The following is a 98,414-nucleotide window of genomic DNA, read 5'->3' on the forward strand; positions in this document are numbered from 1 at the left end:
CGCGCATCGGCCTCGGCCTCGTCGCAGAGCCAGTCGCTGAAGACCTGGGCGTAGGTCGGCTTGGCGGGGGCTGACGCGGGGGCGGTCTTGATGCCGGCGGCGGGGTCGAACTTGCCGGGGCCGTGGTACAGGACCGGGTCCTGCTCGGCCGGGCGGTAGCCGTGGCCCTTCTGCGTGACGATGTGCAGCAGCTGCGGGCCTGGCTGCGCCTGCAACTTCTGCAGGGCCGGGATCAGCGCGCCCAGGTCGTGGCCGTCGATGGGGCCGGTGTAGTGGAAGCCGAACTGCTCGAAGAGGGTGGCGGGCGACAGGCCGAGCTCCGAGGGCTCGCAGGGGGCCAGCGCCGGGCGCATGGCGCGCAATCTTTGCCGACTGGCTTCATTGGCGCTGGCATAGGCGCGTTCTGAAATCAATCCGCCCAGATAAAGGCGCAGCATGCCGACGGGTGGTGAAATCGACATGTCGTTGTCGTTCAATATCACCAATAAACGGCCGCAGGCCTGCGTATTGTTCATGGCCTCGAAGGCCATGCCGGCGCTCAAGGCCCCGTCGCCGATCACCGCGATGGCGTGGTCGGTCGAATTGGAAATGCGGGCGGCCTGCGCAAATCCCAGGGCGGCGGAAATGGAGGTGCTGGAATGCGCGGTGCCGAAATGATCGTGTTCGGATTCGGTGCGCCTCGGAAATCCGGAAATACCGCCGAATTGGCGCAAGGTGGGCATGGCCTGGCGCCGGCCGGTCAGGATCTTGTGGGCGTAGCTTTGGTGGCCGACGTCCCAGACGATGCGGTCGCGCGGGGTGTCGAACACGTAGTGCAGGGCGACCGTCAGCTCGACCGTGCCCAGGTTGGAGGCGAAGTGGCCGCCCGTGCGGGACACGCTGTCGACGATGAAGGATCGCAATTCATCCGCAAGGCCCGGCAATTGCGCAATGCCGAGCTGGCGCAGCGAATGGGGCGAATCGATGGCTTCGAGCAGGGCATGCATTCCGGTTTCTCCGTGAGATGGAAACGCGCGGGCCGTGGCGACTGAATTCTTTATGCGATGCGGTACTGGCTAATTTCGGACAAAACAATGCCTTGGAAATTGACGGTTCAATTTCCTTGTCAAAGCCTCCGAGGGAACCTGAAAGCGCGTCGGCTCCGGGTTTTTAATTCCGGGTCGGGCGAAATCAGGAGGTCAGCGTAGGGGATGGATTTGACGCACGCAAGCGAATGCGACTGCAAATTTTTTGATACCCAGGGTTATTTACCCCCGAGGTTTTAATCAGTTTTTTGGATGGCGCGGCGCGCGCGCACGACCGCCGCGGCCGTTCGAAAACGGCCGTGGTGCGAGGTCAGGGGGGAGAGGAGGGAGGGGGCGCCGACGCCCGCGCATGGCGGGCGCTCGGGCGGTGCCGTCAGACGCCGGCGGCGTGCGCCTGCTGGTCGGCGTGGTAGCTGGAGCGCACCATCGCGCCCACGGCGGCGTGGCTGAAGCCCATCTTGTAGGCCGCTTCCTCGAACATCTTGAAGGTGTCGGGGTGCACGTAGCGGCGCACCGGCAGGTGCGAGCCCGACGGCGACAGGTACTGGCCGATGGTCAGCATGTCGATGTCGTGGGCGCGCATGTCGCGCATCACCTGCAGGATCTCTTCATCGGTTTCGCCCAGGCCGACCATGATGCCGCTCTTGGTCGGCACGTTGGGGTGCAGCGCCTTGAACTTCTTCAGTAGGTTCAGGCTGAACTGGTAGTCGCTGCCCGGGCGCGCTTCCTTGTACAGGCGCGGCGCGGTTTCCAGGTTGTGGTTCATCACGTCGGGCGGCGCGGCCTTGAGGATTTCCAGCGCGCGGTCGTCGCGGCCGCGGAAGTCGGGCACGAGGATTTCGATCTGCGTCATCGGCGAGAGCTCGCGGATGTTGCTGATGCAGTCGACGAAGTGCTGGCTGCCGCCATCGCGCAGGTCGTCGCGGTCGACGCTGGTGATCACCACGTACTTCAGGCGCAGCTTGGCGATGGTCTTGGCCAGGTTGAGCGGCTCGTCCTTGTCCAGCGGGTCGGGTCGGCCGTGGCCCACGTCGCAGAACGGGCAGCGGCGCGTGCACTTGTCGCCCATGATCATGAAGGTGGCCGTGCCGTTGCCGAAGCATTCGCCGATGTTCGGGCACGAGGCTTCTTCGCAGACCGTGTGCAGGTTGCTTTCGCGCAGGATCTGCTTGATCTCGTAGAAGCGCGTGGTCGGGCTACCGGCCTTGACGCGGATCCACTCGGGCTTCTTGAGCACTTCGCCAGTCTGCACCACCTTGACGGGGATGCGCGAGAGCTTGGCCGCGGCCTTCTGCTTGGCCAGCGGGTTGTAGGTTTCGGCGCTCTGGGCGTCGCGGACGACTTCGGTGGTGCTCATTGGTGTGTCAAGGAGCCAGGAAAGCCCCGAGCTTCTGGCTCAGCACTTTGGCGGCTTCTTCCCATGTGGTTTGGACGCCGATTGTAGAAAGGTCGACCGTTTGCAGCCCCGCGTAGCCGCAAGGGTTGATGCGCGAGAAGGGTTCGAGGTCCATCGCGACATTGAGCGACACACCGTGGTAAGTGGCGTGGCGGCTCACCTTGATGCCCAGCGCGGCGATCTTGCCCAGGCCCCGGAACGGGTCGGCGCCGGGCATCGGGCCGGTGAGGGCGGCGTGCGAGAACGGGTCGTCCAGGCGCACATAGATGCCCGGCGCGCCGGCCACGCGGTGGCCCGTCACGCCGAAGTGGGCGAGCGTGCGCAGCACCGATTCCTCGATGCGGTAGACGTATTCCTTGACGTAGTAGCCCGCGCGCCGCAGGTCGATGAGCGGGTAGGCCACCACCTGGCCGGGGCCGTGGAAGGTGACCTGCCCGCCCCGGTCGGTCTGCACGACCGGGATCGGGCCGGGGGCCAGGATGTGGTCGGTCTTGCCCGCCAGCCCCTGCGTGAACACGGGGTCGTGCTCGCAGATCCATAGCGCGTCGGGCGTCTCGGACGTGCGCGCCTGCGTGAAGCGCTGCATCGCCGCGTACGTGGCGAGGTAGTCGGCCCGGCCGAGCCACTGCGCTTCGAGGGGCGTCAAAGAACGACTTTCACCATCGGGTGCGCGGACAGGGCGCGGTAGAGGTCGTCGAGCTGTTCGCGGCTGGTGGCGGTGACGGTGATGGTCACGCCCAGGTAGTTGCCGGCCTTGCTGTCGCGCAGCTCGACCGTGGTGGCGTCGAAGGCCGGGTCGAAGCGCTCGGCGATCTGCGTGATGGCGTGCACGAAGCCGTCGACCTTCGCGCCCATCACCTTGATGGGGAACTGCGAGGGGTACTCGATCAGCGATTCCTTGCGCGGATCGGGGATCGATGCGGTGTCGGTAGGGGTCGTCGGGGTATCGGTCATGCGGTGGCTCCTGGCGCGTCGGCGTTGCGTTGCTTGGCCTGTTGGTAGGCGGCATACAAGCTCTGGTAGATGGGGCCGGGATGGCCATTGCCAATGGCCTGGCCATCGAGTGTGACAACGGGCAACACTTCCTTGGTGGCCGAGGACAGCAGCAGTTCGTCGGCGCCGAACACCTCGTCGCGCGACACGCGCCGCAGCGCGAAGGGAATGCCGCTGTCCTGGCACAGGCGCTCGAGCAGGCCGTAGCGGATGCCGGTCAGCACGAGGTTGTCTTTCGGTGGGCCGATGAGCGTGCCGTCCTTCACGATCCACACGTTGCTCGACGAGGCTTCGCTGAGCCACTCGCCGCGGAACATCACGGTCTCGGTGGCGCCGGCCTCGACGCTGATCTGCCGTGCGAGCACCGCGCCCAGCAGGCTGGTGCTCTTGATGTGGGCCTTCTGCCAGCGGAAATCGTCGGCGGTGACGCAGGCCACGCCCTTGGCGCGCACCGCATCTGCCACCGGCGGCAGGGGGTTCACCATCGCGAACACGGTGGGGCGCAGGCCGCGCACCATGACGTGGTCACGCGGCGCCACGCCGCGCGAAACCTGGAAGTAGATCGCCTGCGGTGCCTTGCCCTGCGGCGCGGCAAGCTGCATTGCAATGGCGCGCCATTCGTCGCGCGAGTAGGGGTTGTCGATCTGCAGCTCGGCCAGCGAACGCTCGAGGCGCGCGATGTGTTCATCGAAGCAGAAGGGCGCGCCGAAGTAGACGGGGATCACTTCGTAGATGCCGTCGCCGAAGATGAAGCCGCGGTCGAGGACGCTGATCTTCGCGTCGCGCAGAGGGGTGAATTCGCCGTTGAGAAAGCACGGCGTGTCGGGCAGTGCCGAGGTGATGTCTTGCATCCGCAAATTATGGGCGGACGCCACACTCGGTGCAGAACTGTCGACGAAGTGTCACGTTATGGCGGGACCCCGCTAGGTTTTACTTATAATCAATGGCTTTGTAAAATTCTCCGGGGACAAACACGGGGTGCATTCGAATGACAACCAACGCCCCTGTCCCTGAGGTTGACGCCGAAGAATCCGATTTCAAGCCACTCACGGCCGAAGAGGCCCAGAAGTTGCGCGAGCAAAACCCCGAGCTGTCACCCTGGTGGGTGATCGCAGCCCAAGTGGCTGCAGGTGTGGTGGTAGCTTGCCTGGCGTGGATCTGGACGGCGCGATCCGAGGCTGCAATCTCGGCGTTTTACGGAGCCATGACAGTAGCGATCCCCGCGGCCTTGTTTGTCCGCGGTGTCCGGCGCAAACCGGGCATGCCGTCGCAGGCTGTCATGTTGAGGTTTTTTGTGTGGGAGATGATCAAGATCGCGCTGACCGTTGCCTTGCTGGCCGCGGCGCCGTGGCTGATCGGGGGGCTCGTCTGGCTGGCCATGGTGGCTGGCGTGGTGGTCGCCATGAAGATGTACTGGGTGGCACTGCTGGTGCGGCCCAAATTTTTGAACCGGATTTGACTGTTTTGGAAGAGAGACGCTGAAAGATGGCCGCCGAAGGACACGCCCCGACCGCGAGTGAATACATCGTTCACCACCTCCAGCACTGGCAAGTCGACTGGAGCCTCAAGCCCGTCGTTCAATCCGCCATTGTTGACTTCAACGTCATCAACCTCGACTCGGTGCTCTACGCGCTGATCATCGGCGCATTGGGCTGCTTCGTGCTGTGGCTGGCTGCTCGCAAGGCAACGCCCGGCGTGCCCGGCCGTTTCCAGGCGGCGGTCGAGATCCTGGTCGAGATGGTCGACAACCAGGCCAAGGCCAACGTGCACAACGCCGCGAGCCGCAAGTTCATCGCCCCGCTGGCGCTCACCGTGTTCGTCTGGATCTTCCTGCTGAACGCGATGGACATGCTGCCGGTCGACCTGCTGCCGGCCATCTGGACCCAGGTCTACTCGGCACTGGGCCACGATCCGCACCACGCCTACATGCGTGCCGTGCCGACCGCCGACCTCTCGACCACGCTCGGTCTTTCCACTTCCGTGCTGCTCCTGTGCCTCTTCTACAGCGTCAAGGTCAAGGGCCTGGGCGGCTGGGGCCACGAGCTGATCACCGCGCCCTTCGGTGCCCACCCTCTGCTGTGGCCCGTCAACCTGCTGATGCAGGTCATCGAGTACCTGGCCAAGACGGTCTCGCACGGCATGCGGTTGTTCGGCAACATGTATGCGGGCGAGCTCGTCTTCATGCTCATCGCCCTCATGGGCGGTGCCATGGCGGCCTCGTTCTCCGGTGTGTTGCTGCCCATCGGGCACATCATTGCCGGCACCGTCTGGGCGATCTTCCACATCCTGGTGATCACGCTGCAGGCTTTCATCTTCATGATGCTGACCCTGATCTATCTGGGCCAGGCGCATGAGGCGCATTGAGTTTCCCTTTTTCTTTTCGTTTGCTTTAAATCTGTTCTAAGGAGTCATCATGGAAAACATTCTCGGTCTCGTCGCTCTCGCTTGTGGTCTGATCGTCGGTCTCGGCGCCATCGGTGCTTCCATCGGCATCGCGCTGATGGGTGGCAAGTTCCTGGAATCGTCGGCCCGTCAACCTGAGCTCATGAACGACCTGCAGACCAAGATGTTCATCTTGGCTGGTCTGATCGACGCGGCCTTCCTGATCGGCGTGGCCATCGCCCTGCTGTTCGCCTTCGCCAACCCGTTCGCCGCGACCCTGCTGGCCAACCTGCCCAAGTAAGCCGGTTCAACGCCACTCCAGAAAGGTGTTGCCGTGAGTATCAACGCGACCCTGTTCGTTCAGGCCATCGTCTTCCTGCTGCTGGTGCTGTTCACGATGAAATTCGTGTGGCCGCCCATCGCGAAGGCTTTGGATGAACGCGCACAAAAGATCGCTGCGGGCCTGGCGGCCGCCGAGAAGGCCAAGGCTGAACTCGCTTCCGCCAACCAGCGCGTCGAGCAGGAACTGGTTCAGTCTCGCAACGAGACCACCAGCCGCCTGGCCGATGCCGAGCGCCGCGCCCAGCAGATCATCGAAGAGGCCAAGGGCCGTGCAACGGTGGAGGCCAACAAGATCGTGGCCGACGCGCACGCCGAAGCCGAACAGCAGTCCGTGCGTGCCCGTGAAGCCCTGCGTGAGCAGGTTGCTGCGCTGGCCGTCAAGGGTGCCGAGCAGATTCTCCGCAAGGAGGTCAACGCCGGTGTCCACGCCGACCTGCTCCAGCGCCTGAAGACCGAGCTCTGAGGACGATATGGCCGAACTTGCGACCATTGCCCGCCCCTACGCGGACGCGCTCTTCGGGGCTACTTCGAGCGACCTCGAAGGCACGGCCGGATGGATCGGCCAGCTGGCCGCCATCACTGCCGATCCGCAGCTCCTGCAGTTCGCTGCCGACCCGAAGGTGTCGCCGGAACAGATCTTCGATCTGATCTCCGGTCTGCTGCCGCAAGCCTTGCCGGACACCGGCAAGAACTTCCTGCGCACGGTGATCGACAACGGCCGGCTTGCTGCATTGCCTGAAGTCGCGGCCCAGTACCGCGAGCTCAAGAACGCCAAGGGCGGCACGGCCGACGCGGTGATCTACAGCGCCTTCCCGATCGACGCGGCGAGTCTCGCCGAGGTCGCGGTGGCACTGCAGCGCCGTTTCGGTCGTCCGCTGAACACGCGTGTGGAATCCGATCCTTCGCTGATCGGCGGCATCCGTGTGGTGGTGGGGGACGAAGTCCTCGACACCTCCGTCAAGGCGCGTCTCGAACAAATGAAAGCAGCGCTCACCGCCTGAGGCGGCGAGCCGCGGTTGGCCCTATTTATTGAAAGAAGGAAAGAGTCATGCAACTCAATCCCGCAGAAATTTCCGAACTGATCAAGAGCCGTATCGAAGGCCTTGGCGTCAGCGCCGACATCCGCAACCAGGGCACCGTGGTCTCGGTGACCGACGGCATCGTGCGCGTGCACGGCCTGTCGGACGCGATGCAAGGCGAAATGCTGGAATTCCCGCCCACGGCTGACGGCACGCCGTCGTTCGGCCTGGCGCTGAATCTCGAGCGCGACTCGGTCGGCGCCGTGATTCTGGGCGAGTACGAGCACATCTCCGAAGGCGACACCGTCAAGTGCACGGGCCGCATCCTGGAAGTGCCCGTGGGCCCCGAGCTCATCGGCCGCGTGGTGAACGCACTGGGCCAGCCGATCGACGGCAAGGGTCCGATCAACGCCAAGATGACCGACGTGATCGAAAAGGTTGCACCTGGCGTTATCGCACGGAAGTCCGTCGACCAGCCGATGCAGACCGGCCTGAAGTCGATCGACTCGATGGTGCCCGTCGGCCGTGGCCAGCGCGAGCTGATCATCGGTGACCGCCAGACCGGCAAGACGGCCGTGGCGATCGACGCGATCATCAACCAGAAGGGTCAGAACATGACCTGCGTCTACGTTGCGATCGGCCAGAAGGCTTCGTCGATCAAGAACGTGGTGCGCTCGCTGGAACAAGCCGGCGCGATGGACTACACCATCGTCGTGGCTGCTTCGGCCTCCGAATCGGCTGCCATGCAGTACGTGTCGGCCTACTCGGGCTGCACGATGGGCGAATACTTCCGCGACCGCGGCCAGGACGCCCTGATCGTCTATGACGACCTGTCCAAGCAAGCCGTGGCCTACCGTCAGGTGTCGCTGCTGCTGCGCCGCCCGCCAGGCCGCGAAGCCTACCCCGGCGACGTGTTCTATCTCCACAGCCGTCTGCTCGAGCGCGCAGCCCGCGTGAACGCCGACTACGTCGAAGCCTTCACCAAGGGTGAAGTCAAGGGCAAGACCGGTTCGCTGACGGCCCTCCCGATCATCGAAACGCAAGCCGGCGACGTGTCCGCCTTCGTTCCGACCAACGTGATCTCGATCACCGACGGCCAGATCTTCCTGGAAACCAGCCTGTTCAACGCCGGCATCCGCCCCGCCATCAACGCCGGTATCTCGGTGTCGCGCGTGGGTTCGTCGGCGCAGACCAACCTGATCAAGAACCAGTCGGGCGGTATCCGTACCGACCTGGCCCAGTACCGTGAACTGGCCGCGTTCGCGCAGTTCGCTTCCGACCTCGACGAAGCGACCCGCAAGCAACTCGACCGCGGTGCGCGCGTGACGGAACTGCTCAAGCAGACCCAGTACAGCCCGCTGCCGATCTCGCTGATGAATGCCACGCTGTTCGCAGTGAACAAGGGCTTCATGGACGACATCGACGTCAAGAAGGTGCTCCCGTTCGAACACGGCTTCCACCAGCTGCTGAAGACGAGCCACGCCGCCCTGCTCGAAACCATGGAAAAGCATGGTGCCAAGTGGGACGTCAAGCCGGCCAAGCCGGACGACAGCGCGGAAAAGCAGGCCTTCAAGAAGGTGTGCCAGGACGCCGAAGCCGAACTGCTGGCCGCAGCCACCTCGTTCAAGAAGTCGTTCGCCTGAGCGACCTTTTGACCGACGCAAGAAGGAGCTCATATGGCAGCTGGTAAGGAAATCCGCGGCAAGATCAAATCGGTGGAGAACACCAAGAAGATCACCAAGGCCATGGAAATGGTCTCGGTTTCCAAGATGCGCAAGGCGCAAGAGCGCATGCGTGCCGCACGCCCCTACAGCGAGAAGATCCGCAACATCGCGGCGAACCTTGGCAAGGCGAATCCCGAGTACACGCACGCCTTCATGAAGAAGAACGACGCCAAGGCGATCGGCTTCATCATCGTGACGAGCGACAAGGGCCTGTGCGGTGGCTTGAACACCAACCTGCTGCGCGCCGTGACGGCCAAGCTGCGCGAAGCGCAGTCGGCCGGCGTGGCGATCGAGTCGGTCGCCATCGGCAGCAAGGGCCTGGGCTTCCTGAACCGCATCGGTGCCCGCGTGGTGGCGCACGTCACCCACCTGGGTGACACGCCGCATCTGGACAAGCTCATCGGCCCGGTCAAGACGCTGCTGGACGCTTACGCGGAAGGCAAGCTCTCGGCCGTGTACCTGTGCTACACAAAGTTCATCAACACGATCAAGCAGGAGCCGCTCGTCGAGCAGCTGCTGCCGCTGGCCGCAGACTCGCTGCAAGTCGAGGAAGGCCAGCATTCGTGGGACTACATCTACGAGCCCGATGCGCAAAGCGTGATCGACGAGCTGCTGGTCCGCTATGTCGAGTCGCTGGTCTACCAGGGCGTGGCAGAAAACATGGCGTCCGAGCATTCGGCGCGGATGGTGGCCATGAAGGCTGCCACCGACAACGCAGGCAATGTGATCAGCGAGCTGAAGCTGGTCTACAACAAGACCCGCCAGGCCGGCATCACCAAGGAGCTCTCGGAAATCGTTTCGGGCGCTGCGGCGGCCGCCGGTGTCTGAGCCCTTCGGACCTCAACAGATTTAAATTTTTATCGGAGCAGACATGGCTCAAGCAGAAGCAGTTCAAGGCAAGATCGTTCAGTGTATTGGCGCTGTGGTCGACGTGGAATTCCCGCGCGACAAGATGCCCAAGGTGTACGACGCCTTGAAGTTCGAAGGCGGTGGCCTGACCCTGGAAGTTCAGCAGCAGCTCGGCGACGGCGTGGTCCGCACGATTGCCCTGGGCTCGTCCGACGGCCTGCGCCGCGGTCTGATCGTCACCAACACCGGCGCTCCGATCACCGTGCCGGTCGGCAAGGCCACGCTGGGCCGCATCATGGACGTGCTGGGTCGCCCGATCGACGAGCGCGGCGATGTGGGCCAGGAAGTCACGGCCTCCATCCACCGCAAGGCCCCCGCGTACGACGAACTGTCGCCCTCGCAGGACCTGCTGGAAACCGGCATCAAGGTGATCGACCTGGTGTGCCCGTTCGCCAAGGGCGGCAAGGTGGGCCTGTTCGGTGGTGCCGGCGTGGGCAAGACCGTGAACATGATGGAACTCATCAACAACATCGCCAAGGCCCACTCGGGTCTGTCGGTGTTCGCCGGTGTGGGTGAACGTACCCGTGAAGGCAACGACTTCTATCACGAGATGGCCGACTCCGGCGTCGTGAACCTCGAGAAGCTCGAAGACTCCAAGGTCGCCATGGTCTATGGCCAGATGAACGAGCCCCCGGGCAACCGTCTGCGCGTGGCCCTGACCGGCCTGACCATCGCCGAGTCGTTCCGCGACGAAGGCCGCGACGTGCTGTTCTTCGTGGACAACATCTACCGCTACACGCTGGCCGGTACCGAAGTGTCGGCACTGCTGGGCCGCATGCCTTCCGCCGTGGGCTACCAGCCGACGCTGGCCGAAGAAATGGGCCGCCTGCAAGAGCGGATCACGTCGACCAAGGTCGGCTCGATCACCTCGATCCAGGCCGTGTACGTCCCTGCCGACGACTTGACCGACCCATCGCCCGCCACCACCTTCGCCCACTTGGACTCGACCGTGGTGCTGTCGCGTGACATCGCTTCGCTGGGTATCTACCCCGCCGTGGACCCGCTGGACTCGACCTCGCGCCAGCTCGACCCGAACGTGGTCGGGGAAGAGCACTACAACGTGGCCCGCGCCGTGCAAGGCACGCTGCAGCGCTACAAGGAACTGCGCGACATCATCGCGATTCTGGGCATGGACGAACTGGCTCCCGACGACAAGCTCGCCGTGGCCCGCGCCCGCAAGATCCAGCGTTTCCTGTCGCAGCCGTTCCACGTGGCCGAAGTGTTCACGGGTTCGCCGGGCAAGTACGTGCCGCTGTCGGAAACCATCCGCGGCTTCAAGATGATCGTGAACGGCGAAGCCGACCACCTGCCGGAACAAGCGTTCTACATGGTCGGCACCATCGACGAAGCGTTCGAAAAAGCCAAGAAGGTCGCCTAAGGCGGCATGGGAACTCAGATGGCAAACACCATTCACGTCGACGTGGTCAGCGCGGAAGAGTCGATCTTCTCGGGCGAAGCCAAGTTCGTCGCGCTGCCCGGTGAAGCCGGTGAGCTCGGCATCTATCCGCGTCACACGCCGCTGATCACGCGCATCCGCCCCGGCGCCGTGCGCATCGAGACGGCCGACGGCGGCGAAGAGTTCGTCTTCGTGGCCGGTGGCATCCTCGAAGTGCAGCCCGACGCCGTCACCGTGCTGTCCGACACCGCGATCCGCGGCAAGGACCTCGACGACGAGAAGGCCAACAAGGCCAAGGCGGCCGCCGAGGAAGCGCTGAAGAACGCGAAGAGCGACATCGACATCGCGATGGCGCAGTCGGAACTGGCCGTGATGGCAGCGCAGATCGCTGCGCTGCGCAAGTACCGCCAGAAGAAGTAAATCAACGCCTCTGCCTTCGGGCAGACGCAGCGAGAAAGCCGCCTCCGGGCGGCTTTTTTCGTCCGCCCCAGCCAGGATGAAGATCGGTTCGATCTGAAATAGGTCGAAGTTCAGCCTTGCCCGGCTGAAGATGCCCTCCTAGTATTCGCCTTCGCCCGGCGACCGGTGCTTTCTTGACCGGCGCCTTTCCCACAAGAAGAGCGGAGACAACACGCGTGGCACCCTGGAGCGGCATCACGACCGACGAAATGCGGTTGCTGGAATCGACCTTCTGGTCGGCCGGCGGCTCTCGCCATGCCATGGCCGAACAGCTCGGCTTCTCCAAGAGCAAGGCCAACGCGCTCATCGCCGGCCTGGTCGACCAGGGCCTGCTGGCCGAGGCTGGCCTGCAGCGCTCCTCGGGCGGACGCCGCGCCGAAAACCTCCAGCTCAATGCCGAACTCGGCGTGCTCGTCGGCATCGACATCGGCGCCACCAGCCTCGATGTGGCGGTGCTGCGTCCCGACCTCACGGTGCTGGCCCAGCACGAGGAAGCCGCCGACGTGCGCGAAGGCCCGGCCGTGGTGCTGGCGCGCGTGCGCGTGCTCATGCGCGAATTGCTGGCCCGCTGCGGGCAGGGCCCACGGAACGTGCTGGGCATCGGCATCGGCGTGCCCGGCCCCGTCAACTTCGAGATCGGCCAGCTCGTGAACCCGCCGCTCATGCCGGCCTGGGACAGCTTCTCGATCCGCGACTACCTGCGCGAGGACTACGCGGCACCAGTGTTCGTCGACAACGACGTCAACCTGATGGCGCTCGGCGAGCTGTGGCGGCTGCGGCGCTCGCTCTCCAATTTCCTCGTCATCAAGATCGGCACCGGCATCGGCTGCGGCATCGTCTGCCACGGCGAGGTGTACCGCGGCGCGGCCGGCTCGGCCGGCGACGTGGGCCACATCTGCGTCGACCAGGAAGGCCCGCGCTGCCACTGCGGCAACCTGGGTTGCGTCGAGGCGATGGCGGCCGGCCCCGCGATCACGCGCATGGCGATGCAGGCGGCCGAAGCCGGCGAAAGCGCGACGCTCGCCGAATGCCTGCGCACGCGCGGGCGCATCGATGCCTTCGACGTGGGACAGGCCAGCCGCGGCGGCGACCCGGCGGCCAACGCCATCATCCAGCGCGCCGGCAGCCTGATCGGGCAGATGCTCGCGTCGGTCGTCAACTTCTTCAATCCCTCGCACGTGTTCATCGGCGGCGGCATCACGCGCATCGGGCCGCTGTTTCTCGCGGCCGTGCGCCAGAGCGTCTACCAGCGCTCGCTCGCGCTGTCGACGCGGCACCTTGAGATTCAATACACGCCACTGGGCACGCAGGGCGGCCTGGTCGGCGCGGGCGTGCTGGCGATGCAGGAAACGCTCAAGGCCCGCGGGGTAGCGCCATGACGAACGCCGTGGCAACCAAGGGCAGCGTGGCCGTCGAGTTCGACGGCGTGGTGAAGGCCTTCGGCCCCGTGCAGGTGCTGCACGGCGTGAGCTTCGCGCTCGCGCCAGGGCGCGTGTACGGCCTGCTCGGCGAGAACGGCGCGGGCAAGTCCACGCTGATGAAGATCCTGTCGGGCTACGAGTCGCTGACCAGCGGCACCTTGCGCATCAACGGCCAGCCGCAAAGCTTCACGAGCTCGCGCGATGCCGAGGCGCTGGGCATCGTGCTGATCCACCAGGAGTTCAACCTCGCCGAAGACCTCAGCGTGGCGCAGAACATCTTCCTCGGGCACGAGAAGAAAAAAGGCTGGCTGCTCGACGACGCCGCGATGGAGCGCGATGCTGCCGCCGCGCTCGCCGCCGTCGGCCTGGCCATCGACCCGCGCACCAAGGTACGTCGCCTCATCGTCGCCGAGAAGCAGCTCGTCGAGATCGCGAAGGCCATCGCCCGTCGCGCGCGCCTGCTCGTCATGGACGAGCCCACCGCCACGCTCACGCCCGGCGAGACCGAGCGCCTGTTCAAGCTCATCGCCCAGCTGCGTGCCGACGGTGTGACCATCGTCTACATCTCGCACAAGCTCGACGAGGTGGAGCAGGTCACCGACGAGGTGATCGTGATGCGCGACGGCCGCTTCGTGGCGCGCGCACCGACGCCCGAGGTCTCGCGCCAGCAGATGGCCAACCTCATGGTGGGCCGCGAACTCGCCGACCTGTACCCGCCGCGCGACCTCGTCGTGGCCGCCGACAAGCCCGCCCTGCGCGTGCGCAATTTCAGCGTGCCCGGCTGGGCGCAGGACGCGAGCTTCGAGGTGCGCCCCGGCGAGATCCTCGGCTTCGCGGGCCTCGTCGGCGCGGGCCGCACTGAACTCTTCGAAGGCCTGCTCGGGCTGCGCCCCGCCAGCGGTATCGTCGAAATGCGCGGCGAGCCCGTGCCGCATGGCAAGGGCTGGCGCAACCCGCGCGATGCCGCGAAACACGGCCTCACCTACCTCAGCGAAGACCGCAAGGGCAAGGGCCTGCACGTGCACTTCGGCCTGCGCCAGAACCTCACGCTGATGGCGCTGGAGCGCTACGCGCAGCCCTGGCTCAAGCCCGACGCGGAGCGCGCGGCGCTCGGCGAGGCGGTGAAGGACTACGGCATCCGCACCGGCTCGCTCGACGTGCGGGCCTCGTCGCTGTCGGGCGGCAACCAGCAGAAGCTCGCGCTCGCCAAGGTGCTGCAGCCGCAGCCCAAGGTGGTGGTGCTCGACGAGCCCACGCGCGGCGTGGACATCGGCGCCAAGCGCGACATCTATTTTCTGATCCAGCGACTCGCCCGCGAAGGCCTCGCGGTGATCGTCGTCTCGTCCGAGCTGATGGAGCTGATCGGCCTGTGCCACCGCGTCGCGGTGATGCGCGCGGGCCGGCTCGTTGCCACGCTGGACGCGACCCACCTGACTGAAGAGGAGCTCATCGCTCATGCCACCGGAACCGCAGACACCCACGCAGCCTGACGCCGCACAGCAGCCGCAGCAGCAACACCGCAGCGAAGGCACGCCGCGCTGGACCGAGCGCCTGCACGGCCTCGGCCCGGTCATCGGCCTCGTGCTGCTGTGCATCGCGGGCACGCTGCTCAACGGCGACTTCGCCACCGTCGACAACGCGATGAACGTGCTCACGCGCACCGCCTTCATCGGCATCATCGCGGTGGGCATGTGCTTCGTGATCATCTCGGGCGGCATCGACCTGTCGGTGGGCTCGATGGCCGCACTCATCGCCGGCAGCGTGATCATGTTCATCAACTGGGCCGGCCCCGCCTCGGGCTCGCCGCTGATGGCGGTGATGATGGGCGCGGTGCTCGCCGTGGTGCTGGGCGCGCTGTTCGGCCTGGCGCACGGCCTGCTCATCACCAAGGGACGCATCGAGCCCTTCATCGTGACGCTGGGCACGCTGGGCATCTTCCGCGCGTACCTCACGTACTTTGCCGATGGCGGCGCGCTCACGCTCGACAACGAGCTGTCGGACCTCTATGCGCCGGTCTACTACGCGAGCCTTGCGGGCATTCCCGTGCCGGTGTGGGTGTTCGTGATCGTCGCGATCATCGGCGGCGTCATCCTCAACCGCACCGCCTACGGGCGCTATGTGCAGGCCATCGGTTCCAACGAGCAGGTGGCGCGCTACGCGGCCGTGGACGTCGACCGCGTGAAGATCCTCACCTACGTGCTGCTCGGCGTGTGCGTGGGCATTGCCACGCTGCTGTACGTGCCGCGCCTGGGCTCGGCCTCGCCGACCACGGGCCTGCTGTGGGAGCTCGAAGCCATTGCTGCGGTGATCGTCGGCGGCACTGCTTTGAAGGGCGGCGCGGGCAGCATCACCGGCACGGTGGTGGGCGCGATCCTGCTCTCGGTCATCAGCAACATCCTGAACCTCACCAGCATCATCAGCGTGTACCTCAACGCAGCCGTCCAGGGCTTCGTGATCATTGTCGTCGCGTTCCTCCAAAGAGGCCGGCGCTAGTTTTCCGTTCGTTCCGTTCCACCACCAAAGAGGAGACATCCAGCATGACGACTTTCACCCGACGCCTCGCGCTCACGGCGGTTGCCACCGCAGCGTTCGCCGCCAGCCTGCCCGCGCTTGCCGCGGGCAAGGTCAACCTCGGCGTGTCGATTCCCGCGGCCACGCACAGCTTCATGGGCGGCATCAACTACTGGGCCAACCAGGCGAAGAAGGACCTCGAGAAGCAGCACAAGGACCTGAAGATCACGATCAAGACGGCAGCCAATGCGCCCGAGCAGGCTAACCAGCTGCAGGACTTGTCGACGGTCACCAAGATCAACGCGCTCGTCGTGTTCCCCTTTGAATCGGCCGCACTGACCAAGCCGGTCGCGCAGGTCAAGGCCAAGGGCGCGTACGTCACCGTGGTCGACCGCGGCCTGACCGACACCAGTGCGCAGGATGCGTACGTGGCCGGCGACAACACGGCCTTCGGCAAGATCCCGGCCGAGTACATCGTGAAGCAGCTCGGCGGCAAGGGCAATGTGGTCGCCCTGCGCGGCATCGCGACCACGCTCGACAACGAGCGCATGGACGCCTTCAACGCCGTGCTCAAGGGCAGCCCCGACATCAAGCTGCTCGACGCCAAGTACGCCAACTGGAACCGCGACGACGCCTTCAAGGTCACGCAGGACTACCTGACGCGCTTCAAGCAGATCGACGCCATCTGGGCCGCCGACGACGACATGGCCGTGGGCGTGCTCAAGGCCATCTCGCAGGCCAAGCGCGACGACATCAAGATCGTGTTCGGCGGCGCCGGCGCCAAGGACATGGTCAAGACCATCATGGACGGCAAGGACAAGCGCATCACGGCCGACGTGAGCTACTCGCCCAAGTTCATCTACGACGCGATCAAGCTCACGGCCGAGGCGCGCCTGAAGGGCGAGAAGCTGCCGGCGACCACGATCATTCCGTCGGTGCTGATCACCAAGGAAAACGCCAAGGACTTCTACCACCCGAACTCGCCGTTCTAAGGTGACCGAGATCGCTGCACGTCCCCTGCGCTGCGCCATGGTCGGCGGCGGTCGCGACGCCTTCATCGGCGCCGTGCACCGCAAGGCCATGGCGCTCGACGGCCAGATCGCGCTGGTCGCCGGCGCGCTGTCGTCGAGCCCGGACAAGGCGCGCGCCTCCGGCCGCGACCTCGGCCTGGCCGACGACCGCAACCACGGCGACTGGCAGGCGCTGCTGGCCGACGAGCTGAAGCGCCCGGCCGATGAGCGCATCGACTTCGTCTCGATCGTCACGCCCAACCATGTGCACTACCCCGTGGCGCAGGCCTTCGCCGAGGCGGGCTTCCATGTGGTGTGCGACAAGCCGCTGGTGCACACGCGCGCGCAGGCCGATGCGCTGGTCGCCACCGTGGCGAAGCAGGGCACGGTGTTCGGCGTGACCTACAACTACACCGGCTACCCGATGGTGCGGCAGGCGCGCGAGATGGTGCGCACGGGCCAGATCGGCGAGGTCCGCAAGGTCGTCGTCGAATACAACCAGGGCTGGCTCGCCAGCCACGTGGAAGCCGCGGGCGGCAACAAGCAGGCTGACTGGCGCACCGACCCCGCGCGCAGCGGCGCGGCGGGCGCCATCGGCGACATCGGCTCGCACGCCGAGAACCTCGTGGCCACCGTCACCGGCCTGGAGATCGAAAGCCTGTGCGCCGACCTCGGCGCGCTGGTGCCGGGCCGCCTGCTCGACGACGACGGCAGCCTGCTGCTGCGCTTCCAGGGCGGCGCGCGCGGCGTGCTGGTGGCCTCGCAGATCAACACCGGGCTGGAGAACGACCTGCGCCTGCGCGTCTCCGGCACGCTGGGCACGCTCGAATGGCGCCAGGAGCAGCCGAGCCAACTGGTGCACCTGCCGCACGACGGGCCCCGGCGCGTGCTCACGCGCGGCGCGCCCTGGCTGTGCGAGTCGGCGCGGCGCGCGAGCCGCCTGCCGGCCGGCCATCCCGAAGGCTTCATCGAGGCGTTCGCGAACGTCTACGCGGGCGTGGCGGCGGACATCCGCGCGCGGCTCGCAGCGCAGGCGGCCGATCCGCTGGCGGCGGACTATCCGCGCGTGGAAGACGGGGCGCGCGGCGTGCGCTTCATCGAGCGCACGGTGGCGTCGGCTGGAAGCGAATTAAAGTGGACGCCCTGGTAGCCGCGCACGGGCCTCGTTGAAACGAGGCGAGCCCGCGGCACCAGCGGCCGCCATGACGCACTCCCCATCTTCTTTCGACGCCCCTTCGCCTCAGCCTTCATGGCCGCGCGCCCTCTGGCAGCGCTGCCGGACGCTGTGGCTGCTCAAGCTGGCCGGCAACACCGTCGCCACGCTGGGTTTCTTCCCGCTGTACTTCTGGGTCATGCACCACGCCGGACCGGCGTGGGTGCTGCCGCTCACGGCCGTCGACCGGCTGATCGCGTTCTGGCCGGCGATGCTGCCGGTGTACCTCACGCTGTGGGCCTACATCGCACTGCCGGTGCTGTTGGCCAGGGACCGGCGCGAGCTGAACACCATCGCGATCGGCTGCGCGGTGATGACGGCGATCGCGCTGGCCGTGTTCTGGTGGATGCCCACGGCGATCCCGAACTTCGCGATCGATGCGGCGCCGGGTTCGTCGCTGCATTTCCTCAAGACCTTCGATGCGGCGGGCAACGCCTTTCCATCGCTGCATGTGTCGTTCTCGGTGTTCGCCTGCATGGTGCTGGCGCGGCAGCTGCGCGAGGTCGGCGCGCCGGGCTGGCTGCGGTTGCTCAACCTCGCGTGGGCGGTGGCCATCGTGTACTCGACGATGGCGGTGCGTCAGCATGTGCTGATCGACGTGCTGGGCGGCCTCGGGCTGGGCCTGGCGCTGGGCTTCGCGTTGCGCGAGCGGCCCTCGGTGGCCCTGGCGCCTGTCGCGGCGCGCGCGGCGTAGACCGATCGCGGTATTCCGTCGCGCGGGCGCCGACGGTACAAAGCGGCATCGCCGTCCACCGAGCCCGCCATGACCTGTCGCCTGTTCTCCCTCGCTGCCGTCGCCTGTCTTCTCGCCGGCCCCGCGCTGGCCATCGACTACCCGGCGCGCAAGCCGGGCCTGTGGGAAATCCAGACCGGCGAGGGCGGTGCGGCAGCTGCCAAGGCGCCGGGCCAGACGATCCAGCAATGCATCGACGCGGCCACCGACAAGGCGATGCGCGAGATGGGCCAGGGCATGGGCAAGGACATGTGTTCCAAGCAGGACCTGCGCCTCGAAGGCGTGAAGCTGGTCATCGACTCGGTCTGCAAGATCGGCCCGACCACCGCGACCTCGCGCGCCGTGATGAGTGGCGACTTCAGCAGCGCCTACCGCGTCGAAAGCAAGTCGACCTACAGCCCGCCGCTCATGGGCCGCACCGAAGGCACGAGCGTGATCGACGCCAAGTGGGTCGGCCCCTGCAAGCCGGGCCAGAAGCCGGGCGACATGGTCATGGGCAACGGCATGAAGATGAATATGCTCGACGCGATGGCGAAGATGCCGCCGCGCAAGTGAGCGCGGCCGGTTGTGGGATCAGCCCGCGCCGTTCGCTTTGACCCAGCGCACGATGTCGGCCGCGCCCATCGCACCGGCCTGCCGCGCGACCTCGCGGCCGCCCTTGAACAGGGCCAGCGTCGGGATGCTGCGGATGTTGAAGCGCGCACCCAGCGCCTGCACCGCCTCGGTGTCGACCTTGGCCAGCCGCACCTGCGGTTCGAGCTGGGCCGCCGCCTGTTCGTAGGCCGGCGCCATCTGGCGGCAGGGGCCGCACCAGGGCGCCCAGAAATCGACCAGCACCGGGATCTCGTTGCGCGCGATGTGGCGATCGAAGGTGGCCACGTCGGGCAGTGCGGTGGAGTGGCCGGTGAACAGCGGGCGGTGGCAGCTGCCGCAGTCGGGCGCACTGCCCAGTTGCGCCGTGCGCACGCGGTTGGTCGTGTGGCAGTGCGGGCAGACGATGTGCAGCGATTCGGATTCGGTCATGCCCGAAAAATAAGGGCCGTGTGTCTGGATTGCAAGGCGCGCAGGGCGCCGGGCCTCAGAGCACCACGGGCGCGTCGGGCAGCTCGTTGGTGTCGGGCTGGTTCTCGGCCAGCGGGAAGTGGGTCATCAGCAGCGCCGACACCTCTTCCAGCGCCAGCGTGATGCCGTCTTCGAAGCGGCCTTCGCGGAAGGCCACGGCCATGCGCTGCGTCATGGCGGCCCATTCGGCGCTGCCCACATGCGCGTCGATGCCGCGGTCGGCCACGATCTCGATGGCGTGCTCGGCCAGCAGCAGGTAGATCAGCACGCCGTTGTTGTGCGCGGTGTCCCACACGCGCAGCTTGCCGAACAGCGTGACGGCGCGCTCCCGGGGCGGCGCGTGGCGCCACAGGTAGGACATCGGCAGGCCGGCCTCGACGCAGATGCGGATCTCGCCACTGTGGCGCCGCTCGCTCGCGGCCACGCGGCCGGCCAGGCGCTGCATCGCGTCGGCCGGCAGCACGCGGCGCACGGCGGCTTCGTCGGTCCAGCGATGCCGCCAGATGCGGCCCAGCTTCGAGAGGAGCGTGGGGTCTGCAGTTGCCATGAGGTTCACCAGTCTCCCGAGGCGCCGCCGCCGCCGAAATTGCCACCGCCGCCGGAGCTGAATCCGCCGCCACCACCTCCGCCGCCGCTGCTCCAGCCGCCGCCACCGCCACCACTGCTCCAGCCACCCCCGCCGCCGCCTCGGCCGCCACGACCGGGGCCGAAGCCGGCAAGGCCCGAGAACAGCGAGACCATGAGCGCGATCAGCCCTGCGATCACCGCGATCACGGTGCTGGTCGTGAGGAAGAACGCGACCACGCCGATGCCGCCGCCCATGGCGACCGAGCCCATCGTCTTGCCCAGGATGGCGCGTGCGATCGGCGCGCCGACGAAGACACCGACGAACAGGAAGATCGCGAGGTTCTCCCAGTCGAAGCCGTCGTTGCTGCTGCCGCTACTGCTGTTGCGCGAAGGCTCGGGCAGCGGCTCGCCGTCGACCAGGCCGATGAGCCGGTCCACCGCCGCGTTCAGGCCGCCCGCGAAATCGTTGTTGCGAAAGCGCGGCTTCATCTCCTCGTCGATGATGCGCACCGCCGCGAGGTCGGGCACCGCGCCTTCGAGCGTCTTGGCGGTGGCGATGCGCATCTTGCGATCGTCCTTGGCAACGATGACCAGGAGGCCGTCGCCCACGCCCTTGCGGCCGATCTTCCAGGTGTCGCCCACGCGCTGCGCGTAGCTCGCGATGTCTTCGGGCGCCGTGGTCGGCACCATCAGCACCACGATCTGCGAGCCCTTGCGCTGCTCGAAGGCCGCCAGCTTGGTCTCGAGGCCCGAGCGCTGCGCGGCGTCGAGCGTGCCGGTCTGGTCGATCACGCGCGCCGTGAGCGTGGGGATCGGCAGCAGGCCCTGCGCCAGCGCGGGCAGGCCGGCCCATGCGAGGGCCGCGATGAAGATCGCTGCCAGTGCGCGGCGGATCAGGGCTGCGGCCATCGGCGCCGCTTCTTACTTCTTGGGGGCGCTGAAATCGACCGTGGGCGGCGTCGAGATCTGGGCTTCGTTCTGCACCGAGAAATTCGCCTTCGGCTTGTAGCTGAAGACCATGGCCGTGAGGTTGGTCGGGAAGCTGCGCGCGAGCACGTTGTACTCCTGCACGCTCTCGATGTAGCGGTTGCGCGCCACGGTGATGCGGTTCTCGGTGCCCTCGAGCGTCACGCGCAGGTCGCGGAAGGCCTGGTTGGCCTTGAGGTCGGGGTAGCGCTCGGCCACCACCATGAGGCGCGACAGGGCCGACGAGAGCTCGCCCTGCGCCTGCTGGAACTTGTTGAAGGCCTCGGGGTTGTTGAGCGTCTCGGGCGTCACCTGGATCGAGGTGGCCTTGGCGCGCGCCTCGATCACCTTGGTGAGCGTGTCCTGCTCGAAGCTGGCTTCGCCCTTCACGGTGGCGACGATGTTCGGCACGAGGTCGGCACGCCGCTGGTACTGATTGAGGACCTCGCTCCAGGCCGACTTGCTGGCCTCGTCGAGGGACTGGAACTGGTTGTAGCCGCATCCGCTGAGGGACAGGACGGCCGCGAGAATCAGGACCCAGCGCTTCATCATCATTTGCATTACCTCCGCAGAAGGAGGCCGAAGTTAGCATAGATGGGGTCATGGCCCTCGATCCCCTCCACGCCCTGCAGGCCGCGAATCGCGCGGTGCCACCGGCTGCCGCGCCGCCCACCGGCACGCTGCTGATCGCGGGCGCGACCGGCGCGCTCGGCCAGGAGCTGCTGCACCGGCTCGCGGGCCGCCACCGTTTCAAGCGCACGCGCGTGCTGGCGCGCGAGCCCATGCACGACGGGCTGCCCGGCGTCGAGACGGTGCAGTGCCCGGCGCTGCCGATCGCGCAGTGGCCGCCGGTCGCGGCCGACGTGGCGGTGATCGCCTTCGACTCGCCGCGCCTGTACCACGGCCGCGAGCGTGCGCTGTGGCACCCCGAGCCCGCCGACCTGCCCGAGCTGGCGCGCTGGCTGCGCGCCAGCGGCGTGCGTACGCTGGCCATCGTGCAGCCGCACGACCGCGGCCGGCTGCCCGAGGCGCTCAAGCGCGGGCTGGCCAGCCTCGACGAGCAGGCCGTGGTCGCCTGCGACTTCGAGCGCCTGATCCTGCTGCGCTCGGCGCGCAAGCCGGCCGACGTGCGCCTGGCCAACCTGGGCGAGCGGCTGGCCGCCTGGATGCTGTCGATCATGCGATTCATGGTGCCGGCCAACGAGCAACCTGTGCGCGCGCCCAAGATGGCCGAGCTGGTCGACCTCGCGCTGCGCGTGGCGCCGCCCGGCGTGCACGTGGCCGCGCCGGAGATGGTGTGGCAGGCCGCGCAAGGCGCCACCGAGGCGGCGGCGCGCGCGTGGCTGATTCCGGCGTCCGCGCCCGAAGCACCCACGGCCGGGTCGCCTGCTGCCACATGGCCGTGACATGGGCAGGGCAAAATCCGGCCTACCCCCTTCGCTCTCGCCCTTCACCGCCATGCCCAAGACCCCTTTCCGCGCCGCCGCGGCCATCGGCGGCACTGCCGACGATGTCGAGGCCGCCTTCTATGAAGCGCTGCAACGCGGCGATGTCGATGCGCTGATGGCCTGCTGGGCCGACGAGGACGAGGTGTTCTGCGTCCACCCGGGCGGCCCGCGGCTGGTGGGCGCGGTGGCGATCCGCGCGGCCTTCGAGCAGATGTTCGCCAACGGCGCCATCCATGCGACGCCGGCGCGCGTGCGCAAGATCGAGTCGCTGGCGAGCGCCGTGCACAACGTGCTGGAGCGCATCGAGGTGCTCACGGCCGAGGGGCCGCGCCATGCCTTCGTGCTGGCCACCAACGTGTATCACAAGACCGCGCAGGGCTGGCGCATGGTGGCGCACCACGCGAGCCCGGGCAGCGCGCGCGAGCCGGACGACGCGAACGATCCGCCGCAGGTCCTGCACTGAGTCCTGCTTCGAGCGATGGCCTCTCCCTTTCCTTCTTCCTCTTTCTCACCGAATTCCGCGTCGCCCGCCGCGTACGACGCAATGGGCTACGACGCCCCGCGCTGGCTGCCCGGCGGCAACCTGCAGACCATCTGGGCCGCGCTATGGGCGCGCCGTTTCGACGGGGCGGCGCCGGTGTACCGCCGTGAGCGCTGGACCGCGCCGGACGGCGATTTCATCGACGTCGACTTCGCCGACGCGCCGCAGCCCGGCCCCCGGCCGCTGCTGATGCTGTTCCATGGGCTCGAGGGCTCGTCGCGCAGTCACTACGCCGAGGCCTTCGCGGCTTTCGCTGCGTCGCGTGGCATGGCCTTCGCGGTGCCGCACTTTCGCGGTTGCAGCGGCGAGCTAAACCTCGCGCCGCGCGCCTACCACTCGGGCGACCACGAGGAGATCGACTGGATCCTGCGGCGCATGCACGCGCAGCACGTGGTGCAGGGCGGCGGCGGGCCGGTGCTGGCGGCCGGCGTCTCGCTGGGCGGCAATGCGCTGCTGCGCTGGGCCTGCGAGGCGGGCGAGAGCGCGCGGGCCTCGGTCGACGCGGTGGCGTCGGTGTGCGCACCGCTCGACCTGGCGGCGGGCGGCGAGGCGATCGGGCGCGGCTTCAACCGGCTGGTCTACACGCGCATGTTCCTCGCGACCATGAAGCCCAAGGCGCTGGCCAAGCTGGCGCAGTTCCCGGGCCTGTTCGACCGCGACCGGCTGATGGCCGCGCGCGATCTCTACGACTTCGACGACGTGTTCACGGCCCCGCTGCACGGCTTTCGCAACACCGACGACTACTGGGCGCGCGGCTCGTCCAAGCCGCTGCTGGGCGCGATCCGCGTGCCCGCGCTGGTGGTGAACGCCCGCAACGACCCCTTCATTCCGGCCCGCAGCCTGCCGGGGCCGAAGGAGGTCGGGTCGCACGTCACGCTGTGGCAGCCCGCGGGTGGCGGCCACGTGGGCTTTCCGCTCGGCCTGCCGCCGGGGCACGTGGGCGGAATGCCCGAGCGTGTAGGAGGGTGGCTGGCCCACCACCTCTCGTCGACGCGGGCGCAAAATACGGCCCATGGATGACATCGTCAAACAGGCATTGGCCAAGTGGCCGAACGTGCCGCACTGCTACGGCTGGCTGGGCCTGGACGCGCGCGGCAACTGGTACATGCGCGACGACCGCACGCAGGCGCAGGGCCCGTTTCGCAGCGCCAAGGGCTCGATGCTGCGGCACGACAAGCTGATCGACTTCATCCACCGCAACTACGAGCACGACGCCGACGGCCAGTGGTTCTTCCAGAACGGGCCGCAGCGTGTGTATGTCGAGCTGGAGGCGGCGCCGCTGGTGTGGCGCGTGGCGCAGCAGGGCGCGGGCGCCTTTACGGTCACGGCCCACACGGGCGTGCCGGCCGAGGTGTCGGGCTGCCTGCTCGACGAAGAAGGCCGGCTCTATCTGGTCGCGCCGGCGGGGCTGGGGCTGGTGCACACGCAGGACGTGGGCATCGCCGCCGAAGCCGTGGAGCAGGGCGTCTGGACGCCGGAGCCGGTGCGCGCGGCCGACCTGCCGGGGCGCTTCGGCCATGTGCTGAGCCCCGCAGAGCGCCATGCAGGCGTGGTTGTATAGCTATTGAAAAGATAGCAATCCGGATCGTCCGGGCGTAAAAAAACCGGCCTGAGAGCCGGTTTTTTCATGGGCGCGAGGCGCCGTCGATCGCTTACTTGGCAGGCGCGCTGGCTGCAGCCGATGCACCTTCGGCCGGCGCGGCGGCCGCTGCCGGACGGTCCGGCACCGGGAACTTGGCGCCGCCGGCGTTGGCCAGGTACACCACGGCACGGCCGATTTCGATGTCTTCGAAGTCGCCACCGCCCTGGGCGGGCATGGCGCCCTTGCCCTTGAGCGCGTGCTCGAGCAGCGTCGCGTAGCCCTGGCCGATGCGCGGGCCCCAGGCTGCGGCGTCGTTCAGGTGCGGGGCGCCGGGGATGCCGGGTGCGCCGTGGCAGGCCACGCACTGGGCCTTGAACACGGCGTCGCCAGCGGCCAGCGGCCGGTTGGCGTCACGGATCTCGATGGAGCCGACCTTCTTGAGGCGCTCGGCCACTTCACGGTCGCGCGATTCCTTGGTCACGCCGTAGAGCGCCATGTTGTCGCCCTCCGCGGTACCGGCGGGCTTGGTGCCCGAGACCACATAGGACACGAGGCCCACGATGATCAGGATCGGAATGATGAAAGAGAAAAATACCGCGAGCAGCAGTTGCTTCGGGTTCTTGATCGGGCCGGTATGGGCTTCTTCTGTGGCCTGGTTGTGCGGGTCTGCGCTCATGGCGTCCTCAATAACGGGGGGCTCGTCGGGGGCTTTTTCTAACCAACCGGCGATTATAGAGAGGCCCTTTGCCCGCGCGGGCAATTGACCTCTCCATATCGGACGCGCAGGTGTCTCAACCGTTGTTGCGTGTGGCCCAGCCGCCACCCAGCGTCTTGTACAGCGTGACCTGGTTCTGTAGCTGCAGCAGGCGCGTGGCCACCGCCGATTGCTGCGCCGTGAACAGCGAACGCTGTGCGTCGAGCAGGTCGAGCGCGCTGGCGATGCCGTTGCGATAGCGCAGGTCGGACAGCTTGTAGCGCACCGCCTCGGCGTCGGCCTGCGCGGTCTGCGCACGCGCCTGCTCGCCCAGCGTGGCGCGGCCTGCGAGCGCGTCGGCCACTTCGCGGAACGCGGTCTGCACCGACTTCTCGTACTGCGCCACCGCGATCTCGCGCCCGGCCTTGGCCGAGTTGAGTCCCGCGATGTTGCGGCCCGCATCGAAGATCGGCAGCGTGACCGTGGGCGCGAAGCTCCAGGCCTTGGTGCCGCGATCGAACAGGTTCGAGAACTCGCTGCTCGCGGTGCCGATCGAGCTCGTGAGCGACACGCGCGGGAAGAAGTTCGCGCGCGCCGCACCGATGTTGGCGTTGGCCGCAATCAGCTGCTGCTCGGCCGCGCGGATGTCAGGCCGCTCGGTCAACAGGTCGGAGGGCAGGCCGGCCGGCACGTCGGGCATCGGGCGGATGCCCGCGAGACCCTTGGTGCCGCCGGCGGTGGCCTCGGCCGGCACCGGCGCGCCCAGCAGCAGCGCAAGTGCGTTCTCGTCCTGCAGGCGGGCACGCTGCTGCTGCGCATAGGCGGCGCGTGCGGTCTCGGCCTGCGAGTTCGCGGCCTGGAAGTCGATCTCGGACGACACGCCGTTGTCGAAGCGCAGCTTGGTCAGGCGCACCGACTCGTCGCGCGTGACCATGGTCTGGCGCGTGATCTCGAGCAGCTCGTCGTCGGCCAGCAGCGTGAGCCAGCCGCTGGCCACGGCCGCGATCAGGCTGATCTGCGCAGCCTTGCGCGACTCTTCCGTGGCCAGGTACTGCGACAGCGCCTGGTCCTTCAGCGCGCGGATGCGGCCGAAGAAGTCGAGCTCCCACGCAGTGAAGCCGAAGTTGACGGCGTACTGCGAGGCCACGCTGCCTTGCGTCGGATCGATCGCCTGGTAGGCGTTGGGGCTCGAGCGCGAGCCCGTGCCCGTGAGGCCGAGCGCCGGGAACAGCGCCGAGCGTTCGATCTGGAACTGCGCACGCGCCTGCTCGATGTTGAGCACCGACACGCGCAGGTCGCGGTTGTTCGCCAGCGCCGTATGGATCAGGCCCGCCAGGCGCGGGTCGGTGAAGAAGTCCTGCCAGGGCAGGGCGGCCGCGGCGGGGCCCGACGGCTGTGCCGGGTCACCCGGGTAGGTCGTCGGCACCGGCGCCGCGGGGCGCTCGTAGGTCGGGATCAGCGAGCAGCCCGCCAGCAGCATCGCGGCTGCCAGCACGGTGGGGATCAGAGGTTTCTTAGTCATGGTGTGTGGTATCTCCCGTGATGCCGGCCGCTGCCGCATGCCGCTTGTCGGCCTCGTGCTGGCGCGCGCTGCCCTTGAACAGCGTGCGCACCACCACGAAGAACACCGGCACGAAGATCACGGCCAGGACCGTGCCGGTCACCATGCCGCCGAGCACGCCGGTGCCGATGGCACGCTGGCTCGCCGAGCCTGCGCCCGAAGCCAGGACCAGCGGCAGCACGCCCAGGCCGAAGGCCAGCGAGGTCATGATGATGGGACGGAACCGCAGGTGTGCGGCCTCGAGCGCGGCCTCGACCACGCCGCGGCCCTGCGCCTGCAGGTCTTTCGCGAACTCGATGATCAGGATCGCGTTCTTCGCGGACAAGCCGATGATCGTGATCAGGCCCACCTGGAAGTACACGTCGTTGGAATAGGCGCGCAGCATCGTCGCCACCAGCACGCCCAGCACGCCCAGCGGCACCACCAGGATCACCGACAGCGGGATCGACCAGCTCTCGTACAGCGCGGCCAGGCACAGGAACACCGCCAGGATCGCGAAGCCGTACAGGATCATGGCCTGCGAGCCGGCGAGCTTTTCTTCACGCGACTGGCCGGTCCACTCGAAGCCGAAGCCTTGCGGCAGCTGGCCGGCGAGCTTTTCCATCTCGGCCATGGCCGCGCCCGTGCTCTGGCCCGGCGCCGCGTCACCGCTGATGCGGATGGCGGGGTAGCCGTTGTAGCGCACGGTCTGCGTGGCGCCCGAGACCCACTTGGTGGTCGCGAAGGCCGACAGCGGCACCGGTTGGCCCTTGGTGTTGACGGCGTTCAGGCGCAGCAGGTCGTCCGGCTGCATCCGTGCCGGCGCATCGGCCTGCACCACCACGCGCTGCAGGCGGCCGCGGTTCGGGAAGTCGTTGATGTAGCTCGAACCCAGCGAGGTCGACAGCGCACTGTTGATCGCGTCGAAGCTCACGCCCAGGGCGTTGGCCTTGTCGCGGTCGATGTCGATCTCCAGTTGCGGCGCGTCTTCCAGGCCGTCAGGGCGCACCTGCGCGAGGATCTTGCTCTGCGAGGCCATACCCAGCAGCTGGTTGCGTGCGTTGATCAGCGCCTCGTGGCCTGCGCCCGCGCGGTCTTGCAGCCGGAAGCTGAAGCCGCTGGCGTTGCCCAGCTCGGGAATCGGCGGCGGGCTCAGCGGGTAGATGAAGGCGTCGCGGATGCCCGACAGCGCACCGAAGGCACGGCCGGCCAGCGCGCTGGCCGAGTTGGCCGGGTCCTTGCGTTCTTCCCAGTCCTTGAGCGTCACGAAGGCAAGGCCCGCGTTCTGGCCCTGGCCGGAGAAGCTGAAGCCCATCACGCTCACGATGCTCTGCACTTCAGGCTGCTTCAGGATGAAGCCTTCGACCTGTTGCATCACCGACAACGAACGCTCTTGCGTCGCGCCCGGGGGCAGTTGCACGTTCACGATGATGTTGCCCTGGTCTTCCTCGGGCAGGAACGAGCTCGGCAGGTGCGTGTAGAAGTACGCGACGGCGCCGATGATCGCGGCGTAGATCACGAGGTAGCGTGCGGCGCGGCGCAGGATGCGCGCGACCACGCCTTCGTAGCCCTTGGCCGTGCGCGAGAAGCCGCGGTTGAACCAGCCGAAGAAGCCGCGCTTCTCATGGTGGTGGCCGGCTTCCACCGGCTTGAGCAGCGTGGCGCACAGCGCCGGCGTGAGCGACAGCGCCATGAAGGCCGAGAAGCCGATCGAGGCCACCATCACCGCCGAGAACTGGCGGTAGATGTTGCCGGTCGAGCCCGCGAAGAAGGCCAGCGGCACGAACACCGAGATCAGCACCACGGTCACGCCGATGATGGCGCCCGAGATCTGCTGCATCGCCTTGCGCGTGGCGTCGAGCGGCGACAGCCCCTCTTCGCTCATGATGCGCTCGACGTTCTCCACCACCACGATGGCGTCGTCCACCACGATACCGATCACCAGCACCATGCCGAACATGGTGAGCACGTTGATCGAGAAGCCTAGTGCGAGCAGCGTGGCGAAGGTGCCCAGCAGCGCGATCGGCACCACGATGGTCGGGATGATCGTGTAGCGCCAGTTCTGCAGGAACAGGAACATCACCAGGAACACCAGCGCGATGGCTTCGAACAGCGTCTTCACCACTTCGGAGATCGAGATCTGCACGAAGCGCGAGCTGTCATAAGGAATGTCCCACTTCACGCCCTTGGGGAAGTAGCGCTCCAGCTCGGCCATCTTGGCGCGCACGGCCTTGGCCGACTTCAGCGCGTTGCCGGTGGGCGTGGGCTGCACGCCGATACCGACCGCGGGCACGCCGTTCAGGCGCGCCGAGGTGGCGTAGTTCTGGCCGCCGAGTTCGACGCGCGCCACGTCTTTGAGGCGCACGGTCGAGCCGTCGGTGTTGGCGCGCAGCACGATGTTCTGGAACTGCTCGACGCTGTTGAGCTGGCCGTTCACCGTGACCGTGGCCGAGATCGCCTGGCCGGGGATGTTCGGCAGGTCGCCGAGCGTGCCCGAGGCCACCTGGGCGTTCTGCGCGCGGATTGCGGCATTCACGTCGTTGGCCGACAGGTTGAAGCCTTGCAGCTTCGCCGGGTCGATCCAGATGCGCATCGCGTTCTCGGAGCCGAACAGCTGGGCCTGGCCCACGCCGTCGATCCGCTGCAGTTCCGGCACGATGTTGCGCGCGGCATAGTCACCGAGCGCCACCGGGTCGAAGTCGGGGTTGTCCGAGGACAGCATCGCGAACAGCAGGAAGTTGTTGCGCGACTTGTCCACGCGCACGCCCTGCTGCGTCACGGCCGAGGGCAGCCGCGGCGTGGCGCGCGAGAGCCGGTTCTGCACGTCCACCTGCGCGAGGTCTTCGTTGGTGCCGGCCTCGAAGCTGATGGTGATGGCGCCGGTGCCGTCGGCCTGGGCCACCGATTCCATGTAGATCAGGCCGGGCGAGCCGTTCATCTCGCGCTCGATCACGGACAGCACGCTGTCCTCGAGCGTTTGCGCGGACGCACCGGGGTAGGCGACGTTGATCACGATGGCCGGCGGGGCCACCGGCGGGTACTGCGAGATCGGCAACTGCGTGATGGCGACGCCGCCCACCACGATGATGAACAGTGCGATCACCCACGCGAAGATAGGTCGGTCGATAAAGAATTTGGCCATGCGAGGCGCTCCTGATTACTTCTTGTCAGCCGGGGCCGAAGCCGGGCTGGCGGCGGGTGCCGCTGCGGCAGCAGACGCTGCCGGTGCCGCGGGGGCAGCTGCGCCGTTCGGCGTCGGCTTCTGCCACGGCACCGCCTTCACGGGCGTGCCGGGCGGCATCATCTGCAGGCGCTGGAAGCCGTCGACCATCACCTGTTCGCCGGCCTTCAGGCCGTCGAGCACCACCCACTGGTTGTCCTTGGCGGCGCTGATCTTCACGGTGCGCTGGCTCAGCTTGCCGTCGGCGCTGACCACCGTGAGGTGGTCACCCTGCTGGGTGCGCGTGACGGCCTGTTGCGGCACCGTGATCGCGTTCGTCACCTGGGCCTGCTCGAGCTTCACGCGCACGTACAGGCCGGGCAGCAGCTCGCCCTTGGGGTTCGGGATCTCTGCGCGCAGCGTGACCTGGCCCGTGGTCGGGTCCACCGTGAGGTCGGAGAACAGCAGCTTGCCGTCCTGCCCGTAGTCGGTGCCGTCTTCGAGCACCACGCGGATGCTCGCGGCTTCTTCGCCGCTCGCACGCTTGTACTGGCCGGCGGCCACGGCGCGGCGCAGCTTGAGCACGTCGGAGGCCGACTGCGTGAAGTTCACGTACAGCGGGTTGATCTGCTGCACCACGGCCAGCTCGGTGGCGTCGCCCTGGCCGACCAGTGCACCTTCGGTGACCAGCGCGCGGCCGATGCGGCCCGCGATGGGCGAGGTGACATCGGCGTAGCCCTGGTTGATCTTGGCGGTCTGCAGCAGCGCGCGGTTGGCGGCCACGTCGGCGTCGGCCGTCTTGGCGGAGGCCACGGCGGTCGCGTATTCCTGCTTGCTCACGGCGTTGGCCTCGACCAGCGGCTTGTAGCGGTCGGCCAGCGCCTTGGCCTGCACGGCGTTGGCTTCGGCGCGGGCCAGGGCGGCCTGGGCGTTCTGCGTGGCGGCCACCAGCGGTGCGGGGTCGATGCGGAACAGCAGCTGGCCGGCCTTCACGTCGCTGCCTTCGCGGAACTCGCGCTTGAGCAGGATGCCCGGCGTGCGGGCGCGCACCTGGGCGATGCGCGAGGCTTCGAGGCGGCCGGGCAGCTCGGTCACGAGGCCCACGTCGGTGGGCTTGACCGTCACCACGCCGACTTCAGGCGCCGGACGGGCGCCACCGCCACCACCGCCCGGTCCGGCCGGGGCCTCGCCCTTGCCGCAGGCGGCCAGGAACAGGAGGGAGACGAGGGCCACGGTCGCGAGACGCGGCGAAAACGACAAGGACGGTTGACGCGAGACATGCAGAAGAGGCATGTGATTCCTTTGATGCGAAGACGGGAGATGGCGCGTTTGCGGGAGAGATCCGTAAACCAGCACGGGCAGGTGGGCCATCCGAGAAGCGCGCTAGTTTACATACATTCATGGATGTATAGTGACAGCCATGCAATGGCCCCACGATACGCAAAGGGCGTTCGCTTTACAAATCAGGAGACTTGGTGGCACGTCGTACGAAGGAAGAAGCACTGGCGACGCGGAATCGATTGCTCGATGCCGCGGAGTTGCTGTTTCAGGCGCAAGGTGTTTCGCAGACCACGCTGCAGCAGATCGCGCAGCAGGCCGGCGCGACCCGGGGCGCCATCTACTGGCACTTCAAGGACAAGGCCGATCTGTTCAACGCCATGATGGAGCGCGTGATCCTGCCGCTGGAGACGCCGCCCAAGAGCGACATCCCCGGCGATGACCCGCTGGTCGAGATCGAGGAAGGCCTGATCCATGCGCTGACGCTCATGGTCGCCGACCCGCAGGTGCGGCGCGTGTTCGACATCGCGACCCACAAGGTCGAGTACACGCACGACATGGCTTCGGTGCAGCAGCGCCACCTGGACGCGCGCAACGCCTGCGTGGTCGATTTCGAAAAGGCCCTGCGGCTGGCCGCGCGGCGCGCCCGCATCCGGCTGCCGTTGCCGGGCGCGGTCGCGGCGCAGGGCATGCACGCCCTGATGGGCGGGCTGATCCAGAACTGGCTGCTCGACCCCACGGCCTTCGACCTCGTGTCGACCGGGCGGCGCACCTTCCGTGTCTACCTGGCCGGGCTCGGTTTCCCGCGCACGCCGGCCGGTGGCGTCCCGACGGCGCACGACGCGGAAACCACCGCGGCCTGATAGGCCATAATGTGTGGCTCCGGTGCATTCCGGAGCACCCCTCTCGCTGTATTTCAACGGATAGAATTCGGCCCTCCGAAGGCTGAGATCCAGGTTCGATTCCTGGCGGCGGGACCACCTTCAAGACCGGAAATTCCGCAAGGGCTTCCGGTTTTTTCACTTCTTCCCCGACCCGGCCCGGCCTTGCGCGACAAGGCCGATCCGGAGATCCGCGCGACCGGGCCGTGACACGCCGTTGCACCCTGTCACCCGGACGCACGCATGTAAAAATTCCCCGCATGATGGAGCTCTCCGAACTGGACGAAACCAGCCTCGCAGCACACGCCGCCGAATGGCGTCGGCGCGCGCTGCGCGGCGAGAAACAGGCCCGCGGCATCGCACATGCCCTGGAGGCCGAGATGCGCCGCCGCTTCGGCGATTCGATTCCGCCGAGCCAGAGCGCCGACCTGGACACCCGCCCCCTGGCCCTGCGCCAGCCGCCACGCCCGTGGTGGAAGTTCTGGTGAGCCGGCCGCGCGCCTTCGCCGCCTGATCTCAGCTTTCTCGCAGCCGGCCGCCGGTTGCGGCGCCCCGCCGGCCCTGCCACCATGGCCGCATGGCATACCAACTTCACTACTGGCCCACGATCCAGGGCCGCGGCGAATTCGTGCGGCTCGCACTCGAAGCGGCGGGCGCCGACTACGTCGATGTCGCGCGGCTGCCCGCCTCGCAAGGCGGCGGCGAGTCTGCATTGGGCCGGCGGCTCGGTGACCCCGGCAACCCGCGCGCCGCGTTCGCACCGCCGTTCCTCGTCGACGGCGACATCGTGGTGGGACAGACCGCCGCGATCCTGCTGTACCTCGGCCCCAAGCTCGGGCTGGCCGGCATCGGCGAATCCGACGGCCTGTGGACCCACCAACTGCAGCTCACCATCGCCGACGCGGTGGCCGAGGCGCACGACACCCACCACCCGATCTCGACCGGCGACTACTACGAAGACCAGCGCGACGCGGCCCTTCAGCGTGCGCGCGCCTTCCGCGAGGCGCGCATCCCGAAATTCCTGAACTGGTTCGAGCAGGTGCTGCAGCGCAACCCTTCCGGCGACCTGCACTTGGTCGGCGACGTGTTGACCTATGCCGACCTGTCGCTGTTCCAGTTGGTGGATGGGTTGCAGTACGCCTTTCCGAAAGCCGCTGCGCGGGCGCTGGCCGATACGCCCGCTGTCGTGAAGCTGCACGCCAACATCCGGCGGCGCCAGCGCGTGCACGACTATCTGCAGAGCCCGCGCCGCATCGCGTTCAACGAGGACGGGATCTTTCGGCGCTACGCCGAGCTGGACGGTTGAGGGCTACGCGCCGTCATCGTCGCCGGCTTCGTTGCGGATGCGCAGCGCCAGCTCGTACAACGTGTTGCGCGGCGCACCGCTGATTTCGGCGGCCAGCTTCACGGCCGTCTTCACCGGCAGTTCCGCCAGCAGCAGGCGCAGCACGCGCTCGCCTTCTGCACCGCCGTCGCCGCTCACCGCCACGGGGTGCAGCACCAATGCGAACTCGCCGCGCGTGCGGTCGCGGTCGGCGCCGAACCAGTCGGGCAACGCGCTGGCGGCCACGGTGGCGATCTCTTCGAACTGCTTGGTGAGCTCGCGGCCCACGGTGATGCGGCGCTCGCCCAGCACGGCCAGCGCGCGGGCCAGGCTGTCGATGCGGTGCGGCGCTTCCAGCAGCACCACGGCGCGCGGCTCCTGCGCGAGGGCCTGCACGGCGGTGTCGCGCTCGCCGGCCTTGGTCGGCAGGAAACCCGCGAACACGAAGGCGCTGCTGTTGTGCGCGTTGCTCTCGCCGCCGTCGGCCACGAGCCCGGCCGCGCTCACCAGCGTGACGACGCTGCTGGCGCCAGGCAGCGGCAGCACGCGCTGGCCGGCCGCGCGCACGGCGGCGGCCAGGCGCGCGCCGGGGTCGCTCACGCCGGGCGTGCCGGCGTCGCTCACGTAGGCGATGCGCTCGCCCTGCGCGAGTCGCGCGACCACGGCCTGCGCGGCTTCGGCCTCGTTGTGCTGGTGCACCGCGAGCAGTTGGGCGCCGGGGCGGTCGATGCCGTAGGCGCGCAGCAGGCTCTGCGTGTGGCGCGTGTCCTCGCAGGCCACGGCGTCCACCAGCTGCAGCACATGCAGCGCGCGCAGCGTGATGTCGGCCAGGTTGCCGATCGGCGTGGCGACGACATACAGCGTGCCCTGCGGATAATGCTGCGCGCCCGCGGCGTCGAGCGCGGCCGGCAGGGCCGCGCCGAAGGAAGCGGGGGCGAGTGAAGCCAAGAGGTTTCTCCGTAGGGCAGCGAAAACAAAAAAACAGGGCAGGGAGCCATGACGACAAGCACCACGACCACGAAGCATCGCGGCGATGCGGCGGAAGACGCCGCGCTCGACCACCTGCGCCAGGCCGGCCTCGTGCCGGTCGCGCGCAATTATCGGACGCCGGGGCGCGGCGGCGGCGAGGTCGACCTGATCATGCGCGATCCGCGCGACGGCACCCTGGTGTTCGTCGAAGTGCGACAGCGCAGCGCGGGCTCGCATGGCGGCGCGGGCGGCAGCATCACGGCGGGCAAGCAGCAGCGCATCGTGCTGGCCGCGCGGCATTACCTGGGCCGGTTGCGGTCGCTGCCGCCTTGCCGTTTCGATGTGGTGCTGATCGAGGAGAAAATCACCTGGCTGAAAGCCGCCTTCGACGCCGGCTGATGCACCCCGAAAGGGAACTGAAGCCTTCCTGAAGGCTCCACCACTCAAACGTCTTGTTTCACGACCCCCAGTTATCATCGCGCCCCATGCTCGAGCAACGGATTCAGCAGCACTTCATCGACAGTGCCGACCTCAAATACCAGACCGGCCCGGTCCTCAGCAAACCCATCTCTCAAGCGATGCAGGCCCTGCTGGCCTGCGTGACCAGCGGCGGCAAGGTACTGGCCTGTGGCGCCGGCGTGTCGGGCCTGCTGGCCGCCCAGTTCGCGTCGAACTTCGTGGGCCGCTTCGAACGCGAGCGGCCCGAGCTGGGCGCGATCGCGCTGCCCGGCGACACCACCGACCCGGCGGCCGACAGCCCGCAGGCCGCCGATGCCGACCGCTTCGCGCGCCAGGTGCGCGCGCTCGGCCAGGCCGGCGACGTGCTGCTGGTGCTCAGCGCCAGCGGGCAGTCGTCCGCGGTGCTGGCCGCCGTGCTTTCCGCGCATGAGCGCGACATGACGGTGGTGGCGCTGCTCGGCAACGCCGCCACGGGGCTGGCCACCGCGGCGCCCGGCGTCGGCGGCACCGGCGGCGCCATCGGGCGCGCGCTGCGCGAAACCGATGTACAGATCAGCGTGCCGCACGAGCGTGCGGCGCGCATTCACGAAATCCACCTGCTCGCGCTGCATTGCCTGTGCGACGGCGTGGATGCCCAGTTACTCGGAGAACAGGAAGTTTCCTCATGACCATGACGACCCTGACCAAGGCCTCGACCCAACGTTTCGCCCTGGCGCTCACCCTGGGCGCCGCCCTGGTGGCCGGACTGTCCGCCTGCGTGCCGCTCGTCGTTGGCGGCGCCGCGGTGGTGGGCGTGGGCATGGTGGCGACCGACCGCCGCAGCTCGGGCGCCCAGCTCGACGACCAGGGCATCGAGCTGCGCGCCGCGGCCCGCGTGCGCGACATCGCCAACGACAACATGTACGTGAGCGTCACCAGCTTCAACCGCCAGGTGCTGCTGACCGGCGCCGTCGGCAACGACGCCGACCGCCGCCGCGTCGAGGACGAGGTGAGCCGCGTGGTCAACGTGCGCTCGGTGGTGAACGAACTCACCATCGGCGCCCCGAGCACCTTCCAGGACCGCTCGAACGACCTGTACATCACCGGCAAGGTGAAGGCCTCGCTGCTCGACGCCAAGGACATCTTCGCCAACTCCTTCAAGGTCGTGACCGAGCGCAGCACGGTCTACCTGATGGGCATCGCCACGCGTCGCGAAACCGACCGGGCCACCGAGATCACGCGCGGCGTGACGGGCGTGGCGAAGGTCGTGCGCGTGGTCGAGGTGGTGAGCGAGGCCGACCTGACCGCGAGCCAGGCGGCCAACCAGTCCGCCGCGCAGCGCGGCGGCACGGGCCCCGCGCCGGTGAGCAACGCGACGCCATCCACGCCGGGTGCTGCCTCGGGTTCGCGCGTGCCGCTGCCGCCGATGGAGCCGCTGCCCGCGCCGGCCGGTGGGGCGACGACCTCGCCGGTCCGCTGAAACCAAAAAGCCCGCTTCCGCGGGCTTTTTTCATTTGAGCCTGATGATGAGGCTGGAGGTATCCCAGCGCCTGCCGCCGGCCTGCTGCACGTCGGCATAGAACTGGTCGACCAGCGCCGTCACCGGCACGCGCGCGCCGTTGCGCTTGGCTTCGTCGAGCACCAGGCCCAGGTCCTTGCGCATCCAGTCGACGGCAAAGCCGAAGTCGAACTTGCCCTCGATCATGGTCTTGCCGCGGTTGTCCATCTGCCAGCTCTGGGCCGCGCCCTTGCCGATGACGCCGAGCACGGCTTCCATGTCCAGGCCGGCGCGCTGGCCGAAGGCGATGGCTTCCGACAGGCCCTGCACCAGCCCCGCGATGGCGATCTGGTTCACCATCTTCGCGAGCTGGCCCGCGCCGCTGTCGCCCAGCAGCGTGACGGCGCGCGCGAAGGCCATGGCCACCGGACGGATGCGCTCGAACACCGCCGCGTCGCCGCCGCACATCACGGTGAGTGCGCCGTTCTGCGCGCCCGCCTGGCCGCCCGACACGGGCGCGTCGATGAAGTGCAGGCCGCGCGCCTGCGCCGCCTTCGACAGCTCGCGCGCCACGTCGGCCGAGGCTGTGGTGTGGTCCACGAGCACGGCGCCGGGCTTCATGCCGGCCAGGGCGCCGTCGTCGCCCAGCACCACCGAGCGCAGGTCGTCGTCATTGCCGACGCAGCAGAACACGATGTCCGCGCCGGCCGCCGCTTCGCGCGGGGTGGGGGCGTGGCGGCCGGGGGCGCCGAACTCGGCGACCCAGGCCTGCGACTTGGCGGGCGTGCGGTTGTAGACCGTGACCGTGTGGCCGGCCTTGGCCAGGTGCCCGGCCATGGGCCCGCCCATGACGCCGAGGCCGAGAAAGGCCACCGTCTGGGCGGGAACGGATTCGTAGGTGCGGGGGTTGATGCTGCTCATGGCCGACAGCTTAAAGCCAAAGAAAGAAACAAGGCCGGCGCGCCCCGCGGTGCGCCGGCCGGCGCGGCCTCAGACGATCGCGAAGTGCTCGGTGCCGGCCGCCAGGTCGGTGCTGCGCGCGCGCTGGCTGTTGAGCTTGATCTGCAGGCGCAGGTCGTTGGCCGAGTCGGCGTTGCGGATCGCTTCTTCGAAGTTGATCGCGTTGCCCTCGAACAGGTCGAACAGCGCCTGGTCGAAGGTCTGCATGCCCAGGTTGCGGCTCTTCTTCATGATCTCCTTGATCTCGCCCACCTCGCCCTTGAAGATCAGGTCGGAGATCAGCGGCGTGTTCAGCAGGATCTCGACGGCGGCCACGCGGCCCTGGCCGTCTTCGGTGGGCACCAGCCGCTGCGAGACCAGCGAGCGCAGGTTCAGCGACAGGTCCATCAGGAGCTGCGCGCGGCGCTCTTCGGGGAAGAAGTTGATGATGCGGTCCAGCGCCTGGTTGGCGCTGTTGGCGTGCAGCGTGGCCATGCACAGGTGGCCGGTTTCGGCGAAGGCCACGGCGTGCTCCATGGTTTCGCGGTCGCGGATTTCACCCATCAGGATCACGTCGGGCGCCTGGCGCAGCGTGTTCTTCAGCGCGGCTTCCCAGCTGTCGGTGTCGATGCCCACTTCGCGCTGCGTCACCACGCAGTTCTTGTGCGGGTGCACGAACTCGACCGGGTCTTCCACCGTGACGATGTGGCCGTAGGAGTTCTCGTTGCGCCAGTCGATCATCGCGGCCAGCGTGGTCGACTTGCCCGAGCCCGTGGCGCCCACCAGGATGGTGAGGCCGCGCTTGGTCATCGCCACGTCCTTCAGCACCTGCGGCATGCCCAGTCCGTCGATGGTCGGCAGCTTGGCGGGAATGGTCCGCAGCACCATGCCGACCTTGCCCTGCTGCACGAAGGCGTTGACGCGAAAGCGCCCGATGCCGGTCGGCGAGATCGCGAAGTTGCACTCCTTGGTGCGCTCGAACTCGGCCGTCTGGCGGTCGTTCATGATCGAGCGCGTGAGCGCCAGCGTGTGCTGCGCGCCCAGCGCCTGCTGCGAGACCTTGGTGACCTTGCCGTCGACCTTGATGGCCGGCGGAAAGTCGGCGGTGATGAACAGGTCGCTGCCGTTGCGGCTCACCATGAGCTTGAGCAGGTCGTTGATGAACTGGCTGGCTTGATCGCGTTCCATGAGAGCGCTCCTTGATGTCTAGATTGAATCTGCAGGCGGCCGACCGCCGGGCCGCCCCAAGGCGGCCGCGCCTCCCCCTTGGGGGGTGGAGTTACACGAAGCGCAGCGAAGTGAAAAGCCGGGGGGCCTCATGACTAGCCGGGGAAGTTTTCTGGGATCTTGGCCTTGCCGCGCGCTTCGGCGGCAGAGATCGTATTGCGGCGCACCAGCTCCGTCAGGTTCTGGTCGAGCGTCTGCATGCCCGAGCCCTGGCCGGTCTGGATGGTGGAGTACATCTGCGCGACCTTGGCCTCGCGGATCAGGTTGCGGATGGCCGGCGTGCCCAGCATGATCTCGTGCGCCGCCACGCGGCCCTGGCCGTCCTTGGTCTTGCACAGCGTCTGCGAGATCACGGCCTGCAAAGACTCCGACAGCATCGCGCGGATCATTTCTTTCTCTTCGCCCGGGAACACGTCGATGATCCGGTCGATGGTCTTGGCGGCCGACGAGGTGTGCAGCGTGCCGAACACCAGGTGGCCCGTTTCGGCCGCGGTCATCGCCAGGCGAATGGTTTCGAGGTCGCGCAACTCGCCCACCAGGATGGCGTCCGGGTCTTCGCGCAGGGCGGAGCGCAGTGCATTGGCGAACGACAGCGTCATCGGCCCCACTTCGCGCTGGTTGATCAGGCACTTCTTGGATTCGTGCACGAATTCGATCGGGTCTTCCACCGTGAGGATGTGGCCGTACTCGTTCTCGTTGAGGTAGTTCACCATCGCCGCCAGCGTGGTCGACTTGCCCGAGCCCGTGGGGCCCGTCACCAGCACGAGGCCGCGCGGCTTGAGCGCGAGTTCGCCGAAAATCTTCGGCGCGTTGAGTTGCTCGAGCGTGAGGATCTTCGAGGGAATGGTCCGGAACACCGCGGCCGCGCCGCGCGCCTGGTTGAAGGCGTTCACACGGAAGCGCGCGAGGCCGTCGATCTCGAACGAGAAGTCGACCTCCAGGAACTCTTCGTAGTGCTTGCGGTGCGTGTCGCTCATGATGTCGTACACCATGGCATGCACGGCCTTGTGGTCCAGCGCATCGACGTTGATGCGGCGCACGTCGCCGTTCACGCGGATCATCGGCGGCAGGCCGGCCGACAGGTGCAGGTCGGAGGCTTTGTTCTTGACGCTGAACGCCAGCAGTTGGGTGATGTCCACGGGGCTCCTCAGGCAGGCTTTAGTGACGTTTTGATACGAATTCGGAAGATTATGACGATGATTGGCGACGATCTCCAGCAAGTAAGGGCCCGGATCGACCGGGCCTGTGCGCAGGCCGGGCGCGACCCGGCGGTGGTGCGCCTGCTGGCGGTGTCCAAGACCTTCGGGCCGGAGGCGGTGCGCGAGGCGCACGCGGCCGGCCAGGCGGCCTTCGGCGAGAACTACGTGCAGGAGGGCCTGGACAAGATCGCCGCGCTGGCCGACCTGCGCGCGGGACTCGAATGGCACTGCATCGGCCCTCTGCAGAGCAACAAGACGCGGCCCGTGGCCGAGCAGTTCGACTGGGTCCACAGCATCGACCGCCTGAAGATCGCCGAGCGCCTGTCGGCCCAGCGCCCGGCCCATCTGCCGCCGCTGCAGGTGTGCCTGCAGGTCAACGTGGACGGCGGTGCAAACAAGTCTGGCGTGCCGCCGGAAGAGGCCTTGGCGCTCGCGCGCGCTGTGGCGGCCTTGCCACAGCTGCAGCTGCGCGGGCTCATGGCGATCCCCGAACCGGCGCCCGATTTCGCGGCGCAGCGCGCGTTGTGCCTGCGCGCCCATGCGGTGTTCGAGGCGATCCGCGCGGCGGGCATCGCGCTGGACACGCTGTCGCTGGGCATGAGCGGGGACCTCGAGGCGGCGGTCAGCGCCGGCAGCACGATGGTGCGGGTCGGTACGGCGATCTTCGGCGGGCGGGCGCGCAAGCCCGCCTGAAGTCATAGGCCCCTAGCGCAGGAAGAACAGCAAGCTCATCGTCAGCCCCGTGGCGACGATGCCTGCGCGCAGCCAGGCCGACGGCAGGCGCCGCGCGCCGCGTGCGCCCAGGTAGCCGCCGAGCAGTGCGGCACCGGCCATGATCGCGGCCTCGCGCCAGGCGATGAGGCCGCCCCAGGCATAGAGGGCGACCGCGATCAGCGTGAGCAGCGCCGACACCTGGTTCTTGAGCCCGTTGGCCGCCAGCAGGCGGGTCTGGCCGAGCAAGCCGAACAGTGCCAGCAGCAGGATGCCCAGCCCACCGTTGAAGTAGCCGCCGTAGACCGTGACGGCGAGCACCGAGACCATCGCGACCGCCGGCCGGTGCGCGCCCGACTGTCGAGACGCCGTGAGGCGCGGTGCCAGCACGAACAGCAAGGTGGCGAGCAGCAGCAGCCAGGGCACGACGCGGCGGAAGGTGGCATCGGGCGTCAGCAGGAGCAGCAGCGCGCCGGTACTGCCGCCGATCAGCGAAAGCACCACGAGCGTCCGCATGGACAGCCCGGGCGGCGGTTGGGTGTCGCCGCGCAAGCCCCAGGCCGCCGACAGGTAGCCGGGCAGCAGCGCGAGCGTGCCCGTGGCGTTGGCGCTGACGGCTGGCACGCCGGCGAACACCAGGGCCGGCAGCGTCAGGAAGCTGCCGCCCCCGGCCACTGCGTTCAGGGCGCCCGCCACGAAGGCTGCGGCGATCAACGTCGCATCGACAAGCATCGTGCGACCCTCAGGCGAAGCGGCAGGCTTCTTCGAACGCGAGCCTCGGGTGGCGCTCGAACAGCTTGGCGGGGTCGCCGTGGCCGAGGTTGCACAGGAAGTTGGTGCGCACCGAGGTGCCGTGCCAGAAGGCGGCGTCCATGCCGTCCGCGTCGAAGCCCGACATCGGCCCGCAGTCCAGCCCGATGGCGCGGGCCGCGAGCATGAAGTAGGCCGCCTGCAGGCTCGCGTTGCGAAAGGCCGTGCGCATCGCGTGTGCCTCCTTGTCGGGCCCCGTGAAGTCGTTCTGCATCGACGGCCGGTGCGGAAAGAGCCGTGGCAGCTCGCGGTAGAAGGCCGTGTCGAAACCGAGGATCGCGGTGACAGGCGCCGTCATCGTCTTGTCGACGTTGCCGGGCGAGAGCAGCGGCTGCAGGCGTTCGCGGCCTTCGTCGGTGCGCACGAAGACCACGCGCATCGGCGAGCAGTTGGCCGAGGTCGGACCCCACTTCACGAGCTCGTGGATCTGGCGCAGCTGCGCCTCGCTGACTGGGCGGGGCAGCCAGCCGTTGTGGGAGCGGGCCTGGCGAAAGAGGGTGTCGAGGGCGCTGTCTGGAATCATGGGGAACGTGGAAGGTCGAAGGACTGCATCAGCCGCAAGGTCGCTGTCGCGATCGCGCCGTCGGCGCGCGTCAGTTCGTCGAGGATCGAAAAATGATCATGACCCGGGCACTCGATGTGGCCCGCATGAACGTCGCGCCAGTGCAGGCGGATGGTGTCGCATTGTTCGCGGAAGCCAGGATTCTCGTTGCCGCCCAGGGCGGTGAGCAGTCGCGTACCGGTCAGGGGACGCCACAGCGCCGGACTCAGCGCCGCCGCGCTGCGCGGCGTGAAGCGCGTGGCGTCCATCACCGACGGCACGTCGAGCAGCGGGCGCAGGTCGTACAGCGCGCTGATGCAGATCGCGGCCGCCACCACCGGCTCGGTGGCCAGCAGCATCGCCGCCAGGTGCCCGCCGGCCGAATGCCCGCAGGCGAACAGGCGTGCCGGCGGGGCATCCCATTGCGCGTGGTGCGACGCGAGCCATGCGGCCGCACGGCGAACCTGCGCGACGATGGTCTCCACGTCCACCGCCGGGCACAGCGCATAGTTGACGACCGCGACCGCGTAGCCGGCCGCGGTGAAAGGCGGCGCGACCAGCGAGGCGTCGCTCTTGTCGAGCGAGCGCCAGTAGCCGCCATGGATGTACACCAGCGTGCCGCGTGGGCGGCCCTCGGGCAGGAACAGGTCGAGGCGCTCGGCCGCGTGCGGCCCGTAGGCGATGTCGAGCCGCGCGCGGGCGCGCTCGCGCACCGCGGCGGACGCGCGTGCCCAGCCGTCGAAGATGTCCTGGTAGTGCGGGACGGCCAGGCGCGCGTTGTAGCGGCGCTCGCCGTCGCCGGCCGTGGGGTTCGGCGGCATGGCGGGTTACGCGCTGGCGCCGATGCGCTCGACCACGGCCCGCAGGTCGGCGCGCACCTTCTCCGGCAGCGCGGCGACGGGTGGGCGCGTCGGCCCGGCGCTGCGGCCCGCGAGCGTCATCGCTTCCTTGATGACGACCGGGAACGAGCCCCAGGCCCAGGCCGCGCGCAGCGGCGCGAAGATGTTCGACACGCGCAGCGCCTCGTCGTGGCGGCCGGCGCGCAGCGCGTCGTACATGCGCACCATGAGCTCGGGGAACACGTTGGCGGCGGGCGAGATGGTGCCTTGCGCGCCGTGGAACATCATCGACAGCGCGATGGTGTCGCGGCCCGAGAACAGCAGCGCGGGGCGCGGCGCGGTCAGCAGGTACTCGATGGATTGCGTGAGGTCGCCGCCCGAGTCCTTCATGCCCACGATGTTGTCGGCCGCCTGCATGCAGCGCGCGAGCGTGGCGGGCAGCACGTTGACGGCGGTGCGCGGCGGGTTGTTGTAGAGCATCACCGGCAGCTTCGTCGCGCGCGCCACGGCGGTGTAGTGGGCCACCAGTTCGTCCTGCGTGGGCTGCACGAAGTACGGCGTGATCACCAGCGCCAGGTCGGCGCCCAGGGCTTCGGCGGCCTGCGTGAGCGCGATGGCGTCGCGCGTGGTGGCGCCGCCGGTGCCGGCATACAACGGCACGCGGCCGTCGATGGCGCGCATCGACAGCTCCAGCAGGCGGATGTGCTCGTCGCGCTCCAGGGCGAAGAACTCGCCCTGGCTGCCGGCGACGGAAATGCCGTGCACGCCGGCGCGGATGTAGCTGTCGATCAGTTCGCCGACGCGGGCTTCGTCGAGCCGGTGGTCGGCGGTGAAAGGCGTGGCCATGGCGGGCACGACGCCGTGGAATTTCGAGAGGTTCAAGGCAGAAAGCTCCAGAAGAAAAAGGGGGCGACGGGCGGCGTCAGTCGACGCCCATCAGGTGGCCCAGCTGCACCACGTAGTGGCCGAAGGCGGCCGCTTCCTTGGTGGTGCGCGGGTCGCGCGGGCGCGGCAGGTCGATGCGGATGTCCTCGACGATGCGCCCCGGCCGCTCGGACATCACGAGCACGCGGTCCGAGAGAAAGACGGCCTCCGAGATGCTGTGGGTGATGAGGATCACCGTCTGGCGCATCTCCTGCCACAGGCGCAGCAGCTCGACGTTGAGCTGGTCGCGCGTGAGTGCGTCGAGCGCCCCGAAGGGCTCGTCGAGCAGCAGCACCTGGGGCCGCATCACGAGGATCTGCCCGAGCGCCGCGCGCTGGCGCATGCCGCCCGAGAGCTCGTGAGGGTAGTTGCGGCGGAACTTCTCCAGCTTGAGGATCGGCAGCAGCGCTTCCACGCGTTCGTCGATGTCCTTCTTCGGCAGCTTGCGCACCTCGGCCGCGAGGCGGATGTTGGCTTCCACGGTTTCCCACGGCAGCATGTTGTGGGTCTGGAACACCACGCCCACGTCGTCGGACATCCGCGTCTGCAGGTGGCCGAGCACGCGCACCTCACCGCCCGCGTCGGGCTGGATCAGCCCGGCCACGATGCGCAGCAGGGTGCTCTTGCCGCAGCCGCTCGGCCCCAGGATCGAGACGAACTCGCCGCGCTGCACCGTGAAGTCGACCTGCTCCAGCGCGCGCACGCTGTGGCGCGCGTCGAAGGTCTTGGCGACGCGGCTGACGCCGATCGCCGTGTCGATGGCACCGGGGGCGCGCACCGTCGCCTCGCCGGTGGCCACGGTCCCAGGCTTCACTTGCGTGCTCCCACCCAGCCGCCTTCGGAGATGTCGAAGACCACGCCGTCGAGGTCGCGGAATTTCATCTCGTAGTACAGGCTCTTCTTGTCGTGCGGCAGGTCCATGAAGAAGGTGCCGCCGTGGTCCTCGATGGCCTTGCGCTGTGCATCGAGGTCGTCGACCCAGAAGCCGAAGTGGTGCGTGCCGATCCAGTCCTTGCCCTTCTCAAGGCCTGCGGCCTCGTCGGTCTTGTAGTTCAGCAGCGCCAGGCAGATGGTGCCGTCCGTGAGGTACACGCCGTCGGCGATGGGCGAGTGTGTGGGCTCGACGATGGTGAGGTCGAAGACCTCGCTGTAGAACTTGGCCGCCTTCTGGGGATCGGGAACGGCAAGGGCGATGTGACGCAGTTTGGCCATGGGGATGTCTCCTGAGTTGAAATTTTTGGAAAAGGCGAAAGAGAAAAGGAAGGGGCTCAGAGCCCGCGCCACCAGATGCGCTTGGCGGCCAGCTCGACCAGCAGGTACAGCAGGCCGGCGACCACCGAGATCACCACCAGCGCGGCGAACAGGTAGTCGGTGCGCGCGTTGGCGTTGGCCTCCAGGATGAGGTGGCCGAGCCCGCGCTCGGAGCCGACGAACTCGCCCACGATCGCGCCGATCACGGCCAGCGGCATGGCCGAGCGCAGCCCGTCCATGATCGACGGCAGCGCCGAGGGCACGTAGAGGCGGCGGAAGGTGGTCCAGGACGAGGCGCGGATGGCGCGGAAGTGCTCCACCAGGTGCGCCGGCGTGCCCGCCAGCCCGCCCATGGTGGCGATCACCACCGGGAAGAAGGCGAAGAGAAAGGCCATCAGCACCTTCGAGGTGTCGCCGTAGCCGAACCAGATCACCATGAGCGGCGCCAGCGCGATCTTGGGCAGGCCCTGGAACACCACGATGAGCGGGTACAGCGCGCGTCGCACCACCGGGATGGCGTGGATCGCGAGACCGAGCAGCACGCCGCCGACAGCCGCCAGCGCGAAGCCGGCCAGCACCTCCTGCGTCGTGACCCACGACTGCACGAGCAGGGCCATGCGGTTCGTCCACAGGCTGTCGAGCACCTGCGACAGCGGCGGCAGCAGGTAGCGCTTGATGCCGAACACGTCGACCGACTTTTCCCACAGCAGGCCCAGTGCGAGGAACAGCAGGGCGGGGTCGGTGAAGCGGCGCCACGATTCGGCGCGCGAAGAAGGGGCGGGGTGCATGTGTCTTGTCTCCGGGTCTTTTTATGTGTCGTGTCTTGTCTTGTCGTGCGGCGCGTTCAGCGCTTGGGGTCGTCGCTGTCTTCGTCCCGGGCCGTGCGCGGTCCCCACTCGGGCGGCGGCACCACGAACCGGTCGAAGTGCCACTGGTCGAAGGCCGCGAGGTCGTTCTTCCAGACGCGGGGCGTGTAGGGTTGCGCGGGCGTGATCTGCACCATCTCTGCGTAGAACTCGCAGTAGTTGCCGTCGGGGTCCTTGAACACGAGGAACAGGTTCTCGCCGGGCCCGTGCTTGCCGATACCGCGCACGATGTCGATGCCCTGCGCCTGCAGGTAGCGCGCGGCGTCCTCGATCTCGGCCAGTGAGCCGAGCTGGTAGGCGAAGTGCTCCAGCCCGGGCCGTCCCGGCACGTAGGTGGCCGCATGCTGCGGGTCGCCGGGCGCGATCTGCGCCAGCGCCAGGTCGTGGTGGTCGTTCCCGCAGCGCAGGAAGGCCATCTGGTCCTCGATGTAGTCGGACACCTGCAGCCCGACGATCTCGGTGTAGAAGCGCACGGAGGCCTTGAGGTCGCGCACGTTGAGCACGACGTGCCCGAGGCGCTGGGGACGGGGGCGTTGAACCATCGGTGTTGCTCCCGCGCTCATGGTGCGAGCAGGTCGTTGCTGTACGCGTCCTGCGGCTTCACCTTGCCGCCCAGGCCGAAGGCCTTGTCGACGAACTGCACGGTGGCGCGCATGCGGTCATCGCGCAGGTGGCCCAGCCCCTTGGCCTTGGCTGCCGGGTCGACCAGCAGGTCGTTCATGTCCTTGATCTGCGCCAGCGCCACGGCGCGGTCGGTGGTGGGGAACATCTTCACCATGAGGTCGGCCGCCTGCTCGGGGTGGGCCATGGCGAACTCGTAGCCGCGGTACGAGGCGCGCAGGAACTTCTTCACCACCTCGGGGCGCTTCCTGATCAGGTCTTCGCTGGCCGCGAAGCCGCTGCCGTAGGCGTCCAGGCCGAAGTCGCTGTACTCGATCCAGCCGAGCGTCACGCCCGCGGCCTGGGCCTGCTTCTGCGTGACGGCGCGGTTGCTCCCGCGCCAGCATTCGGCCATGTCGACCTTGCCTTCGATCAGCGAGGCGTCGACCACGGCGGGGTCCATGCGCAGCAGGCGGATGCTGTCCTTGGGCTGGCGGTTCAGCTCCAGCCAGGCGGGCACGACGTTGTGCACCGGCGAGGCCGAGCCGCCGCCCAGGCGCAGGCCCTTCATGTCGGCGGGCGTCTTGGGCTGGTGGCGCTTGGTGTCGAAGCAGATGCCCGCGGGCCAGCGCGTGTTGATGGCGCCGATCATGCGGATCTTGCCGCCGTTGGCGCGGTTGAGCACCAGGCTGATCGGGTCGACGTAACCGAACTCGAACTGGCCCTGGTCCAGCTCGTTGGCGGTGCGGTTGCCGCCGTAGCCGCGCACGATGGCGGTGTCCAGGCCCAGCTCGCGGAAGTAGCCCTGCGCCTGCGCGACGATCACGCCCACCGAGCTGCCCTGCGGCAGCCAGGCCATGTTGTAGGTGACCTTCTCCTGGGCGAGCGCGGGGGGCGCGCCGGCCAGCAGCGCGCTAAAGGCGAGGCCGGTCAGCGCGCGCGCGAGTGCGGCCAATCCTCTGCGGGTGGGTTGCATGTCTTTGTCTCCATACCTTGTTGTTCGTGATTCGAAAGAACGGGGCCGTGGCCCCGCCGTGCGGACGCTCAGAGGCGCTCTGCCTGCACCTGGTTGGACAGCCGTCCGATGCCTTCGATGCTCGCCACCAGCCGGTCGCCTGCGTTCAGGTAGATACCCCGACCCATGCCCACGCCGGTGGGCGTGCCGGTGGCGATCACGTCGCCGGGTTCGAGCGTGACGATGGTCGAGAGGTAGGCGATCTGCTCGCGCACCGTCCAGATCATGTTGGCCGTGCTGTCCTGTTGCATGGGCTCGTCGTTCACGTCCAGGCGCATCTGCACGGCCTGCGGGTCGGGGATCTGCCAGGCGGGCACGAGCCACGGGCCGATGGGCGCGAAGGTGTCGTGGCACTTGCCCTGGAACCAGTCGTGCTTGAACGGGTAGTCGCCGCGGATGTTGAGGTCGCGCGCCGAGATGTCGTTGACGATCGTGTAGCAGGCCACGGCGTCGAGTGCGTCTTCGACCGACACGCGGCGGCAGCGCTTGCCGATCACGGCGGCGAGTTCGACCTCCCAGTCGAGCTTGCTGGTCTCGGGCGGCATCTGGATCGTCTCGCCGTTGCCGATCACCGTGTTCGAGAGTTTCAGGAACATGTACGGCTTGCTCTGCGACTTGGCCGCCAGCACGGTGCCCATTTCGTTGGCGTGCGAGGCGTAGTTCGAGGCGGCGCAGAAGATGCGGCTCGGCACGAAGGGCGCAGCCACGGCCGCGGCGCCGTCGGCCACCGGCCGGATGGCGCCCGAGGCGGCCAGCGAGGCGGCGATGGGCGCGGCGTCGCGAAGCCAGGTCCGGGCGTTCGCCCAGTCGCGCAGCATGGCTTCGACGCCCTGCGTCACCCAGGCCTCGGGCAGCGGCGGCAGGCCGGCCGTGCGGGCCGCCTCCAGGTCGTACAGCTGGTCGTCCAGCACCAGGGCGGGGGCAAGCCCGCCGGCACGGCGGTAGGTGGCGAGCGCGATCCAAGACATTCGATTGACTCCTCTTTTGTAGGTGGGTTGGAATCCGCGACAGGTGTTTTGCATTCAGTGTCTGCGAATTGTGTGCAATTTTATGTTTTGGTGTTCACGAACGTCAAGGGCTTGTCGCGGCGTGACTGAAACGGACGTGCGGACGCATGCCGCGGCCGGCCTGCGCCGGGAGCGGCGGGCCGGGGCGGGCAGCGGAAACGGGAGGGAGGGAGAGGGCGCGGCAGCCGCGTCAGGCGGCGGCGCTGGAAGACGGGGTGCGGGAGGCGCTGCCGTCGAAGTGCTGCAGCACGTTCATCGCCGAGTTGGCCGCATGGCTGTGCATGGCGGCGGCGGCGGCGTCACCGTCGTGCGCCAGCAGGGCGGCAACGAGGGCGTCGTGCTCGACATGGGAATGCTGCAGGCGGTTTTCCGTCGTGAAGAAGCCTTGCGAGCGGAAGGGCGCGAGGCGCTGCCGCAGGCTCAGTGCGAGGTCCTGCAGCGTCTTGTTGCGGGCGCCGGCGTAGATCAGCGCGTGGAATTCCTCGTTCAGCGCGGCGTACGCTTTCGCGTCGCCCTCTGCCGCGGCGCGTCCGGCTTGCTGATGAACGAACTCGATGCGCTTGCGCTCCGACGGCGCGGCGCGCAGCGCACACAGCTTGGCGCACAGGGCTTCCAGTTCGCCGGAGGCTTCGAACAGGCCGTCGAGGTCGGCGGGCGCCATCGTCGCCACCGAGAAGCCGCGGCGCGGCAGGTGCTCGATCAGCCGGGTCGAGGCCAGCTGCCGCAGCGCGTCGCGCACCGGGCTGCGCGAGACGCCGAAGCGCGTCGCGATCGTCTGTTCGTCCAGGCGTTCGCCCGGTTGGAAACGGCGCAGCACGATTTCCTCGGCCAGGCGGTCCGAGATGGTCTGGGACAGCGTTTTTCCAGGCTCGTTTTCCATGGTTTGCTTCTTCGGGGGCGTGCCGCCCACGTGGCGTGGGACGACATATTGTCGACAAAATTTAATTGTCGCATGCAATACCGCCGACCCAAACGCCCCAGGCGGGCGTGCGCCTCAGACCCCGAGCGGCAGGCGCGCGCTGCTCTTCACCTCTTCCATCACCGCATACGTGCGCGTCTCGCGCACCCCGGGCAGTTGCCACAGCACGGTGCCGGCGAACTCGCGGTAGGCGGCCATGTCGGCCATGCGGGTCTTGAGGAGGTAGTCGAAGCCGCCGGCGACCATGTGGCATTCCATGATCTCGTCGCGCACCTGCACGGCGGCCTTGAACTGGTCGAAGACGTTGGCGGTGGTGCGGTCGAGCAGGACCTCGACGAACACGGTGAAGCCGCGCCCCAGCTTGTAGGGGTCGAGGCGGGCCTCGTAGCCCAGGATGAAGCCGTCGCGCGTGAGGCGCTGCACGCGCGCCAGCACGGCGGTGGGGGACAGCGCGACCGCCTCCGCCAGCTTGAGGTTGGTGATGCGGCCGTCTTCCTGAAGGATCTTCAGCAGGCGCAGATCGATGCGGTCCAGATCAAGCATTCGAGGATTATCCGGCGCACACATCGATCGACTGCAAGAAATGCGGCCTATTTGCCACGGCCATAGGAGATAGAACCAAGGAAATGCCGTTGGACTACCCTTTCGCAGTCATTTGAACTACCGAAAGCCGTGGGTCACCGCATTCAACGCACCGTGGTCGAGCCCGGTGCGGCGGCCTGGCGGCCCGAGAGCTGGTCGACCAGCGCACCGTAGGCCGGGCCTTCGCGCAGCTTGGTGTAGGCGGCCTGGGCTTCGCGGTAGCCGGGGCGCGACGTGTCGGCGCCGGCTTCGCCCGACTGCTGAGCGGCCAGGCCTGAGCGGATCCACAGCTGCGTGTCGGCGGCCACCGCGGCGCGGCTGTTGGCCGACACCACGACCGGCTCCTGGCCCATGTTCTCGTTGTAGCCCTGGGTAGGCGCGGTCTTCAGCCACTGCTGGGCGTCGGCCGTCACGGCGGCGCGCGTCGTCGACGACGCGAAGGGGGCAGGACGCGGGTCGCCTTCGGCGTAGTTGCCGGCAAAGCTCGGCGCGGCGGCCAGGCCCAGCAGGGCGGCGACGGCGGCGGTGTTCAGAAGGCGGGTGGTGGCAGACAGCTTCATGTTCGTTCACTCCTTGAGGTGGTTGCTTGGTTGGTGAGAACGACTGTACGAAGCGCATCCACGCGACCGATAACGTCTGGATGACGGTTTTGTCATGTGCGTACCCACCTGCATCGGGCCGCGCCGAGAGGGACCGCAAGGGGCCTTCCAACTTCTCTTGCATAACCGCCATCGCGGCATGCATAAGCCATGGCGCGCGGCCCTCAGTCGGAATATCGTTGCGCCCATCCATTCCAACCAAGGGAATCTTCCATGAACGAGAAACTCTCCTTCGTCAATCCGACGGCCAACAGCCCCTGGGGCACCTACCTGTCGCAGGTCGATCGCGTCGTGCCGTACCTCGGCCCGCTGGCGCGCTGGGTCGAAACCCTCAAGCGCCCCAAGCGCGCGCTGATCGTCGACGTGCCGATCGAGATGGACAACGGCACCATCGCCCACTTCGAGGGCTACCGCGTGCAGCACAACATGAGCCGCGGCCCGGGCAAGGGCGGCGTGCGCTTCCACCCCGACGTCACGCTCGAAGAAGTGATGGCGCTGTCGGCCTGGATGACCATCAAGACCGCCGCCGTGAACCTGCCGTACGGCGGTGCCAAGGGCGGCATCCGCGTCGACCCGAAGAAGCTGTCGCTGCAAGAACTGGAGAAGGTCACGCGCCGCTACACCAGCGAGATCGGCATCATCATCGGCCCGCACACCGACATCCCCGCGCCCGACGTGAACACCAACGCGCAGATCATGGCGTGGATGATGGACACCTACTCGATGAACGTCGGCGGCACCGCCACCGGCGTGGTCACCGGCAAGCCGCTGCACCTGGGCGGATCGCTGGGCCGCGTGAAGGCCACCGGCCGCGGCGTGTTCGTCACCGGCCGTGAAGCGGCCCGCCGCCTGGGCATGGACCTGCGCGGCGCGCGCATCGCGGTGCAGGGCTTCGGCAACGTGGGCTCGGTCGCGGCCGAACTCTTCGTCGAGGCAGGCGCCAAGATCGTCGCGGTGCAGGACCACACCGGCACCATCGTGAACACCAACGGCCTCGATCTGACCCAGCTGGTGCCCATCTCGCGCACCGACGGCGTGGTCGGCTTCAAGGCCGGCGGCGACATCGTGCCGAACGAAGACTTCTGGGACGTGGCCTGCGACATCCTCATTCCGGCCGCCCTCGAAGGCCAGCTCACGGCCGAGCGAGCCAAGAAGACCACCGCCAAGCTGGTGCTCGAAGGCGCCAACGGCCCGACGGTGCCCGAGGCCGACGACATCCTGGCCGAGCGCGGCGTGCTGGTCGTGCCCGACGTGATCTGCAACGCCGGCGGCGTGACGGTCTCGTACTTCGAATGGGTGCAGGACTTCTCGTCCTTCTTCTGGGACGAGGACGAGATCAACGTGCGCCTCGATCGCATCATGATGAACGCGCTCAACCAGATCTGGGACACGGCCGACAAGCACAAGATCCCGCTGCGCACCGCCACCTACGCCGTCGCCTGCGAGCGCATCCTGATGGCGCGCCAGGAACGCGGTCTGTACCCCTGAGGCGATCTCCGGGGCTTGCAGGGCCTTTCGGGAACCCCCGGCCTGCCGGGGGCTCGAAGCGAAGCCGCCGGTTGGTTAGCATCCGGTGTCCTTCCCGACCTGCCATGCCCCCCACCTCTTCTGCTGCTTTCTTCGCTTCGCCGGCCCGCGTGCCGGCGTTTCTGTTCCCGGGCCTGCTGTCGGCCCTGTTGCTGGCCGGCTGCGGCAGCTTCGGCACGGGCCAGGCCTACGAGCCCGAAGACTTCGACTCCACCACCACCCACACGCGCAACTACGCTGCCAGCGAGGCCCAGACCTGCGAGGCGGCGCGCCGTGCGCTGCTGAGCCAGGGCTACATGGTCACGGCCGCCAACGCCGACCTGGTGACCGCGCGCAAGAGCTTCCAGCCCGCGGCCGAGACGCACGTCGAGGTCGAATTCCGCGTGGTCTGCGCGCGCGAAGGGGGCGCCGGCAGCGCCTCGGGCGGCCGCAGCACCGTGGCCTTCGCGACCGCATTGCAGGACCGCTACGGCCTGAAGAAAGGCAGCAACTCGGCCAGCCTGGGCGTGGGCGCCATCGGCTCGCTCTCGCTGCCCTTCGGCGGCAGCAACGAAGCGATGGTCAAGGTGGCGAGCCAGACGCTCACCGACGAACGTTTCTACGACCGCTTCTTCACGCTGGTCGAGCGCTTCCTGCAGGGCGGCGGCCCCGACATGCCGGCCGATGCTGAGGACGCACCGAAGCCCGCCACGCGCCCCGCCGCCACCACCTTCCCGGTGGCGCCGTCGCCGAACCGCGGCTGAACAGGCCGGGCGCTCAGCGCACCAGCGTCGACTTGCCGAACAGGCTCTCGATCAGCTCCACCGCCACCTCGGCCGTCTGGTTGCGCACGTCGAGCGCGGGGTTGAGTTCCACCACGTCGACCGAGCCGAGCCGGCCCGTGTCGGCGATCATTTCCATGCACAGCTGCATCTCGCGGTAGGTCGGCCCGCCGCGCACGCCCGTGCCCACGCCGGGCGCGTCGGCCGGGTCGAGGCAATCGAGGTCGAAGCTCACGTGCAGGTGGGTGTCTTCGTCCACGTCCTGCAGCGCTTCGGTCATGGTGGTGCGCATGCCGTTCTCGTCGATGTGGCGCATGTCGAACACGGTCAGGTCGAGCGTGCGAATCGCCTTCTTCTCGTCATCGTCCACGCTGCGGATGCCGATGAAGCGGATGGCGTCGTGCGCCAGCGCCGCGGGCTCGCCGCTCCAGCCCGTGAGGTCCGCCGGCCCGTGGCCCAGCAGGCACGACACCGGCATGCCGTGCAGGTTGCCGCTGGGGCTCGTGGTCTCGGTGTTGACGTCGGAGTGCGCATCGAGCCACAGCACGCGCAGCTTCTTGCCGCGTTTTCGCGCATGCCAGGCCACGGCGCTGATGGAGCCGATCGCCAGGCAGTGGTCGCCGCCCAGCATCACCGGCACGTGGCCGGCGCCCAGCGCGGTGTCGACGGCGGCGTAGACCGAGCGGTTCCACGCGATCACCTCGGTGAGGTGGCGCAGCCCATTGGCCGGCGGCGCCCACGGCGTGGCCGGGCCCGCGAGGTTGCCGCGGTCGAGCACCGTGAAGCCCTGGCCCGCCAGCGCCTCGGCCAGGCCCGCCACGCGCAGCGCGTCGGGGCCCATGCCCGCGCCGCGCACGCTGGCGCCGATGTCGGTCGGCGCGCCGATCAGTTCGAGGGTGGTGGCGGTGGTGCTGCTGCTGTTGCTCATGTCGGTCTCCCGATGTGGTGCCAGAGGTAGGCGTAGCCGAGCGCATCCATGAAGGCGGACGCCTTGTTGTCCGCAGCGGCGCTGTGGCCGCCTTCCATGTTTTCGTAGAAGCTGCTGTCGTGCCCCTGCGCGAGCAGCTTCGCGTGCATCTTGCGCGCATGCACGGGCCCCACGCGGTCGTCGCGCGTGGAGGTGGTGAAAAGGGCGGGCGGGTAGGGCGTGCCGGCCTTCGCGTTCTCGTAGGGCGAGAAGGTCCGGATGAATTCCCATTCGTCGGGCAGTTCCGGGTCGCCGTACTCCGCGATCCACGAGGCGCCGGCCGACAGCTGCGTGTAGCGCTTCATGTCGAGCAGCGCCACCTCGCTCACGATGGCGCCGTACAGCTGCGGGTACAGCGTGAGCATGTTGCCCATGAGCAGGCCGCCGTTGCTGCCGCCCATGGCGCCCAGGTGCGCGGGCGAGGTGATGCCGCGCGCGAACAGGTCCTGCGACACGGCCGCGAAGTCTTCACAGGTGCGCAGCCGGTTCTCCTGCAGCGCGGCCTGGTGCCAGCGCGGGCCGTACTCGCCGCCGCCGCGGATGTTCGCCACCACGTACACGCCGCCGCGTTCGAGCCAGGCCCGGCCGATGCCGCCGCTGTAGCTCGGCTCCAGCGAGATCTCGAAGCCGCCGTAGGCGTACTGCAGCGTGGGGTTCGTGCCGTCGGCCACGAGGTCTTTCGCGGCGATCTCGAAGTAGGGCACGCGCGTGCCGTCCGCCGAGGTCGCGAAATGCTGGCTCACGCGAAAGCGCGAGGCGTCGAAGAAGCCGGGGCTGTGCTTCAGCGGCTGCGGCTCGCCCTGGCCGAGGGTGCCGATGTACAGCGTGGTCGGCTGCAGGAAGCCGCTCACGGTCAGGAAGTAGTCGTCGTTCTCGGTCTCGTCGATGCCGCCGGCCGCCACGCACGAGAGCGCGGGCGCGCCGCCCAGGCTGTCGCGGGCCCAGTCGCCCAGGCCGTCCGCCGGCGGCGTGAGCACCTCCAGCCGGTTCACCACGTCGTGCATCACGTTGAGGATGAGGTGGTGGCGCGTCCACGAGTAGTCGTCCAGCGCGGTGGTGTCGTCGGGCTCGAACAGCAGCGTGAGCTCGCGCGCGCCGGCCATGTAGTCGTCGAAGCGCGCGGCCAGCAGCGAGCCGGCGGTGTAGGTGCGGCCGGCCACGGTCCAGTCTTCGCGCGGCTCGATCAGCAGCCACTCGCGCGTGACGCCGGTGTTGGCGTCGTCGGGCACGTCGATCTTGGCGAGCGTGCCGTCGGGCGCGCGCAGCCAGGTCTCGCTGTCGTAGAAGTCGATCTGGCGCGAGACGAAGTCGCGCTCGAAGCCGGGCGTGTGGTCGCTCCAGGCGCTCACCGACATGTCTTCGTGCGCACCTTCGTACACGGTGACGGCCTCGGCCAGCGGCGTGCCGCGCCGCCACTCCTTCACCAGGCGCGGGTAGCTCGAGCTGGTCATGGAGCCGGGGCCGAAATCGGTGCCCACGTACAGGTGATCGATGTCTTTCCAGGTGACGTGGTTCTTCGCCTCGGGCAGCGCGAAGCCGCCTTCGACGAACGCCAGGTTCACCAGATCGAACTCGCGCACCACGTCGGCATCGGCGCCGCCGCGCGACAGCGAAATGAGGCAGCGTTCGTAGGCAGGTTCCAGGCAGTCGGCGCCGTGCCAGACCCAGTTCTCGCCGTCCTGCGCGGCCAGCGCGTCGAGGTCGAGCACGGTCTCCCACGCGGGCTCGGACGTGCGGTATTCATCGAGCGTGGTGCGGCGCCACAGGCCCTTGGGGTGCGCCTTGTCGCGCCAGAAGTTGTAGTACAGCGCGCCGATCTTGCTGACCATCGGAATGCGCGCGTCCGAGTCGAGCACCTCGAGCAGGCCCTGCTCGATCGCCTGGAAGGCCGGCGACTGCGCATAGGTGTGAACGGCGCGTGCATTCTGCTGGCGAGCCCAGTCCAGAGCGGCTTCGCCGTCGATGTCTTCGAGCCAGAGATGGGGGTCGTCGTTGTGCGCAGAGGTCATGCGGCACAGTGTACGAAGCCCCCGTGAATGCGGCGGCCTGTGAGCAGTTGTTGCTGCATTCGAGGCGCGTCGATTTTTTCATTACATGTGGATGCGCGCCCCGGCCATCCTTGGGGCAAACCCCTGTCCCGGGCGTGCCTTCCCCCGGTGGAAACACTGAAGAAGCGAAGGCCCACGAACGCGATGCCCACGGTATCCTGCCGGACGGCGCATGCCCCAACGAGGAGAACCACACATGAAACACCTGAGCGGTCTTGATGCCACCTTCCTGCACCTGGAGACCCCCGAGATGCCGATGCACGTGGGTTCGCTCAACGTGCTGGACCTGCCCAAGGGCTACAAGGGCGACTTCTACGAAGACGCCAAGGCCTTCATGGCCAGCCGCATCCACCTGGCCGACGTGTTCACGCGCAAGCTCGCGCTGATGCCCTTCGACATGACCAATCCGGTGTGGGTCGAGGACGACGACATCGACCTCGACTACCACGTGCGCCACATCACGCTGCCCAAGCCCGGCACCAACCGCCAGCTGCAGCAGTACGTGGCGCGGCTGCACTCCACGCTGATGGACCGCAGCCGGCCGATGTGGGAGTTCTTCATCATCGACGGCCTCAAGAGCGGCCAGGTGGCGCTGTACACCAAGGTGCACCACGCGGGCATCGACGGACAGGCCGGCGTCGAGCTGGGCAAGGCCATCTTCGACCTCGAGGCCACCGGCCGCGTGATCAAGCCGCCGCGTGCGCGCCCGCGCAGCAACGGCTACCAGCTGGGCATGGCCGAGCTCGCCACGGCGGCGCTGCGCAACACGGCGCAGCAGTACGTCAAGCTGTTCAAGATGGCGCCGGCCATCGCGCGCGCCATCGGCGGCCTGGCCCAGCCCGACGAGAAGGCGGCCGACAAGGCGGCCGCCACCGCGCCGAAGAAGTTCAACCTCTTCGCGCCGCGCACCTCGCTGAACGTGTCGATCACCAACCAGCGCACCTTCGCCGGGCGCACCATCTCGCTGGCCGAGACCAAGTACATCGCCAAGCATTTCGGCGTGTCGCTCAACGACGTGGTTCTGGCCACCGTGGCCGGCGCGCTGCGCCACTACCTGGCCGACAACAACGAGCTGCCGGCCAAGCCGCTGGTGGCCGGCGTGCCCGTGAGCCTGCGCGAGGCCGGCGACCAGACGGCCAACAACCAGGCCAGCATGATCCTCGTGAGCCTGGCCACCGACATCACCGATCCGCTGCAGCGGCTGAAGGCGATCAACGCCTCGTCGAACTCCTCGAAGTCGACGATGAACCGCTTCAAGGCCGTGATCCTGGACGACTTCCCGACCTTCGCCGCGCCCTGGCTGGTGTCGGGCATCGCCTCGATGGTGGGGCGCTCGGGCATCGTCAACCTGCTGCCGCCGGCGGCCAACGTGGCCGTCTCGAACGTGGCGGGCGCGCCGTTCCCGATGTACTTCGCGGGGGCGCTGGTCACCTGCTACTACCCGGTGTCGATCGCCAGCCACGGCACCGCGCTCAACGTCACCGTGCAAAGCTACAACGGCCGCATGGACTACGGGCTCATCGCCTGCCGCCGCGCCGTGCCCGACATCACCGAGATCGGCGACTACCTGCTGGCCGAGCACAAGCTGCTGATGGAGCTGACGCAGAAGCACCCGGCCGTCTCCGGCGCGCCGGCCACACCGCCCAAGCCCGTGGCCGCCCCCGCGCCGGAAGCCGACGAAGAGGCCCAGGCCGCTGCACCGGCCCGCAAGCCGGCCGCGCGCAAGAAGGCGCCGGTGAAGGCCGTCGCCGCCAAGAAGACGGCGCAGAAGGCCCCGGCCAAGGCCGCGCCGGTCAAGGCGGCAGCGAAGAAAGCCCCTGCGAAGAAGGCGGCGGCGAAGAAGGCCGCGCCCCGGCCCGTGGCCCGCAAGGCCGCCGCATCGCCCCGCGCCGCTGCGGCATGATCGACAGGCGGGCCCGGCCTGGGAAAGAAATTGGGGCAGTTGGACTAGTTTTCCGACCGTTCTAGTTTTCCAGGCCTAGGCCCTGCGGAAGATGATTGGCCCATCGCGATTCCCCGCGAGCCACTCAACTTCAAGGAAATCTCACATGTCCACGCAAACCAACATCGCTTCCGCCGCCATCCACGTCGTCGGCCAGTACAACGACGCCGGCAAGACCCTGGTCGGTGCCTACCGCACCGGCGTGCAACGCCTGCTGGGCGGTGCCGCTTCGCGCTACAGCGAATTCCTGGGCAACCGCCAGATCCCGATGGTGAGCGAGCAGATCAAGGCCAACCTGATCGGCGCGCAAGAGAAGGTGCATGGTTTCCTGTCCAACCGCCTGGACATCGACACCAGCCGCATCGTGAACGCGATGGACCGCGTCGCTGCCGGCACCACCAGCGGCATCGAAACCGTCGCCAACCGCGTCGCCCAGATCGAATCGCCCGCTGCCACCACCGTGCTGAACGCCCTGTCGGCCGTGAACCAGCCCTTCGCCACCGTGTCGGTGCAAATCGCCGACCGCATCGTTGCCGGCACCAAGCAGATCGAAGCCCGTGTGAGCGGCACCGAAGAAGCCGCCCCCGTGCGCACCGTGAAGGCCAAGGTCGCTGCGGCCAAGAAGCCGGTTCGCCGCGCTGCCCGCAAGGCGGCCTGATCCCGGGGCGCTGACCGCGCCCTTTTCATTTCTACCGCCCCTGGAGCACCACCGCATGGCGACCCGTCCCGATGACACTGCCAAGTTGAAGAAGAGGGCGGCGCCTGCGAAGAAGGCTCCGGCGGCGAAGAAGAAGGCCGCGCCCCGCAAGGCGGCGCCGGCTGCGAAAGCACCGCCCGCGGACACCGCGGCGGCCGGCACCAACAAGGCCGAAGCGCTGCTGCGCGCCGGCCTCAAGGCGCTGGACAACGTGCGCAACGATGTCGCCAAGCGCCAGGCCAACGTGATTGAAGGCCTGCTCGGCATCGGGCACGGCAAGGCCGACGCAGCCGGTGCCAAGGCGGCGCTGACGCGCGGCTTTCCCAGCCTGGACACCTTCGGCATCCGCAAGTTCGAGGATGTGTTCGACCAGCGTGTCGCCACCGCCCTGCAACGCCTGGGCATGCCCAGCGCCGACGAGGTGCAGGCCCTGCGCGACGAGGTGGCGCAGTTGCGCGAACGCCTCGCCAGACTCGAGAAACCGTCCAGTTCAAGTGGCTCCGGCGGCAAGCGCTGAGCGGCACGCAACGCACGCAACACGCCGCTTGTGGCCAGCTCCAACACCACGCGCGATCGCATCCTGCAGACCAGCCTTGCGCTGTTCAACGCGGAAGGTCTTCCGGCCGTGTCCACGCACAAGATCGCGGCCGAACTCGGCATGAGCCCGGGCAACCTGCACTACCACTTCAAGGCCAAGCAGCTGATCGTCGAATGGCTGTTCCGGCGCTTCGAGCAGCGGCTCGAGGTGCTCAACGGCTCGTCGGCGGCCATTGCCGCCATCGATGACCTGTGGCTCGCGCTGCACCTGCGCTTCGAGGCCATCGACGAGTACCGCTTCATCTATCGCGACATGGCCTTCCTGGCCAGCGAGTACCCGGCCCTGGGGCAGCGCGCCCAGGCCATGACCGCGCAGAACCTGCTGGCGGCCCAGACGCTGTGCGAAGGGCTGGTGGCCTCGGGCGTGATCGAGACCAGCGCCGAGCAGGCGCGCATCCTCGCGCTGCAGATGGTCTTCACCACCACCTGCTGGCTCTCGTTCGAACGGCTGGTGCCGGGACGCGACGCCTTGGCGCAGGCCGACCCCGGTTTGGCGGCTTTCTACACACTCACGCTGGTTTCTCCGTATGTTTCCAGCGAATCGAGGGCTTATCTTGATTACCTGAGGGGCAAATACCTCGGATAAATGAAGTCGTCGTCCGACGGGGAATGCAACTTCGCACCCCCATCGTCGTCCTACAGAAGAAAGAAACAGAAAGGAAGCCGCCATCATGACCACCGCCACCCACGAACCCATCGCACCGCCGTCGCGCCTGCTCTTGCTGGCCGAAGCGCGCGCCCTCTGGGAAACCGGCGCCGGCCTCGCCATGTGGCCGCTGCTGCAGCTCGCGCCGCGTGGCGACGGGCACCCCGTGCTCGTGCTGCCGGGCCTGGTGGCCAGCGACGTGTCCACGCTGCTGCTGCGCCGCTACCTGTGCAGCCGCGGCTACGACGCGCACGGCTGGGGCCAGGGCCGCAACCTGGGCCCGCGCGCCGGCGTCGAAGACGGCATGGTCGACCTGCTCAAGACCCTGGCCGACAAAAGCGGCCAGAAGGTCAGCGTGATCGGCTGGAGCCTGGGCGGCGTGTACGCGCGGCTGTTGGCTTCGGCGCAGAAGGACCTCATCCGCAACGTGATCACGCTCGGCAGCCCGTTCTCGGGCAGCCCGCGCGCCACCAACGCCTGGCGTGTGTACGAGGGCGTGAGCGGCCAGAGCTCGCACGACCCGCGCCGCATGAAGTTCGTCGAACCCACGCCGCCCGTGCCCACGACCTCGATCTTCAGCCGCACCGACGGTGTCGTCGCATGGCGCTGCAGCCTCGAGAAGACCGGCCCGCAGTCCGAGAACATCGAGGTGGTGGCGAGCCACCTGGGGCTCGGCGCGCACCCGGCTGTGCTCTATGCGGTGGCCGATCGGCTGGCGCAGCCCGAGGGCGAGTGGAAGCCGTTCAACCGCGGCATGCTCGGGCCGCTGGTGTACCCGGACCCGGATCGCAACGTCTGACCTGAGGCGAACGCTCCCCAATAAAAAAGACCGGCGAATGCCGGTCTTCTTCTTTGGGGCTCCGGAGTGGGCTCTTCAGGCCCCGGCCCACACGTCGAGCACATAGCGCTGCTCGGCAATCATCTTGTCCATCCACGCCGCGCTGTCCTGTCCGTGCTCGCGCGCGAGGTCGCTGAGCGTGCGCCGCACATCGGGTTCCATGCGCGAGCCGTCGCCGCACACGTACACCACGGCGCCGGCTTCGAGCAGCTTCCACACGGCCGCGCCCTGTTCGCGGATCAGGTCCTGCACGTAGACCTTGCGGTCGCCGGCGCGCGAGAAGGCCGTGTGCAGCTTCATCAGGCCGCGGTGCGACCAGGCCTGCAGCTCTTCGGCGTAGATGAAGTCCTGCTCGGGATGGCGGCAGCCGAAGAACAGCATCGCCTCGCCCAGCGCGTCGCCGCGTTCGACCTGCGCCGCGCGCGCCTGCAGGAAGCCGCGGAACGGCGCCAGGCCGGTGCCCGGACCGATCATGATGAGCGGCCGGTTGGCGTCTTCCGGCAGGCGGAAGCCCTCGGCCGTGGTCTCGCGGATCACGCCGTGCACCGTGTCGCCGGCCTCGGCGCGCGCCAGGAAGTTGGAGCACACGCCCTCGAAGGTGCCCTTGCCCGACATCGCGGGCGCACTCACCACGCCCACCGTCACGCTGCAGCGCCCCGGCGTCATCGTCGGCGACGAGGAGATCGAGTAGTAGCGCGGCGACAGCGGCGACAGCATTTCCAGGAACACCGCGAACGGCACCTGGCAGGCGCGGTGCTCTTCGAGCAGCTCCAGCAGCGACTTGCGCTTGTGCAGCACCTCGGCCTTGTACGCGGCCTGCGAGGCCTCGTCGCTGCCCGACAGCGCCTGCAGCTTCGGCTTGGTGAACGGGCACTCGGTGTGCGCCGCGAGCGTGGCGATCTGCTTGCGCGTGGCCACGTCCTGCAGCTCGACGTAGTCGCCCAGCAGGCGATCGACAGCGATGACCTGGTCGACCGGCAGCGCCGCCTTGCGGCCTGGCACGGCCGACAGGCGCACGTGCGCCGAGCGGTCGAAGCCGAAGCGCGCCATCGCACGCTCGACCTGCGCCGGGCTGTTGCGCGGCACCACGCTCAGGTGGTCGCCGGGCACGTAGTTCACGCCCTCGGGCAGCGTCAGCTCGACGTGGCGCGTGGAGCGCCCGGCCTCGCCGTTGGCGCCGGCGCTTTGCAGTTCGCGGTTCTCGATCACGCGCAGCGGCACGGCGCCCAGCGCATCGACCAGCGCGTTCTTCTGCGGCGGTGGCAGCTCTTCGAGCGTGTACAGCGGCTCGGCCTCGGCCGGCGTGTCGGCGCCGTTCTTGATGTCGAAGGTCTTCACCAGCGCGGGCCACAGCGCGTCGCTCCAGTCCTGGAAGGCGCCGTCCATGTCCTCGCGCGCATCGCCTTCGCCGCGCGCGTGCACGCGGTCGGCGCCCAAGGCTTCCAGCCGTTCGTCGATGCGGCGCGGCACCGCCTGGTAGGTGGCGGCCCAGTCGGTGTTGCCGCAGCCGAAGACGCTGAAGCGCACGCCGTTGAGCGAGTCGTCGGCCTTGTCGAGCCAGCGGTGGAACTCCGCCGCGTTGTCGGGCGCCACGCCGTTGTACGAGGCGCAGACGATCGCCACCGCGCCGCTGGCCGGCAGCCGCTCGGCGTAGTCGTCGAGCGAGGCCAGCTGGGTCGAGAAGCCGCGCAGCTCGCCGGCCTCGGCCAGCTGGCGCGCCAGGTCTTCGGCCGTGCCGAGGTTGGAGCCCTGCAGCACCAGCAGCGAGGTGCCGTGGCGCGCCGCCTGCGGCTTGCGCGCGGCGGGCTTCGTCGGCGTGGCGGGCGCGGCCGTCGCCTCTGCGTTGCCGCGCGGGCGCGAGGCCGGGTCGCGCAGCAGCGCCTTGATCTTGAAGTTCTCGGGCTTGATCGTCAGCGCTTCCTTGATCTTGAGCTTGTAGCCCGTGTGATCGACGAGGTTGAAGCGCTGCAGGATCATGCCCAGCGTGAGCACCGCCTCCTGCAGGGCGAACTGCCGCCCGATGCAGGCGCGCTGTCCGTTGCCGAAGGGCTTGAAGGCGTTCACCGGCCGCTCGCGCTCGGCCTCGCGGCTGAAGTGGTCGGGGTTGAACTGGTCGGCGTCTTCGCCCCAGATGCCCTTGTCACGGTGCAGCGCGAGCGCATGCATGATGACCATGTTGTTCTTCTTGATCGTGTACTGGCCGCCGATCTTGGTGTCTTCCTTCGCGCGCATCGAGATCGCGGGCGCGGTCGGGTACAGGCGCAGCGATTCCTTCAGCACCTGCATCACGTACTGCAGCCGGTTGACCTGCGCGTAGGTGGGCTTTTGCGTGGTGTCGCCGCCGAACACGCTGTCGACCTCGGCCTGCGCCTTGGCCATCGCCTCGGGGTTGTTCAGCAGGAAGTAGATGGCGAACGACAGCAGGCCGCTGGTGGTCTCGTGGCCCGCGATGAGGAATTCGATGCACTCGTCGCGGATCATCTTGTCGGTGAGCTTCTCGCCGCTCTTCTTGTCCACGCCCGCGATCATGTAGCTCAGCAGGTCGGGCTTGGTGGCGATGTCGGCGCCGCTGGCGCGCCGCTCCTCGATGATGTCTTCCACCATCTTGTGCATGTAGCGGATGTCCTTGCGCTGCTGCGCCAGCTCCTTCTTGAGCATCAGCTCCTCGAGCGGAATGCCGCGCCGGTTCTGCACTGTCTCCAGCGTGCGCACCATCGCATCGACGAAAGGATGGAAGCCCTCGCGGTAGAACGAGTTGAAGCGGTAGCCGAAGCCGCACAGGCCGATGGTGTCCAGCGTGAGCGCGGTCATGTCGCGCACCACGTCCACCTCTTCATCGAAATTGAGCCGCTCCCACTTGGTGACCAGCTGCCCCGCGATGTCCAGCATCATCGGGTGGTAGGCCTGCATCGCGCGCTGGCTGAAGTTGGCCAAGAGGATGTTGTGCGGCTTCGACCACGTCTCCTCGTGCGTGTCGGACGTGAACAGGCCGTGCGACGCGGCACGCAGCCGCCGCAGTGCGCCGCGCGTGCTCTTGTCGAAGCGCGGCTCTTCGCACAGCTCGTCGACCAGCGCGGGCGACGACACCACGATCACCGGCATGCCCGGCATGTCGAGCCAGTAGATGCCGCCGAGGTCCTGCGCGATCTTCCACATGTCGAGCACCGGCGAGTCGGAGCCGATGGACAGCAGATTGCCGACGAAGGGTTTCTTCGCCGGATGGGGGATCGGATGGAGCGAGTTCTTTCCTGCCATGGTGTACCTTGTTGTGCCTTCGGTATGGACCCGCTTCGGATGTCCGGGATGCGAATCCGGAGTATCCCGATGGCACAGGGGGTGGGCAGGACGGGGTTTCCCTAGGAAACAATGACGCGGCGCAGGGGGCGATCACGCCGTCAGCGTGATCGTCATTCACAGTGGCCCGAGCACGTCCCCCGAAAGAACTCAGTCAGGGTCGAACCATCTTGCAGTCGGTGCCTTGCGCCAGCTCGTTCCCGGTATAGACCGCATCGGTGCGGAAGCCGTAGTTGGTGCCTTCCCAGCCCGTCTTCACCGCCTTGCCGTCCACCGGCGCGATGGTGTTCACCACCTGCGGCAGCAGCAGCTGGTGGTCTTCGCCGCGCATGCGCACCGGGCCCACCACCGAGTCGAAGCTCAGGTCTTCGAGGGCACGCGCCACCTTCACCGTGTCGGCGCTGCCGGCCTTGGCGATGGCGGCGGCCAGCAGGCGCGGCGTCAGGTCGATGCGCGGCGCGAGGAAGTCCTTGCCGGTCTTGGCCTTGTAGGCCTTGGCCAGCGCGTCGACCTTCGGCGTGTCGGCCTGGCCCGGGTGCCATTCGGCCACCCAGGTGAGTTGCCCCGTCTTGGCCTGCGACACGGCCGTGACGGTGCCCGGCACCGAGCCCGCGCTGTGGTTGAAGTAGCGCAGGTTGTAGCCCGCGTCGCCCGCGGCCTTCTGCAGCAGCGTCATGTCCTGGCCCCAGTTGCCGGTGATGACCGAGTCGGCACCGCTTTGCTTGATGTTGGCGATGTAGGGCGCGAAGTCCTTCACGCGGCCGATGGGGTGCAGCGTCTCGCCGACGAACTGGATGTCGGGGCGTGCCAGGCCCACCAGCTGGCGGCCGTAGCTGGCCCACTGCTTGCCGTGGGCATAGTCCTGGTTCAGCAGGTAGACCTTCTTCACGTCCGGCGTCTTCTTGATGTAGTTGGCCAGTGCCTTCATCTTCATTGCCGTGTTGGCCTCGGTCTGAAAGTGCCAGAAGCTGCAGCCCTTGCCGGTCATCTCGGGGTCGATCGACGAGTGGTTCAGCACGATCAGCTCCTTGCCCGGGTTGCGCTGGTTCCAGCGCGCCACGGCCAGCACCAGCGCCGTCACCACCGACGAGCCCGAGCCGCCCGTGACGATCGCCTTGGCGCCCTGGTCGATCGCCGCCTGCAGCGCGCTCTGGCTTTCCTGCGCCGAGAGCTTGCTGTCGAACTGCAGCAGCTGCAGCTTCATGCCGCCGAGCACGCCGCCCTTGGCGTTGATGTCCTCGATGGCGTACTGCGTGTGCATGAGCATCAGCTCGCCCACGTTGGCGAACGGGCCCGACAGCGGATCGATGTAGGCGATCTTGTAGGTCGGCTGCTGGGCCTGCGCTGCCGTGCCGGCGATGGCAAACAAAGAGGCAAGGGCGATCCGCGCCAGGGGCGCATGCGTGAGCTTCATGGGTGTCTCCGGAGGGTGTGTGAAAGACGGAATCAGTGCTTCGCGCGCAGCCCGATCACGCGGCTGGCCAGCTTCGTGAGCTGTGCCACCACCTCGTCGGGCGAGAGGCGCCCGTTGGGGCGGTACCAGCTGTAGAGAAAGCCCGGCAGGCTGCAGGCCGCGAGCGCGGTGATCTTGGTCTCGTCGAAGTCGAGGTCGCCGTCGCGCCGGGCTTCTTCGAGCAGCGGGCACAGCAGGTCATAGAAGTGATGTGCGAGCTTCTTCTGCGCTTCGAGGTATTCGGGGCGGTACACCTGCGGCTCGCGGTACGCGAAGAAGGCCACCGGGTGGTGCGCGATGGTGGCGCGGATCAGCCCCTCGATGCCTTCCATCACCTTCTCGCTCGCGCGGCGCGGGTCGGCGGCGGCGAAGTCGAGCGCGGTGAAGCAGTCGACCGCGGGGCGCCACGACAGCGTTTCGAAGATCTCCTGCTTGTCGCGGAAGTAGTAGTACACGAAGGGCTTGGTCACGCCCAGCTCGCGCACGATCTGCGCCATGGTCGTGTTGGCGTAGCCCTGCGCGGCAAACAGCTGCGCCGCCGCCTGCAGGATGCGCTCGCGCTGCAGGTCGGTGCCCTGCGTGGCTGCGCGCTGGCGGCCCGTGCCCTGCGGCAGGTGCGGCTGCGCCGCCAGCGCCGTGTGCGTGGCAGAGGGTTTGTTCGGTGTCGCGGAAGTTATACCCATGGGTAGGATTGTTCGTGCACCATGCCGCATTGGCAAGCGCCGGCCCTGCGCAGGCGGCTATCGATAACCCTGAGAAAGTGACGCCATGGAGACAACGCCCGCCATTCCGCAACGCTTGAAGGAACTGCCGCCGCGCGTGCAGCAGCCCCTGCACGCCTACCTGCGCGACCACGCACGCACGCGCGGCGACGCCACCGCCTGCCTCTGGTACGGCCAGGCCCTGAGCTGGGCCGAGCTCGACCGCGCGAGCGACGCCTTCGCCGCGCGCCTGCAGGCTCTGGGCGTGGCCAAGGGCGAACCCGTGGTGCTGTTCCTCAACAACTGCCCGCAGTACCTGGTGGCGCACTTCGGCATCCAGAAGATCGGCGCCATCGTCTGCCCGAGCGGGCCGCTCAACAAGGAGCACGAGCTGGCCTACCAGGTCAACGACCTGAAGGCGCGCGTGATCGTCGCGGCCGCGCCGCTCGTGCCGGTGGTGCGCAAGGTGCAGGCCGAGAGCGCACTGGCCCACGTGTTCGTGGTGCACTACGCCGACCTGCTGCCCGCCGAGCCCACGCTCGACCTGCCGGCCGAACTGGCCGCCGAGCGCACGGCCGAACGCACCGTGCCCGAAGGCTGCGAGGACTTCCTCGCCGTGATGCGCAGCGGCGCCACGCCGCAGCCCGTCGCCATCGACATGGACGACATCGCGCTCATGACCTACACCTCGGGCACCACCGGGCTGCCCAAGGGCGCGATGCTCAGCTACGGCAACGCGCTCTTCAAGACGCGCGCCGCGGCCGACTGCAACGGCGTGGGGCCGGACGACGTGCTGCTGTCGATCGCGCCGCTGTACCACATCGCAGGCATGCTGATGGGCGTCAACGTGCCCGTGCTCAGCGGCGCGGCCTCGGTGCTGATGCACCGCTTCGATCCGCGCGCCGTGCTGCAGGCCATCGACCGCTACGACGTCAGCTGGTGGTACAGCATCGCGCCGATGAACGTGGCCTGCATGCAGGTGCCCGACATCGCCCGCTTCGACCTGTCGAGCCTGAAGATGAACCCCGTGACCAGCTTCGGCATCGCCTTCACCGAGCCGCTGGCCGCGCAGTGGCGCTCGCACGCCAACCACTGCAGCTCGTTCGAGGCCGCCTACGGCCTGAGCGAAACCCACACCTGCGACACCTACACGCCGCACGTGGCGCCGCGCTGGGGCACGCAGGGCGTGCCGGTGCCGGGCGTGACCATCCGCATCATCGACACCGAGACCCAGGCCGACATGCCCACGGGCGAGGTCGGCGAGATCGTGCTCACCAGCGCCGGCTCGTTCAAGGGCTACTGGAACAAGCCCGAAGCCACGGCCGCCACCTTGCGCAACGGCTGGGTGCACACGGGCGACATGGGCAAGCTCGACGCCGACGGCTACCTCACCTTCATCGGCCGCTTCAAGGAAATGATCAAGGTCTCGGGCTACAGCGTGTTCCCCGAAGAGGTCGAGACCATCCTCATCAAGCACCCGGCGGTGGCGCAGGCGGCGGTCATCGCGCAGCCCGACCCCGAGAAGGGCGAGGTCGTGAAGGCCTTCATCGTGCGCAAGCCCGGCGCCGCGCTCGAGGCCGACGCGCTCGTGGCCTGGGCGCGCGAGAACATGGCGAGCTACAAGGCGCCGCGCGCCGTGAGCTTCATCGATGCATTGCCCACCACGGGCGCGGGCAAGGTGCTGCGCCGCCTGCTCAAAGACAAGACCTGAAAGGCTTCCTCGCGTGTTTTCCAAAGTTCTGATTGCCAACCGCGGCGAGATCGCCGTGCGCCTGGTGCGCGCGCTGCGCGACCTGGGCATCGCCAGCGTGGCGGTGCATGCGCGCGACGATGCCGTTGCGCTGCATGTGCAGCTGGCCGACGTGGCGGTGGCGCTCGACGCGACCGGCCCTTCGGCCTACCTCGACGTGGCCGCGTTGATCGCCGTGGCGAAGGCGCAAGGCTGCGATGCGGTGCATCCCGGCTACGGCTTCCTCAGCGAGCGCGCCGACTTCGCACAGGCCTGCGCCGACGCGGGCCTGGTCTTCATCGGCCCCACGCCGGAGCAGCTCGGCCTGTTCGGCGACAAGGCCCGCGCCCGCGAACTGGCTGCACAGTGCGACGTGCCCGTGATGCCCGGCAGCGCCGGCGCGGTGACGCTTGCGCAGGCGCAGGCCTTCTTCGCCGAGCAGCACGCGCAGGGCGCGGGCGTGATGGTCAAGGCCATCGGCGGCGGCGGCGGGCGCGGCATGCGTGCCGTGCTCACGGCCGACGAACTGCCCGAGGCGCACGCGCGCTGCATGTCCGAAGCCAAGGCGGCGTTCGGCATCGAGGGCGTGTACGTCGAGCGCCTGATGCGCAACGCGCGGCACATCGAGGTGCAGGTGCTCGGCGACGGCCACGCCGTGGCCAGCCTCGGCGAGCGCGAGTGCACGCTGCAGCGCCGCTTCCAGAAGCTGGTCGAAATCGCGCCCAGCCCCTCGCTGCCCGAGCCGCTGCGCGCGCAGGTCACGCAGGCCGCGCTGCGCATGGCCAAGGCCGTGGGCTATCGCGGCCTCGGCACCTTTGAATTCCTGGTCGATGCCGCGTCGACCACCCTGCCTTTCGTCTTCATCGAGGCGAACCCGCGCCTGCAGGTCGAGCACACGGTGACCGAGGCGGTGACGGGGCTGGACCTCGTGCAGCTACAGATCGCCGTCGCTTCGGGCGACACGCTGGACGCGCTCGGCGTGGAGGCCGGCCGCACGGCGCCGCAGCGCGGCTTCGCGGTGCAGTGGCGCATCAACGCCGAGACGCTCGATGCGCAGGGCAACGCGCGCCCCGCGGGCGGCACGCTCGCGCGCTTCGACCTGCCCGCCGGCCCCGGCGTGCGCGTCGACACGCACGGCTACGCAGGCCTGGCGCCTTCGCCGCACTACGACACGCTGCTGGCCAAGCTCATCGTGCATTCGCCGTCGCCGCGTTTCGCGGACGCGCTGCGCCGCTCGCTGCGCGCGCTCGACGAATGCCACATCGACGGCATCGCCACCAACCTGCCGCTGCTGTGCGCCATTGCCGCGCGGCCCGAGTTCGCGACGCAGGCGGTGCACACGCGCTTCGTGGAAGCGCACCTCGGCGATCTGCTCGCCGACGCGAAGGCATTTGAAAAGCACACGAAGAAGGTCACCGCGCCCGCCGCCGCGAGCGCGCCGGTGCAGGACGAGGCCGACGACGACGGCCTCACCGTCAAGGCGCCGATGCCCGCGAAGCTGGTGCAGTTCGAGGTCGCGGTGGGCGACGTGCTGCCCGCCGGCGCGCAGCTGGGCGTGCTCGAGGCCATGAAGATGGAGCACCTGCTGCACGCGCCCGTGGCCGGCCGCGTGCTGGCACTTCTGGCCGCGCCAGGCGACTACCTCGTCGAAGGCCAGTCGCTGGTGCGGCTGGAGGCCGTCGATGCGCAGGGCGTCGAAGCGCAGGCGCGCGTCGCGCACGACCTCGACGCGATCCGTCCCGACCTGCAGAAGGTCATCGACCGCCATGCGCCCACGCTCGATGCGAACCGCAAGGCGGCGGTCGACAAGCGGCATGCGCAGGGCGGTCGCACCGCGCGCGAGAACATCGCCGACCTGTGCGACATGGCCGGCGACCCGGGCAACTTCATCGAGTACGGCGCGCTCGCCATCGCCGCGCAGACGCGCCGCCGCTCGCTCGAAGACCTCATCGCCAACACGCCGGCCGACGGCATGGTGACCGGCCTGGGCAGCGTCAACGCGAAGCAGTTCGGCCCCGAGAAATCGCGCTGCGCGGTGCTGGCCTACGACTACACCGTGCTGGCCGGCACGCAGGGCATGCGCAACCACCACAAGACCGACCGGCTGCTCGCGGTGGCGCACCAGCTCAAGCTGCCGGTGGTGCTGTTCGCCGAGGGCGGGGGCGGGCGGCCGGGCGACACCGACATGCCGATCGTCGCGGGCCTGAACAACCACACCTTCAGCCAGTTCGCGGCGCTGTCGGGCAAGGTGCCGGTGGTCGGCATCGTGCATGGCCGCTGCTTCGCGGGCAACGCGGCGCTGCTGGGCTGCGCCGACGTGATCATTGCCACCAAGGGCAGCAACATCGGCATGAGCGGCCCCGCGATGATCGAAGGCGGCGGCCTGGGCACCTTCGCGCCCGAGCAGATCGGGCCGAGCAGCGTGCAGTCGCGCAACGGCGTGATCGACATCCTGGTGGAAGACGAAGCGGCAGCAGTCGCTGCGGCCAAGCAGTACCTGTCGTACTTCCAAGGGGCAACCACCGACTGGCAGTGCGCCGATCCGCGCACGCTGCGCCACGTCGTGCCCGAGAACCGCCTGCGCGTGTACGACGTGCGCGCCGCGATGCGCGGCGTGGCCGACACCGGCTCGCTGCTCGAGTTGCGCGCGGGTTTCGGCGCGGGCATCGTCACGGCGCTGGCGCGCATCGAGGGCAAGCCGGTCGGCCTCATGGCGAACAACCCGCACCACCTGGGCGGCGCGATCGACGTGGAGGCGGCCGACAAATCCGCACGCTTCATGCAACTGTGCAATGCCCACGGGTTACCGATCGTGTCGTTGTGCGACACGCCCGGCTTCATGGTCGGGCCCGAGGTCGAGGCGCAGGCGCAGGTGCGCCACGTGTGCCGCATGTTCATGGTGGCCTCGCACTTGCGCGTGCCTTTCTTCGCGGTGGTGCTGCGCAAGGGCTACGGCCTGGGTGCGCAGGCCATGACCGCCGGCGGCTTCGATGCGCCCGTGTTCACCGTGGCCTGGCCCACCGGCGAGTTCGGCGCGATGGGCCTCGAAGGTGCGGTGCGACTGGGCTTTCGCAAGGAACTCGCGGCCGTGCCCGAGGGCGCCGAGCGCGACGCGCTGTTCAAGCAACTGGTGGCGCAGCAGTACGCGAACGGCGAGGCGATCCACATGGCGCAGACGCTGGAGATCGACGCGGTGATCGACCCGGCCGACACGCGCACCTGGCTGGTGCGCGGCCTGGCGTCGGCCACGCGGCCGGCCGAGGCGGTCTCGGCGTACGTCGACACTTGGTAACTTTAGGTTAGACCTCGTCACTGGCGCGGGCAAGGCGGCTCCGTACACTGGGCCGCTTTTGCACGCATGAAGCTTCTTGCCCGCTGGCGCGTCCGTCTGCGCGACGCCGCCTTTTCCCCTGCACACTGGATGGCCGTTTTCGGCCTTGCGGTGCTGCTCGTGGGCGTGCAGGCGGTGTGGGCGGAGAAGGTCGAGCAGGCGGCACGCCAGCCGGCCGAGGCGCGCTGGGTGGCGAGCTGGGCCGTGGCGGTGCTCGACTTCGCCGAGCTGGATGCGAACCCCGCCACGGCCGCCATCGGCGGACCGGGCGACCATGTGTTCCGCGGCCAGACCTTGCGCCAGATGATGCGCCCGACGATCGACGGCGAGCGCATCCGCGTGCGGGTGTCGAACCGCTTCGGCAAGACGCCGCTGCGCATCGCCGCCGCCACCGTGGCACTGGGCACGGGCGGCGACGCCATCTCGCCGGCCTCGTTGCGCACGCTGCGTTTCGGCGGCCGCGCCACCGTCACCGTGGCGCCGGGCGCGGAAGCATGGAGCGACGGCGTGGCGCTGAACGTTGCGGCGGGCCAGGCCGTGGCCGTGAGTCTTTTTCTCGACCGCGCGACACCGTTCGCCACGATGTACCTGCTGTCCAGCGACACGGGCTGGCTGGCGCAAGGCAACGCCGTCTCGGCGCCCCGGCTGTCGAAGGCGGTGGCGCTGCCGATGAGCCACATCGTGACAGGGCTCGATGTGCTCACCACCCGACCTGTGCGCACCGTCGTTGCGTTCGGCGACTCGATCACCGCGGGCGGCGGCGAGTCGGGCGACGGTTCGTACCCCGACATGCTCGCCACGCGGCTGCGCGACAGCCCGCAGGCCGCGCACGCGGTGTCGGTGATCAACGCCGGCATCGGCGGCAACCGGCTGCTGGTGAACGGCATCGGCCCCGACGGCCTGTCGCGCTTTGCGCGCGACGCGCTGGGCCAGAGCGGCGTGACGCACGTCATCGTGCTGCTGGGCACCAACGACATCGGCCGCGCCATCTTCGCGGGCATCCCCGGCCTGAAGGTGCCGCCGCACGACGTGCCCACGACCGAGCGCGTCACCGAGGGCCTGGGGCAGCTCGTCAAGCAGGCGCGCGCCAAGGGCGTGAAGGTGCTGCTGGGCACCGTGCCGCCCTTCGGCAACACGATCTACGGCACCGACGCCAACGAGGCCATGCGCGAGGCCGTGAACCGCTGGGTGCGCAGCCGCCAGGATGTCGATGGCGTGGTCGACTTCGATGCCGTGCTGCGCGACCCGGCCGCGCCGCGTCAGCTGAATCCGACATTCGACAGCGGCGATCACCTGCATCCCAACCGCGCCGGCCACGCGGCCATGGCCGCGGCCATCGACCTGCGCGAATTGCAGGAATAAAGCGCGTCTGCGGCAGCGAAACAGCTCTACACAAGATTTCGCGCAGCGCTTACAGGCGCTTCACACGGTCCCGGCAGCATGAAGGCTCCTCCAACAACCATGGGGCTTTCTCATGAAAACACTCGCAGTCGCTCTTTCCATCGGTGCCGCTTCGCTGCTGTCGGTGGGCGCCCTGGCCGTTCCCACGGCCGCGCAGGCGCAGGCGGTGATCACCATCCAGGGGCCGCCGCCCCCGCCGCGCTACGAGCGCATGCCGCCGCCGCGTCGCGGCTACGTGTGGTCGCCGGGCCACTATGAGTGGCGTGGCGGTCGCCATGTGTGGGTGCGCGGCATGTACGTGCGCGCACGCCCGGGCTATGCCTACCGCGCGCCGGAATGGCGCGAGAACAATGGCCGCTGGGAATACAACCGCGGCCGCTGGGACCGCGACGGCGACGGCGTGCCGAACCGCCAGGACCGGCGTCCGGACAACCCGTACCGCAATTGATCGATAGAGAGCGCGCGGCGCGCGCCCGGGGCTAGCGGATGCTCACCAGCTCGAGCACTTCGCTGACCTGGAACGCGCCGCCGCTCGCGCCGCCGCGCGTCTGCACTTCGAAGCGGACGACGCGGCCCAGCTCCGGCGAGAACCACACGCTGGCGCGGTAGGTCCCGTACTGGTTGCCACTCCAGGCGCCCGCGTTCGCGAAGCGCTGGGTGTGGCCGCGGTAGTCGATCTTCACCACCTTCATCTCGCGGCCGTTGACCGGCAGCGTGGCGGCGTCGTCCACCACGTGGGCACGCAGATCCATCTTGATGCGCGTGCCGCCCATGGTGGCGTCGTATTCCGTGGCCCAGGCGGCGTCCTGTTCCAGGGTCGGGCGGGCCCAGCCGCCCGGCGGCATGACGCTGTCGAACTCGCCGGCCACGGCCGTCGTGACGCCGATCACCTCGCCGCCCGGCTTCTCGATCCAGCCGCCGTTGTTGAAGCTGAGGCGGTCGTCCGAGGTGGTGGCCGTGTCCGCGCGGTAGATCACCTTGCGGTACGTGTTGGTGAGGCGGTCGTGCAGCTGGTACTCCACGAGGCTCGGGCGCTGCAGCGACACGCTGGCCGGCGCGGGCTGCGAGGCGAGGCGCTCGATGGCCCGCTGGCCGCGCGTCGGCAGTTCCGCGATCCATGCGGCCGGCAGGGCGAGGGTCGCCGGGGCCGATCCGGCGACGAGTCCCACCAGGCGACCCTGCGCATCGAACAGGCCGGCACCGGCGAGGCCCGCCTCGGTCGGCGTGGCCAGCTGCAGCGACTCGAGCGCGCCCGCGGCGTTGCGGCGCACGCCGCCGAGCATGGAAATGCCGAGCGTGAGTTCGCGCCCGCGCGGCGATCCGATGACGTACAGCGGCATCCCGACCTGCAGCGCCCCCGTGGGCACGACGCCCAGCGTCGGCGACACGAGGTTCGCGATGCGCAGCTGGCACAGGTCGCGTTCGACGTCCGGGTGCTCCAGCGCGGCGCCGTAGCTCACGTTGTCACGGCGCAGCGCCACGGCGCTGGCCTTGGCCAGCAGTTTGCAGCTGGTGACGGCCGTGCCCGGGCCGGTGGCCACCGCGCTGCCGATGGCCAGGACCTTGCCCTGGGCGTCGCTGGCCTGCACCACCCAGACGCTGGGCGAGACGCGCGCGAACAGCGCGTCGGGCGCCAGCGGGGCGCCGCCGGCGCGTGCGTCCTGGGCGAAGGTGGCGGGCGCTGCCAGAGCGGCAGCGAGGGCGAAAAGCGGAAGCTGCAGGCGCATCGGGGAGCGGCGATGGAGTGGGTTAGCGGAACACGACCGTGCGGTGGCCGTTCAGCAGCACGCGGTGCTCGCTGTGCCACTTCACGGCGCGGGCCAGCACCTGGCTTTCGGTGTCGCGGCCACGGGCCGTGAGGTCTTCGACCGTGTCGGTGTGGTCGGCGCGGGCCACGTCCTGCTCGATGATCGGGCCTTCGTCGAGGTCGGCCGTCACGTAGTGGGCGGTGGCACCGATCAGCTTCACGCCGCGGTCGTGCGCCTGGTAGTAGGGCTTGGCGCCCTTGAAGCTGGGCAGGAACGAGTGGTGGATGTTGATCGCGCGGCCGGCCAGGCTCTTGCACAGGTCGTTGCTCAGGATCTGCATGTAGCGCGCGAGCACCACGAGTTCGGCGCCTTCGGCCTCGATGATCTCCAGCTGCTTCGCCTCGGCCTGTGCCTTGGTCGCGGCCGTCACCGGGATGTGGTGGAAGGGCACGTTGTAGCTGGCGGCCAGCTGGTAGAAGTCGCGGTGGTTCGAGATGATGGCGCGCACGTCGATCGACAGCAGGCCGCTCTTCCAGCGGAACAGCAGGTCGTTCAGGCAGTGGCCTTCCTTGCTGACCAGGATCACGGTCTTCATCGGGTCGGCGGCGGCGTGCAGCTGCAGGCTCATGCCGAAACCGGTGGCGAAGGCCTTCAGCTCCTCGCGCAGCACGGCTTCGCTGTGGTCGCCGCAGGCGAAGCGCACGCGCATGAAGAACAGGCCGGTGCCGTGGTCGTTGTATTGGGCGGCCTCTTCGATGTTGGCGCCGCGCTCGAGCAGGAAGCCCGACACGGCGTGCACGATGCCCGTCCGGTCGGGACAGGAGAGGTTCAGGATGTAGGCAGGCGTAGTGGTCGTCATCAGGGGCAGGATTGTGGCAGGGGTGCCAGAATCGCGATTTTCCCTCCCCACATAACCGCAGGAGCGAGACATGGCCTTCCAGGACTTCAACATGGACAACCAGTGGTTGCCCTTCACGCCCAACCGCCATTTCAAGAAGGACCCGCGGGTGTTCGTGGCGGCCGACGGCATGACGTTCACGACGCACGACGGCAAGAAGGTGGTCGACGGCATCTCCTCGCTGTGGTGCGTGGGCGCGGGCCACAACCGCAAGCCGATCAACGAGGCCATCAAGAAGCAGCTGGACACGCTGGACTACGCCACCGCCTTCCAGGTCAGCAACGACAAGGCCTTCATGGCGGCCGAGATGATCGCCGCACTGGCGCCGGGCGACCTGAACAAGGTGCTGTTCTGCAACTCGGGCTCCGAGGCCGCCGACACCTCGATGAAGGTGGCGCTGGCCTACCACCGGGCGCGCGGCGAGGGCCACCGCAACGTGTTCATCGGTCGCGAGAAGGGCTACCACGGCGTGGGCTTCGGCGGCATGTCGGTGGGCGGCATCCCGGGCAACCGCAAGGTGTTCGGCTCGGCCTTCCTGCCGCGCGTGGACCACATGCGCTTCATCCACGACCCGGTGAACCACGCCTACATCCACAACGCGGAGCCGGTGTGGACCGAAGACCCGCTGGTCGAGCTCGAGACGCGCATCCTGCCGCTGCACGACCCGAGCAACGTGGCCGCGATCATCGTGGAGCCCGTGGCCGGTTCGGCCGGCTGGTACCTGCCGCCGCAGGGCTACCTGAAGCGCCTGCGCGAGATCTGCGACAAGCACGGCATCCTGCTGATCTTCGACGAGGTCATCACCGGCTTCGGGCGCATGGGCACCAACTTCGCGTCGGACTATTTCGGCGTGGTGCCCGACATGCTGAACTTCGCCAAGTGCGTGACCAACGGCGTGATCCCGCTGGGCGGCGTGATCTGCCGCGACAAGCTCTACGACGCGATGATGAAGACCGACGCGCCCGAGCACGTGGTCGAGTTCTTTCATGGCTACACCTACTCGGGCCACCCGGTGGCCTGCGCCGCCGCCATTGCCACGCTCGACCTGTTCAAGGAAGAGAACCTGTTCGCCCGCGCCGGCGAGATGGGCAAGGTGCTGGGCGATGCCTTCCACAGCACCTTCAAGGGCCTGCCGAACGTGGTGGGCATCCGCAGCCTGGGCCTGGCGGCGGCGGTCGAACTCGCGCCCATCGCCGGGTCGCCGGGCAAGCGCGCCTACGAGGTGTTCCTCGACTGCTTCCACAAGGGCGCGCTGGTGCGGCCCGCGGGCGACGTGCTGGTGATCGCGCCGCCCTACATCGTCGAGAAGCAGCACATCGACACGCTGGTCAACACGCTGGCGGATTCGATCAGGAAGTTCGCCTGAGCACGCCCGCGCAGTAGTCCACCGGCGGCAGCGCCGGCGTGCGCCAGGTGGCGTCGTAGGCGTCGGTGTCGTCCTCGGCCGGGCCGCCGGCCTGCAGGTGGACCGTCTTCACCGACACGTCGGTCGGCAGGTGCTGCGGCACGCCCAGCACCTTGGTCACGTGGCCCGCGCCGGCGATCAGCACCACCGTCTTGCCCGGCTGCCGGGCCTTCACCAGCGCCTGCGCCATGGCGCGGTCGCGCCCGACCTGGATGCGGGTCATGGGGCCGATCTGCGATTCGGGCAGCAGCTTGCAGTGGCCCTCGCGCACGGCCTCCTGCTGCGCGGCGTAGGCCTCGCCGTTGAGCTGCACGTCGAGCGAGACGTCGGCCATCGCGTCCTTCATGCGCGCTCGCGGCAGGTTGGCGCCGACCACCGGCACGCCGGCGCGCACGGCTGCCATCACCGTGGGGCCGTAGCGCGTCCAGGGCCAGGCCTTGTCGTTCCAGCCGAGGGCGGTCTGCACTTGCGCGTCGGTCGCGGTGGCGGGCAAGCGGGCGCTGCTGCGGCCGTCCTCGGCCATCTCGAGCGCCAGCGCGGCGAGCTGGCCGCGCTCGGCCAGGGCCTGCACGGTCTCGCGCTCGAGGGCGTGGTGTTCGGGGGCGTCGTGCTGCTCGCCGAGCAGCAGCGCATCGGCCGGCAGCAGGGCCGCCACGCGGCGCGCGACGGGCGCCTCGGCGGACAGCGCGGCGCAGCCGGCGAGCAGGGCGGCGGCGACCAGGAACGCGAGGAACCGGGAAGCGCGGGAAGGACGAGGAGGCATCCCACCATACTATGCCCGGCGCCCTCCACCGGGCTGTCGTCCTTTTCCGCTGCTTTCTCTGCCCGTGTCCTTTCGTTTTCCCCTTCGCGTGCTGGCCACGCTGCTGCTGGCGCTGGCCGCCGCACTCGCCTGTGTCGCCCTGCACACCCCGCTGCCCTGGATGATCGGCCCGCTGTTCGCGGTGTCGCTGGCCTCGATCGCGGGCCAGCCGACCGCCAGCCACACGCCGCTGCGCAACCTGGGTCAGTGGGTCATCGGCACGGCCCTGGGCCTGTATTTCACGCCGCAGGTGGTGACGCTGGTGGCCGGCGTGTGGTGGGCGATCCTGCTGGCCATCGGCTGGGCGCTGCTGCTGGGCTGGGGGTTCGGGCGCTGGCTGCACCGCGTGCATGCGGCGCGCATGCCGCATGTGCCGGCGAAATCCATGAGAGCCACGACTTACTTCGCAGGTGCCATCGGCGGCGCTTCGGAGATGACGCTGCTGGCCGAATCGGCCGGCGCGCGCACCGACCTGGTGGCCGCCGCGCACAGCCTGCGGCTGATGGTGGTGACCGTGACGATCCCGTTCGCGATGCAGTGGAGCGGGCTGCACGGCCTGGAGATCAACCCGCCCGGCGTGCGCGAGGTGAACCCGGCCGGGCTGGCCTTGCTGACGCTGGCCACCGGCGCGGGCGGGCTCGCGATGCGGGCGCTGGGCCGCACCAACCCGTGGTTCATGGGGCCGCTGCTGGTGGCCATGGGCTTCACGGTGGCGGGGCAGTCGCTGTCGGCGGTGCCAACCTGGCTGTCGAACACCGCGCAGCTGGTGATTGCCGTGAGCCTGGGCGTGCGCTTCAGCCGCGAGTTTCTGCACACGGCGCCGCGCTGGCTCGGCTCGGTGGCGCTGGGCACGGTCGGCATGCTGGTGCTGTGCGCCGGCGCGGCCTGGCTGCTGGCCGAGGCGACGGGGCTGCATCCGGCCACGATGATCCTGGGCACCTCGCCCGGCGGCATCGCCGAGATGTCGATCACGGCCAAGGTGCTGCAGCTGGGCGTGCCGGTGGTCACGGCCTTCCAGGTGTGCCGGCTGGTGGCGGTGCTGCTGATCGTGGGGCCGATGTACCGCTGGACCGAGCGCTGGGGCGCCTAGGCAAAGAAAAAGCGCCCCGCGGGGCGCTTGTTTCGTTCGGGCGGGGCAGGCCGCTCAGTGCACCAGCACCGGCGTGTGCGCCAGCTCGGCGTAGCCCTCGAGCGTGTCCTCGACCTCTTCCTGCGTGGGCGTGTTGAGCTGCCAGGCGGCGATCTGCTGCTGGAACAGTTCGGCCCAGGAACCGTCGAGGTAGACCTCCTTGCCCGATCGCTTGTCCACGATCTCGAAGCCGTGGCGTTCCAGCACGGGGCCGTTGGGCTTCGTGCTGGGCTCGTCGCCGTCGTTCGGCTGCACGTGCACGACGACGAAGGACTCGGAGTCGTAAAGCATGTTCATGGCGGGCCCTGTGAGGATGTCGATGGCGTTCATGAGGGTTAGATAGCAATCAACGCGCCAGTTTCAAGAACAGTTGTCGTCGCGCCGTTGATATGTGAGTCTTTTTGCCTCAATTGGCGGGCGCTTCGGGTAGGGGTTTGCGCAATTGGGCGTCAGCAAAGTCGCCGTTTGCCTCGGTCTGGCGGATGCGCACGGGCAGGTAGCCGTAGCGCGGCGCCAGCCAGAGCTCCAGTTTCCGGTCGAAATCCTTGCGCGGCGTGCGGGTGAGCTTGCGCGTGGTGAATTCGCCGGCCGGCAGGCTCAGCTGCTCCTCGTCGCCCACCTCGAAGACCCAGACATCGCCGTCGCGCACGCCCACCGTCTGCACCGAGATCCGGGTGCCGGGCGGGTACCGCGCCGGGCTGGCCGCCAGCAGGCCGCCCAGCTGCATCATCACGCTCATGCGGTCCTGCGCGCCCGGTTGCAGGGGCACGGGGGGGGCGTTGTTGCTGAAGATGATCTGCCCCTGGTCGCGCGCGAAATGCGAGGCGACCTCGGCCTTGCGGCTTTCCGAATAGCGCTCGGGTTCCAGGCCCGAGGGGCCGATCTTGCCGGTGCTGTGCCAGTTCAGCAGGGTGAAGAACACCGCCTTGAGCGTGAGCCGCCCGTCGTAGCGGCTGCCGTCCTGCAGCCAGACCAGCTCGCCGAACACGCCGCGCTGCGGCGAGGCGCCCTTCTGGCCCGTGGCCTCGAAATCGAGCGTGACCGAGCCCGGAATCCGCAGCGCCTGGGTGCCGGCGATGGTGCCCGAGGCGCCGCTGCCGGCCGTGGTCGTGCCGCCCTGCGTGCCACCGGCCGTGGTGCCCGTGGCGGTGGCCGGGGCGCCGGCCGGTGTCTCGGGGGCGGTTGCTCCTGAATCTGTAGCGGCCTGCGCGGTCTGGTCGGGCGTTTCGGGCGGAGGCGTCTGGGCCGGCGCGTCCGGCGCGTCCGGCACGGGCGCCGGGGCCGGCTTGGGGCGGGGCACCGACGCCTCGCGCGGACGCCGGGGCTTGGCCGGTGGTGGCGGCTTGGCCGCGACCGGCGCGGCGGCCGGTGCAGCCGGAGCTTCCGCCGCGGGCGGCGCGATCACGATCGTGCGCGTGATGAACTTGCTGGCCAGCGGCGAGGGCTCCGGCCCGATGGCCATCGGCGCCAGCCCGAGCAGCAGCAGGTGCGCCAGCGCCACCGCCAGCGTCAGCGCCGCGAGCGCGCGCCAGGACGGGCGCCCGGGCAGGCCCAGGGACAGCGGTGGGGGCGCGACGTGCGTCGACATGGGTGTGTGGAGTGGGTTGCGGCGCCGAGGTTCACGAAGTCCACTCGGTACACTGCCGCCCGTTCAACCAGTTTAGTGGGCGCGGCGCCGCGCCCTTTTTCTTGCTCACGCCCGCACCATGAAACTCGCCACCCTGAAGGACGGCTCGCGCGACGGCCAGTTGGTCGTCGTCTCGCGCGACCTCACGCTCGCCCACTACGCCACCGGCATCGCGAGCCGGCTGCAGCAGGTGCTGGACGACTGGGGCTTCATGAGCCCGCAGCTGCAGGATCTGTACGACGCCCTCAACCACGGCCGCGCGCGCCACGCCTTTCCCTTCGACCCCGCCCAGTGCATGGCGCCGCTGCCGCGCGCCTACCAGTGGGCCGACGGCTCGGCCTACCTGAACCACGTCGAGCTCGTGCGCCAGGCGCGCAACGCCGAGGTGCCCGAGAGCTTCTACACCGACCCGCTCATGTACCAGGGCGGCAGCGACGACTTCCTCGGCCCGGTCGACGACGTGATCGTGCCCAGCGAGGCCATGGGCATCGACTTCGAGGCCGAGATCGCCGTCGTCACCGGCGACGTGAAGATGGGGTCCACGCCCGACCAGGCGCTGGACGGCATCCGCCTCGTGATGCTGGCCAACGACGTGAGCCTGCGCAACCTCATCCCGGCCGAACTGGCCAAGGGCTTCGGCTTCTTCCAGAGCAAGCCCGCCACCGCCTTCAGCCCCGTGGCTGTCACGCTCGACGAGCTCGGCGAGGCCTGGCAGGACGGGCGCGTGCACCTGGCGCTGCAAAGCAGCTGGAACGGCCGTAAGGTCGGCCTGTGCGACGCCGGCCCCGAGATGACCTTCCACTTCGGCCAGCTCATCGCCCACATCGCCAAGACCCGCAACGTGCGCGCCGGCAGCATCGTGGGCAGCGGCACCGTGAGCAACAAGGGCGTCGAGAAGAACGGCCGCATGGAATGGCCCAAGGGCTACTCGTGCATCGCCGAGAAGCGCTGCATCGAGACCATCCAGGACGGCGCGCCGGCCACCGACTTCATGAAGTTCGGCGACACGATCCGCATCGAGATGAAGGGGCTGGACGGACGCTCGCTGTTCGGCGCGATCGACCAGGAGATCGTGTCGACGGCGGGGCGGCCGGTGGAGGCGCCGGTGTCGCTCACCAAGCCGCAGGCCGGGACCGACACCGGCACCGCGCCGGAACCTGCCGCCGAAGGCTGACGCAGGCCCTGTCGGGGTTTCTCCCCGTTCGGCTGGCCGGAAGCCCCCGTTCCGCAAAGCCCAACCCTGCGCGGCGGGCGCTGCCTAGGATGCAGCGATCCGTTCACTGCAAGGAGACAGGTCCATGGGCATGCCGAAGCTGGCGGGGCGCGCGTTGTGCGCATGGGGGGTGATGGGCATGGCGCTGGCCGGACAGGCCGCCGCCCAGAAGCTCAGCGACGACAAGGTGCGCGTGGGCGTGCTGTCGGACATGTCGGGCCTGTACGCCGACACCGCGGGGCGCGGCTCGGTCGAGGCCGCGCGCATGGCCATCGAGGACTTCGGCGGCAAAGTGCTCGGGCGGCCCATCGAACTGGTCTGGGGCGACCACCAGAACAAGGCCGACATCGGCGCCTCGCTGGCACGCACCTGGTACGACCGCGACGGCGTCGACGCCATCTTCGACATGAACAACTCGGCCGTCGCGCTGTCGGTGGTCAACCTGGCGCGCGAGCGGCAGAAGCTGTCGATCAACACCGGCGGTGCCTCGGTGGCGCTCACCAACGAAGCCTGCGCGCCGACCTCGGTCCACTACACCTACGACACCTACGCGCTGGCCAACGGCGCCGCGCAGGGCGTGAGCCGCCAGGGCGGCAAGACCTGGTACCTGATCGGCGTGGACTACGCCTTCGGCAAGGCCATGGCCGCCAACATGACCGAGTTCGTCGGCGAACTGCAGGGCAAGGTGATCGGCAGCGTGTTCCACCCGCTCAACGCGAGCGACTTCTCGTCGTACGTGCTGCAGGCGCAGGCCTCGGGGGCCGACACCATCGCGCTGGCCAACGCCACCAGCGACACGGTCAATGCCGTCAAGGCGGCGCGGCAGTTCGGCGTGTCGCCCAAGCAGCGCGTGGTGCCGATGCTGATGTTCATCAACGACGTGCATGCGCTGGGCCTGGCGCAGGCGCAGGGCATGACCTTCGCCACCGGCTTCTACTGGGACCGCACGCCCGAGTCGCGGGCCTGGGCGCGGCGCTATTTCGAGCGCATGAAGAAGATGCCCTCGATGATCCAGGCCGGCGCCTACTCGGCAGTCACGCACTACCTGAAGGCGGTGCAGGCCGCGGGCACCGACGACGGCGCCACCGTGGCCGCGAAGATGAAGGCGATGCCGGTGAACGACTTCTTCGCGCAGGGCGGCACGATCCGCGCCGACGGCCGCATGGTGCACGACATGTACCTGGTGAGCGTGAAGAAGCCCGCCGAGTCGAAGTACCCGTGGGACTACTACACGGTGCTGTCCACGATCCCCGGCGACAAGGCCTTCCAGCCCTTGTCGAAGAGCAAGTGCCCGCTGGTTGCCGCAGCGAAGTCCTGATGAGCTGACCGCCTGACCGAACCCAAGGAGACCTCATGAAAGTCCGTGCCGCCGTCCTGCAGCGCCTCGGCGCCCCCGCGCCCTATGCCCAGAGCCGACCGCTCGAGATCGAGGAGGTCGAGCTGGCGCCGCCCGGCCCCGGCGAGGTGCTGGTGCGCATCGCGGCCGCGGGGCTGTGCCACTCGGACCTGTCGATCCTCAACGGCGACCGGCCGCGCCGCACGCCGATCGTGCTGGGTCACGAAGCGGCCGGCGTGGTCGAGGCGCTGGGCGAGGGCGTGACCGACCTGGCGCCGGGCGACCACGTGATCCTGGTGTTCGTGCCGAGCTGCGGCCATTGCGCGCCCTGCGCCGAGGGCCGGCCCGCGCTGTGCGAGCCGGGCGGCGCGGCCAACGTGGCGGGCACGCTGCTGGGCGGCGCGCGGCGGTTGTCGTACCGCGGCGAGCCGATGGACCACTTCGTGGGCGTGTCGGCCTTTGCCGAGTACGCGACGGTGTCGCGCCGCTCGCTGCACAAGATCGACCGCGAGCTGCCGCTGGAAATTGCGGCCATGTTCGGCTGCGCGGTGGTGACGGGCGTCGGCGCCGTGGTCAACACCTCGCAGGTGCGGCCGGGCCAGACCGTGGCCGTGGTGGGGCTCGGCGGCGTGGGGCTGGCCGCGCTCATGGGCGCGCTGGCCGCGGGCGCCGCGCGCGTGATCGCGGTCGACCTGGCGCAGGACAAGCTCGATTTCGCTCTCGCGCTGGGCGCCACCGACAGCGTCAACGCCAGCGACCCCGATGCGGCCAAGCGGCTGCGCGACATGACCGAGGGCGGCGTCGACCATGCGCTCGAGATGGTGGGTTCGGCCAAGGCGCTGGAGTTCGCCTACAAGGTCACGCGCCGCGGCGGCACCACCGTGACCGTGGGCCTGCCCGCCGCCATCCAGACGCTGAACACGCCGGTCTGGCACCTCGTGGCCGAGGAGCGCACGCTCAAGGGCAGCTACCTCGGCAGCTGCGTGCCGCGGCGCGACCTGGGGCGCTTCATCGCGCTGTACCGCCAGGGCAAGCTGCCCGTGGACCGGCTGCTCACCGGGCGCCTGAAGCTCGAGGAGATCAACGAGGGCTTCGACCGGCTGCAGCGCGGCGAGGCCATCCGGCAGATCGTCACGATGCCGTGACGGCCGCAGGCATCGCGCCCCGCAGCAACTCCTTCTGCGTCCGAATCCCCAACCGCCGGAACGCCCGGTACTGATGCGTGCGCACCGTGCTGAGCTCCACGCCCAGCACGCGCGCCGTTTCCTTCGCCGTGCGGCCCGCCATCAGGTGGCCGATCACCTCGCGTTCGCGCAGGCTCAGTGTCAACAGCCGCGAGGCGAGGGTGGGCGCGGCCGCCTCGTGCACGGCCGCCGCGCTGCGGCTGTGGGCGCTGGCGGCGTCGGCCAGCAGCGTGGCGTGGGCGGCGATGACGCCGAAGTCGGTCTCGCCGAACTCGGGCTGCGCCAGGCTGCGGTAGAAGCTCACGGCCACGCGCTGGCCGCTCGGGCGCAGCAGCAGCACCGAGCTGCGCTCGCGGATGCCCACGTCGCCGTAGCAGGCGGCGCGGTAGGCGGGGTCGGCCACCTCGTCGCCGTGCTGGTGGCCCATCCACAGCTGCGCGCGCTTCGGCAGCTTGCGCGCGGCCAGCCAGGCCATGTGGGGGTCGAGCCGGTCGAAGCGCTGCGCCACGTAGCGCTCGGCGGTGCGCTCGGCCGTATGGCCGTAGCTGCTGGCGGCCGACACGGTCTCGATGCGGCCGGTGGCGTCGACGCCGAACACGGTGCAGAAGGTGACGGGCATCACGCGGTGCATCGCCGCCAAGCAACTGGCCGCCAGGTGCGGCGTGCCGATGCCCGCCAGCACGTCGCCGACGACGGCGGCTGACAGCTGGGCGTCGGCGGCAGGGTGGAGGCGCCAGCGTTTCATGGGGTTTCGAAGGAGGGCTAGGGTAAATACCTCCTACGAAGTTATGACATTGGCGTGGGCGGTGCATCGGGACAATCCCGTTCCATGACCACCACCCGTACCGCCGACGCCGCCACCGGCCCCGTGCCGCCGCCGTCCTCCGCGACCGCGCTGCCGCCTTCGGTCGGCGCCTTCCACTACACGCGCTTCGCGCCCCGGCTGCCGTCGCTCGGCGCCGACGGCATGGAGCCCGGCCGCCACCCCGTCGTGATAGCGGGCGGCGGCCCGGTGGGCATGGCGCTCGCGCTGGGGCTCGCCAACCACGGCGTGCGCTGCGTGGTGCTCGAGGCCGACGACACGGTCTGCGTGGGCAGCCGCGCGGCCTGCATCTCGCGCCGCAGCCTGGAGATCGTCGAGCGCCTGGGCGCGCTGCCGGCCTTCATGGGCAAGGGCCTGCCGTGGAGCGTGGGGCGCAGCTTCTACAAGACGGCCGAGGTGTTCCGCTTCGAGATGCCGCAGGCCGCGCAGCAGAAGCTGCCGCCGATGATCAACCTGGAGCAGTACTACATCGAGCAGTACCTGCTGGACGAGATCGAGCGCCGCAACGCCGCGACGCCGGGGCTCGTCGACATCCGCTGGGGCACCGAGCTCACCGCGCTCGCGCAGGACGAGGACGGCGAGGGCGTGACGCTCGACGTGCGCAATACCGAGGGCGCCTACCGCCTGCGCGGCCAGTGGCTCGCGGCCTGCGATGGCGGCCAGAGCTTCGTGCGCAAGTCGCTCGGGCTGGCGCTGGAGGGCACGGGCTACGAAGGCCGCTACGTGATCATCGACATCGAGCTGCACAGCGACCACCCGACCGAGCGCCGCGCCTGGTTCGACCCGCCGTGGAACCCCGGCTCGACCGTGCTGATGCACCGCCAGCCCGACGACATCTGGCGCATCGACTACCAGCTGCGCGCCGGCCAGAGCACCGAAGACGCGCTGCAGCCCGCGGCGGTGGCCGAGTTCGTGCAGCGCCATCTCGACGCCATCGGCGAAGGCCACCTGCCGTGGAAGACGGTGTGGACCTCGGTCTACCGCGCCGGCGCGATGACGCTCGACAGTTATCGCCACGGCCGCGTCGTGTTCGCGGGCAACGCGGCGCACGCGATGCCGATCTTCGGCGTGCGCGGCCTCAACTCGGGCTTCGACGACGCCGACAACCTGGCCTGGAAACTGGCCTTCGTGGCCCAGGGCCTGTCGGGCCCGGCGCTGCTGGATTCGTACTCGCAGGAGCGCATCGCGGCCTTCCACATCAACGCCGAGAGCGCGATGCGCAGCACCGAGTTCATGTCGCCGCCCTCGCGCGGCTTCGACCTGCTGCGCGAGGCGGCGCTGTCGCTGTCGGAGGCCCATCGCGGCATCGCGCAGCTCATCAACCCGCGCCAGACGCAGGCTGTGCGCTATGACGGTTCGGCGCTGTCGAGCGCGGGCGATGCGCTGCCCGCCGGGCCGCTGCCGGGCGAGGCGATGCCCGAGCAGCCGCTCGCGCAAGGCCATCTGACCGACTGGATCGGCCCGGTGTTCACGCTGCTGGTGCTGCAGCCGGACCTGGCGCCGCTGCCCGACGCCGACATCGCGCAGGCCCGGCAAGGCGCCTTGCCTTTCGAGGTGCGCACCATCGGAAACCTGGGGAGCAACGACCGCACCGATGCGCAGGCATCCCCCGCCGTCTTCGCCGCGCTCGGCGCCGGCGATGGCGCCGTCTACCTGCTGCGCCCCGACGGCCATGTAGCCGCGCGCTGGCACCGGCTGCCGGCCGGTGCGCTGCCCGCCGCGCTGGCGCGCGCGGCCGTCGCCACTTCACAGGACATTCCCGCATGACGACCTCCGCTCCCTCGCTCCACCCCGACGCCCGCGACCGCCTGTACGCCGAGTGCGCGCGCGCCATCACCGAGGCCGGCGCCGAGCGCGAATCGCTGTTCCTCGCGCGGCTCGCGTTGCTGCTGTTCGAGCAGGTCGGCGACGAGGCGCGCTGCCGCGCCGCGCTGGCCGACGCGTTGCGCGCGCTGCCCGTACCATCGCTGTCCGCTTCCGAACAAAAAACAGGAGATTGATCTCATGGATCGCCGCACCCTTCTCGCCACGCTCGCCTCCGGCGCCGCCGTGGCCGCAGCCCCCTTCGCCCACGCACAGGACTACCCCGCGCAACTCATCAAGTGGGTCGTGCCGTACCCCGCGGGCGGCGGCACCGACGTGATCGCGCGCGTGCTGGCCGAGGCCATGCGCCAGACGCTGGGCCAGCAGATCGTGGTCGACAACCGCCCCGGCGCGTCGACCAACATCGGCGCCGACCTGGTCGCCAAGAGCAAGCCCGACGGCTACACGGTGCTGTCGGCCGACAACGCCGTGCTGGCCTTCAACGAGCACCTGTTCAGCAAGCTGCCGTTCAACCCCGAGAAAGACTTCACCTACATCGGCGCCATCGGCAAGTTCCCGCTCGCGCTGGTGGTGCACCCGGACTTCCCGGCCAAGACCTTCAAGGAGTTCCTGGCCTACGTGAAGGCCAACCCCGGCAAGGTCAACTACGCCTCGCCCGGCAACGGCTCGCCGCACCACCTGGCGATGGAAATGTTCAAGGCGCGCACCGGCACCTTCATCACCCACATCCCGTACCGCGGCGCGGCGCCGGCCATGGCCGACGTGATGGGCGGCCAGGTGCCGTGCATGTTCCTGGACCTGGCCTCGGGCCTGCCGATCATGCAGGGCAACAAGGTGCGCGTGCTGGCCATCGGCTCGGGCGCGCGCAGCAAGCGCCTGCCCGACGTGCCGACGCTGGCCGAAGTGGGCGTGCCCAACACCGAGGTGTTCGCGTTCCAGGGCATCCTGGGCCCGGCCGGCCTGCCCGCCGCCGTGGTGAACAAGCTCAACAGCGACCTGAACAAGGCCTTCAGCACGCCGGCCGTGCAAAAGCGCTTCGACGACTTCGGCATGGAAGCGATGCCCGGCACGCCGGCGCAGTTCGCGGCGCTGTCACGCGCGGAATCGAAGCGCTGGGGCCCGATCATCAAGCAGGCCGGCATCAAGCTGGACTGATGCCGTCAGGGGGCGTTCACCTCAGCGGGTGAACGCTTTTCGCGAGCCGTCTTCGAAGACTTCGTCGTCGCGCTGCAGCTCGCCGTTCTCGTCCCAGCTGCGTTCGCGCGTCACGCGGCCCTTGTCGTCGAAGCTCGACTCGGCCAGCAGCTCGCCTTTTTCATTGAAGCGCTGGTGCGTGCCTACGGGCACCTGCCGGCCGCGCCCCGGCGCGAGGTAGCGGCCCTGCGCGGCGCGCTGGCCGCTGTCGTAGAACTCGGTCACGTCGACCGTGCGCTCGCTGCCGGCGCCGCTGTAGACGGCCTTGCTGCGCGGCTGGCCGTTGAGGTGGTAGCTGTCGTCGCTCAGGGGCTCGCCCGCGGCGTTCCAGCGCTGGTCGCGCACCAGCGAGCCGCGGTCGGAAAACTCCTGCTCGCGCTGGCGGATCGACGAGCGCCCGACCAGCAGCCACACGGTTTCGCGCCGCTTCACGCCCTCGGACGAAAAACTGCGCTCCACGCGCCGGTTGCCGGTGGTCTCGTCGACCACCGAGGGCTTGCCGTTGTCGTAGAACTCCTGCGTGCGCACGCGCTTGCCCGCCTGGTACGACAGCCGCGAGCGCAGCGTGCCGCGCGCGTCGAACAGGTCGACGTTCGAGGGCCCGCCCGTGAAGCCGCACAGCTTGGCATCGTCGGCCACCGGCGCCAGCACCGGCGCTTCGGCGCAGCGCAGCATCGACATCTGGCCGCGCTCGGTGAACTCGACCATGGCGCGCTCGGTGCCGCGGTCGGGGTAGAAGGTGGCGCGTCGCAGCTGGCCGCCGGGGTAGAAGCTGCGCACCAGGCCGCGCTCCTGGCCGTCGTCGTACGTGGCGTCGCGCAGCACCTGGCCGCCCGGCGCGAACTCGCGCGCGCGGCCGTGCATGTTGCCCTTGGCGTTGATGGTGTGCTCGCGCGCGAGCTTGCCCTTTTCATAGAAGCGCACCAGGCCCATGAAGACGCCGTTCTGCACCTGCTGCTCGCGCTGGAGCTCGCCGGTGCCGCGGTCCTTGCAGCGCATCAGGCCGGTCTTGCCGGCGGTGCTGTTGCCGTCGGCGGGGCTCACGCGCTGGCCGTTGAGCTCGCACTCCTGCTGCGCATGGACCGTCGGGGTACCCAGCAGCGCGGCGAATGCGATCGCGGCCGGGCCGAGGAGGGACGCGGCCGCCCGAGGCGCCCGAAGAGCGGGAACGGGCGGGCGCAGGGTCACTTGTCGTAGAGCGTGTCGAGCGAGCGGAAACCCTTGACCTCGATCGGGTTGCCGAAGGGGTCGCAGAAGAACATCGTCCACTGCTCGCCCGGCTGGCCTTCGAAGCGCACCTGCGGCTTCAGCACGAACTCGGTGCCGGCGGCTTCGAGGCGCCCGGCCAGCGCCTGCCAGTCGGGCAGCGCGAGCACGATGCCGAAGTGCGGCATGGGCACCATCGCGTCGCCGACGCGGCCGGTGCGGGTGGTGGCGAAGGGTTCGCCCAGGTGCAGCGAGATCTGGTGGCCGAAGAAGTCGAAGTCGACCCAGGTGTCGGTGCTGCGGCCTTCGGCGCAGCCGAGCACGTCGCCGTAGAAGCGGCGGGCGCCGTCCAGGTCGCGCACGTGGAAGGCAAGGTGAAAGATGCTTTGCATGGTTTTGGATTATGGGCAGCGGTGCTGTGAGAATGCCGGACTTTCTTTCAATCATGGAGCTCGCCTTGCGGATACTCCGAGCCCTCGTCGCACCGCTGCGCCTGCTGTCGCGCGGCACCGACCGGCCGGCGCCCCAGCGCCTTCTTGCACGTCTGACCCGCCAGGCCCTTGCCGGTGTCGGCGGTTGCTTTCTTGCGGTCGCGGCCCACGCCGCCGTCTGCCCGCCCTCGGCCATCGCGAGCCTCGAGAAGCCCGGCATCGGCCTGCGCAACGGCATCGACCGCGGCCTGCTGTGGCGCATCGAGCGCGACGGCCGCACCTCCTGGCTCTACGGCACCCTGCACCTGGGGCGCGGCGAATGGGTGCGTCCCGGCCCGACCGTGCAGAAGGCGCTGGCGCAGAGCGACACGCTCGCGCTGGAGCTCGACTCGCGCGACGACGCCACGGTGCGCGCCCTGAGCCAGCCGGCCGACCCGGCCGCGGTGGCGCGCGTGCTCAGCGGCGAACGCGCCCGCCGGCTCGAGCGCCAGAACGCCGAGGCCTGCGTGCCGCCGGGTTCGACCGCCCGGCTGCCGCCCATCCTGCAGGTGACGGCGCTGACCGCGCTGGCGGCGCGCGCCGACGGGCTGTATGCGGAGTTCGGCGTCGACGAGACGCTGGCCGTCTCGGCCCGCAACAGCAACAAGCCGATCGTCGCGCTCGAGAACGCGGCCGACCAGCTGCGCTGGCTCACCGGCGGTTCCGAAGCCGAGGAGGCCGAGCAGATCGACGCCATGCTCGACGAGCTCGAATCGGGCCGGCTGCGCGGCCAGCTCAAGACGCTGGCCGATGTCTGGGCGCGCAGCGACGCGGCCCGGCTGGCGCGCTACGCCGAGTGGTGCGAGTGCCTGAACACGCCGGCCGAGCAGCGCCTCATGAAGCGCCTGCTCGATGACCGCAACCCCGGGCTGGCCGACGGCATCGAGCGCCTGCACGCGGGCGGGCGCAGCGCGTTCGCCGCGGTCGGCGCGCTGCACATGGTCGGCGCGCAGGGCCTGCCCACGCTGATGGCGGCGCGCGGCTTTCGCGTGACGCCGGTGCTCACCGAGGCGCAGGCGCAGCAGGCGCTGCCGATGCCGGCGCTCGCCGCGCCCGAGCCGCCAGCGCGCAAGGCGGTGCGTGGCGGCAAGAACGTCAAGGGGCAGAAGGCGGCCAAGGGCACGGGCCAGAAGGCCGCCGCGAAGGGCGGGGCCAAGCCGGCCGCGAAGGCTGCCGCCGCGCCCAAGGGCAAGGCCGCACCCCGTGCCGCCCCCAAGGCCGCGAACAGCAAAGTGCGCCGATAATCGCGACCGCCATGCACACGTTGCGCCCCCACCCCCGCCTGATCGGCCGCCTCGGCCGGTGGGTGCTGCTGTGGTTCGTGCTGTCGCTGGGCGTGGCGGTGGCGTCGCCGGTGGTGCATCCGCAGGCGATGGAACTGGTGTGTTCCGGCGCCGGCACCATCAAGGTGGTGGTGCACACCGAAGACGGCGTGCAGGACATGGGCGCCACGCACATGGACTGCCCGCTGTGCGTGCTGACCGGCGCACCGCCCCCGCCGCCCGTGGCCGCCGCGTTCGATGCGCCCCTGCCGCTGGGGCGCGTGCTTCAACCCATTCCCGCCGCGCGCCATGCCGCGGCCACGGCCGCGCCGCTGCCGGCCCGTGGGCCCCCGCGTTCCGCCTGAGCGATCAGCAACAGCGCTGTCTGTCGGTGCACCCCGGGTGCGCGCAGGCAGTCCCTTTGGCTTGAAGTTCGTGGAGCCGGTTCCCCATGAAGCAGCACTCCCGCGCCCTGGCGGTCGCCATGGCATTTCCCTTCAGCGCGCCGGTGTGGGCGCAGCAGCAAACGCCGCCGGACGTTGATCCGCCGGAGGCCGGCGCCGCGGCCGCCCCGGGCCGCACGCTCGGCACCGTCACCATCAGCGGCGGCCGGCCGACCTCGCTGCCGACGCAGATCCCCACCACCATCGAAGGCGTGACCGCCGAGCAGATCGCCGAGACGGTCAACGCGACCGACGCCGAAGACGCGCTCAAGTACCTGCCGAGCCTGCTGGTGCGCAAGCGCTACATCGGCGACTTCAACCACGCGGTGCTGGCCACGCGCGCCTCGGGCACGGGCAACAGCGCGCGTGCGATGGTCTACGCCGACGGCATCATGCTGTCGAACCCGCTGGGCAACGGCGCCACCTTCGCGCCGCGCTGGGGCATGGTGTCGCCCGACGAGATCGAGCGCGTCGACGTGCTCTACGGCCCGTTCTCGGCCGCCTACCCGGGCAACTCGGTGGGCGCCGTGGTCGACTACGTGACGCGCATGCCCACGCAGCTCGAGGCGCACGTCAAGCTCAGCGGCTTCACCTCGAACTTCGACCTGTACAACAGCCATTCGTCGCCGGGCGGCCAGCAGCTCGACCTGTCGCTGGGCAGCCGCAGCGGCGACTGGTCGTGGTGGCTCGGCGCCTCGCGCACCCACAGCAAGGGGCAGTCGCTGTCGTTCGCCAACCGGCTCGTGAGCGCGGGCACGGTGGGCAGTGCGGGCACGCCCGTCACCGGCGCGGTGCTCGGGCTGAACCCGTCGAACCAGCCCTGGTGGCTGCTGGGCGGCACCACCGCCTACGACACGACCCAGGAGCAGGCCAAGCTCAAGCTGGCCTACGACTTCTCGCCCACCGTGCGCGCCACCTACACGCTGGGCGCCTGGCACAACACCACGCACGGCAGCACCGACACGTACCTGCGCGATGCGCTCGGCCAGCCGGTGTACGGCGGGCGCGTGAACCTCGGCGGACGCACCTACAACCTCGACGCACCGGCCGCCGCCTTTGCGCCGACCGAGACGGCGCTCACGCACTACATGCACGGCCTCTCGGTGAAGAGCCACACGGGCGGCGTGTTCGACTGGGAGGTGGCGGCGAGCCTGTTCGACTACGCGAAGGACACCTCGCGCACGCCGACCACGGCGCTGCCGGGCGCCTTCTACGGCGGCCCGGGCCGCACCACCGACATGGGCGGCACCGGCTGGCACACCTTCAAGGCCGCGGGCACCTGGCGGCCTACCGGCTCGGCCGAAGGCGTGGGCGCGCACGTGGTCGACTTCGGCGTCCAGCAGGACACCGCGCGGCTGCGCAGCGCCATCGGCAACACGCGCGACTGGATCGGCGGGCCGGCCGTGTCGCCGTTCTCTGCCTTCAACGGCAACACGCGACTGCGCTCGCTCTACGTGCAGGACACCTGGCGCTTCGCCAAAGACTGGAAGACCACGCTGGGCCTGCGCCACGAGCGCTGGGAGGCCTACGGCGGCCAGCTCGGCAACGCGGCGCGGCTGCTCGACTTCGCGCCGCGCAAGAACAGCTTCGTCTCGCCCAAGGCCGCGCTCGCCTGGCAGGCCACGCCCGACTGGCACTTCAAGGCCTCGGTCGGGCGCGCCGTGCGCATGCCCACCGTGAGCGAGCTCTACCAGGGCTCGATCGAGGGCAACCGCATCGTCAACACCAACCCCGAGCTGCGCCCCGAGCGCTCGTGGACCGCCGAGCTGAGCGCCGAGCGCGACCTCAAGCGCTGGGGCGTCGACGGCGTGCTGCGCACCACGCTGTTCTTCGAGCACACGAAGGACGCGCTCTACACCCAGGCGCTCACCAACCTCGTGAGCACCGTGCAGAACGTCGACGCCATCCGCACGCGCGGGCTGGAGGTGGCGATCAACACGGTCGATGCGGGCATCCAGGGGCTGGACCTGGGCGGCAGCCTCACGCTGACCGATTCGAAGATCACCGCCAACCGCGGCTTCCCGGCCAGCGTCGGGCGCGACCAGCCGCGCGTGCCCAAGGTGCGCGCCTCGCTGCTCGCCACCTACCGGCCCGACGCCAAGTGGAGCTACACCGTCGGCGCGCGCTACAGCGGCCGGCAGTACGGCACGCTCGACAACAGCGATCCGAACGGCATGGCCTTCATGGGCTTCTCGAAGTTCTTCGTGGTCGATGCGCGCATCCGCTACCGCATCGACCGCCAGTGGAGCGCCGCCGTCGGCATCGACAACCTGAACAACCGCACCTACTGGGCCTTCCACCCGTACCCGCAACGCACCTTCGTGGCCGAACTCAAGTTCGACCTCTGACCCTCACTTTTTCCTCTCCAAGGACACACGCCATGACGAAGCTTTCGACCCCCACTTTCCACATCCTCGCCGCCTGCGCCCTGCTGGCCGGTGCCGGCGCCGCCGGTGCCCACGTGAGCCTGCCCCCGGGCGGCGCCACCGTCGGCAGCGAGTACAACGCCGCCTTCCGCGTCGGCCACGCCTGCGAAGGCGCCAAGGCCACGACCGGCCTCGCGGTGCGCCTGCCCAAGGGCTTCGTGCTCACCGACGCCCAGGCGCGCAAGGGCTGGAAGCTCGACGCGCCCAAGGCCGGCAGCGCCGAAGGCGAGGTGCGCTGGACGGCAGAGACGCCGCAGAACGCGCTGCCCGGCAGCGAGCGCGGCGAGTTCGTGCTGCGCGGCAAGGTGCCCGCCACGCCGGGCCCGCTGTGGTTCAAGGTGCGCCAGGACTGCGACGTCGGCAGCGTCGACTGGGCCGAAGTGCCCGCGTCGGGCACCGCCACGGCCGGCCTGAAGACGCCGGCGCCCAAGCTCGACGTGGTCGCGCAGGGCGTGGCCACGGTCGACGTGCGCGACGCCTGGGTGCGCCAGTCGGTGCCGGGCCAGAGCGGCACAGGCGCCTTCATGAAGCTCACCGCGCCCACGGGCACGAAGCTGGTCGGCATCTCGACGCCCGCCGCCGGCGTGGCCGAGGTGCACGAGATGAAGATGGAAGGCGACACCATGCGCATGCGCGAACTCGCGGGCGGCCTCGAGCTGCCGGCCGGCAAGACCGTCGAGCTCAAGCCCGGCGGCTACCACGTGATGCTGATGGACCTGAAGGGCGCGATGACCAAGGGCGCGACCGTGCCCATGACCCTGAAGTTCGAGGACGCCAAGGGCGCGAAGACGACGCTGGAGTTGAAGCTGCCGGTCGGTGCGCCCGAAGGCGCCGCCGCCGCTGCTGCACCCGCCGCGGGCGGTGCGCACCAGCACAAGCACTGAACTGGTCGAGCCGGACCGTCAGAGCAACTGGTCCGGCGCCAGCGGCCCGAACAGCCGCAGCAGGAAGCGCAGCGTGGCGCTCGCGTCGGGCTCGGTGTCCGTGTCCTGCAGGCCGCTGCCCTCGGGCGCCTGCCACACCAGCGCGCCCTTCACCAGCTCGACATGCCACGAGCGTTCGCGCATGCCGCGCTCGATCTGCTCGGCCGCCATGCGCGAGAGCTCGCCGCTGCGGATCAGCAGCGCGATCTCGGTGTTCTGCAGCTGCGAACGCAGGTCCAGGTTCATGGAGCCGACCACCAGCAGCCGGCCGTCCATCACCAGCACCTTGGAGTGCAGCATCGCGCGCGATTCGCCGCCCACGCCGCTGCCGCCCGAGGAGCCGAACACATTGCCGAAGTCGGTCTGTTCGCTTCGCAGCTCGTACAGCTCGACGCCTGCGGCGAGCAGCGCCTTGCGGTGGCGCGCATAGCCGACATGGGCGATGGGCGCGTCGTTCGAGGCCAGTGAATTCGTCAGCACCCGGATGCGCACGCCCCGCGCGCGCGCCGCGGCAAAGGCCTGCTGCATGTCGGGGCCGGGCACGAAGTAGGGCGAGATGATCAGCAGGTCGGTGCGCGCCTGGCCGATCAGGTGCAGCAGGCCTTCGACCACCGTGTCGCCGCTGGAGGCCAGGTCGGCCAGCGCGGTGGCGCTGCGCGAGGGCAGCTCGGGCCGGCTCACCACGAGGTCGGGGTTGCGCACCGCACCGGGGCCGCTGTCGGCCGGGATCTTGCCGGGCGCGTCGGCCAGCATCAGGGCCGGGGCCCAGACGAAGGCGGCGCTGCGCAGATCGAGCGGCTTCTCGTCCCAGGCGCGGGCCCGCTGCTCGGCCGTGGGGCCGGCGCCGGGGCGCGGCTCGCCGTCCGGGGGCTTGGGCTGGTTGCGCGCTTCGGCCGCCTCGTCGCTGAGTTCCTGGTCGACCCGGCGCGCGCGGTCGCGGATGCGCTGGAACTCCTCGTGCGAGACCAGCGACTGCACGGGGTAGGCGCGCTCGTTGTTCCAGTAGCTGTCGAAGCTGCGCGAGAGGTCTTGCACGATCGGGCCGGCCGCCAGCACGTCGACGTCGACGAAGTTGCCGGTGGTGGCGTTGCCGAAGTAGGCGTCGCCCAGGTTGCGCCCGCCCGTCACGCCCATCACGTTGTCGGCGAGGAACAGCTTGTTGTGCATGCGCTGCTGGATGCGCGAGACCTCGCCGATGGCGTTGAGCATGCGGTTGAAGCCGGTGCCGCGCGAACCCGCGAGCGGGTTGAACAGCCGCATCTCGATGTTCGGGATGAAGGCCAGGCCGAGCACGAGCGCGTCGCGGCCGATGGTGTGGAAGTCGTCCAGCAGGATGCGCACCCGCACGCCGCGCTCGGCCGCCGCGCGCAGCCCGCGCACCAGCCGGCCGGTGCTGGCGTCGGCGTGGATGGCGTAGTACTGCAGGTCCAGCGTCTTCTGTGCGTTCTCGATCAGCGCCAGCCGGCTGCCGTAGGCCGCCTGCGGGCCGCCCAGCAGCAGGAAGCCCGAGTCGAAGCGCGCCTTGTCGGCGTTGCGGCGCTCCCGCAGCAAGGTCGCCAGCGCCGTGCCGTCGGGCGAGGCGAGCGCGGTCGAGACGGGGCGGTCCACCTCCTTCGGCAGCTGCGCGCAGGCGCCGAGCACCAGGAGGGCCAGCAGCGCGACGCTGCGGCGGACCAACGCGTGGAAGGAAGAAGAAGGCATGCGGCGGGGTCTTTCCGGGAGCAGGGGAAGGCGGTGCCGCATGTATAGCCGAGTTGGCGTCCGTCGTGGGTGGGACGGGCGGCCAACCGGTGAGGGAAGACGGCGCTCAGCGCCCGGCGCCGAGCTCTTCCTGGCGCTCCAGCGCGGCGAGCAGTTCGTCGTCGATCTTCGCGTGGCGCTCGCTCAACTCGACCGCGCGCGAGGCGTCGCTCGCGTAGATGGCGCCGCCGTCGAGCTCGAGCATTTCGCTGATGCGCTTCTGCTCGGTTTCGAGGGCTTCGATCTGCGCGGGCAGGGCTTCGAGTTCGCGCTGCTCCTTGTAAGAGAGCTTCTTGCGGGGACCGCCGGTGGAGGCTGCGGCGGGTGCAGCTGCGGGCGCCGGGGCCGGTGCGGCGGCTGGAGGCGGCGGTGGTGCCGATGCGAGGCGCTGCTCGGCGATCTCGCGTGCGCGCTTGGACTGGATCAGCCAGTCTTCCACGCTGCCCTCGTACTCGCGCCAGCGGCCGTCGCCCTCGAAGGCGATCGTGCTGGTCACCACGTTGTCGAGGAAGGTGCGGTCGTGACTCACGAGGAACACGGTGCCGTCGTAGTCCTGCAGCAGGCCTTCGAGCAGCTCGAGCGTGTCGATGTCCAGGTCGTTGGTCGGTTCGTCGAGCACCAGCACGTTGGCCGGGCGCGCGAACAGGCGCGCCAGCAGCAGGCGGTTGCGTTCGCCGCCGCTGAGCGAGCGCACGGGGGAGTTGGCGCGCGCGGGCGAGAACAGGAAGTCCGACAGGTAGCTCTTGACGTGCTTCTTCTGGCTGCCGATTTCGATCCACTCGCTGCCGGGGCTGATGAAGTCTTCCAGCGTGGCGTCGAGGTCGAGCTTGTCGCGCATCTGGTCGAAGTACGCCACCTGCTGGTTGGTGCCGCGACGGATCTTGCCGCTGTCGGGCTCGAGTTCGCCGAGGATCAGCTTGAGCAGCGTCGTCTTGCCGGCGCCGTTCGGGCCCAGCAGGCCGATCTTGTCGCCGCGCAGGATGGTGCCGCTAAAACCGCGGATCACGGTCTTCTCGCCGAAGGACTTGGTGGCATCGGTGAGCTCGGCCACGATCTTGCCGCTGGACTGGCCCGAGGCCACGTCCATGTTGACGCTGCCCTGCACCTCGCGGCGCGCGGCGCGGCTGGCGCGCAGTTCCTGCAGCCGCGTGATGCGGCTCTGGCTGCGCGTGCGGCGGGCCTCGACGCCCTTGCGGATCCAGATCTCTTCCTGCGCCAGCAGCTTGTCGGCCTTGGCGCTGATGATCGCTTCCTGGGCGAGCTGTTCTTCCTTCTGGACGAGGTACTGCTCGAAGTTGCCCGGGTAGGAACCCAGCTTGCCCCGGTCGAGCTCCACGATGCGGGTGGCGACGCGGTTCAGGAAGCTGCGGTCGTGGGTGATGGTGACGACGCTGCCCTTGAAGTCGATCAGCAACTGCTCCAGCCACTCGATGGAGTCGAGGTCCAGGTGGTTGGTGGGTTCGTCTAATAGAAGCACGTCCGGCGCGGCCACCAGGGCTTGGGCCAGCGCGACCCGCTTGCGCGTGCCGCCCGAGAGCGAGCCGACGCGCGCATTGCGGTCGAGGTGGAGGCGATGCAGCGTTTCTTCGACGCGCTGCTCCCAGTTCCAAGCGTCGTAGGCTTCGATCTTGGACTGCAGGGCGTCCAGGTCGAGCCCGTCCGCACCGGAGAGGTACAGGTCGCGGATGGCGATGACTTCGCCCAGGCCCTGGCTGGCGGCAGTGAACACGTCCGCATCCATGTCGAGCGCGGGTTCCTGCGCCACATAGGCCACGCGCAGGTTCTGCTGCAGCTGGAGCGTGCCGTCGTCGGGCTTTTCCAGCCCGCCCAGTATCTTGAGCATCGACGACTTGCCGGCGCCATTGCGGCCGATCAGGCCGATGCGTTCCGATTCGAGAAGAGAGAAGTCCGCATGATCCAGCAGCGGGACGTGACCGAACGCGAGCTGCGCGTCGAGGAGTGTGATGAGTGCCATGTGGCACGGATTATCGGAGGGGCGGGTGACGGCGCCTGGCGGCTGGGGAAGAAGGCTTCTTTGTGGCTCTCTATATAGAAGGGACTGGCGTCCCCTGGGAGAGACGCCGGCAGTCAGGGAAGAGGCGTGAAGCGGGCGGCGAGCGGGGCGGCAAAGGTCTTCTTCAAGTTTCTTTCGGCTTGGCTTGCACGAGCCGAAATCTGTCATATACTCGTGGGCTTCGCTGCTGAATACCTCTGGTGTTTGAAGCGACTGGTGCTCTCAGGAGCGCTGGTTGTGGGTGGTGAAGAAAGTCTTCGAAAGTTGACGCGGTTTGAAAAAACAGTGCATAATCGAAGGCTTCG

Annotated in this window: 96 protein-coding genes and 1 tRNA gene (1 of these 97 cut by a window edge); 52 read left to right on the forward strand and 45 right to left on the reverse strand. The window is 68.9% G+C overall.

Translation table 11 applies throughout. The annotated features are described in order from the left end of the window. The 5 genes from dxs to AC1RGU_RS28575 form a co-directional block, all read right to left on the reverse strand. A protein-coding gene (gene dxs / locus AC1RGU_RS28555) for a 1-deoxy-D-xylulose-5-phosphate synthase (RefSeq protein ID WP_492699635.1) crosses the window boundary here: on the reverse strand, positions 1 to 986 show its 5' portion. Its footprint begins 910 nt before the window's first position; 986 of the gene's 1,896 nt are visible here — the first part of the coding sequence; the start codon lies at positions 984 to 986; its stop codon lies beyond the left edge, outside the window. A gap of 412 nt (positions 987 to 1,398) precedes the next feature. After that, positions 1,399 to 2,382 (reverse strand): lipoyl synthase, encoded by a 984-nt coding sequence (gene lipA, locus AC1RGU_RS28560; protein WP_492699633.1) that lies wholly within the window; start codon positions 2,380 to 2,382, stop codon positions 1,399 to 1,401. A 7-nt stretch (positions 2,383 to 2,389) separates the two neighbouring features. Continuing rightward, positions 2,390 to 3,007, reverse strand: a complete 618-nt coding sequence (gene lipB / locus AC1RGU_RS28565; RefSeq protein ID WP_492699692.1) for a lipoyl(octanoyl) transferase LipB — start codon at positions 3,005 to 3,007, stop codon at positions 2,390 to 2,392. Positions 3,008 to 3,063: 56 nt separating this feature from the next. Then, the gene (locus AC1RGU_RS28570; RefSeq protein WP_062480170.1) at positions 3,064 to 3,375 is read right to left on the reverse strand and encodes a YbeD family protein; all 312 of its coding nucleotides are present in this window, start codon (positions 3,373 to 3,375) and stop codon (positions 3,064 to 3,066) included. Continuing rightward, positions 3,372 to 4,265 (reverse strand): D-amino acid aminotransferase, encoded by an 894-nt coding sequence (locus AC1RGU_RS28575; protein ID WP_492699630.1) that lies wholly within the window; start codon positions 4,263 to 4,265, stop codon positions 3,372 to 3,374. Before AC1RGU_RS28575 ends, AC1RGU_RS28570 begins: the two co-directional genes overlap by 4 nt. A 137-nt stretch (positions 4,266 to 4,402) precedes the next feature. Between AC1RGU_RS28575 and AC1RGU_RS28580 the strand changes: the two genes are divergently transcribed. From AC1RGU_RS28580 to AC1RGU_RS28655, 16 genes are all read left to right on the forward strand, one after another. Further along, positions 4,403 to 4,873 carry an ATP synthase subunit I gene (locus AC1RGU_RS28580; RefSeq protein ID WP_056576477.1) on the forward strand — a complete coding sequence of 157 codons (471 nt, stop codon included), beginning with the start codon at positions 4,403 to 4,405 and terminating at the stop codon, positions 4,871 to 4,873. A 26-nt stretch (positions 4,874 to 4,899) separates the two neighbouring features. Then, the gene (atpB, locus tag AC1RGU_RS28585) at positions 4,900 to 5,778 is read left to right on the forward strand and encodes a F0F1 ATP synthase subunit A (protein WP_095747009.1); all 879 of its coding nucleotides are present in this window, start codon (positions 4,900 to 4,902) and stop codon (positions 5,776 to 5,778) included. 49 nt (positions 5,779 to 5,827) lie between these two features. Then, a complete protein-coding gene (atpE, locus tag AC1RGU_RS28590) occupies positions 5,828 to 6,097 on the forward strand; it encodes a F0F1 ATP synthase subunit C (RefSeq protein ID WP_056576471.1) in 270 nt (89 codons plus the stop codon). Positions 6,098 to 6,130: 33 nt separating this feature from the next. Beyond that, a complete protein-coding gene (locus AC1RGU_RS28595) occupies positions 6,131 to 6,601 on the forward strand; it encodes a F0F1 ATP synthase subunit B (protein ID WP_062480176.1) in 471 nt (156 codons plus the stop codon). A gap of 7 nt (positions 6,602 to 6,608) precedes the next feature. Beyond that, the gene (locus AC1RGU_RS28600; protein WP_062480178.1) at positions 6,609 to 7,139 is read left to right on the forward strand and encodes a F0F1 ATP synthase subunit delta; all 531 of its coding nucleotides are present in this window, start codon (positions 6,609 to 6,611) and stop codon (positions 7,137 to 7,139) included. Positions 7,140 to 7,186: 47 nt separating this feature from the next. Continuing rightward, positions 7,187 to 8,800 carry a F0F1 ATP synthase subunit alpha gene (gene atpA, locus AC1RGU_RS28605; protein ID WP_062480180.1) on the forward strand — a complete coding sequence of 538 codons (1,614 nt, stop codon included), beginning with the start codon at positions 7,187 to 7,189 and terminating at the stop codon, positions 8,798 to 8,800. A gap of 33 nt (positions 8,801 to 8,833) precedes the next feature. After that, positions 8,834 to 9,709 carry a F0F1 ATP synthase subunit gamma gene (gene atpG, locus AC1RGU_RS28610; RefSeq protein WP_062480182.1) on the forward strand — a complete coding sequence of 292 codons (876 nt, stop codon included), beginning with the start codon at positions 8,834 to 8,836 and terminating at the stop codon, positions 9,707 to 9,709. Positions 9,710 to 9,752: 43 nt separating this feature from the next. Continuing rightward, positions 9,753 to 11,168, forward strand: a complete 1,416-nt coding sequence (gene atpD / locus AC1RGU_RS28615) for a F0F1 ATP synthase subunit beta (protein WP_492699628.1) — start codon at positions 9,753 to 9,755, stop codon at positions 11,166 to 11,168. 18 nt (positions 11,169 to 11,186) lie between these two features. Continuing rightward, positions 11,187 to 11,606 carry a F0F1 ATP synthase subunit epsilon gene (locus AC1RGU_RS28620; protein WP_062480186.1) on the forward strand — a complete coding sequence of 140 codons (420 nt, stop codon included), beginning with the start codon at positions 11,187 to 11,189 and terminating at the stop codon, positions 11,604 to 11,606. Between the two features lie 248 nt (positions 11,607 to 11,854). Further along, positions 11,855 to 13,024, forward strand: coding sequence for an ROK family protein (locus AC1RGU_RS28625; RefSeq protein WP_139705568.1), 1,170 nt, complete (start codon positions 11,855 to 11,857; stop codon positions 13,022 to 13,024). After that, on the forward strand, positions 13,021 to 14,556 hold the full coding sequence (locus tag AC1RGU_RS28630) for a sugar ABC transporter ATP-binding protein (RefSeq protein WP_492699626.1): 1,536 nt from the start codon (positions 13,021 to 13,023) through the stop codon (positions 14,554 to 14,556). The genes AC1RGU_RS28625 and AC1RGU_RS28630 overlap by 4 nt, the downstream gene beginning before the upstream one ends. Further along, complete coding sequence (locus AC1RGU_RS28635; RefSeq protein WP_492699624.1) at positions 14,522 to 15,559, forward strand: ABC transporter permease; 1,038 nt, start codon at positions 14,522 to 14,524, stop codon at positions 15,557 to 15,559. Before AC1RGU_RS28630 ends, AC1RGU_RS28635 begins: the two co-directional genes overlap by 35 nt. A gap of 44 nt (positions 15,560 to 15,603) precedes the next feature. Continuing rightward, positions 15,604 to 16,569, forward strand: coding sequence for a substrate-binding domain-containing protein (locus AC1RGU_RS28640; protein WP_492699622.1), 966 nt, complete (start codon positions 15,604 to 15,606; stop codon positions 16,567 to 16,569). A gap of 37 nt (positions 16,570 to 16,606) precedes the next feature. Further along, complete coding sequence (locus tag AC1RGU_RS28645) at positions 16,607 to 17,737, forward strand: Gfo/Idh/MocA family protein (RefSeq protein ID WP_492699690.1); 1,131 nt, start codon at positions 16,607 to 16,609, stop codon at positions 17,735 to 17,737. 52 nt (positions 17,738 to 17,789) lie between these two features. Next, positions 17,790 to 18,494, forward strand: coding sequence for a phosphatase PAP2 family protein (locus AC1RGU_RS28650; protein ID WP_492699620.1), 705 nt, complete (start codon positions 17,790 to 17,792; stop codon positions 18,492 to 18,494). A 69-nt stretch (positions 18,495 to 18,563) separates the two neighbouring features. Next, on the forward strand, positions 18,564 to 19,088 hold the full coding sequence (locus tag AC1RGU_RS28655; protein ID WP_492699618.1) for a DUF3617 domain-containing protein: 525 nt from the start codon (positions 18,564 to 18,566) through the stop codon (positions 19,086 to 19,088). Positions 19,089 to 19,106: 18 nt separating this feature from the next. Here AC1RGU_RS28655 and trxC read toward each other — a convergent pair whose 3' ends face one another. Genes trxC through AC1RGU_RS28675 form a run of 4 tightly spaced genes read right to left on the reverse strand, consistent with a single transcriptional unit; the run spans position 19,107 to position 21,683 of the window. Beyond that, complete coding sequence (trxC, locus tag AC1RGU_RS28660; protein WP_070063801.1) at positions 19,107 to 19,556, reverse strand: thioredoxin TrxC; 450 nt, start codon at positions 19,554 to 19,556, stop codon at positions 19,107 to 19,109. 55 nt (positions 19,557 to 19,611) lie between these two features. Next, the gene (locus tag AC1RGU_RS28665) at positions 19,612 to 20,142 is read right to left on the reverse strand and encodes a TPM domain-containing protein (RefSeq protein ID WP_492699616.1); all 531 of its coding nucleotides are present in this window, start codon (positions 20,140 to 20,142) and stop codon (positions 19,612 to 19,614) included. A 5-nt stretch (positions 20,143 to 20,147) separates the two neighbouring features. Further along, positions 20,148 to 21,071, reverse strand: coding sequence for a TPM domain-containing protein (locus tag AC1RGU_RS28670; RefSeq protein WP_492699614.1), 924 nt, complete (start codon positions 21,069 to 21,071; stop codon positions 20,148 to 20,150). Positions 21,072 to 21,083: 12 nt separating this feature from the next. Beyond that, positions 21,084 to 21,683: a LemA family protein gene (locus tag AC1RGU_RS28675; RefSeq protein ID WP_492699612.1), complete on the reverse strand. Its 600-nt coding sequence runs from the start codon at positions 21,681 to 21,683 to the stop codon at positions 21,084 to 21,086. 47 nt (positions 21,684 to 21,730) lie between these two features. On the opposite strand from AC1RGU_RS28675, the gene AC1RGU_RS28680 reads away from it, so the two are divergent. From AC1RGU_RS28680 to AC1RGU_RS28695, 4 genes are all read left to right on the forward strand, one after another. Then, positions 21,731 to 22,534 carry a Rossmann-fold NAD(P)-binding domain-containing protein gene (locus AC1RGU_RS28680; protein WP_492699610.1) on the forward strand — a complete coding sequence of 268 codons (804 nt, stop codon included), beginning with the start codon at positions 21,731 to 21,733 and terminating at the stop codon, positions 22,532 to 22,534. A gap of 52 nt (positions 22,535 to 22,586) precedes the next feature. Beyond that, positions 22,587 to 23,039: a YybH family protein gene (locus AC1RGU_RS28685; protein ID WP_062481770.1), complete on the forward strand. Its 453-nt coding sequence runs from the start codon at positions 22,587 to 22,589 to the stop codon at positions 23,037 to 23,039. A gap of 81 nt (positions 23,040 to 23,120) precedes the next feature. Beyond that, positions 23,121 to 24,137: a YheT family hydrolase gene (locus AC1RGU_RS28690; RefSeq protein WP_095950101.1), complete on the forward strand. Its 1,017-nt coding sequence runs from the start codon at positions 23,121 to 23,123 to the stop codon at positions 24,135 to 24,137. Further along, entirely contained in the window at positions 24,130 to 24,678 is a 549-nt protein-coding gene (locus AC1RGU_RS28695; RefSeq protein ID WP_492699608.1) for a DUF2946 family protein, read from the forward strand. The genes AC1RGU_RS28690 and AC1RGU_RS28695 overlap by 8 nt, the downstream gene beginning before the upstream one ends. Positions 24,679 to 24,769: 91 nt before the next feature. Here AC1RGU_RS28695 and AC1RGU_RS28700 read toward each other — a convergent pair whose 3' ends face one another. The 4 genes from AC1RGU_RS28700 to AC1RGU_RS28715 all read right to left on the reverse strand — a co-directional run bounded on the left by AC1RGU_RS28700 (position 24,770) and on the right by AC1RGU_RS28715 (position 31,386). After that, positions 24,770 to 25,375: a c-type cytochrome gene (locus AC1RGU_RS28700; protein ID WP_062481762.1), complete on the reverse strand. Its 606-nt coding sequence runs from the start codon at positions 25,373 to 25,375 to the stop codon at positions 24,770 to 24,772. 115 nt (positions 25,376 to 25,490) lie between these two features. Continuing rightward, entirely contained in the window at positions 25,491 to 26,915 is a 1,425-nt protein-coding gene (locus AC1RGU_RS28705) for an efflux transporter outer membrane subunit (RefSeq protein ID WP_492699606.1), read from the reverse strand. Further along, complete coding sequence (locus AC1RGU_RS28710) at positions 26,908 to 30,075, reverse strand: efflux RND transporter permease subunit (RefSeq protein WP_062481757.1); 3,168 nt, start codon at positions 30,073 to 30,075, stop codon at positions 26,908 to 26,910. The genes AC1RGU_RS28705 and AC1RGU_RS28710 overlap by 8 nt, the downstream gene beginning before the upstream one ends. 15 nt (positions 30,076 to 30,090) lie before the next feature. After that, entirely contained in the window at positions 30,091 to 31,386 is a 1,296-nt protein-coding gene (locus AC1RGU_RS28715; protein WP_492699604.1) for an efflux RND transporter periplasmic adaptor subunit, read from the reverse strand. A gap of 182 nt (positions 31,387 to 31,568) precedes the next feature. Here AC1RGU_RS28715 and AC1RGU_RS28720 point away from each other — a divergent pair, with 182 nt between their 5' ends. The 4 genes from AC1RGU_RS28720 (at position 31,569) to AC1RGU_RS28735 (ending at position 33,558) form a co-directional block, all read left to right on the forward strand. Next, the gene (locus AC1RGU_RS28720; protein WP_370869694.1) at positions 31,569 to 32,234 is read left to right on the forward strand and encodes a TetR family transcriptional regulator; all 666 of its coding nucleotides are present in this window, start codon (positions 31,569 to 31,571) and stop codon (positions 32,232 to 32,234) included. A gap of 42 nt (positions 32,235 to 32,276) precedes the next feature. Then, positions 32,277 to 32,351: transfer RNA gene (locus AC1RGU_RS28725), tRNA-Arg, on the forward strand. Positions 32,352 to 32,512: 161 nt separating this feature from the next. After that, positions 32,513 to 32,740 carry a hypothetical protein gene (locus AC1RGU_RS28730; RefSeq protein WP_062481748.1) on the forward strand — a complete coding sequence of 76 codons (228 nt, stop codon included), beginning with the start codon at positions 32,513 to 32,515 and terminating at the stop codon, positions 32,738 to 32,740. An 89-nt stretch (positions 32,741 to 32,829) separates the two neighbouring features. Then, positions 32,830 to 33,558 (forward strand): glutathione S-transferase, encoded by a 729-nt coding sequence (locus AC1RGU_RS28735; RefSeq protein WP_070063808.1) that lies wholly within the window; start codon positions 32,830 to 32,832, stop codon positions 33,556 to 33,558. A gap of 3 nt (positions 33,559 to 33,561) precedes the next feature. Here AC1RGU_RS28735 and rsmI read toward each other — a convergent pair whose 3' ends face one another. Further along, positions 33,562 to 34,524: a 16S rRNA (cytidine(1402)-2'-O)-methyltransferase gene (gene rsmI / locus AC1RGU_RS28740; RefSeq protein WP_492699601.1), complete on the reverse strand. Its 963-nt coding sequence runs from the start codon at positions 34,522 to 34,524 to the stop codon at positions 33,562 to 33,564. A gap of 48 nt (positions 34,525 to 34,572) precedes the next feature. Between rsmI and AC1RGU_RS28745 the strand changes: the two genes are divergently transcribed. The 3 genes from AC1RGU_RS28745 (at position 34,573) to AC1RGU_RS28755 (ending at position 36,463) form a co-directional block, all read left to right on the forward strand. Continuing rightward, positions 34,573 to 34,944 carry a YraN family protein gene (locus tag AC1RGU_RS28745; RefSeq protein WP_062482319.1) on the forward strand — a complete coding sequence of 124 codons (372 nt, stop codon included), beginning with the start codon at positions 34,573 to 34,575 and terminating at the stop codon, positions 34,942 to 34,944. 86 nt (positions 34,945 to 35,030) lie between these two features. Then, the gene (locus AC1RGU_RS28750) at positions 35,031 to 35,672 is read left to right on the forward strand and encodes an SIS domain-containing protein (protein ID WP_062482322.1); all 642 of its coding nucleotides are present in this window, start codon (positions 35,031 to 35,033) and stop codon (positions 35,670 to 35,672) included. Further along, positions 35,669 to 36,463 carry a BON domain-containing protein gene (locus AC1RGU_RS28755; protein ID WP_492699599.1) on the forward strand — a complete coding sequence of 265 codons (795 nt, stop codon included), beginning with the start codon at positions 35,669 to 35,671 and terminating at the stop codon, positions 36,461 to 36,463. Before AC1RGU_RS28750 ends, AC1RGU_RS28755 begins: the two co-directional genes overlap by 4 nt. A gap of 30 nt (positions 36,464 to 36,493) precedes the next feature. Here AC1RGU_RS28755 and AC1RGU_RS28760 read toward each other — a convergent pair whose 3' ends face one another. From AC1RGU_RS28760 to AC1RGU_RS28770, 3 genes are all read right to left on the reverse strand, one after another. Continuing rightward, positions 36,494 to 37,402 (reverse strand): NAD(P)-dependent oxidoreductase, encoded by a 909-nt coding sequence (locus AC1RGU_RS28760; RefSeq protein WP_492699597.1) that lies wholly within the window; start codon positions 37,400 to 37,402, stop codon positions 36,494 to 36,496. A 69-nt stretch (positions 37,403 to 37,471) separates the two neighbouring features. Continuing rightward, positions 37,472 to 38,608 carry a PilT/PilU family type 4a pilus ATPase gene (locus AC1RGU_RS28765; protein ID WP_062482331.1) on the reverse strand — a complete coding sequence of 379 codons (1,137 nt, stop codon included), beginning with the start codon at positions 38,606 to 38,608 and terminating at the stop codon, positions 37,472 to 37,474. A 134-nt stretch (positions 38,609 to 38,742) separates the two neighbouring features. After that, positions 38,743 to 39,786, reverse strand: coding sequence for a type IV pilus twitching motility protein PilT (locus AC1RGU_RS28770; protein WP_062482334.1), 1,044 nt, complete (start codon positions 39,784 to 39,786; stop codon positions 38,743 to 38,745). A gap of 51 nt (positions 39,787 to 39,837) precedes the next feature. Between AC1RGU_RS28770 and AC1RGU_RS28775 the strand changes: the two genes are divergently transcribed. Then, positions 39,838 to 40,539 carry a YggS family pyridoxal phosphate-dependent enzyme gene (locus AC1RGU_RS28775; RefSeq protein ID WP_492699595.1) on the forward strand — a complete coding sequence of 234 codons (702 nt, stop codon included), beginning with the start codon at positions 39,838 to 39,840 and terminating at the stop codon, positions 40,537 to 40,539. Positions 40,540 to 40,551: 12 nt separating this feature from the next. Here the strand turns inward: AC1RGU_RS28775 and AC1RGU_RS28780 are convergent, their stop codons facing one another. From AC1RGU_RS28780 to AC1RGU_RS28840, 13 genes are all read right to left on the reverse strand, one after another. Continuing rightward, a complete protein-coding gene (locus AC1RGU_RS28780; RefSeq protein WP_492699593.1) occupies positions 40,552 to 41,289 on the reverse strand; it encodes a sulfite exporter TauE/SafE family protein in 738 nt (245 codons plus the stop codon). 10 nt (positions 41,290 to 41,299) lie between these two features. Further along, the gene (locus tag AC1RGU_RS28785; RefSeq protein ID WP_492699591.1) at positions 41,300 to 41,890 is read right to left on the reverse strand and encodes a malonic semialdehyde reductase; all 591 of its coding nucleotides are present in this window, start codon (positions 41,888 to 41,890) and stop codon (positions 41,300 to 41,302) included. Then, positions 41,887 to 42,729, reverse strand: a complete 843-nt coding sequence (locus AC1RGU_RS28790; RefSeq protein ID WP_307636358.1) for an alpha/beta hydrolase — start codon at positions 42,727 to 42,729, stop codon at positions 41,887 to 41,889. Before AC1RGU_RS28790 ends, AC1RGU_RS28785 begins: the two co-directional genes overlap by 4 nt. A gap of 6 nt (positions 42,730 to 42,735) precedes the next feature. Next, positions 42,736 to 43,629, reverse strand: a complete 894-nt coding sequence (dapA, locus tag AC1RGU_RS28795) for a 4-hydroxy-tetrahydrodipicolinate synthase (RefSeq protein ID WP_083259398.1) — start codon at positions 43,627 to 43,629, stop codon at positions 42,736 to 42,738. Between the two features lie 40 nt (positions 43,630 to 43,669). Beyond that, complete coding sequence (locus AC1RGU_RS28800) at positions 43,670 to 44,485, reverse strand: ABC transporter ATP-binding protein (protein ID WP_307590426.1); 816 nt, start codon at positions 44,483 to 44,485, stop codon at positions 43,670 to 43,672. Continuing rightward, on the reverse strand, positions 44,482 to 44,883 hold the full coding sequence (locus tag AC1RGU_RS28805; RefSeq protein ID WP_070063818.1) for a VOC family protein: 402 nt from the start codon (positions 44,881 to 44,883) through the stop codon (positions 44,482 to 44,484). Before AC1RGU_RS28805 ends, AC1RGU_RS28800 begins: the two co-directional genes overlap by 4 nt. Positions 44,884 to 44,939: 56 nt before the next feature. Then, positions 44,940 to 45,710, reverse strand: a complete 771-nt coding sequence (locus AC1RGU_RS28810; RefSeq protein ID WP_082818351.1) for an ABC transporter permease — start codon at positions 45,708 to 45,710, stop codon at positions 44,940 to 44,942. A 56-nt stretch (positions 45,711 to 45,766) separates the two neighbouring features. After that, positions 45,767 to 46,330, reverse strand: a complete 564-nt coding sequence (locus AC1RGU_RS28815) for a VOC family protein (RefSeq protein ID WP_492699589.1) — start codon at positions 46,328 to 46,330, stop codon at positions 45,767 to 45,769. Positions 46,331 to 46,347: 17 nt separating this feature from the next. Then, on the reverse strand, positions 46,348 to 47,364 hold the full coding sequence (locus AC1RGU_RS28820; RefSeq protein WP_492699587.1) for an ABC transporter substrate-binding protein: 1,017 nt from the start codon (positions 47,362 to 47,364) through the stop codon (positions 46,348 to 46,350). A gap of 68 nt (positions 47,365 to 47,432) precedes the next feature. After that, entirely contained in the window at positions 47,433 to 48,371 is a 939-nt protein-coding gene (locus tag AC1RGU_RS28825) for a fumarylacetoacetate hydrolase family protein (RefSeq protein ID WP_492699585.1), read from the reverse strand. A gap of 229 nt (positions 48,372 to 48,600) precedes the next feature. Then, on the reverse strand, positions 48,601 to 49,290 hold the full coding sequence (locus tag AC1RGU_RS28830) for a GntR family transcriptional regulator (protein WP_095950084.1): 690 nt from the start codon (positions 49,288 to 49,290) through the stop codon (positions 48,601 to 48,603). Between the two features lie 114 nt (positions 49,291 to 49,404). Next, positions 49,405 to 49,872 (reverse strand): Lrp/AsnC ligand binding domain-containing protein, encoded by a 468-nt coding sequence (locus AC1RGU_RS28835; protein ID WP_062478450.1) that lies wholly within the window; start codon positions 49,870 to 49,872, stop codon positions 49,405 to 49,407. A 143-nt stretch (positions 49,873 to 50,015) separates the two neighbouring features. Further along, positions 50,016 to 50,471, reverse strand: coding sequence for a hypothetical protein (locus AC1RGU_RS28840; RefSeq protein WP_095950083.1), 456 nt, complete (start codon positions 50,469 to 50,471; stop codon positions 50,016 to 50,018). Between the two features lie 252 nt (positions 50,472 to 50,723). Between AC1RGU_RS28840 and AC1RGU_RS28845 the strand changes: the two genes are divergently transcribed. Both AC1RGU_RS28845 and AC1RGU_RS28850 read left to right on the forward strand, forming a co-directional pair. Next, entirely contained in the window at positions 50,724 to 51,998 is a 1,275-nt protein-coding gene (locus tag AC1RGU_RS28845) for a Glu/Leu/Phe/Val family dehydrogenase (RefSeq protein WP_062478443.1), read from the forward strand. A gap of 104 nt (positions 51,999 to 52,102) precedes the next feature. Then, positions 52,103 to 52,780 carry a DUF2242 domain-containing protein gene (locus AC1RGU_RS28850; protein WP_492699582.1) on the forward strand — a complete coding sequence of 226 codons (678 nt, stop codon included), beginning with the start codon at positions 52,103 to 52,105 and terminating at the stop codon, positions 52,778 to 52,780. Between the two features lie 13 nt (positions 52,781 to 52,793). On the opposite strand, the gene rocF is transcribed toward AC1RGU_RS28850, so the two are convergent. Further along, positions 52,794 to 53,726, reverse strand: coding sequence for an arginase (gene rocF, locus AC1RGU_RS28855; protein ID WP_492699580.1), 933 nt, complete (start codon positions 53,724 to 53,726; stop codon positions 52,794 to 52,796). Next, a complete protein-coding gene (locus tag AC1RGU_RS28860) occupies positions 53,723 to 55,774 on the reverse strand; it encodes a prolyl oligopeptidase family serine peptidase (RefSeq protein ID WP_492699578.1) in 2,052 nt (683 codons plus the stop codon). The genes rocF and AC1RGU_RS28860 overlap by 4 nt, the downstream gene beginning before the upstream one ends. Positions 55,775 to 56,009: 235 nt before the next feature. Between AC1RGU_RS28860 and AC1RGU_RS28865 the strand changes: the two genes are divergently transcribed. The 5 genes from AC1RGU_RS28865 to AC1RGU_RS28885 all read left to right on the forward strand — a co-directional run bounded on the left by AC1RGU_RS28865 (position 56,010) and on the right by AC1RGU_RS28885 (position 60,494). After that, positions 56,010 to 57,716, forward strand: a complete 1,707-nt coding sequence (locus tag AC1RGU_RS28865; RefSeq protein WP_492699576.1) for a WS/DGAT/MGAT family O-acyltransferase — start codon at positions 56,010 to 56,012, stop codon at positions 57,714 to 57,716. 145 nt (positions 57,717 to 57,861) lie between these two features. Further along, positions 57,862 to 58,413: a hypothetical protein gene (locus AC1RGU_RS28870; RefSeq protein WP_159274669.1), complete on the forward strand. Its 552-nt coding sequence runs from the start codon at positions 57,862 to 57,864 to the stop codon at positions 58,411 to 58,413. A gap of 55 nt (positions 58,414 to 58,468) precedes the next feature. Continuing rightward, positions 58,469 to 58,969 carry a phasin family protein gene (locus AC1RGU_RS28875; protein ID WP_492699574.1) on the forward strand — a complete coding sequence of 167 codons (501 nt, stop codon included), beginning with the start codon at positions 58,469 to 58,471 and terminating at the stop codon, positions 58,967 to 58,969. 30 nt (positions 58,970 to 58,999) lie between these two features. Next, a complete protein-coding gene (locus AC1RGU_RS28880) occupies positions 59,000 to 59,635 on the forward strand; it encodes a TetR/AcrR family transcriptional regulator (protein WP_492699572.1) in 636 nt (211 codons plus the stop codon). Positions 59,636 to 59,720: 85 nt separating this feature from the next. Beyond that, complete coding sequence (locus AC1RGU_RS28885; protein WP_095950078.1) at positions 59,721 to 60,494, forward strand: esterase/lipase family protein; 774 nt, start codon at positions 59,721 to 59,723, stop codon at positions 60,492 to 60,494. Positions 60,495 to 60,569: 75 nt separating this feature from the next. Here AC1RGU_RS28885 and AC1RGU_RS28890 read toward each other — a convergent pair whose 3' ends face one another. From AC1RGU_RS28890 to AC1RGU_RS28900, 3 genes are all read right to left on the reverse strand, one after another. After that, positions 60,570 to 63,788: a bifunctional cytochrome P450/NADPH--P450 reductase gene (locus AC1RGU_RS28890; RefSeq protein ID WP_492699570.1), complete on the reverse strand. Its 3,219-nt coding sequence runs from the start codon at positions 63,786 to 63,788 to the stop codon at positions 60,570 to 60,572. A 193-nt stretch (positions 63,789 to 63,981) separates the two neighbouring features. Then, positions 63,982 to 65,241 (reverse strand): branched-chain amino acid ABC transporter substrate-binding protein, encoded by a 1,260-nt coding sequence (locus tag AC1RGU_RS28895; protein ID WP_159274664.1) that lies wholly within the window; start codon positions 65,239 to 65,241, stop codon positions 63,982 to 63,984. A 32-nt stretch (positions 65,242 to 65,273) separates the two neighbouring features. Continuing rightward, entirely contained in the window at positions 65,274 to 65,963 is a 690-nt protein-coding gene (locus AC1RGU_RS28900; protein ID WP_492699568.1) for a TetR/AcrR family transcriptional regulator, read from the reverse strand. Positions 65,964 to 66,048: 85 nt separating this feature from the next. Between AC1RGU_RS28900 and AC1RGU_RS28905 the strand changes: the two genes are divergently transcribed. From AC1RGU_RS28905 to AC1RGU_RS28920, 4 genes are all read left to right on the forward strand, one after another. Further along, complete coding sequence (locus AC1RGU_RS28905) at positions 66,049 to 67,692, forward strand: AMP-binding protein (RefSeq protein WP_492699566.1); 1,644 nt, start codon at positions 66,049 to 66,051, stop codon at positions 67,690 to 67,692. 13 nt (positions 67,693 to 67,705) lie between these two features. Further along, the gene (locus AC1RGU_RS28910; protein WP_492699564.1) at positions 67,706 to 71,002 is read left to right on the forward strand and encodes a carboxyl transferase domain-containing protein; all 3,297 of its coding nucleotides are present in this window, start codon (positions 67,706 to 67,708) and stop codon (positions 71,000 to 71,002) included. Between the two features lie 129 nt (positions 71,003 to 71,131). Further along, the gene (locus AC1RGU_RS28915; RefSeq protein ID WP_492740813.1) at positions 71,132 to 72,403 is read left to right on the forward strand and encodes a GDSL-type esterase/lipase family protein; all 1,272 of its coding nucleotides are present in this window, start codon (positions 71,132 to 71,134) and stop codon (positions 72,401 to 72,403) included. 112 nt (positions 72,404 to 72,515) lie between these two features. Continuing rightward, complete coding sequence (locus AC1RGU_RS28920; protein WP_159279682.1) at positions 72,516 to 72,890, forward strand: YXWGXW repeat-containing protein; 375 nt, start codon at positions 72,516 to 72,518, stop codon at positions 72,888 to 72,890. 31 nt (positions 72,891 to 72,921) lie between these two features. Here the strand turns inward: AC1RGU_RS28920 and AC1RGU_RS28925 are convergent, their stop codons facing one another. Together AC1RGU_RS28925 and purU are read right to left on the reverse strand one after the other, a co-directional pair. After that, positions 72,922 to 74,169 carry a S1 family peptidase gene (locus AC1RGU_RS28925; protein WP_492699560.1) on the reverse strand — a complete coding sequence of 416 codons (1,248 nt, stop codon included), beginning with the start codon at positions 74,167 to 74,169 and terminating at the stop codon, positions 72,922 to 72,924. A 22-nt stretch (positions 74,170 to 74,191) separates the two neighbouring features. After that, complete coding sequence (gene purU, locus AC1RGU_RS28930) at positions 74,192 to 75,049, reverse strand: formyltetrahydrofolate deformylase (RefSeq protein WP_062478396.1); 858 nt, start codon at positions 75,047 to 75,049, stop codon at positions 74,192 to 74,194. Between the two features lie 70 nt (positions 75,050 to 75,119). Here purU and aptA point away from each other — a divergent pair, with 70 nt between their 5' ends. Then, positions 75,120 to 76,454, forward strand: a complete 1,335-nt coding sequence (gene aptA, locus AC1RGU_RS28935) for an omega-aminotransferase AptA (RefSeq protein WP_492699558.1) — start codon at positions 75,120 to 75,122, stop codon at positions 76,452 to 76,454. Here aptA and AC1RGU_RS28940 read toward each other — a convergent pair. Next, positions 76,438 to 77,256 (reverse strand): ChaN family lipoprotein, encoded by an 819-nt coding sequence (locus tag AC1RGU_RS28940; protein ID WP_492699556.1) that lies wholly within the window; start codon positions 77,254 to 77,256, stop codon positions 76,438 to 76,440. The two genes, aptA and AC1RGU_RS28940, sit on opposite strands and share 17 nt — an antisense overlap. A gap of 64 nt (positions 77,257 to 77,320) precedes the next feature. On the opposite strand from AC1RGU_RS28940, the gene AC1RGU_RS28945 reads away from it, so the two are divergent. After that, positions 77,321 to 78,385 carry an AbrB family transcriptional regulator gene (locus tag AC1RGU_RS28945; RefSeq protein WP_492699554.1) on the forward strand — a complete coding sequence of 355 codons (1,065 nt, stop codon included), beginning with the start codon at positions 77,321 to 77,323 and terminating at the stop codon, positions 78,383 to 78,385. A 54-nt stretch (positions 78,386 to 78,439) separates the two neighbouring features. Here the strand turns inward: AC1RGU_RS28945 and AC1RGU_RS28950 are convergent, their stop codons facing one another. Together AC1RGU_RS28950 and AC1RGU_RS28955 are read right to left on the reverse strand one after the other, a co-directional pair. Then, positions 78,440 to 78,721 (reverse strand): BTH_I0359 family protein, encoded by a 282-nt coding sequence (locus tag AC1RGU_RS28950; RefSeq protein ID WP_056577200.1) that lies wholly within the window; start codon positions 78,719 to 78,721, stop codon positions 78,440 to 78,442. 109 nt (positions 78,722 to 78,830) lie between these two features. Then, the gene (locus tag AC1RGU_RS28955) at positions 78,831 to 80,012 is read right to left on the reverse strand and encodes a DUF3108 domain-containing protein (protein ID WP_492699552.1); all 1,182 of its coding nucleotides are present in this window, start codon (positions 80,010 to 80,012) and stop codon (positions 78,831 to 78,833) included. 118 nt (positions 80,013 to 80,130) lie between these two features. On the opposite strand from AC1RGU_RS28955, the gene AC1RGU_RS28960 reads away from it, so the two are divergent. From AC1RGU_RS28960 to AC1RGU_RS28970, 3 genes are all read left to right on the forward strand, one after another. Then, on the forward strand, positions 80,131 to 81,225 hold the full coding sequence (locus tag AC1RGU_RS28960) for a fumarylacetoacetate hydrolase family protein (protein ID WP_447747451.1): 1,095 nt from the start codon (positions 80,131 to 80,133) through the stop codon (positions 81,223 to 81,225). Positions 81,226 to 81,355: 130 nt separating this feature from the next. Further along, a complete protein-coding gene (locus AC1RGU_RS28965; RefSeq protein ID WP_083259400.1) occupies positions 81,356 to 82,582 on the forward strand; it encodes an ABC transporter substrate-binding protein in 1,227 nt (408 codons plus the stop codon). A 35-nt stretch (positions 82,583 to 82,617) separates the two neighbouring features. Next, entirely contained in the window at positions 82,618 to 83,745 is a 1,128-nt protein-coding gene (locus tag AC1RGU_RS28970; RefSeq protein ID WP_070063846.1) for a zinc-dependent alcohol dehydrogenase family protein, read from the forward strand. On the opposite strand, the gene AC1RGU_RS28975 is transcribed toward AC1RGU_RS28970, so the two are convergent. Continuing rightward, positions 83,732 to 84,529 (reverse strand): helix-turn-helix transcriptional regulator, encoded by a 798-nt coding sequence (locus AC1RGU_RS28975; RefSeq protein ID WP_159279687.1) that lies wholly within the window; start codon positions 84,527 to 84,529, stop codon positions 83,732 to 83,734. The two genes, AC1RGU_RS28970 and AC1RGU_RS28975, sit on opposite strands and share 14 nt — an antisense overlap. An 84-nt stretch (positions 84,530 to 84,613) precedes the next feature. On the opposite strand from AC1RGU_RS28975, the gene AC1RGU_RS28980 reads away from it, so the two are divergent. Genes AC1RGU_RS28980 through AC1RGU_RS28990 form a run of 3 tightly spaced genes read left to right on the forward strand, consistent with a single transcriptional unit; the run spans position 84,614 to position 87,586 of the window. Next, positions 84,614 to 86,374 (forward strand): FAD-dependent monooxygenase, encoded by a 1,761-nt coding sequence (locus tag AC1RGU_RS28980; protein WP_492699549.1) that lies wholly within the window; start codon positions 84,614 to 84,616, stop codon positions 86,372 to 86,374. Beyond that, positions 86,371 to 86,607: a hypothetical protein gene (locus tag AC1RGU_RS28985; RefSeq protein WP_095746954.1), complete on the forward strand. Its 237-nt coding sequence runs from the start codon at positions 86,371 to 86,373 to the stop codon at positions 86,605 to 86,607. The genes AC1RGU_RS28980 and AC1RGU_RS28985 overlap by 4 nt, the downstream gene beginning before the upstream one ends. Positions 86,608 to 86,611: 4 nt before the next feature. Next, on the forward strand, positions 86,612 to 87,586 hold the full coding sequence (locus AC1RGU_RS28990) for a Bug family tripartite tricarboxylate transporter substrate binding protein (RefSeq protein ID WP_062482864.1): 975 nt from the start codon (positions 86,612 to 86,614) through the stop codon (positions 87,584 to 87,586). A 21-nt stretch (positions 87,587 to 87,607) separates the two neighbouring features. On the opposite strand, the gene AC1RGU_RS28995 is transcribed toward AC1RGU_RS28990, so the two are convergent. Both AC1RGU_RS28995 and AC1RGU_RS29000 read right to left on the reverse strand, forming a co-directional pair. Next, positions 87,608 to 88,813, reverse strand: coding sequence for a toxin-antitoxin system YwqK family antitoxin (locus tag AC1RGU_RS28995; RefSeq protein ID WP_492739391.1), 1,206 nt, complete (start codon positions 88,811 to 88,813; stop codon positions 87,608 to 87,610). Then, positions 88,810 to 89,223, reverse strand: coding sequence for a VOC family protein (locus tag AC1RGU_RS29000; protein ID WP_062482861.1), 414 nt, complete (start codon positions 89,221 to 89,223; stop codon positions 88,810 to 88,812). Before AC1RGU_RS29000 ends, AC1RGU_RS28995 begins: the two co-directional genes overlap by 4 nt. A gap of 65 nt (positions 89,224 to 89,288) precedes the next feature. Here AC1RGU_RS29000 and AC1RGU_RS29005 point away from each other — a divergent pair, with 65 nt between their 5' ends. The 4 genes from AC1RGU_RS29005 to AC1RGU_RS29020 all read left to right on the forward strand — a co-directional run bounded on the left by AC1RGU_RS29005 (position 89,289) and on the right by AC1RGU_RS29020 (position 94,316). Beyond that, a complete protein-coding gene (locus AC1RGU_RS29005) occupies positions 89,289 to 90,545 on the forward strand; it encodes a TraB/GumN family protein (RefSeq protein WP_492699547.1) in 1,257 nt (418 codons plus the stop codon). 11 nt (positions 90,546 to 90,556) lie between these two features. Further along, positions 90,557 to 90,928, forward strand: a complete 372-nt coding sequence (locus tag AC1RGU_RS29010) for a DUF2946 family protein (protein WP_070063852.1) — start codon at positions 90,557 to 90,559, stop codon at positions 90,926 to 90,928. An 86-nt stretch (positions 90,929 to 91,014) separates the two neighbouring features. After that, positions 91,015 to 93,354, forward strand: coding sequence for a TonB-dependent receptor (locus tag AC1RGU_RS29015; RefSeq protein ID WP_492699545.1), 2,340 nt, complete (start codon positions 91,015 to 91,017; stop codon positions 93,352 to 93,354). Between the two features lie 32 nt (positions 93,355 to 93,386). Continuing rightward, the gene (locus tag AC1RGU_RS29020; RefSeq protein ID WP_489062160.1) at positions 93,387 to 94,316 is read left to right on the forward strand and encodes a copper chaperone PCu(A)C domain-containing protein; all 930 of its coding nucleotides are present in this window, start codon (positions 93,387 to 93,389) and stop codon (positions 94,314 to 94,316) included. Between the two features lie 18 nt (positions 94,317 to 94,334). Here AC1RGU_RS29020 and AC1RGU_RS29025 read toward each other — a convergent pair whose 3' ends face one another. Further along, positions 94,335 to 96,056 carry a phospholipase D family protein gene (locus AC1RGU_RS29025; RefSeq protein WP_492699543.1) on the reverse strand — a complete coding sequence of 574 codons (1,722 nt, stop codon included), beginning with the start codon at positions 96,054 to 96,056 and terminating at the stop codon, positions 94,335 to 94,337. 106 nt (positions 96,057 to 96,162) lie between these two features. Continuing rightward, a complete protein-coding gene (locus AC1RGU_RS29030) occupies positions 96,163 to 98,070 on the reverse strand; it encodes an ATP-binding cassette domain-containing protein (protein WP_492699541.1) in 1,908 nt (635 codons plus the stop codon). Positions 98,071 to 98,196: 126 nt separating this feature from the next. Between AC1RGU_RS29030 and AC1RGU_RS29035 the strand changes: the two genes are divergently transcribed. After that, a partial coding sequence (locus AC1RGU_RS29035) for a hypothetical protein (RefSeq protein WP_492739393.1) occupies positions 98,197 to 98,414 on the forward strand: 218 nt, incomplete at its 3' end.

The sequence above is a fragment of the Variovorax sp. GW823-FHT02B07 genome, from assembly GCF_058797695.1.

Coding starts and splice junctions, on each gene's coding strand:
- AC1RGU_RS28700 (WP_062481762.1), bottom strand. CDS start 25,375: ATGAGCGCAGACCCGCACAACCAGGCCACAGAAGAAGCCCATACCGGC.
- AC1RGU_RS28730 (WP_062481748.1), top strand. CDS start 32,513: ATGATGGAGCTCTCCGAACTGGACGAAACCAGCCTCGCAGCACACGCC.
- AC1RGU_RS28825 (WP_492699585.1), bottom strand. CDS start 48,371: ATGTCTTGGATCGCGCTCGCCACCTACCGCCGTGCCGGCGGGCTTGCC.
- AC1RGU_RS28985 (WP_095746954.1), top strand. CDS start 86,371: ATGACGACCTCCGCTCCCTCGCTCCACCCCGACGCCCGCGACCGCCTG.
- AC1RGU_RS29025 (WP_492699543.1), bottom strand. CDS start 96,056: ATGCCTTCTTCTTCCTTCCACGCGTTGGTCCGCCGCAGCGTCGCGCTG.
- AC1RGU_RS28715 (WP_492699604.1), bottom strand. CDS start 31,386: ATGCCTCTTCTGCATGTCTCGCGTCAACCGTCCTTGTCGTTTTCGCCG.
- aptA (WP_492699558.1), top strand. CDS start 75,120: ATGGCCTTCCAGGACTTCAACATGGACAACCAGTGGTTGCCCTTCACG.
- AC1RGU_RS28775 (WP_492699595.1), top strand. CDS start 39,838: ATGACGATGATTGGCGACGATCTCCAGCAAGTAAGGGCCCGGATCGAC.
- AC1RGU_RS28815 (WP_492699589.1), bottom strand. CDS start 46,330: ATGGTTCAACGCCCCCGTCCCCAGCGCCTCGGGCACGTCGTGCTCAAC.
- AC1RGU_RS28895 (WP_159274664.1), bottom strand. CDS start 65,241: ATGAAGCTCACGCATGCGCCCCTGGCGCGGATCGCCCTTGCCTCTTTG.
- AC1RGU_RS29030 (WP_492699541.1), bottom strand. CDS start 98,070: ATGGCACTCATCACACTCCTCGACGCGCAGCTCGCGTTCGGTCACGTC.
- AC1RGU_RS28600 (WP_062480178.1), top strand. CDS start 6,609: ATGGCCGAACTTGCGACCATTGCCCGCCCCTACGCGGACGCGCTCTTC.
- AC1RGU_RS28620 (WP_062480186.1), top strand. CDS start 11,187: ATGGCAAACACCATTCACGTCGACGTGGTCAGCGCGGAAGAGTCGATC.
- AC1RGU_RS28735 (WP_070063808.1), top strand. CDS start 32,830: ATGGCATACCAACTTCACTACTGGCCCACGATCCAGGGCCGCGGCGAA.
- AC1RGU_RS28780 (WP_492699593.1), bottom strand. CDS start 41,289: ATGCTTGTCGATGCGACGTTGATCGCCGCAGCCTTCGTGGCGGGCGCC.
- AC1RGU_RS28810 (WP_082818351.1), bottom strand. CDS start 45,710: ATGCACCCCGCCCCTTCTTCGCGCGCCGAATCGTGGCGCCGCTTCACC.
- atpG (WP_062480182.1), top strand. CDS start 8,834: ATGGCAGCTGGTAAGGAAATCCGCGGCAAGATCAAATCGGTGGAGAAC.
- AC1RGU_RS28940 (WP_492699556.1), bottom strand. CDS start 77,256: ATGCCTCCTCGTCCTTCCCGCGCTTCCCGGTTCCTCGCGTTCCTGGTC.
- AC1RGU_RS29020 (WP_489062160.1), top strand. CDS start 93,387: ATGACGAAGCTTTCGACCCCCACTTTCCACATCCTCGCCGCCTGCGCC.
- AC1RGU_RS29015 (WP_492699545.1), top strand. CDS start 91,015: ATGAAGCAGCACTCCCGCGCCCTGGCGGTCGCCATGGCATTTCCCTTC.
- rocF (WP_492699580.1), bottom strand. CDS start 53,726: ATGAGCAACAGCAGCAGCACCACCGCCACCACCCTCGAACTGATCGGC.
- AC1RGU_RS28920 (WP_159279682.1), top strand. CDS start 72,516: ATGAAAACACTCGCAGTCGCTCTTTCCATCGGTGCCGCTTCGCTGCTG.
- AC1RGU_RS28695 (WP_492699608.1), top strand. CDS start 24,130: ATGGATGACATCGTCAAACAGGCATTGGCCAAGTGGCCGAACGTGCCG.
- AC1RGU_RS28875 (WP_492699574.1), top strand. CDS start 58,469: ATGGCGACCCGTCCCGATGACACTGCCAAGTTGAAGAAGAGGGCGGCG.
- AC1RGU_RS28905 (WP_492699566.1), top strand. CDS start 66,049: ATGGAGACAACGCCCGCCATTCCGCAACGCTTGAAGGAACTGCCGCCG.
- AC1RGU_RS28885 (WP_095950078.1), top strand. CDS start 59,721: ATGACCACCGCCACCCACGAACCCATCGCACCGCCGTCGCGCCTGCTC.
- AC1RGU_RS28635 (WP_492699624.1), top strand. CDS start 14,522: ATGCCACCGGAACCGCAGACACCCACGCAGCCTGACGCCGCACAGCAG.
- atpA (WP_062480180.1), top strand. CDS start 7,187: ATGCAACTCAATCCCGCAGAAATTTCCGAACTGATCAAGAGCCGTATC.
- AC1RGU_RS28990 (WP_062482864.1), top strand. CDS start 86,612: ATGGATCGCCGCACCCTTCTCGCCACGCTCGCCTCCGGCGCCGCCGTG.
- AC1RGU_RS28690 (WP_095950101.1), top strand. CDS start 23,121: ATGGGCTACGACGCCCCGCGCTGGCTGCCCGGCGGCAACCTGCAGACC.
- AC1RGU_RS28915 (WP_492740813.1), top strand. CDS start 71,132: ATGGCCGTTTTCGGCCTTGCGGTGCTGCTCGTGGGCGTGCAGGCGGTG.
- AC1RGU_RS28890 (WP_492699570.1), bottom strand. CDS start 63,788: ATGGCAGGAAAGAACTCGCTCCATCCGATCCCCCATCCGGCGAAGAAA.
- AC1RGU_RS28745 (WP_062482319.1), top strand. CDS start 34,573: ATGACGACAAGCACCACGACCACGAAGCATCGCGGCGATGCGGCGGAA.
- AC1RGU_RS28830 (WP_095950084.1), bottom strand. CDS start 49,290: ATGGAAAACGAGCCTGGAAAAACGCTGTCCCAGACCATCTCGGACCGC.
- purU (WP_062478396.1), bottom strand. CDS start 75,049: ATGACGACCACTACGCCTGCCTACATCCTGAACCTCTCCTGTCCCGAC.
- AC1RGU_RS28570 (WP_062480170.1), bottom strand. CDS start 3,375: ATGACCGATACCCCGACGACCCCTACCGACACCGCATCGATCCCCGAT.
- AC1RGU_RS28630 (WP_492699626.1), top strand. CDS start 13,021: ATGACGAACGCCGTGGCAACCAAGGGCAGCGTGGCCGTCGAGTTCGAC.
- AC1RGU_RS28705 (WP_492699606.1), bottom strand. CDS start 26,915: ATGACTAAGAAACCTCTGATCCCCACCGTGCTGGCAGCCGCGATGCTG.
- AC1RGU_RS28925 (WP_492699560.1), bottom strand. CDS start 74,169: ATGCGCCTGCAGCTTCCGCTTTTCGCCCTCGCTGCCGCTCTGGCAGCG.
- lipA (WP_492699633.1), bottom strand. CDS start 2,382: ATGAGCACCACCGAAGTCGTCCGCGACGCCCAGAGCGCCGAAACCTAC.
- AC1RGU_RS29010 (WP_070063852.1), top strand. CDS start 90,557: ATGCACACGTTGCGCCCCCACCCCCGCCTGATCGGCCGCCTCGGCCGG.
- AC1RGU_RS28640 (WP_492699622.1), top strand. CDS start 15,604: ATGACGACTTTCACCCGACGCCTCGCGCTCACGGCGGTTGCCACCGCA.
- AC1RGU_RS28850 (WP_492699582.1), top strand. CDS start 52,103: ATGCCCCCCACCTCTTCTGCTGCTTTCTTCGCTTCGCCGGCCCGCGTG.
- AC1RGU_RS28645 (WP_492699690.1), top strand. CDS start 16,607: ATGGTCGGCGGCGGTCGCGACGCCTTCATCGGCGCCGTGCACCGCAAG.
- AC1RGU_RS28805 (WP_070063818.1), bottom strand. CDS start 44,883: ATGGCCAAACTGCGTCACATCGCCCTTGCCGTTCCCGATCCCCAGAAG.
- AC1RGU_RS28750 (WP_062482322.1), top strand. CDS start 35,031: ATGCTCGAGCAACGGATTCAGCAGCACTTCATCGACAGTGCCGACCTC.
- atpD (WP_492699628.1), top strand. CDS start 9,753: ATGGCTCAAGCAGAAGCAGTTCAAGGCAAGATCGTTCAGTGTATTGGC.
- AC1RGU_RS28675 (WP_492699612.1), bottom strand. CDS start 21,683: ATGATGATGAAGCGCTGGGTCCTGATTCTCGCGGCCGTCCTGTCCCTC.
- AC1RGU_RS28670 (WP_492699614.1), bottom strand. CDS start 21,071: ATGGCCGCAGCCCTGATCCGCCGCGCACTGGCAGCGATCTTCATCGCG.
- AC1RGU_RS28665 (WP_492699616.1), bottom strand. CDS start 20,142: ATGGCAACTGCAGACCCCACGCTCCTCTCGAAGCTGGGCCGCATCTGG.
- lipB (WP_492699692.1), bottom strand. CDS start 3,007: ATGCAGCGCTTCACGCAGGCGCGCACGTCCGAGACGCCCGACGCGCTA.
- AC1RGU_RS28575 (WP_492699630.1), bottom strand. CDS start 4,265: ATGCAAGACATCACCTCGGCACTGCCCGACACGCCGTGCTTTCTCAAC.
- AC1RGU_RS28765 (WP_062482331.1), bottom strand. CDS start 38,608: ATGGAACGCGATCAAGCCAGCCAGTTCATCAACGACCTGCTCAAGCTC.
- AC1RGU_RS28975 (WP_159279687.1), bottom strand. CDS start 84,529: ATGAAACGCTGGCGCCTCCACCCTGCCGCCGACGCCCAGCTGTCAGCC.
- AC1RGU_RS28580 (WP_056576477.1), top strand. CDS start 4,403: ATGACAACCAACGCCCCTGTCCCTGAGGTTGACGCCGAAGAATCCGAT.
- AC1RGU_RS28655 (WP_492699618.1), top strand. CDS start 18,564: ATGACCTGTCGCCTGTTCTCCCTCGCTGCCGTCGCCTGTCTTCTCGCC.
- AC1RGU_RS28685 (WP_062481770.1), top strand. CDS start 22,587: ATGCCCAAGACCCCTTTCCGCGCCGCCGCGGCCATCGGCGGCACTGCC.
- atpB (WP_095747009.1), top strand. CDS start 4,900: ATGGCCGCCGAAGGACACGCCCCGACCGCGAGTGAATACATCGTTCAC.
- AC1RGU_RS28965 (WP_083259400.1), top strand. CDS start 81,356: ATGCCGAAGCTGGCGGGGCGCGCGTTGTGCGCATGGGGGGTGATGGGC.
- AC1RGU_RS28625 (WP_139705568.1), top strand. CDS start 11,855: ATGCGGTTGCTGGAATCGACCTTCTGGTCGGCCGGCGGCTCTCGCCAT.
- AC1RGU_RS28760 (WP_492699597.1), bottom strand. CDS start 37,402: ATGAGCAGCATCAACCCCCGCACCTACGAATCCGTTCCCGCCCAGACG.
- AC1RGU_RS28845 (WP_062478443.1), top strand. CDS start 50,724: ATGAACGAGAAACTCTCCTTCGTCAATCCGACGGCCAACAGCCCCTGG.
- AC1RGU_RS28680 (WP_492699610.1), top strand. CDS start 21,731: ATGGCCCTCGATCCCCTCCACGCCCTGCAGGCCGCGAATCGCGCGGTG.
- AC1RGU_RS28710 (WP_062481757.1), bottom strand. CDS start 30,075: ATGGCCAAATTCTTTATCGACCGACCTATCTTCGCGTGGGTGATCGCA.
- AC1RGU_RS28960 (WP_447747451.1), top strand. CDS start 80,131: ATGAAACTCGCCACCCTGAAGGACGGCTCGCGCGACGGCCAGTTGGTC.
- AC1RGU_RS28860 (WP_492699578.1), bottom strand. CDS start 55,774: ATGACCTCTGCGCACAACGACGACCCCCATCTCTGGCTCGAAGACATC.
- AC1RGU_RS28870 (WP_159274669.1), top strand. CDS start 57,862: ATGTCCACGCAAACCAACATCGCTTCCGCCGCCATCCACGTCGTCGGC.
- AC1RGU_RS28835 (WP_062478450.1), bottom strand. CDS start 49,872: ATGCTTGATCTGGACCGCATCGATCTGCGCCTGCTGAAGATCCTTCAG.
- AC1RGU_RS28650 (WP_492699620.1), top strand. CDS start 17,790: ATGACGCACTCCCCATCTTCTTTCGACGCCCCTTCGCCTCAGCCTTCA.
- atpE (WP_056576471.1), top strand. CDS start 5,828: ATGGAAAACATTCTCGGTCTCGTCGCTCTCGCTTGTGGTCTGATCGTC.
- AC1RGU_RS28820 (WP_492699587.1), bottom strand. CDS start 47,364: ATGCAACCCACCCGCAGAGGATTGGCCGCACTCGCGCGCGCGCTGACC.
- AC1RGU_RS29000 (WP_062482861.1), bottom strand. CDS start 89,223: ATGCAAAGCATCTTTCACCTTGCCTTCCACGTGCGCGACCTGGACGGC.
- AC1RGU_RS28970 (WP_070063846.1), top strand. CDS start 82,618: ATGAAAGTCCGTGCCGCCGTCCTGCAGCGCCTCGGCGCCCCCGCGCCC.
- AC1RGU_RS28900 (WP_492699568.1), bottom strand. CDS start 65,963: ATGGGTATAACTTCCGCGACACCGAACAAACCCTCTGCCACGCACACG.
- AC1RGU_RS28840 (WP_095950083.1), bottom strand. CDS start 50,471: ATGAAGCTGTCTGCCACCACCCGCCTTCTGAACACCGCCGCCGTCGCC.
- AC1RGU_RS28790 (WP_307636358.1), bottom strand. CDS start 42,729: ATGCCGCCGAACCCCACGGCCGGCGACGGCGAGCGCCGCTACAACGCG.
- AC1RGU_RS28755 (WP_492699599.1), top strand. CDS start 35,669: ATGACCATGACGACCCTGACCAAGGCCTCGACCCAACGTTTCGCCCTG.
- trxC (WP_070063801.1), bottom strand. CDS start 19,556: ATGACCGAATCCGAATCGCTGCACATCGTCTGCCCGCACTGCCACACG.
- AC1RGU_RS28950 (WP_056577200.1), bottom strand. CDS start 78,721: ATGAACATGCTTTACGACTCCGAGTCCTTCGTCGTCGTGCACGTGCAG.
- AC1RGU_RS28785 (WP_492699591.1), bottom strand. CDS start 41,890: ATGATTCCAGACAGCGCCCTCGACACCCTCTTTCGCCAGGCCCGCTCC.
- AC1RGU_RS28865 (WP_492699576.1), top strand. CDS start 56,010: ATGAAACACCTGAGCGGTCTTGATGCCACCTTCCTGCACCTGGAGACC.
- AC1RGU_RS28980 (WP_492699549.1), top strand. CDS start 84,614: ATGACCACCACCCGTACCGCCGACGCCGCCACCGGCCCCGTGCCGCCG.
- AC1RGU_RS28955 (WP_492699552.1), bottom strand. CDS start 80,012: ATGTCGACGCACGTCGCGCCCCCACCGCTGTCCCTGGGCCTGCCCGGG.